Raw genomic sequence first — 111,669 nt, 5'->3', positions numbered from 1 at the left:
GAAAACAACCGCCAGGATCCAGATCCATCGTTCAACGTTAGGGAACCAGAAGCCCATATACACGCCAAAAGCTGTCACATCTGCCAGAGCCACCACAAACATTTCAAAGGTGTAAGTCCACCCTGTGGCGAAGCCAGCGAAACGGCCAACAAATTCAGTGGCATAGTTGCCGAATGAGCCGGAGGTCGGATTGCGGACGGCCATTTCTCCCAACGCACGCATCACCATGAACACCACTGCGCCACCGAGTATGTAGGCCAGCAGCACGGCTGGACCAGCCATTTGAATGGCGCTTGCAGAACCGTAGAATAAGCCAGTGCCGATGGCAGACCCTAGGGCGATAAATCTGATATGCCGTGTACTCAAGCCGCGTTTCAAGTTTTGGCTTGTCTGGCTAGTTCGCATATTGCTCCTCCGTGATTCCTAGATGCTCAGTGGGCTCCTACTCACCTTTGCTGGTGCGCTTCAACCCCCGCCACCTATGTAATCGCAGTCACAAGCATGTCGGATCGGCGAAATGGTCAAGAGAGTCCGGTACCTCAGACTAGTGATAATTTGAAGCTGAGATACCGGACTGCAGTTCTTTCAAGGGCTTTATTGAATCGTCATGATAAGCCTCTTGGAGCTTCGCCCACTAGAGCTGGCATGGAAATGTTTATCTGGTCTGGCTCCGTGCGCATTGCCGCCACAGCCTCCTGAACTAGCCAACCGACAAAGTGGTGCGCTCCGGAAAACTGACAGCAGGAACACGCATCTGTGGACCACAGGCGATCTATTGGAGGCCGAGGCTTCTGCTGTGCGCCTATGTCAGTGCTTTCGTAAAAAGAGGTGCGAGGCCTCGCAATTGCGGATTCGGTGCCCAGTCGTCGGAAAAGCCGAACTAAGTGATTGCTCGTGGACTTGAGAACAGGTCAAAACAGCCAATGACGCTGGCGCTCAGTCGAGAATCACGCGACGAAACGTGGCTGCCACTTTTGCTTGGAAGTCACGTCCTGCACCGCTCGACTTGCCTCGATCTAGCAGTATTATTTCGCCGGGCGATCGAACCCGGCGAAGAACTGGACGGAGCTAATCGATAGCGTCAAGCAGGATAACGAAGTTGAGAGTAGGGGAGCATTTTAGCTTGGCGCAGGCAGTTTTCAATTGGCTATGACACCATCTGGCATGCCTGGCAACCACCCGTCAGTGGAAACAATTGAAACTAGAAAACAATCCTCTGCCCCCTACCCGGTTGCACTCGAACATCGGCTATCGGACTAAGTTGAAGTTCAATCCTTTAAGGTTGCTAGTCATCACAGCTGGCACCGCAACCCAATGCCGGCCTGATCCGTTGCGGGCGGGCCGCGGCAGCGGCCAGCGGCCAAACCCCCTTAAACACGAACAGGCCAGGCAATAGCACCTGGCCGCACTCCTGCGGGTTAAACAGGTGAGGCTCCAACCATCACTGGCTAGAGCCTCAAACCCACTTAGGTTAAGTCCGGCGGTGACCTACTCTCCCACACCCTCACGAGTGCAGTACCATCGGCGCAATGGGCCTTAGCTTCCGGGTTCGGTATGGGACCGGGCGTTTCCCCCACGCTATGACCGCCGTAACAATCACGAAGCACACAAACCAAATATTTCCTGGTCAGTGTTTTCCGGTGCTACAAAGTCTTGTAACTCATCTTGCATTTATTGGTTAGAGGTTGTTGTCTCGTAACCGCATAGTGAACGCGAACAGCATTGAAAAATATCAGTTCAAATTATTGTTTTATTGTGTGTTGTAAGCCATCGGCCTATTAGTACAGGTCAGCTGCACAAGTCTTCAGTCCTTGCTTCCACATCCTGCCTATCAACCCAGTGGTCTAGCTGGGGGCCTCTCACACACAAAGGTGCATGGAAATCTCATCTCGAAGCAGGCTTCCCGCTTAGATGCTTTCAGCGGTTATCCCTTCCAAACGTAGCTAATCAGCGATGCACTTGGCAGTACAACTGACACACCAGAGGTTCGTCCGTCCCGGTCCTCTCGTACTAAGGACAGCCCTTCTCAAATTTCCAACGCGCGCAGCGGATAGGGACCGAACTGTCTCACGACGTTCTAAACCCAGCTCGCGTACCGCTTTAATGGGCGAACAGCCCAACCCTTGGGACCTACTCCAGCCCCAGGATGCGACGAGCCGACATCGAGGTGCCAAACCATGCCGTCGATATGGACTCTTGGGCAAGATCAGCCTGTTATCCCCGAGGTACCTTTTATCCGTTGAGCGACGGCCCTTCCACGAGGTGCCGCCGGATCACTAGTCCCGACTTTCGTCCCTGCTCGAGCTGTCACTCTCACAGTCAAGCTCCCTTGTGCACTTACACTCGACACCTGATTGCCAACCAGGCTGAGGGAACCTTTGGGCGCCTCCGTTACATTTTAGGAGGCAACCGCCCCAGTTAAACTACCCATCAGGCACTGTCCCTGAACCAGATCATGGTCCGAAGTTAGGTGACCGGTACAGCCAGAGTGGTATTTCAACGATGACTCCACCTGGACTAGCGTCCAAGCTTCACAGTCTCCCACCTATCCTACACAAGCTGCACCGAACACCAATACCAAACTATAGTAAAGGTCTCGGGTCTTTCCGTCCTGCTGCGCGTAACGAGCATCTTTACTCGTACTGCAATTTCGCCGAGTTCATGGTTGAGACAGCGGGGAAGTCGTTACTCCATTCGTGCAGGTCGGAACTTACCCGACAAGGAATTTCGCTACCTTAGGATGGTTATAGTTACCACCGCCGTTTACTGGGGCTTAAATTCTCAGCTTCGCCACAAAAGTGACTAACCAGTCCTCTTAACCTTCCAGCACCGGGCAGGAGTCAGTCCGTATACATCGTCTTGCGACTTCGCACGGACCTGTGTTTTTAGTAAACAGTCGCTTCCCCCTGGTCTCTGCGGCCCACACCCGCATCAGAGAAGCAAGTTCTCATCACGGGGCAGGCCCCCCTTCTTCCGAAGTTACGGGGGCATTTTGCCGAGTTCCTTAACCATGATTCTCTCGATCGCCTTAGTATTCTCTACCTGATCACCTGTGTCGGTTTGGGGTACGGGCGGACTGGGACCTCGCGCCGATGCTTTTCTAGGCAGCATAGGATCACCGAATCACCCCATAAACGGGGCGCCTATCAGGTCTCAGAATACATGAGCGGCGGATTTGCCAACCGCTCTTCCTACACCCTTGGACCAGGTCAATTCCATTGCCTGGCTCGGCTACCTTCCTGCGTCACACCTGTTAATACGCTGACCTCACTGCATCGGTTCCCACCACACCACCAGCAACCATTCCCGAAGGAACAAATCACCGGATCCGTCATGGTTAGCATCCACAGCTCAGTATGGGCGGTCCTTCGCCGGTACGGGAATATCAACCCGTTGTCCATCGACTACGCCTGTCGGCCTCGCCTTAGGTCCCGACTAACCCAGGGCAGATTAGCTTAACCCTGGAACCCTTGATCATTCGGCGGACGGGTTTCTCACCCGTCATTCGCTACTCATGCCTGCATTCTCACTCGTGTGGCCTCCACCGCTGGTTTACACCGCGACTTCACCGTCCACACGACGCTCCCCTACCCATCCAAACACCCAATCGAAACCAGGTTAATATTTGAATGACGCAACTTCGGCGGTGTGCTTGAGCCCCGCTACATTATCGGCGCGGAATCACTTGACCAGTGAGCTATTACGCACTCTTTCAAGGGTGGCTGCTTCTAAGCCAACCTCCTGGTTGTCACAGCAACTCCACATCCTTTTCCACTTAGCACACGCTTAGGGGCCTTAGTTGGCGTTCTGGGCTGTTTCCCTCTCGACTATGAAGCTTATCCCCCACAGTCTCACTGCTGCGCTCTCACTTGCCGGCATTCGGAGTTTGGCTAAGGTCAGTAACCTTGTAGGGCCCATCGCCTATCCAGTAGCTCTACCTCCAGCAAGAAACACGCAACGCTGCACCTAAATGCATTTCGGGGAGAACCAGCTATCACGAAGTTTGATTGGCCTTTCACCCCTACCCACAGCTCATCCCCTCCATTTTCAACTGAAGTGGGTTCGGTCCTCCACACGCTCTTACACGCGCTTCAACCTGGCCATGGGTAGATCACTTCGCTTCGGGTCTAGATCACGCCACTCAAACGCCCTATTCAGACTCGCTTTCGCTACGGCTTCCCCACACGGGTTAACCTCGCGACGTAACACTAACTCGCAGGCTCATTCTTCAAAAGGCACGCCATCACCAGGGAACAAGTCCCCAGCTCTAACGGATTGTAAGCGCACGGTTTCAGGTACTATTTCACTCCCCTCCCGGGGTACTTTTCACCATTCCCTCACGGTACTGATTCACTATCGGTCATCAAGTAGTATTCAGGCTTACCAGGTGGTCCTGGCAGATTCACACAAGGTTTCACGGGCCCCGTGCTACTCGGGTATCAACACTAGAACGGCAGACACGCATTACACCTACGGGACTATCACCCTCTCTGGTCCGGCATTCCAACCGATTCACCTATACGCCTGCACCTCATCCCACCAGCAAGATAGCGCTGGTACATGCTGACCCCACAACCCCGATGATGCAACGCCTATCCGCTATCACACACCAACCGGTTTAGCCCCATCCGCGTTCGCTCGCCACTACTAACGGAATCACTGTTGTTTTCTCTTCCTGCGGGTACTGAGATGTTTCACTTCCCGCGTTCCCTCCACACAGCCTATACATTCAGCTGCAGGTCACACCACATAACATGGTGCGGGGTTCCCCCATTCGGAAATCCTGGCCTCAACGTCCGGTTATCGACTCCACCAGGCTTATCGCAGATTCCCACGTCCTTCATCGGCTCTTGATGCCAAGGCATCCACCGTGCGCCCTTAAAAACTTCAACACAAATCAAAGTCTCAGAATTGAGCAATAAAACAATCTAACAAAATCACGCAGACAAGACTCCAACACCAGGCAATCCAAGGAAAAGGACCACCCAGCTCATCTCATCTGCAAGATGCTCGCGTTCACTATACAGTTCCCAAACAACAACCCCGCACCCCCGCAACAACACCCCAAAACCAACACCAACCAAAGGCCAGCATCAATCCAACAGGACATCCTTGCAGCAAACACAGGACAAACACCGAAACACCAAGAACCCCTCACCCAAGCGAACACCACCAGGACCCTCCCCACAGGAAGAACCCCGGCAACCATTCACCAGGAAAGGAGGCTTGTTGCCTCAAAACCCAACAGCATGCCAAACCATACAAACCACACAACACCCACACACCGCATTCCAGCACCGCAAGAAGAAAACCCCTGCAATGCGTACTAGCAGATGCCCAAGCACCACGCGGCCACAGCCAATACCCCGCACCAGCATCAGCCAGCACGTTTTCCGGTATTGAGTCCATTGATATTCCACCCATGAGCAACCCACCCGGACAACACTCGTGTCCAGCATGGGCAACCAATAATGGTTAGCTCCTTAGAAAGGAGGTGATCCAGCCGCACCTTCCGGTACGGCTACCTTGTTACGACTTAGTCCCAATCGCCAGTCCCACCTTCGACGACTCCCCCCACACAAGGTGGTTAGGCCATCGGCTTCGGGTGTTACCAACTTTCGTGACTTGACGGGCGGTGTGTACAAGGCCCGGGAACGTATTCACCGCAGCGTTGCTGATCTGCGATTACTAGCGACTCCGACTTCATGGGGTCGAGTTGCAGACCCCAATCCGAACTGAGACCGGCTTTTAGGGATTAGCTCCACCTCACAGTATCGCAACCCATTGTACCGGCCATTGTAGCATGCGTGAAGCCCAAGACATAAGGGGCATGATGATTTGACGTCATCCCCACCTTCCTCCGAGTTGACCCCGGCAGTCTCCCATGAGTCCCCACCACTACGTGCTGGCAACATGGAACGAGGGTTGCGCTCGTTGCGGGACTTAACCCAACATCTCACGACACGAGCTGACGACAACCATGCACCACCTGTGAACCAGCCCCGAAGGGAAACCCCATCTCTGAGGCGGTCTGGCACATGTCAAGCCTTGGTAAGGTTCTTCGCGTTGCATCGAATTAATCCGCATGCTCCGCCGCTTGTGCGGGCCCCCGTCAATTCCTTTGAGTTTTAGCCTTGCGGCCGTACTCCCCAGGCGGGGCACTTAATGCGTTAGCTACGGCGCGGAAAACGTGGAATGTCCCCCACACCTAGTGCCCAACGTTTACGGCATGGACTACCAGGGTATCTAATCCTGTTCGCTCCCCATGCTTTCGCTCCTCAGCGTCAGTAAATGCCCAGAGACCTGCCTTCGCCATCGGTGTTCCTCCTGATATCTGCGCATTTCACCGCTACACCAGGAATTCCAGTCTCCCCTACATCACTCTAGTCTGCCCGTACCCACCGCAGATCCGAGGTTGAGCCTCGGACTTTCACGGCAGACGCGACAAACCGCCTACGAGCTCTTTACGCCCAATAAATCCGGATAACGCTTGCGCCCTACGTATTACCGCGGCTGCTGGCACGTAGTTAGCCGGCGCTTCTTCTGCAGGTACCGTCACTTTCGCTTCTTCCCTACTGAAAGAGGTTTACAACCCGAAGGCCGTCATCCCTCACGCGGCGTCGCTGCATCAGGCTTTCGCCCATTGTGCAATATTCCCCACTGCTGCCTCCCGTAGGAGTCTGGGCCGTGTCTCAGTCCCAGTGTGGCCGGTCACCCTCTCAGGCCGGCTACCCGTCGTCGCCTTGGTGAGCCATTACCTCACCAACAAGCTGATAGGCCGCGAGTCCATCCCCCACCGATAAATCTTTCCACCAACAACCATGCGGTCAAAGGTCATATCCGGTATTAGACCCAGTTTCCCGGGCTTATCCCAGAGTCGGGGGCAGGTTACTCACGTGTTACTCACCCGTTCGCCACTAATCCACCCAGCAAGCTGGGCTTCATCGTTCGACTTGCATGTGTTAAGCACGCCGCCAGCGTTCATCCTGAGCCAGGATCAAACTCTCCATAAAAAAATAAAAAGCCACCAGCAACCCCTTGGAAAAGAAGGGCGAAGCCGATGAAGTCCTGGCGAATAATAAAACACTCGAGAACACTGCACGGGGGTGCAATGCCTCAAGCAAATGTTATGTATTCACCAAATAAAAATATTCGGTATCAACAAACTTGGCACACTATTGAGTTCTCAAACAACAAACACTCTCGACACCACACCAGCCATCCTGTGATGGCCACTGCTTCGCTCGGGAGCAACTTTTCCAGCTTACCACCGCGTTGACCATTGTCAATTCGGTATTTCAGACTGGTTCACCCCGCTGTTTCCGATTCGCCTTTTCAGGCCGTCCGGATCAGCGGCGCGAGATAAAACTTTACACGCATCCCGCCACGACGCAAAATCGGCCTGTTTCCAGAACTTGCGGGCTAAAACCCCCGGAATCATGCGGATCCTCAGCATTCCAAGATGAATAGCGGCTGAAAACAACGGAAATTCGTTGTTATGAAGCGGGTCACCTTAACGACCGTGGGTCATAACTTGCCTTGGCAAGTTATGACCCACTCGTGATGCTTGGAAGCTACTTGGCCTTCTCAGCACGCAAACGCGATACCTCGTACAGCGAGATGCCAACAGCCATCGAAGCATTCAACGATTCCATGGCCGAGTCGATTGGAATCGACACGATCGCGTCGCAGTTTTCGCGAACCAGCCGGGACAGGCCCTTGCCTTCGGAACCAACCACGATGCACAGCGGGCCGGTTGCCAATTCGAAGTTCGGCAGCTGCATATCGCCACCGGCGTCGAGGCCGATCACGAAGATGCCGGCAGCCTTGATTTCCTTCAGCGCGCTGGTCAGGTTGCTGCACTTGGCAACAGGTACGCGAACCGCTGCACCGGCGCTGGTCTTCCACGCCGAGGCGGTCATGCCGACGCTGCGGCGTTCTGGAATAATCACGCCATCTGCGCCGAAGGCCGAAGCCGAACGGACAATCGCGCCCAGGTTACGCGGGTCGGTGATGCCATCCAGTGCCAGGAACAGGGGCTGGGTCTTGGTGTAGCCCTTGTCGAAGTCCTTGATGGTCTTGGTAGCCAGCTGGACTGCGTCCTTGTACTCGTATGGCGGGATCTGCAGGGCCAGGCCCTGGTGGATCGCGTCATCGGTCATGCGGTCCAGCTCAGGCTTGGATGCCTCCAGCAGCGGGATGCCATGCTCGGCAGCCAGCTTCAGGGATTCGCGGACACGGTCATCGACGTCGATGCGGATGGCAACATGCAGCGCCTTGGCAGGGATCCCGGCGCGCAGCGCCTCGACGACGGAGTTGCGTCCGGTGACGAATTCGGCGTTGACCTTGATGCGTTCGGTACGGCGGCCGGCGCTGCGCTTGGCAGCCGAGCGCTCGGAAAGCTGCTTGGCACGGTACGCCTTGTGGTACGGGCGGTCCTCTGCCTTAGGGGTCGGGCCCTTGCCCTCGAGGGATCGACGTCCCTTGCCACCACTACCCTTGGTTGGGCCCTTTTTGCTCATTGGTAATTGTCCTTTGGTTTTTGAGTTCGTTGGCGTCGCGCTGATTCGCGACTAGTTGTCCAGGGTCCAGCGGGCGCCATCGGCCGAATCCACCACGGTAATCCCGGCGGATGCCAGTGCATCGCGGATCGCATCGGATCGCGCCCAGTCCTTGGCTGCCCGGGCTTCGGCGCGTTCGGCCAGCTGCGCCTGGATCAGCTGGTCCAGGGCCTCGTGCTCTGCGGAAGAATCCGACCCTTCATTGCTGCCAGCATCATCCAGGCCCAGCACCTGGGTCATGGCCAGGACCTGGCCCAGGGCCTTGGCGGCGGCAGCGTCATCACGCTGGTCCAGGGAAGCGTTGCCCAGCCGCACGGTTTCATGCAGTGCAGCCAGGGCCATGGGAACGTTCAGGTCATCATCCATCGCGGTGCCGAAGGCTTCCGGCACCGCGGTGGCTGCGATCGCCTCGGCGGCGGCACCCAGGCGGTAGCGCGCATTGGAGATGAAGGTATCCACGCGTTCCACCGCTGCCCCGGCCTCGGTCAGCGAGTCCGCGCGGTAGTCGAGCATCGAACGGTAGTGCGCCTGGCCCAGGAAGTAGCGCACCACGCGGGCATCGGCCAGCGCTAGCATTTCTTCCGGAGAGATGGTGTTGCCGATGGACTTGGACATCTTCTCACCCTCATAGGTGACCATGCCGTTGTGCATCCAGTAGTTGGCGAAGCCGTGGCCTGCCGCATTGGACTGGGCCATCTCGTTCTCGTGGTGCGGGAAGCGCAGATCCAGTCCGCCGCCGTGGATGTCGAATGCGCTGCCCAGGTATTTGCCGGCCATCGCCGAGCACTCGAGGTGCCAGCCCGGGCGGCCGCGTCCCCAGGGGCTGGGCCAGGACGCGGTCAGCGGATCGGTATCCTTGTGCCCCTTCCAGAGCGCGAAGTCGCGTGGGTCCCTCTTGCCGCGCGGATCCGAATCCGGGGCGTCCTGCATGTCGTCGACCTTCTGGCGGGTCAATGCACCGTACTGCTCATAGGAGCGCACATCGAAGTAGACATCACCAGAGCTGTCGGCTGCCGGGTAGGCGTGGCCTCGGTCGATGAGCTGCTCGATCAGCTCATGCATTTCGGTGATGTGCCCGGTCGCGCGCGGCTCATAGGTCGGCCGGCGCACGCCTAGCGCCTCGTAGGCAAGCGAGAATTCCTGCTCGAAGCGGTACGCCAGGGCGAACCATTCTTCGCGCGGCTTGTAATGGGCATCGGCTTCGAAGTCCGCGGCGAAGGAGTTCGCCGACTTTTCCAGGATCTTGTCATCGATGTCCGTGACGTTGCGGACGGTGGTGACGGCGAAGCCCCGGTATTCGAGCCAGCGCACCAGGATGTCGAAGACGATGGCACTGCGAACATGGCCCACGTGCGGCATGCCCTGCACGGTGGCGCCGCAGTAGTACAGCTTGACTTCGCCTTCCGCCAATGGCTGGAAGTCGCGTACGGATGCTGTTTTGGTGTCATAGAATCGCAGGCTCACGCCTTTAAGGTTATCCGATGGATGCACGCTTTGTGCTTCACTTGTGACGCTCTCGATGAGCTAAGCCCGCGGCAGCGCCGACGGGCCTAGTGCGAAACCGGATAGACCAGTGCGGTGGCATAGGCGGTCACGCCCTTGCCCTCCCCCTCGTACCCCAGCCCGTCGCTGGTAGTCGCAATGACGCTGACTGGGGCGCCGATCGCCTCGCTGAGCACCGCGTTGGCCTCCTCGCGGCGCGCGGCGAAGCGCGGGCGGCGGCCGACGAACTGCACCGAGACATTGCCGATCTCGAATCCTGCCTCGCGCACCAGGCGGGCGGCTTCTGCAATCAGGCTCACACCGCTGGCCCCGGCGAATTCCGGGCGGTCCACCCCGAAGTGCGTGCCCAGATCGCCTATGCCCGCTGCGGAGAACAGCGCATCGCAGGCAGCGTGCGCTACCGCGTCGCCGTCGGAGTGGCCGGACAGCCCGATGTCGTCCGGGAAGTGCAGTCCTGCCAGCCACATTTCGCGGGCCGGGTCGTCGCTGACCGCGTGGACATCGATGCCGTTGCCGACTCGTGGCAGGATCATGGCTTCTTCCTTTGCACTGGGGTTGCTGGTCAGGTGGCTTGCCGCGAGCTTGCCGGCGGCGTCGAGGTCTTCGGGGTAGGTGACCTTCAGTGCTTGCTGCGATCCGGGCAGCACCTGGACTTCGGCGCCGAAAGCCCGCACGATCGACGCGTCATCGGTGACCAGCTCCAGTTCGGCTTCGGTGCAGGAATCCAGCCGGGCGTGCGCCGCGCGCAGCAGCGCCGCGTCAAAGCCCTGCGGGGTCTGCACCGCGCGCAGGGTGGAACGCGCCGGGGTTTCCTTGATGATCTCGTGCTCGCCGGAGGCATCGGGCTGGACCACGCAGATGGTGTCGGTGACGTCCAATGCCGGAATCACCGCGCTGCACTGCTCATCGGCCAGGGCATACAGCACCCTTTCATGCAGCTCGGCCGGGGCGAAAGCGCGGGCTGCGTCATGGACCAGGATATTCGCGGCCTCTGAACTGGCGACGGCCAGTCCGGCGCGAACCGACGCGGCGCGGCTTGCACCACCGGGCACGGTACGGACCCGTTCCCCGTACTGGGCCATGGCTGCGGCCAGGCGCTCGTCCTTCGGCGGGGTCACCACAATGATTTCGGTGATCTGCCCAACCCCGAGGATCCGGTCCACTGCATGTTCTGCCAGGGACTTCCCGGCCACCTGAACCATCGCCTTGGGAATTCCTGCGCCAAGACGGGTTCCCATACCGGCCGCAACCAGGATCAGGCTTGAATTTTGCGCTTCGCTTTGCTTCACAGCGCCCAGCTTATCGTGCCTCGTCATCCTGATTCGGCTGCTTTAACGCCAAAAGCCGTGAAACGCTTGGGAGCGTTTCACGGCGATGCGTTACCGGAACTGGGTTAGGCCGAAGCCAGAACCTCGTCCAAGAGGCCTTCCGCCTTGGCCTCGTCCAGATCCTTGGCCAAGGCCAATTCACTGATCAATACCTGGCGAGCCTTGGCCAGCATGCGCTTTTCGCCTGCCGACAGACCACGGTCGTTTTCTCGGCGCCACAGGTCGCGAACTACTTCTGCAACCTTGATGACATCGCCGGAAGCGAGCTTCTCGACATTTGCCTTGTAGCGGCGCGACCAGTTGGTCGGCTCTTCGGTAAATTCAGCACGAAGGACATCGAACACATGGTCCAAGCCTTCCTGACCTACCACGTCACGTACGCCAACAAGATCAACGTTCTCGGCTGGAACCTCAATGGTCAGGTCGCCCTGAGCCACCTTGAGCTTGAGATACATTTTCTCTTCGCCCTTGATCTTGCGCATCTTGATCTCTTCGATCATTGCGGCACCGTGGTGCGGGTAGACAACAGTCTCGCCAACCTCAAAAACCATGTGGATAAACCCCTTTCCCACGTCCTAGTCTACCATGTTTGCTATTCATGGCCTTGCGACTGTGCCCCATATAACCGCGAATTCATGCGGAATTGCCTCTTCCACTTGCAAGAGAAACATGCTATGAAGAAGATAAGGCAGTCGATTGCACACCTCCCCCTTTCCCAGCGACGGTTGTCTACAACTTGTCGAAAAGCGTGTGTTGCACGTCGCTAAATCGCGTCTTTGCGTGAAAAACAGCTAGGCTTAGAGATAATCGTGGTCCTTTTCGCGGCTGCCCCTGCCCCAGGTGCAGCCGATTCAACCGGCCACGAACCCGAAGCAACTCATTATTCTCACCGAGGAGTTAGTGTCGTGATCACCGCACGCATGACCGCTGGACGTCGCATCGCCGCGTCCCTCGCTGTGGCTGCCCTGGCATTCGGTGTCACCAGCTGTGGCGCCATCAACGAGCAGGCCACCAACATGGACTACGCCGCCAGCGATGGCGTCAACGTCGATGTCGCAGACGCCAAGGTCCGCAACCTGATGTTCGTCACCAACAGCGACGACACTGAAGCCCGCCTGATCGGCTCCGTAATCAACGCCGGCGATTCCGCGCTGACCCTGTCGGTCAAGGCCGAGAACACTGCACCTGTCTCCATCCAGGTTCCTGCCGATGGCACTATCAAGCTTGAAGATGAAAAGAACGAGCAGATCATCAAGAACTTGGGCATCCCTGCTGGCCAGCACGCACCTTCGGTCTTCACCGTCGCCGGCGAGAACGTGGAATTCAGCGTTCCAGTAGTCGATGGCACCCTTGCCGAATACCGCGACTTCGTACCGGGCGGTGCCGATGAGTCGGTCACCGAGCACCTGACCCCGGAAGAGACCCACTCGACTTCGGGCCACTAGGCTCCGCAAGCCGAAACAGCAGCCCCGGACAGAATCACTGATTCTGTCGGGGGCTGCTGCCGTATCCGGGCTATTAGGCCTTAGACCACGAACTTGTAACCCAGTCCGCGCACGGTCACCAGGCGTTCGGGGACTGCCGGGTCAACCTCGATCTTGGAACGCAGGCGCTTGACGTGCACATCCAGGGTCTTGGTGTCGCCCACATAGTCGCTGCCCCAGACGCGGTCGATCAGCTGTCCGCGGGTGAGCACGCGGCCGGCATTGCGCAGCAGCATTTCCAGCAGTTCGAATTCCTTCAGCGGCATGGACACCTCGGTGTTGTCGACCGAAACCACATGGCGTTCGACGTCCATGCGCACCGGACCGGCAGTGACCACGTTGCTGATCAGCTCCTCGCCTTCGCCCTGGCGTCGCAGCACGGCGCGGATGCGGGCCAGCAGTTCGCGGGAGGAATACGGCTTGGTGACGTAGTCGTCCGCACCGAGTTCCAGGCCCACTACCTTGTCGATCTCCGAGTCCTTCGCAGTGAGCATGATGACCGGGACCTGGCTGTTCAGGCGGATCTGGCGGATCACCTCGGTGCCCGGCTGGCCCGGAAGCATCAGGTCCAGCAGCACCAGGTCTGCGCCGTGGCGTTCGAACTCGGTGACTGCCTTCAGGCCGTCGTCGGCGATCCGGACTTCGAAGCCTTCGCGTTCGAGCAGGAAGGACAGCGGGTCTGAGAGCGACTCCTCGTCCTCAACGATCAATATGCGGGTCATCGGCGTCCTCCTTCACGATCGGACGCACTCGCCTCGATCGTTCGTTCCTTCATCGTCTGGCCGGCAAGCGCATTGCTGGTCGCCGGTTCTTCGTCCGCTAGGGGAAGTCTTAGGGTAAATGTTGATCCGTGGCCGGGCTGCGACCACAGGGACACTTCGCCGCCGTGGTTGGCCAGCACGTGCTTGACGATGCTCAGGCCCAGCCCGGTGCCGCCGGTCTGCCGCGAGCGTGCGGAGTCCACGCGGTAGAAGCGCTCGAACACGCGTTCCTGCTCCTCGGGCGAGATGCCCGGTCCCTGGTCGGTCACCGAAATCTGGGCGTAGCCATCGCGCTGGCGGATCCCCACTCCGACCGTGGTGTGCTCCGGCGAATAGCGGATGGCATTGTCGATCAGGTTGCGGATAGCGGTCATCAGCAGGTCCGCATCGCCCAGGATCGGCTCTTCGAGATGGCCGCCCACGGTAATGGTGATGCCCTTTTCCTCGGCAATCAGGTGGCTGCGGTCCACGGCTTCTGCCACGACGCTGTCGATATTCACTTCCTGGCCCTGCACGATCGCGTCGGATGCCTGCAGCCGGGAGAGCTCGATGATGTCCTGCACCAGGGCCGCCAGGCGCCGCGATTCCTTGTCCATCCGGGTGGAGAAGCGGCGTACCGCCTTCGGGTCGTCGGCGGCTTCGGTGATGGCTTCGGCCAGCAGCCCGATGGCGCCGACCGGCGTTTTCAGCTCGTGGGATACGTTGGCCACGAAGTCATTGCGCATCGCTTCGGTACGGGTGATTTCGGTGCGGTCGTCGGCCAGCAGGAGGATGTATTCGTCTCCCAGCGGAGCGACGCGCACGTGGACAATCAGCTGCCCGGCACCGAGCGTGGAGCGCTGCAGCTCGTACTGGCTTTCGGCAATCACGCCATCGGCGCGCACCTGGCGCACAAGCGAGAGCAGTTCGTTGTGGACCAGCGTGTGCCCGCGCACCAGCCCGTAGGCATAGGAGGCAGGGTTGGCCCGGACCACTCCGTCAACGTCATCGAGGATCACGAAAGCTCGCCCGATGACCGACAGGACGGCGGCCGCCCCCTCGGGGAGCACTGGCTCGTCGACTTGCGGCAGCTTCGAAGAGCGGGCCTGGGAGAGCCGGAAGGAGATGACGCCAACGATCCCCAGAGCCAGGCCGAGGACGCCGGCTATAAGAGTCGAGATCACTTCGTTCACATCTTTAGACTAGCTTCACCTGTGGGCGGCTCCAGCCCTAAATGACGTGTTTTAGTCGATTTCGGCGCGCTGTTCACCAAACGTTCACCTTTCGTGGCATATTCGTTAATCACCCGCTGACAAGCTGGAGCAAGACCCTCCACCATGCCACAAAACTGTCTCGTGGCGGGTGGCTGCCACGGCAGTCCACCATCCGGCATGGATACCGACACTCGAAAGGAACTGCTGTGCGTAAGGTATTTCAGGCAGACCTGCAGCAAATTGGCGAAGAACTCATTGAGATGGCCAACCAGGTAGCAACCGCAATGGACCGCGCTTGGGAATCGCTAGCCAACGTGGACGTCGATCTGGCACAGGAAGTCATTGCGGCGGACGCGAAGATCGACTTCCTGCAGAACCAGCTCGACGAACGGGCCATCGACACCTTGGCCCTGCAGGGGCCGGTAGCCAGCGACCTGCGCATGATTGTCGGTTCGCTGCGCATGAGCGCGTCGCTGGAGCGCATGGGCGATTTGGCCCGCCACCTGGCGCAGCTGACTCGTCTGCGGTTCCCCAACCCGGCGATCCCGGCCAAGATTTCCGACACCTTTGCCCAGATGGCAAAGATCGATATCGACATCGCCAAGGCGGTCGCGCGCCTGCTGGACACCCGCGATCTGAAGATCGCCACCGAAATCATCGAACTGAACCACGAGCTGGATCGTTTGCACTCCAGCGTCTTCACCCAGGTCGCGGCCGAGGACTGGGACGCCAACGCGCCAACCACCGTGGATGTGTCGCTGACCAGCCGCTACCTTGAGCGCTTCGGCGATCACGGCGTGTCCGTAGCCCGCAAGGTCACCTACCTGGTGACCGGCGAATGGGATCCAACCGAAATCTAGCTTCTCGGAGCATCGGCTCGATTGCATAGCCATGGCGCCTGCCATCCGGTACCAACGGATGGCAGGCGCCTTTTTTGTTCTTCAATTTTGCTTGGACGGGGCATGGGACTTCCGGCTGGGCGCTCCAGAGAGCACGCTGTGCGTCCTTGTTGGGCCCCGATGAGGAAGCTGGCCCAGCCAAGGATTCCAGCTCGTTAAACGGGCAGAGGGCTGCCCACCGATCGGTGGGCTGCCCTCTGCCCGTTCTCGGCGCACGAATGGCGCCAGCGTCTAGCGGGTTTCTAGCCTTCGCACTCGACGCAGAAGCCTACGTTGCCTTCTTCGCGCACCAGCTGCGAACGGTGGCGGATCAAGAAGCACGAGCCGCAAATGAACTCGTCGTCTTTCTGCGGAATGACCGTAACGGTCAATTCCTCGTTGGAGAGATCCGCGCCCGGCAGATCCATGCCATCGGTGTGATCGGTCTCGTCGAGCTCGCGCACCACCGACTTGGCGTCCGGTGCGTTTGCGGACTTCACCGCATCCAGAGAAGCCTTGCGTGCCTCAGCAACGTCTGGGCGGACTTCATCGTAATCAGTTGCCACGAATTGCATTCCTAACGTGAGCCATTGAGCCTATTCGAAATAGGAGATTACAGCATACTAATGCCAAAAATACAATCGTGCGCAGTTGTTTCGCTCACAGCCGGATGCCTGGCGTTATCCCCGCGTTAATAAGCAGACGGCGGCTTCGCGATCACCGGCCCATGGCCGGTCATCGCGAAACCGCCGAAAAGCGTGTCCTACTTGCGACCTTGGTTGGCGACGGCCTTGATAGCGTCGGCCGCGGCCTCTGGATCCAGGTAGGTTCCGCCCTTGGTGATTGGCTGGAAGTTGTCATCCAGTTCATAGACCAGCGGGATGCCAGTCGGGATGTTCAGGCCGGCAATGTCTTCATCGCTGATGCCGTCCAGGTGCTTGACCAGTGCGCGCAGGGAGTTGCCGTGGGCGGTGACCATGACGGTCTTGCCTGCCGACAGATCGGCCTTGATGTTGTTCTCCCAGTACGGCAGCATGCGCTCCAGCACGTCCTTGAGGCACTCGGTACGCGGGGCGGAGTCGCCCAGCGCCGCATAGCGCTCATCATTGATCTGGCTGAATTCCGAGGAGTCGTCCAGTGCTGGTGGCGGGGTGTCGTAGCTGCGGCGCCATTCCATGAACTGCTCTTCGCCGAATTCGGCCAAGGTCTGCGCCTTGTCCTTGCCCTGCAGCGCACCGTAGTGGCGTTCATTCAGGCGCCAGTCGCGGTTCACCGGAATCCAGGAACGGCCAGCGGCTTCCAGAGCCAGGTTCGCGGTGACAATTGCGCGGGTCAGCAAGGAGGTGTGCAGCACCTCCGGCTTGTAGCCTGCTTCGGCCAGCAGCTGGCCGCCGCGGGCTGCTTCAGCACGGCCCTTCTCGGTCAGCGAGACATCGTACCAACCGGTGAACAAGTTCTTTTCGTTCCATTCGCTCTGTCCGTGGCGAAGCAAAATCAAAGTGTGGCTCATGGAATCTATCCTAACCAATGCGCAAGCCCACTCGCGCGAAAGTTAAGGCCCGTGGTTAAAGTGCGAAGACCTGCGCTCCGCCATCAAGCGGATGCAGGTCTTCGTGAAAACTTGGGTGCCTTGGCGCGGCCTAGTAGTTGTACCAGCCGCCGCCCTTGCCGCTCACTGCTGGCTTGACGTCCGCAAGGTACACGCAGGCGATGCAGGCGCCGATTAGCTGCAGGAAGCCGATTCCGCCCTGTCCAAGCATGCCCAGCAAGGCTACAGCGGTGCTGGCCACTGTCAGACCGAGCCAGAAGCCCTTGGTGCGCTTGCCTTCCTGGGCGAAGCGATCCGCGCCATGGCGCAGGCAATCAACCAGAGCCCAAACGGCGAGCGCCACGATGACAACGCTCAGGGCGATCATCATGTAGTACTCGATCAGTCGGGCTACGTGCATCATGTTCATGCCTTCACTCTACCTTTGCGACGCATTTGATGGGCACTGTGCCACGCGCGGAAATTGGCCCCGCGGCATCAGAGCCGGTCCAGGGCCTGCTTCAGATCTGCCCAGAGGTCTTCCACTTCTTCAATGCCTACCGACAGGCGGATCAGGCTGGCAGGGACGCTGGCCGGTTCGGAAGCGTGGCGTGCCCGCCGCTCGGCCAGGGACTCCACTCCTCCCAGCGAGGTGGCACCGGTGATGAGCGTGAATGCATCCAGCACCCGGTCGGCTTCTTCGGCAGAGCCGCCCGCTTCGAAGGCGATCACCGAACCGAACCCGCCCATGAGTTCGGCAGCGCGCGCGTGGCCCGGGTCATTGGCCAATCCCGGGTAGCGCACTGCCTGCACCTTGGGATGCGCCGCCAGCCGTTCGGCCAGCAGCTGGCTGTTCGACTGCGAGCGTTCAAGGCGTACGGCCATGGTGCGCACCCCGCGCAGGGCGAGGAAGGTATCCATCGGTCCGGCGATCGCGCCATGCAAGGTCCGGTATCCGTGCAGTCGGCTGTGCAGCTGTTCGTCGCTGGTGACCAGCGCGCCCAAGATCACATCCGAGTGGCCCGAGAGGTACTTGGTCACCGAGTGCACGACAAGGTCGGCGCCGTGGACCAGCGGCTGCTGCAGCAGCGGGGTGGCAAAAGTGTTATCCACGATGCTCAGCACGTTCTTCGCTTTCGCGCCGGCCAGCAGTGCCGGCAGGTCTGCAACTTCCAGCATGGGGTTGGTCGGCGATTCCACCCAGAGCACATCGGCCCCATCCAACGCGGCGAGCACTTCGTCGGTGTTGGCAATGTCCACCGGGCGGATGCTCAGCCGTCCAGCTTCTTGCAGTTCCGAGCTCAGCGCCAGCGAACCGTTATAGGAATGCCGTGGCATCACCAGCACGCCGGCCTCTGGAACGAGGCTCAATGCCGCGGCAATAGCTGCCATGCCGGAGGAGAAGACCAGGGCCGGCAGGGTTGCCGCTTCGAGCTGGCCCAGCACTTCCTCGAAGGGATCCCAGGTGGGGTTGGAGAACCGCGCATAGACGCGTTCGCCGGGCGCCGCCTGGCCCTTGGAATGGTAGGTAGAGGTGAAGGTGACCGGGTGGTTGACTGGAACGTCGTAGCCATGGGCCGGACGCCCACCGGCAACGAGCAATGTCTTCGGGTCCCAGGCCGGGTTGGAGCCTTGTTCTGCGGTGCGGGGGTTCATGGAAAAAACTCTACGCTGGATCGGGTACTGCCAAACGGTGGATTTCACTACATTTCATGTGACTGATCCACCACACTTGACGTATTTCCAATGCCCAACCAGCCGTTGCAGTACGCATCTTTAAATGTCCTTGGATAGGCTAGTGGGGTGAGTAGAGATTCGAGTTCCCCAACCCGTGGCTTGTTCATCGTTTTCGAGGGCGGCGACGGCGCCGGCAAGTCCACGCAGGTCGCGCTGGCCAAGCAGTGGCTGGAATCCCGTGGAGCCAAGGTCGCCACGACCCGCGAACCAGGTGGAACCCAGATCAGCGAAGAGCTGCGTTCCCTGGTGCTTGACCACGGCCACGGCGACATCGATGCGCGTACCGAGGCTCTGATCTACTCGGCGGCGCGTGCCGCCCATGTCCAGCAGGTCATCTCCCCCGCGCTGGAGGCCGGAACCCACATCATCTGCGACCGGTTCGTCGATTCCTCGCTGGCCTACCAGGGCATGGGCCGCGAACTCGGAATTGATGCCGTCGCATCAATCAACGACTTCGCAACCGGCGGTTTGAAGCCGGATGCCACCATCATCCTCGACATCTCCGCCGAGCAGGGGCGCGCCCGGCGCATTGCGGCCAGCGGCGGGGTGGAGCAGTCGGATCGCTTGGAATCCGAGCCGGATGATTTCCATGAACGCATCCGCAACGCCTTCCTCGATTTGGCTGCCCGTGAGCCGCAGCGCTACCTGGTCCTGGATGCCACCGCCAGCGTGGAGCAGCTGCACCAATCGGTTGCGCAGCATCTGGCAGGCCTGCTGTGACCCGGCCGGTCTTCGCGGACCTCGCCGGGCAGGAACGCGTCATTGACACGTTGACCGCCGAGGTTGATCGCGGCAACCCCACCCATGCCTGGCTGGTAACCGGCCCCCCGGGTTCGGGCCGCACCACCGCGGCGCGTGCTTTCGCGGCGGCATTGCAGTGCACCCAGACTCCGGCCGGCTGCGGTGAGTGCGCCAATTGCAAAATGGTGATGAATTCGGAGCACCCTGATGTGTCCTTCGTTTCCACCGACAAGTTCGAGTACCAGATTGCCGATGTCCGCCACCTGATTACCCGTGCGCAGGAAAGCGCTGGCACCGGCCGCTGGCGCATCATCATCATCGAAGATGCAGACCGCATGTCCGAGCGCAGCACCAACGTGCTGCTCAAGGCCATCGAAGAGCCTCCAGCCAAGATGATCTGGATCCTCAGCGCCCCGTCTCCCGCCGATGTGCTGGTGACCATCCGGTCGCGTTGCCGCGCGGTAAACCTCTCCGTGCCTTCCACCCAGGACGTTGCAGATCTCCTGGTGCGCCGCGATGGGCTGGAACCGGATCAAGCATTGTTCGCTGCCCGGGTTTCGCAGTCGCATATCGGTGTGGCCCGCTTGCTGGCTCGTGACGAGCAGGCACGCATCCAGCGCGAGAAGGTCGTTACGCTGCCGCTGCGCACCACGACCTTGCCGCAGGCGATGGCGGCGGCCGCAGAAATCTCCAAGCTGGCCAGCGAGCGTGCCGAAAACATCACCGGCACCGACCTGCAGAACAAGATTGCCCAGCTGCGCCATGCCAATGGCTTGGGTCCGGAAGAGACCATCCCACCTGGATTGCGCGGGCAGTTCAAGGCGCTGGAGGATGATGCCAAGCGATTTGCCCGGCGTGCTGCCTTCGATGCCCTGGACCGGACGCTGACTGACCTGACCACCTTCTTCCGCGATGTCTTGAGCATCCAGCTGAAAACCGGTACCGAGCTGATCAACGAGCACCTGCGCGAGAAGCTGGAGCGGTTCGCTGCGGAACAGTCCAGCGAGAAGTCCTTGGCCCAGCTTGATGCCATCAATGAAACCCGCGGCCGCCTGGCCGCCAACGTCAACCAGCTCATGGCGCTGGAAGCGCTCATGACCCGTCTGCTGCCACAGCCCGGACGCCGCTAACCCATCCCAAGGAGACACGAACAGTGCCTGCACGCTCACCGATGAAGCGCTTGGCCGCAGTAGGGACTGCCATGGCTTTGGGCCTGGCAGGCTGCTCTTCCCCCACAGCGGATTCGCCATCCAGCGCATCGAATGCCCCGAAGCCCGCGCCGAACACCAGTGCGCCTGAAGGATTGGAAACCTTCTATACCCAAAGCCTCGACTGGGAAAAGTGCGGCAGCGTCATCGAATGCGCCACCATCCAGGTTCCGATGGATTACGACAATCCCGAAGGCGAGAGCATCGAGCTGGCCCTGAACCGCCGCGCCGTGGACGGGGCGACGCGCAATATCCTGGTCAACCCCGGTGGCCCTGGTGGATCTGGACTGGACATGGTGTCGTCCACGGTCCCGAGCATGTTCAGCGATGACCTGCAGCGGGCCTACAACGTCATCGGCTTCGACCCACGAGGCGTGGGAGAAAGCTCTCCGGTCACGTGCCAGAGCGCTGCCGAAACCGATAAGGGGCGCCAGGAAAACCTCCGTGCGTGGGTTCCTGAAGACCAGCACGAGATCATCGAGAGCACCGAGGACTATGCGGCTGACTGCGCGTCCAATACCGGCGAACTGCTCGACCACGTCGATACCGTATCGGCCGCCAGGGACATGGACGTGATCCGTGCTGTGCTCGGTGATGCGCAGCTGGACTACCTCGGTGTCTCCTACGGAACCTTCTTGGGCGCAACCTATGCTGACTTGTTCCCGCAGAATGTGGGGCGTTTCGTGCTGGACGGCGCCATGGATCCAACCTTGTCAGCTTCGGACCTCACCTTGGCCCAGGCGGTTGGGTTCGAGAAGGAAATCGACGCTTGGCTCGCCAGCTGCCTTGAAAGCGGCAATTGCCCGTTCACCGGAACCGTCGAAGAGGCCAAGGTGCAGCTGCAGCAGTTCTTTGCTCAGGTGGAGAACGAGCCGATGACCGCCAGCGATGGGCGAGTCGTTCCGATCATCGACTTCGTCAACGGCTTCATTTTGCCGCTCTACGATGATGCCAGCTGGTCCTATTTGACCGACGCCATGAACGCCGCGGTCAACGAAGGGAATGTAGACATCATCCTCAGCTTGGCGGATCTCTCGGCAGACCGCCAGAGCGACGGCACCTATGCTTCGAATTCGAGCGACGCCTACGTAGCCATTGATTGCCTGGATCGTCCAACGGACAGCAGCCAAGAAGCCATGCAGGCCGAAGCGACCGAGCTGATGCGTGCGGCTCCGACCTTGGGCAAGTATCTGGCCTACAGCGGCATCGCCTGCGAGGCCCTGGACTTCGAATCCACTGGCAAGCCTGAGGTGCTCGACGCGAAAGGCTCGAATGAGATCCTCGTCATTGGCACCGTCGGTGATCCAGCCACCCCATATAAGTGGTCCGAGGCCCTGGCCAAGCAGCTGGATAACGCGACCCTGCTGACCTATGAAGGCCATGGCCACACCGCCTATGGGCGTTCCAACGAGTGCATTACCAAGGCGGTGGATGAGTACCTGATCGACGGCAAAGTCCCCGAAGCCGGCACCCGCTGCTGATTGGGCCTGATGATGTCATCGCCGTTTTGACGTTCAGACAATTCCTCGGATAAAGTGACGTGGTGCCTGTTTGCAGGCACAGGCCTCCTTAGCTCAGGGGTAGAGCAGCTCCCTCGTAAAGAGCAGGTCGCCGGTTCAAATCCGGCAGGGGGCTCCACGTGAAGAAAACCCCGGAATCGCGAACAACTCCTGGTTCCGGGGTTTTCGCCATCTTCAGCGGTTCTTGCCAACTGGGTTCGGCCTTTGCACCCCACGGACTTCATTCGCGTCCCATATATGCCCCAACGACAACTTGGGATATGCGAACAGGCCCTGGTTCCAGATGAAACCAAGGGCCCGTTCTTGGGGTCGGTGTTCTATTCGAAGTCGGCGGTGGCCGGGTCAGCCGAGATGCGGCCTTCGGCGCCGCGATCCAGGGTAGCGATGGCTGCCAGATCTTCTTTGTCCAGCTTCACATTCAATGATTCGAAGTTCTCGACGATGCGCGATTCGGTGGTCGACTTCGGGATGACGACATTGCCTAGGGCCAGATGCCAGGCGATGACTACCTGCGCCGCCGATGCGCCATGCTTCTTGGCGATGTCCGCCAGTACTGGGTCGCTCAGCAGTTCACCGCCGTGGCCCAGCGGGGACCACGACTCATGCAGGATGCCGTGCTCGGCTTCGTAGGCGCGCAGCTCGGTCTGGGGGAAGTACGGGTGGGTTTCAACCTGGTTGATGACCGGGCGGACTCCAGTTTCGGTGTAGAGCTCTTCGAGTGCTTCCTTGGTGAAGTTGCAAACTCCAATGGACTTGGCCTTGCCGTCCTTCTGCAACTGGATCAGCGCCTTCCAGGTGTCCACGTAGGTGCCGCGCTTCGGCTGCAACCAGTGGATCAGGTACAGGTCGACGTACTCGAGGCCAAGACGCTGAAGCGAAGCATCCGCTGCGGCCATGGTCTTCTCATAACCCTGGTCCGAGTTCCAGACCTTGGTGGTGATGAACAGTTCTTCGCGCGGCACGCTGCTGGCGGCAACTGCACGGCCGACTCCAGCTTCGTTTCCGTAGATGCGCGCGGTGTCGATGTGGCGGTAGCCAGCGTCGATGGCCTTGCCAACGACCACTTCCGCGTCGGCGTCGGCGACCTTCCAGACGCCGTAGCCAAGCTGGTCGATGGTGTTTCCGTCAAGGAACTGCAGTTCAGGGATTGTTTGGGTCATGGAACTAATTTAGTTCACCGATGCGTGCGGCACGGCGAAAAACCACGCCAGCGATCGGGAAAACCCAATTATTCGCTGGAAGCGAGATTTTGCGCGGCCCGGCTGACGTCTTCTTCCACCAGCTTGGCCCGATGGCGCACCGCCTCGATGTCGATCGGCCGGCCGGCTTCCGCCTGCATCCGCATCATCGCGATCACCTGTGCGGTCGTCGCCAAATCGTTGGCCGCCTTGGTCAGCGAACGGTGCGCCGCCGAGGTCAGCTGCGGGATCGTGTCGTCATTGCTCGGGGTGATCCGCTGCGCCGCGCAGCATAGCTGGCGCACGGTCGGCAGGAGCACTGCCATCTCGTTGGCTTCCTTGACGAGCTCGTTGTACGCCTGGACATCAGTGATGCCTTCAACCACCTGGAAGACCCGGTCCAATGACCGCTGGAAACGGTCATGCGCGCGACGCCAGACGCCCTCGCCGAGTTCGCGAGTAGCAGCACGCTCAGCGCGCAGTCGTGAAAAGAACGCCATTACACTTCTCTGCCGGTGGTTTCCGATGGATTACTGGTTCTAGCCTACCGGGATCACCGCAGTGTTCCCGGCAACGCAGTCGACATAAAACGAAACCGGCCGTGAGGGCCATCCGCTGTCGCGGATGGCCCTCACGGCCGGTTCCAGTCGGGTTCAGCAGCAACGCCCCTCGGGGTTCTTTTCCTGCCAGTCGGTGTAGTCCTTCCAGAACTCACGCTCGGTCATCGGCTTGGCGCCGGGATGATTGCGTTCGTGGTGTTCCAGGTAGTGCTGGTACTTGTCGGCACCGAGCACTCCGTCGACAAACTTCTTGGCTTGCCCCAGGCGTTCCAAAAGCGTAGCCATGGCTAGTGGCCGCCGCGCTGGACTTGGGCTTCGGCAGGGACCTGCTTCCAGGCCTTTTCAAGCTCCTTTTCAGCAGGCGACGAGATCAAGCCGGCAGGTGCGTACATCTTCGATGGCACGGCCGGATCCTCGGTGCTGGTGCCGCCGCCGTTGCGCTTGGCCTTGATGGTTGCGACGACAGCCGAGACCAGCACGATCGCGGTCAGCAGCAGGAAGACCACGGACAGCCAGCCCTGGACACCGGTGTTGCGCACCACGGCCTCCATTGCTTCAACGCTGCCCGCCGAGCCGAGGGAAGTCTCGCCATTGGCCAACGCTTCCTTGTAGGCGTTGTGGTTCGCGAAGTAGCCGACCTTGGTGTCTGCGGAGAAGATCTTCTGCCAGCTGGCCACGAAAGTGATCACCACGGTGAAGGCCAGCGGCAGGGCGACAACCCACAGGTACTTGAAGTTGTTCTGCTTGGCGATGATGGTCATCACCACTGCCAGCGCAATCGCTGCCAGCAGCTGGTTGGCGATGCCGAACAGCGGGAAGAAGGTGTTGATGCCGCCCAGCGGATCGGTTACGCCGAGGATCAGGATGTAGCCCCAGCCGGCGACCATGATCAACGTGCACAGCCACACGCCCGGACGCCACGAGGTGTCCTTGAACTTCGGGATGAAGTTGCCGATGGTGTCCTGCAGCATGAAGCGTGCAACACGGGTACCGGCGTCAACCGCGGTCAGGATGAACAGCGCTTCGAACATGATCGCGAAGTGGTACCAGAAGCCCATCATCGCGGTGCCGCCGAACCACTGGTGCATGATGTGCGCAATGCCCACAGCCAGCGTCGGTGCGCCACCGGTACGCGAGACCACCGAGTTCTCGCCGACGTTATTAGCCAGTTCGGTCAGCTGGTTCGGATCCAGGCTGACGCCGGCCAAGCCCAGCGAGTTCACGAACACCGCGGCGGTTTCCACCGTACCGCCGGTGGCGGCAGCCGAGGAGTTCATCGCGAAGTAGATGCCGCGGTCGATGGAGATCGCTGCAACCAGCGCCATGATGGCCACCATGGATTCCATCAGCATGCCGCCGTAGCCCAGGAAGCGGGTCTGCTTTTCCTTCTCGACCAGCTTCGGGGTGGTACCAGAGGAAATCAGGGCGTGGAAGCCGGAGAGCGCGCCGCAGGCGATGGTCACGAACAGGAACGGGAAGATATGCCCGGCCACGACCGGGCCATCAGCTCGTCCGGCGAACTCGGAGAAGGCAGGAACATCGATTTCCGGGCGGACAACGATGATCGCCACGGCCAGCAGGGCGATGACGCCGATCTTCATGAAGGTCGACAGGTAGTCGCGCGGAGCGAGCAGCAACCAGACCGGAAGCACCGCGGCGATGATGCCGTAGATGATGATCGCCCAGGCGATGGTGGTGCGCTCCAGGTGGAAGAACTCGGCACCCCACGCGGATTCGGCAATCCAGCGGCCGGAGATGATCGCGAACATCAGCAGCACGAAGCCGATGACGGAGATTTCCAGGACCTTGCCCGGGCGGATGAACCGCAGGTAGATGCCCATGAACAGAGCGATAGGAATAGTCAGGCCCACCGAATAGACGCCCCAAGCGGACTCGCCCAGCGCATTGACGACCACCAGCGCCAAGATGGCGGTAATGATGATCATGATGGTCAGGGTGGCGATCAACGCGGCGGTGCCGCCGATCAAGCCCAGTTCCTCGCGAGCCATCTGGCCCAGCGAGCGTCCACCGCGGCGCATGGAGAAAAACATGACCAGGTAGTCCTGGACCGCACCGGCCAGCACCACGCCCACGATGATCCAGATGGTTCCGGGCAGGTAGCCCATCTGGGCTGCGAGGATCGGGCCAACCAGCGGACCGGCGCCGGCGATGGCCGCGAAGTGGTGGCCGAAGAGGACCCGGCGGTCGGTGGGTACGAAGTCGCGGCCGTTATTGACCGATTCGGCCGGGGTAGCGCGGAAATCATCCGGCTTGGCGATCTTGCGCTCGATGAACTTCGAATAGAAGCGGTAGGCAATCAGGTAGGTCGCGACAGCGGCAAAGACGAACCAGATGGCATTGATGGTTTCCCCGCGCGAGAAGGCGAGGATCGACCATGCGATGCCGCCGACCAGTGCAATGGCAACCCAGATGCCGATCTTGGCCGGAGTCCAGCGCTTTTCTTCGCGTTCGGCAACCTCAGGATCGACACCCGCTGGTGGCAAGGTATTTTGGGTCCTCAATTTGAGCAACCTCCTAGGAACGGTGCAAGTGATGTGAGTGACCAGTGGTTATTAAACAAGTCACGTACTTTAATGACTACGCAGTCACCTTACAACCGGTTCGCCCGTTGCATTAAACCTTTATGACAACTTTTCCGGTGTGTTCGCCAGAATCAAAGTATTCATGGGCGGCGGCCAGCTCCGCGAAGTCCATCGTCTTGGTGACGTTCAGGGCCAGTTTTCCCTGTTCCAGCAGCGGCAGCACCTTAGTGGTGGTCTGGCGAACGATTTCCGCCTTTTCGCCCAGCGGGCGGGAACGCAAAGTCGTGCCGATGATCCGCGCCCGCTTGTTCATCAGCAGGCCCAAATTCAGTTCCGCCTTGGCACCGCCTTGCAAACCGATGACTACCATCCGCCCGCCGACGGCGAGCGCTTTGACGTTCTCCCCCAGGTACTTGGCGCCGACAACATCCAGGATCAGGTCAACGCCCCTGCCATCGGTCAATTCCTTGACGCGGGCAGAAAAATCCTCTTCGCGGTAGTTGATCCCTTCATCGGCGCCGAGCGCACGGCAGTAGTCCAATTTTTCTGCCGACGAAGCGGTGACGATGACGCGGGCCCCGGCGGCCTTCGCGAGCTGTATGGCCATGGAGCCGATGCCGCCGGCACCGCCATGGATCAATAGCGTCTGCCCCTGTCCCAGTCCGCCTTCGATGAAGAGATTGGAAACCACCGTGGCAGCGACTTCCGGCAACCCTGCGGCGTCGATGGTCGAGACCTTCCCTGGGATTTCGATGAGCAGCTCTGCCGGAACATTGACGTACTGCGCATACCCGCCGCCAGCGAGCAGGGCTGCAACACGCGTTCCCGGTTTCCATCCGCTGACGCCTTCACCGATGCCCGCGATGGTGCCGGCCACTTCCAGCCCAGGGATGTCGCTGGCCCCGGGAGGTGGCGGATACACGCCCTTGCGCTGCTGCACATCCGCGCGGTTCAGGCCGAACGCCTCGACTTTGACCAGCACTTCTCCCGCCGCAACGACCGGAATTGGCCGTTGCACCAGCTCGAGGACTTCTGACCCACCGGCACCGTTGTAGATATAGGCGTTCATAACGTCGTTCATGGTCTTCAATTCCTTTCGAGCGGGGTTCATGCCGTATACTTTTTCGGGTTGGATGGTTGTCCGAGCGGCCGAAGGAGCTGGTCTTGAAAACCAGTAGGCGGCAACCCCGTCTCATGGGTTCAAATCCCATACCATCCGCGTTCTAAGATTTGGCGGGCTGATCTTCGGATCAGCCCGCCAAACTGCTTAATCCTGTTCTGCGCTCAACCCTCCGTTGCCGTTCAGCCCCGCTAGACGCGCCACTTCGTTCACCACGTTGGCCGCGTCGTGCAAGGTCCGGGCCGCAGGCCTGCGCAGGTCGCCAGCTTGGGCGGCAATTGCCGTTCCCCACTGCGCAGATGACAATTGCAATCCCAGCACAAACAGCCCACGGTGCGCCAGTCCCTCGCTGTTGACCAGACGGTATGGCTCGCCAACCACGTCGAAACCAGATCCGGGCAGGCTTTCGCCTTCCGCATTCTTCCACCTGTGCACGCGCGCCACATGATCACCCAACAGCTGCTTGATCAGCGCAGAGCTATTCTGCAAGACGCGGTTGCTCGGCATCATCGCCTCGCACATGGTCTTCGCGGTGTGCACCTCCGCATCGACCCACGGCGAGGATGCCGTGAACCGCTCCGACACCTCATCGAAGCCGAACTCCGGATCCGGGCCGACGAAGGAGACGATTCCCGCACGCGACAGCGCCAGCAGCTGCTCAATGCGTTCCAGCGGTGGACCGGATGACAACCCTTCGACCAATGGCTCGAAGTGCGCCTGGATTTCCTCGATGCGCGACTGCTCGTCGATCACGCCCGAAGCGATCAATTCCTTGATCAGCATGCGCCCGGCATTCATCGTCATGATCGCGCAGGACAACGGGTCGTCAAGTCCACCGGTGCTGTGCCGGGCATTGTCGACGAGGTAGTCGCGTACGCTCTGCTGGTACTGCTCATCGGAGTTGAATCCGACTTCCTCGAATGGCTTGGCCAGCTTTGGAACGTCGAGCCACTGCAGCTGCGGGAACTGCTCGATGAATTTGCGCAGTTCGCCAAGCCACACCTGGCTTCCTTCATGATGCTCGGCAGAGAGAATCGCTTCGAGCCGCTCAACGAACTCGCGCTCGCCTAAGCCATCAGGGGCGCCATGCACGCGGGCACAGCTGCTGTAGTAGGCGAACAGGATGTCGCGATGCAGTTTCGGCCAAATATGGCGTGAGAACACCAAGGACGCGGCAGGATTGGTGGCGCGGGCTTCGGCGAGGCGTCCAATCAGTTCCGGCGCGTCGAAGTAGCGAAGCTCGATTTCATCTGGAATGAACTGGTCCACCACTGGTTTGCCCCAGTACGGGGTTCCTCGCCGCGAAGCCACGATCAGTGCCGGCTCCCGACCTGAGGCAATGTATTCAAGGCGGTGCCCCGGCTCGGTGCTGGACTCGCGGAAGATTCCGCCACGGCCCGCTGTCAGCTCGGCCATGCCGTCGAAGAAATTCAACCCCAACCCGCGGATCAATGCCGGCTGGCCTTCCTTGAAGCGGGAATAGTCGAGGTCTGCAGGGACGTTCGGCGGCATGTAGGTCGCCCCTGCCTGCGCGGCTGCTTCCTCGAGCTGCTTCTGCCACGGGTTCAGCTCAGCCGGCTGGTGGCCCAGGGCCAGCACCACGGCGTCGGCGTCGAGCTGACGGGTTTCAGCACTGTCCTGGGCACTGCTGAAATCGACCTGGTAGGCGTTGCCTACGGGGCGGACAGCGATCACTTCTGCGGCAACATGCTGGATGCTGAAATTCTCGTGGGCGGCGAGAATGGAGGCGCTGCGGTCATAGACATGCTCAAGGTACTCGCCGTAGATTGCGCGTGAGGGATAGGTCCCGGGTTCAATCCGCTCGATCAGCTTGGCGTGCTCGTCGGTGAGTTTTCGTCCGTCGCCGCGAAGCTCCACGAACTGGCGAAAGCTCAGCCCCGGTTCAGCGCCTTCCCGTTCGGGGGCAACCGTCGGAAATGACGACGGGGTGTTCATCAGGAAATTCTGGGACTGCTTCGGGTTCCACACGTGGCCCGAACCCGGAGTGAATGGGTCGAAAACCGTCACTTTCAGGACGGTGCCTTGTTCCGGGAGGTTCAACGCCAAATTGGCGAGTCGTTCAACCACGCTGGTGCCGCGCGGGCCTGCCCCAACCAGGACCAGGCTGAACTCGTTCTTTGGTGCTGCTTTCTCGCTGTTCACTTCTCTAGGTTATTACCTTTGGACCACGTCATGGGCCAGGCGCATAGACTATGGCCATGACTGAGCATGTTTCTGAGGTTGCAAGCACCGATCCATATTCCTGGCTTGAAGGAATCCACGACGAAACGGCACTCGAATGGGTGCGGAACCAGACCCAGCGCACAGAGTCTGAACTCTACGACGGCACGTTCCACGCAAATGCGCAGCGGATCAAGACGGTTCTCGATGCCCAGGACCGCATTCCGATGGTGACCAAGCGCGGCGAGCACTACTACAACTTCTGGCGCGACTCGGCCCATCGCCTTGGGCTGTGGCGCCGCACCACTTGGGATTCCTACCTCAGCGACAACCCGCAGTGGGAAGTCCTGCTGGATCTTGACCTGCATGCGCGGCAGGAAGGCCACGAATGGCATTTCGCTGGTTCAGCACTGCTGCGGCCCGCCTCCGGTGATACGTATGAGCGTGCGCTGCTTCGGTTGAGCCCTGACGGCGGCGACCAAGTACGCATTCGCGAATTCGATCTGACGTCCAAGAGCTTTGTTCCCGACGGATTCGACCTTCCTGTTGCGAAGACCCAGGCCTCGTGGATTGACCGCGATACCTTGCTGGTCGGTTCCGCAAGCAGCGAGCAATACACCACCCGTTCAACCTACGCGAACACCTTGCGGCGGCTCAGCCGCGGCATGGAAATTGAACAAGCCCCAATTCTCTTCGAAGTCGACAAGGAACATGTCGCAGCATTCGGCTACTACGACTCGACTCCCGGATTCGAACGAATCGTCACCACCGACGCCATCGACTTCTACAATTCCACTGCCGGGGTCTTCATCGATGGGGAACACCATCGGATCGATGTACCAACCGATGTGCAGGTGAGCCTCCACCGGCAGTGGGTCCTTTTTGCCCCGCAAACCCAATGGGAACACCAAGGCCAGCAGATCGCTGCCGGTTCATTGGCCATCGCCCGGTTGGACGCATTCCTAGAGTCCGGCAGCATCGAGAAGGTCCTATTCACCCCGGATGCGCACACGGCTCTGGAGTCACTGAGCTTCACCGCCAATTACCTGTTGCTCACCGTCTTGCACGACGTGGCTTCGCAGGTGCGCATCATCGATCTGGCAGACCAGTTCAGCCAGTCCAACATGCCGTTGGAGGATCCAATGCTCAGCGTCTCGGTGGGAGCTGTTGACGATGAAGATCCGGCGCACGGCGATGACTATTGGATGACCATCACCGGCTTCATCACCCCGACGACCCTGTTGCGCGGCACTGTCGGCGCCCAGGCAGAAGTTGTGAAGAAATCACCGGATCGTTTCGATGCCGACGGTTTTGAAGTCACCCAGCACTTCGCGACATCCGCGGACGGAACCAGGGTTCCCTATTTCCAGGTCGCGGCAGCTGATCTGGTGCACGACGGGAAGAACCCGGTACTGATGGATGGCTACGGCGGTTTCCAGCACAGCATGACGCCCGGCTACGCAGCGGCGATGGGCACCGGGTGGCTATCGCGCCGCACCGATGACGGCCGCAAGCCGGTATACGTCATGACGAACATCCGTGGTGGTGGCGAGTACGGCCCAGCTTGGCATCGTGCGGCGCTTCGTGAAAAGCGCCATCGCGCCTATGAGGACTTCGCCGCCATCGCCCAAGACCTTGTGGCCCGCGGGGTAACCTCCCGAGCGCATTTGGCTGCCACCGGCCGGTCCAATGGCGGATTGCTCATGGGCAACATGATCGCCGGCTACCCGCACTTGTTCGGCGCAATCTCCTGCGGCGTTCCGCTTTTGGACATGCAGCGCTATACCCAGTTGGCGGCCGGCCACTCCTGGATTGCCGAGTATGGCGATCCGGAGGTTCCCGGGGACTGGGACTTCCTGCGGACCTTCTCCCCCGTCCATCGGCTCACCGATCAGCCTCATCGAGTCGATGACTATCCGGCCTCATTGATTTGGACCACGACGTCCGATGACCGTGTAGGTCCATCGCAGGCACGCATCATGGCAGCGAAGATGATGGATCTGGGCATTGGCAACGTCAGGTACCACGAGCCGCAGGACGGCGGCCATGCCGGCTCAACGGACAACGAGTCCACCGCGAAAATGCTGGCGACCAGCTACGAATTCCTGTGGCGACAGGTGCGTTAGCTCTCTCGTTTTGGAACACGCACCCATCTTCAGGTAGGCTAGATTCTGCTGGAAACAGCGGATGGACACGTGCCAGAGCGGCCGAATGGACTTCACTGCTAATGAAGGGTCGGGCTAAAACTCGACCGGGGGTTCAAATCCCCCCGTGTCCGCCAAAAAACCCCTAGTCAACTAGGGGTTTTTTCGTTTCCAGGTCAAGGATAAGACCCGTGGGTCAAAACAGTCGGAATACTTCTCCATGCTGTTTTCGTAGCGAACCGCGAGAAATACTCAACACCGCTTGGCCACACCCAATGCAGGGCCAGATGGAGAACAACCGGTGCAGTTCAATTCACCGTCATTCGACATCAACTAAATGCCATGCGGAAGCCTATATTGGCCACAAGATTTGCTGTTTAAATTAGTCCAGCCCCCGCTGATGATGCATCAGCGGGGGCCAGGTGCGAGTTTTGCGCCAAGAAACAGAATCCCCATTCTGTTTCTTCAAGGACTTTCGATTCCCCAAAAACGATTGCCCAGCGTGAAACCTAAGCCTAGGATACGTCGTTAAACCTTTAACGCCTAGCAATTTTTCAAACTGGGAAAAGTATTTAATTTCTTCGTTCCACTTCTAATTTTGCTCTTCTGGTATTACAGTTGCCATTGGCTTATGCCAATCAAAGAATCACCAGTCAGGCATCGAGTTCGCAGCCCCCAAACGCGACCTCGAAATGGTGAAGCCCGTCAGTCTCCCCCAAAACTGGCGGGTTGCCTGCTTAACGAAGAAAATTCCCGACTGGCGCATTGAAAGTTGACCAGCATTTCGTAAAGTGGTCCGTTTCGGCAAACATGCCCTGGGAATCGCTAACAGTCGTTTGGCGCGCCTTAGGCACGTCCATGCGCCACCCGGGCACAAGTACACGTTGGGCATCCTAGGGCACTGGAAGCAATCACCCGAAGCGCCGGCCTGATTGCGGTGACGTTCTTTTTCGCCGTCGCACTGACCTGCAGTGCCAATAGCTTGCGAGCAGAAAACGCGAACGGGCGAGCACACCGCGTCGACTTCGGCCAGTTGCCGGTCCAGTCGGGGGCGCAAATGGCTGACCATCCAACGTCACTGGATTGCCGCTGCTAATCCTCGCGCTTCACGAAAGTCCGCAGCATGTTCTGCACGATATCTTCCGGCAACGACGTATGGCGGACGATAATTTCCGACATCCGTTCCAGATCGGTATCTGCGATGGCATCGAAGAGCGCTTCGCGTTCAGCTTCCGGAAGCTCGGCAGCATCAAAATGCACAGGGCCATCCGGTCCCTGGCCTTCAAAACGGAAGTCTGCGACATTCCCGTTGGCGTTAGCGCCAGACATTGGGGATGTGGAGATCATGCGTTCCAAATCCTCGACCGGCAGGTCCGTATAGCCGTGAAGAATCTTTGCCGCTGCTTCAAAGTTGGAATCCCGCAGCATCGAGAACAGCTGGTCGTATTCATTGGGCGGCAGCTGCTCGCTGGAAAACTCGCGGCTCTCGCCATCAAGCTCAAATGCCATCTTGAAATGCGTGGCACTGGGTTCCTGGAGGGAACTGAACTGCTCGCTCCATTCCTGGGGAACAACCCAGGGATCATCGCCCGATGCTGGCGCTGACTCGGCAGCGGCAGTTGCCGCCGCTTCTCGATCTTCGCGCTCAACTTGGGCTTCGAGCTTGTCGCCCAGGGCCTTGAGCTCGGTATCATCGTTCGGTAATTCCTTGGCAGGGGCAGTCTGCGGGTACTTGTCGAGGCTGCGGACTGCGATCACGCAATTCTTGACCGAGTCGCCGGTAGCCTCGCGGAAGTCCTTGACCGCGCCCATTATGTCGCCCTTGGCCAAATTGCGGTACACCGAATTGCGGGATGCATCATCTAGTCTCGCGTTCGCGGCCTGTGCCGCCTCACGGGAAATCGCCTGCGCGATTTGCGCAGTGTTCTTCTTGCGAAGCGCTTGCAGACCGAAGTAGCCCAGGGCAATCACTGCAATGAGGACAACGAGCCAGATGAGAAATTCCATGCTTCCAGACTACTTTGTTTAACTGTGCGATTACCCAGCTACGCCCAAAGTGAAAGGCATGACACCCGGAGCGCCGGCGATCCGCAAAGCCCGTCCAGCCATCGCGATAGACCACCGCGAATCGACCAGGTCGTCAACGAGCAGCACCGGCCCTGGAGCATTGGCAATGAGCTGTTCAAGCTGGGTTGGAAGTTCGAACGCATCAGCTACCGCGGCAACACGGAAAGCCGAGTTTCCTCCGGGACCGTTCTGCGGTCCGGGACCGCGATATTCGAGCTGGCCCAGATAGCGCAGCCGACCTACTTCGGCCAGGCCTTGGGCCAGCGAGGTGATCAGCTGGGGGCGCTTATTCGATGGCATGGCCACCACACCCACCGGGCGTTCCTCCCAGTTCCATTCGGCCAGCACCTTGATGCAGGCCTCGAACATCGCCTTGTCGATCGGGTTGTCGGCAGGGTCGGCGAAGATCTGGCGCAAGCGGTTGCCCCAGCCGAGGTCGGTCAACCGGGCCAGCGCACGGCCCATGGCCACCTGCTCGTCAACAGGGATCTTGCCTTTGAGCGCGTAGCCCAGCCGATCCAGTCCGGAGGGGTACAGCTTGCGCGGCTCGATAGGCACACCCACCCGGCCCAAGGCCGCCTGCGCACTGTCCTTGGAGTCGTCGGGAATATGGTCGTCGAACCACACGCCGGCGCAGTTGTCGCACCGGCCGCACGGCGCGGACTGCGGGTCATCCAACGCATCGGTCAGGAACTGCATGCGGCAGCCACGCGTGTTCTCATAGCTGACCATGAGGTTCTGCTCATGGACCCGGCTCTGCGCCACCCGCTTGTAGCGATCGGCATCATAGGTCCACGGCATGTCCGTGCGCATCCAGCCGCCAGCCACGCGCTCCACTGCGCCGTCCACCGCCAGGACCTTCAGCAGCAGCTCAAGCGGCGAGCGCCGAAGGTTCACCGCGCTTTCCAACGCCGGGACACTCATCGCCCCGTCGGCCTTGGCCAGGGCCTCGAGCACCTGGGTGGCACGCTCTTGGTCCGGCATGGAGCTGGTGGCGAAGTATTCCCAGATTTCCGAGTCGTCGGGCCCGGGCAGCAGCAGCACATCCGCGTTGACGCTTCCACGTCCGGCACGGCCCACCTGCTGGTAGTAGGCCACCGGCGAGCTGGGCGCACCGACGTGCAGCACGAAGCCGAGGTCCGGCTTATCGAAGCCCATGCCCAAGGCGCTGGTGGCGATCAGCGCTTTCACTTCATTGTTCTTCAACGCCTGCTCAAGGCGTTCGCGTTCTTCCAGATCGGTGCGTCCGGTGTACGCGGCAACTTCGTGCCCGGCGTCCTTGAGCAGTCGGGCAATATCCTCTGCGCCAGAAACCGTCAGGGTGTAGATGATCCCCGAGCCCTTGAAGTCCTCGATGTGGCTGAGCAGCCAGGCCAACTGCATCCGCGGCGAAGCCAGGCGCAGGACACCCAGGCGCAGCGAGTCGCGGGCCAGGGTGCCGCGCAGCGTGAAGACCTCTTCGGTGCCTCCGGCCAGCTGTTCGGCCACATCCTGGACGACTCGGCTGTTCGCGGTGGCGGTAGTCGCCAGCACCGGCAGGCCCTGGGGCAACCGGGCAATCAGATCCCGGATGCGGCGGTAGTCGGGACGGAAATCGTGGCCCCAGTCGGAAATGCAGTGCGCTTCGTCGATCACCAGCAGGCCCAGGCGCTGCATCAGCATCGGCAACTGCTGCTCGCGGAAGGATGGATTGTTCAAGCGCTCCGGGGATACCAGCAGCACATCGAGCTCATTGCGCTGCAGCTTTTCGAGAATCTCGCGCCATTCGAGCACGTTGGCCGAGTTGATGGCCGCGGCGCGGACGCCCGCACGCTCCGCGGCCGCGACCTGGTCGCGCATCAGGGCCAGCAGCGGCGAAACGATCAGTGTTGGCCCGTAGCCCTGTTCGCGCAGCAGCAGGGAAGCGATGAAGTACACCGCGGATTTGCCCCAGCCGGTGCGCTGGACGACGAGTGCACGGCGCCGCTGGGCCACCAGCGCGCTGATCGCTTCATACTGTCCGTCATGGAACTGCGCGTCCGGGTTTTGCACCAGGGCGCGCAGCTTCTGCAGTGCCAGCGTTTTCAGATCCACTTGCGTTGAGCCATTCATGCCTCCAGTATTTCAGTTCCCGCCTACGATTTGGCTCGCGGCGCCCGCTGATTGTGGATGGGCTCTGCCCGGCGGAGGTGCGGCAAGGATCCATCAGCAGAAATGTTAGGCATTTCCCACCTGGATTGGCTTGCATCTCAATGATTTGAATCGGCCTAGCCGGTAGGCTGAAAGGCGTGAGTGAACAGATTGACCTGAATCAGAGCTTTAAGGCCTACGACGTGCGTGGCGTGGTCGGCGAGACCCTGGACGCCGAAGCAATTGAAGCTATTGGCGCCGCCTTTGTCGACGTGCTGTCGCTGTCCGGCAAGGACGTGCTGGTTGGCGGCGATATGCGTCCGTCCTCCGCGGAATTCGCCCAGGCCTTCGCCCGCGGCGCCACCTACCGCGGTGCCAACGTGGTCATGCTCGGATTGATTTCCACCGATGAGCTGTATTTCGCCTCGGGCAAGTTCAATGCCGCCGGTGTCGTCTTCACCGCAAGCCACAATCCCGCCCAGTACAACGGCATCAAGATGTCCAAGGCCGGCGCCCGCCCGATTTCCTCGGCAACCGGCCTTTTCGACATTCGCGATCTTGCTCAGCAGTACCTGGACGAGGGCCTGCCGGTCTCCGGCGATGCCCCGCAGGGCAGCATCAGCGAACGCGATGTGCTGGCCGACTACGCAGCCTACCTGCGGGAATTAGTGGACTTGTCAGCCATTCGCCCGTTGAAGATCGTGGTGGACGCCGGCAATGGCATGGGCGGCATGACCACCCCTGCAGTCCTCGGGGGCACGGTGCTGGCCGAGTTGCCGCTGGAGATCATCCCGCTGTACTTCGAGCTGGACGGCACGTTCCCCAACCACCCCGCCAACCCGCTGGAACCGGAGAATCTCAAGGACCTGCAGGCAGCGGTGCTGGAGCACGGCGCCGACCTCGGCCTGGCATTCGACGGCGATGCCGACCGCTGCTTCGTGATCGACGAGCGCGGCCTGCCGCTGTCCCCCTCGGCCATCACCGCACTGGTTGCGGTGCGCGAAATCGCGCGAGTGCAGGCCGCCGGCGAACAATCCCCGGTGATCATCCACAACTTGATCACCTCCAAGGCTGTGCCGGAATTCGTCGCCAAGGCCGGCGGCACCCCGGTGATGACCCGCGTGGGCCACTCCTTCATCAAGGCCGAGATGGCCGCCCAGGGCGCGGTCTTCGGCGGCGAGCATTCGGCCCACTACTACTTCCGCGACTTCTACAATGCCGATACCGGGATGCTCGCCGCCATGCATGTGCTGGCCGCCCTGGGCGGGCAAGACCTGCCGCTCTCCGAGCTGGGCGCCGAATACGAACCGTACGTTGCCACCGGTGAAATCAATTCCGAGGTGGAGGACAAGGCAGGAGCCACCGCCCGCGTGGTGTCCCACTTCCAGGACCAGCCCGTGGACGTGACGACCATGGACGGCACGACCATTTCGGCGGCCGACGGAAGCTGGTGGATCAATCTGCGCCCGTCGAACACCGAACCGTACCTGCGTTTCAACGGCGAGGGCCGGACCGCGCAGATCATTGAGCCCATTCGCGATGCCGTGCTGGCTATCGTGCGTGAAAACACCGTCGCCAACTAGCAAAGGGAAGACATGAACCTCGAAGAACTGGATGAAGGCGTCAAGGACGCGCTGAACAAGGTCTTGGGCACCGCCCTGGGCGTAGCCCGCGAACAGCTGGAGGAGCAGGGCGTGTTCCTGCCTTTCGCCATCGCGCTGGAACCGCAGGAAGGCGAAGACGAGCCGGAGCTGCGCCTGATTGCGGTTCCGCCAACGGACGATCCCGAGGATCCGGAAGCCGACATCGACACCGAAGCCATGGTTGCCGACCTGATGCAGGTGCTGAACCAGCAGGGCACCCACTTCCAGGCCATCGCCGTCGCCTCCGACGTGCTGCTCCAGGACAATGACCAGGACGCCATCCACATTGTTGCCGAGCACCGCATCGGTGCCGCGCTGGCCATCGTGCAGCCGTACACCATGCCTGCCGAGCCAGGCGGAGAATGGCACTTCGATGAGCCGGCGGCGGAGTCGGCGGAAGCCATCTGGGCCAACGCGCTCTAGCCCGCATCGGGTGCTTTCGGGGTCGGCATAGTCACTATGCCGACCCCGAAGCGCTTTTCCCGCGTAGAGTGGGAAGCATGAAACTCAGTGCCTTCACCGACGTGTGCCTGCGGACCGTGATGGTCCTGGCAACTCCCGGCACCGGGCAACTGACCAGCCGCGAGATCGCCGATTCGGTCGGGGTTCCCTACAACCACGTTGCCAAGGCAGTGCTGGAACTGCGCACGCTGGGCATCCTGCAGGTCACCCGCGGCCGCAACGGCGGCGCCGCCTTGAGCGGAGAAGCGCTGGATTTTTCCCTCGGCGGGCTGCTGCGCAAATTGGACAAGCGCACCGATATCGTGGACTGCACCGATCATGACGCGCAATCCAACTGCCCGCTCTCGGGCAACTGCCGCCTGCGGGCGGTCTTCCGCCAGGCACGCGAAGCCTTCTACGCCTCGCTGGATCCGCTGACGATCAGGGATATCTGCCCGACGTCAGCAGCGGAGCCCATCACGCTGCTCCCCTTCCCTACGGTGCGCAGCATTTCCTAGTTCCACTTCACCCATGAAGTGATACCGGTCACTTCTGTTGCGAAACCGGCCAATTGATTTGCAATCCTTTTCTACTGAGCGTAGAAATGAATCATAAATCTTGTATTTCAGATACAAGTAATCACCTACGCCCAAGGAGACCCGATGCTGTCCACCAAGTCCTTCCCGGTCATTGAAGCCACGCTGCCGATCATCGCAGAGCGCATTTCCAGCATTACCCCGAACTTCTACAACCGCCTGTTCGCCGCCCACCCTGAACTGCTCGACGGAATCTTCTCCCGCTCGAACCAGAAGAACGGCACCCAGCAGCAGGCCTTGGCAGGATCCATCGCGGTCTTCGCAACCTACCTGGTCAAGCACCCGGGCGTCACCCCGGAAACCATGCTTGCCCGCGTGGCCCACAAGCACACCTCCCTCGGTGTCGTCGAGGAGCAGTACCCGATCGTCTACAAGCACCTCTTCGATGCCATCGCCGAAGATCTGGGCGATGCGCTGACCCCGGAGATCGCCGAGGCCTGGACCGAGGTGTACTGGCTGATGGCCCATGCGCTGATCAAGATCGAGAAGGGCTTGTACGCGCAGCAGGCCAACGCCGAGATCTACACCCCGTGGAAGCTTGTCGAACGCACCGAAACCGGTGTCGATTCGGTCAGCTTCAGCTTCGAGCCAGCTGACGACACCCCGGCAACGGTCGCCAAGCCAGGGCAGTTCGTTTCGGTCCGCATGCCGATGGCCGACGGCGTCCGCCAGGTTCGCCAGTACACCCTGAGCAGCGATATCGAGCAGGCCAACCGCCGCACCATCACCGTCAAGCTGGATGTGAACGGCGAATTCTCCCCGGTCATCCACAACGACCTGAAGCTCGGCGACGTGCTCGAGCTGTCGAATCCGTATGGCGATCTGGTCATCGATGAGGAGGGCGCGCCGCTGGTGATCGCTACCGCTGGCATCGGCTGCACCCCGAGCGCCGCCGCGCTGCAGACCCTGGCCGCACGCGGCTCCAACCGCAAGGTCACCGTGCTGCATGCAGACCAGGAAGTGGGTGCCTGGCCATTGCGTGAGCAGATGCTCGATTCCATCGCCAAGCTGCCCCAGGGCACCCTGGGCACCTGGTTCGAACGCGGCGAACTGCCGGAAGAGCTGAACGCCAAGGCCGGCTACATGGATCTGACCGATGCACTGGCCGAGGACGCCGAGGTGTACCTGTGCGGCCCGCTGCCATTCATGCATGCCGCGCGCAGCCAGGCACTGGAAGCCGGCATCCCAGCCGAGCGGATCCACTATGAGGTCTTCGGCCCGGATGTGTGGCTGGCCGCCTAGCATCCAGGTCTTGCAACTGTGCTGCAGGTGGAATCATGGGGAATCCACCTGCAGCACTTTTTTGCCGCTATTTTCCGGTATCCGCGGCAGATTCCGGCTGATCACCCTTCTGCGGGGCCTTCTTCTTGAAGTCGAGTTTCTTCGGATCCAGCTTCCGCGGATCGATTTTGCCGCCGAGCTTTCCAGGCTTCCTCGCCTCCGCCCCTTGGACTGGCGGTGCCGGCAGATCGGCATCGCGGTCTTCGGATTCCGGAGCTTCGGCAGGCTGCTCGGCTGGCGCAGCCTTGGCGCCGCGTGCCGGTTTCGCGGCCTGCGGGTCCACCAGGATCTGGTGCAGCCCTTCCTCTGAGATCCACTTGCGCAGCACCGAGTTGAACAGGATCGGGTTCTCGATGTTCCATTGGTGGTGCATGCCAGGGACCACGCGCGTGATCACCTGCGGGAGCTTGGCGCGCAGCGCCTCGAAGGATTTCTGCACCACCTTCGGCTCCTTGGCTCCGACCAGGGCCAGCACCGGACCTTGGTAGGAGTCGAGCTTCTCCGGAAGTCCCCCGGGATCCATCTCGTCCATGATGGCCCGCAGGTTCTCGGCCTTCAGTTTCACGCCATGCTCGGTGAACAGCTCCCGCTCGTCATCCACCATGCCGTAGGCTCCGGCCTGGAATCGCCAGTACCACTCGCTGCCGATGAGCTTGAGCTGCATCCGCTGGAAAGCCCTGGCCGCCTGGCCCACGCCGGTCACCGGTGTTCCGGTGATCATCACGGAGTCAACCAGTTCCGGATGCCGTGCCGCCACGTGCAGCGCGATGACGCCGCCGAGGGACATGCCCACCAGGTGCACGCCGCCTTCGGAAACTTCGTCGGCGATCAAGGCCGCGACGTCATCGGCGGCGGATTCCAGTCCTTCCCAGGTTTCCTCGAACCGGGCGCCGAAGGCCGGCAGGTGGAGGGTCAGGATGTTGTAGTCGCCAAAGGCCAGCACCTGCGGGTCCCAGCTCCAGTTGCCGACGTTTCCGCCATGGAGGAACACCAGCGTCTGCATCGAACGCTGGGCATCGTGATGCCGGCCGGGATGCACTTCGGGATAATCGGTGGCATCGCGTGATGCATCGCTTGCAGGGGTCTTGTTCTGGTCTTTGGCTGCAGTCATGGCAAGTACTCCAATACCGCGTCGAGCCATTCCAGCTCTGCGGCTTGTTGTCGGATTGCATGGTCAAGTGTGGCAGCCATCAGGAAGCTGCGACGATCCGCAGCGGCGCGCATGTCAATGCCTTCGCGCTGGGAGAGGTAGTCATCGAGGGTGTACTGCGTGGCTTGGCGGCGTTCCTCCAGCAGATTCTGGATCTCATCGCGCTCGAGTTCGGCGGCAAAGAACACCTGCCCCATGAAGGGGTCGCGTTCGGGAGACTGCACTGCCCCGGCAGAAAGCCACTGGGCCAAGGCCTCGCGTCCTGCTTCGGTGATGTGGTGCTCCTGGCGGTCCGGGTAGTTCGACTGCGCGACGGTGCGCACGGTGGCGTATCCCTTGTCCACCAGCTGCGCCAACGTGCGGTAGATCTGCGCCTTGTCCGCGTTCCAGAAGTGGTTGATAGAGGAGTCAAAGTGCTTCTTGAGCTCGTAGCCAGTCATGGGCGACAAGCACAGCAGCCCGAGAATCAATCGTGCCAAAACCATAGGGCAATCTTTTCACACATAGTTGATTTTGCACCCACTTCGGCCCGGCGTGTGGAAACTGTACCCAGATTGTGACAATTCCTAGGCGGCGCATGAAAATACCCCGGCCACTGGAATTCCAGTGGCCGGGGCGTTCCCAAGTGCGGATCTGCGGGAGATCCAGTTTTGCTAGGCGCTCAGGCGGGCCTTCAGGCCATCGAGTTCTGCGCGCAGCGAGGACGGCAGTGCATCGCCGAAGTTGGCGTACCATTCCTCGATGCCCTCGACTTCCACGGCCCATTCGTCCTTGTTGACAGCAACTGCCGCTTCGACATCGGCTGGGGTGAAGCCGTCCAGTCCAGTCAGGTCCATGGACTCGCCGGTCGGGACGTTGCCGATGATGGTTTCGCGGGCGTCAGCGGTGCCTTCGATGCGCTCGATGGCCCACTTGAGCACGCGCGAGTTGTCGCCGAACCCTGGCCATGCGAAACCGCCGTCAGCGGTGCGGCGGAACCAGTTGACCAGGAAGATCTTCGGCATCTGCTCCGGGTTGAGCTTGTCCGAGATCTTGTCCCAGTGGTTCAGGTAGTCGCCTGCGTTGTAGCCGATGAATGGCAGCATCGCCATTGGGTCGCGGCGGATCACGCCGGTTGCGCCGGCAGCGGCCGCGGTGGTCTCCGAGGAGAGGGTCGAACCCATGAAGATGCCGTTGGTCCAGCTGCGGGCTTCGGTCACCAGCGGGATGGTGGTCTTGCGGCGGCCGCCGAACAGGATCGCGTCGATCTTCACGCCGTTTGGCGAGTAGTAGTCGTCCGAGAGCATGTCGACCTGGTCGATCGGGGTGCAGAAGCGCGAGTTAGGGTGCGCTGCAGGACGGCCGGACTCAGGGGTCCAGTCGTTGCCCAGCCAGTCGGTCAGGTGCGCTGGGGCCTCGTCGGTCATGCCTTCCCACCAGACGCCGCCCTCATCGGTCAGCGCAACGTTGGTGAAGATGTTGTTGCCCTTGGAGATAGCGCGCATGGCGTTCGGGTTGGTGGACCAGCCGGTGCCTGGAGCCACGCCGAACAGGCCGTACTCAGGGTTGACGCCGCGCAGCTCGCCGTCCTTGCCGATGCGCATCCAGTTGATGTCATCGCCCAGGGTTTCGGCCTTCCAGCCTTCGATGGTTGGATCCAGCAGCGCCAGGTTGGTCTTGCCGCAGGCCGATGGGAAGGCCGCGGCAATGTGGTACGACTTGTTCTGCGGGCTGGTCAGCTTCAGGATGAGCATGTGCTCTGCGAGCCAGCCTTCATCGCGGGCCATGGCCGAGGCGATGCGCAGCGAGTAGCACTTCTTGCCCAGCAGCGCGTTGCCGCCGTAGCCCGAACCGTAGGACATGATGGCGCGCTCTTCAGGGAAGTGCACGATCCACTTGTCTTCGTTGCATGGCCATGGAACATCTTCCTGGCCTGGTTCCAGGGGTGCGCCGACCGAGTGCAGGGCCGGAACGAAGAAGGCGTTCTCGGCTTCCATCTTGCGCAGCACTTCATTGCCGATCTTGGCCATGATGCGCATCGAGGCGACAACGTAGGCGGAATCGGTGATTTCCACGCCGTAGGCAGGTACTTCTGCGTCCAGCGGTCCCATGACGAACGGGATAACGTACATGGTGCGTCCGCGCATCGAGCCATCGAACAGGCCGTTGAGCATGGACTTCATCTTGGTCGGGTCTTCCCAGTTATTGGTGAAGCCCGCATCTTCTTCCTTTTCGGAGCAGATGAAGGTGCGCTCTTCGACTCGGGCCACGTCCTTGGGGTCCGAGAAACCGGCGTAGGAGTTGGGGAAGTTCGGATCGGTCAGCTTGACCAGGGTACCGGCTTCAACCAGCTCGGCAGTCAGGCGATCATTCTCTTCGACAGACCCATCAACCCAATAAACACGATCCGGCTTCGTCAGTGCGGCAACTTCCTCGACCCAGGATGCCAACTTCGCGTGCGAAGTAGGTGCTGCGTCGATAACGTTCTGATCCGAGCTCGTGCTCATTATCCATTCCCTCCATTGGGCTGAACTTGCAATAAATCAAGGCTAGGTTGTGCTCGACGCCCGCGCCGTGTGATCGAAACCTCATGAAAGTGGAACCCCGGGGACCAAAAAGAGAAAATTCCCGTAATTCCGGGGGTTAGGCTAACCAGCGCACCCGCATTAAGTGACTAAGGTCACGTAGACCGGTACCCTTTCAATGTCTTCACATAACCTTCTGTTCACCTGGGCCCAGTAGCTTTGCCCGTCGATTTGTACAGCGCGAAATCGACCTGTATAGTTATTCGAGGTTCGTGAGAACGAGCTAAACAAAAGAATATGCGCCCATAGCTCAGCTGGATAGAGCGTCTGTCTACGGAACAGAAGGTCAGGGGTTCGAATCCCTTTGGGCGCACAAAATTGAAATTCCCACTCGATCGAGTGGGAATTTTTTGTTTCCCGCAAGGAATGAGCCGATGAACCACGTCGCCTTGGATGGCCAGCTCAGCCTGCGCCCGTTGGAAATTGCCGACGCGCGGCAACTCGCCGAGTCCTACCGGCGCAATCGGCAGCACCTCCAGCCCTGGGAACCGGCCCGTCCCGCCGAGTTCTTTACCGAAGCCCATCAGGCGGCAAGCCTCGCCGCAGCCGCAGAAGCGCGGCGGAGCGGACTAGCCTTCCCTTTCGGACTCTTCGAGCACAAGAAGCTCATCGGTCGCTTCAACATCAGCGGCGTGGTCCGCGGCGCATTCCAAACCGCCAGTTTGGGCTACTGGATCGATCATGAGCACACCGGCCGCGGCTTGGCTTCCCGGGCCGTGGCCAAATTGCGCACCGCTGCGCTCAACGACCTGGGGCTGCACCGGCTGGAAGCCAGCACGCTCCCCTACAATCACGGGTCGCAGCGCGTTCTCGAGAAGAACGGCTTCGTCCGCATAGGGATGGCACCGAACTACCTGAAGATCGCCGGACGCTGGCAGGATCATTACCTCTACCAGGCGATCTTGCACGATTAGCAGGCTTCCAGCTCCGTCGATTCCGAAGTCGACTAGTTATTTTGTGAAACACCGCACTTTTGGCCGTTTTGGTTATTGCTCCCGGAAAATCTCGTGTAAAGTTATTCAAGTCGTCAAGACGGCAAGCAATTGAATAAGCGCCCATAGCTCAGCTGGATAGAGCGTCTGTCTACGGAACAGAAGGTCAGGGGTTCGAATCCCTTTGGGCGCACAAGTTGAAATTCCCACTCATTCGAGTGGGAATTTTTTTGTTATTCCTGCTGATTCAACGCAGGCACCGCGAGGGACTAGCCCAAATTTTTCATGAGGACTCCGCCGGCCGCCGAATTCCGATACCAAGGGGTTCTCGGCGGCAGTTCCTGACTCTGTTCATGCCAAATAGCGCCTTGACGCACCGGCGCTGGGTGCGAGGCTCCACGCACCCGGACCAAACGGAGTCCTTTCAAAATTTCAGAAGCAACAGAGCAACCACCAGTTCAGGCAGCCAGCAATCCGTGGCGCCATCGCTGGAACAACGAGTCGATGCCCTCAATCAGTTGGCATAGAAGTTGCGCTTCTGGTGCACTTTCGGGGATCAACAGCCGGCGCTGCCGGCCGCCAGAGACAATTTTCCCGGCCATTGAGAACAGCCGGTACCGCCACCGCTTCACATCCCAGCAGCCTGCCTCATGCCCGCCGGGCAACACGACCAGCTGCAGCCATGACACCAAATTCAGTGCGAACATCGCCAGGTTGGCCCATGCTTGGTTCGCGGCAAAAGACCAATACGGCAGCTTGCCCAGCCCCGTGTTCTTCAGCGTTTTGATCCTGTTCTCGCACCGGCCCCGCGCCCGGTGCCTCGCATCGAGGAACGCCACGTTGAACCGCGGGGCATTGGTCAAGAACGCGGTCACCCTGTTCCCGTCCGTGTCGAACAGGTTCGCTTTCGCCCCGGGATGCAACGGCTCAGCACGCAAATAGATCCGGGTTCCTGGCGGGTAGTCCTACAGCTCGATCACCTTGGACGCGTCAATCACCCACGCATCATCACGCTGATCCCCGCCAGCGCCCAGCGCTGGTTCCCAGTATTTCTTCTCATCGATCCACCGGATGAACCGCTCCTTGATGACCGGCAGCGAATACGAGGTGGAGAACTGGATCCCCAACGAATCCAGGTAGTGCAAGAACTCACGGGACGAACCGGCACTATCGGTACGGACCAGGACCTTCTCTCCATAGAGGTTTCCGTGCTCGTCGTAGAACCCGTCCGGCAGCTGCGCCAACGCCTGGTTGAGCACCTCGATATGGGATGCAGCCGAGTTCGCGCCCGGTTGCCCGGGCGCAACTGGACCGCGAGGACTTCGCCGGTGCCATTCTTCTTGCCGTAGTCGGCCATCGCGATCATCGGTGAAAACCCGTACCCGCCTTTATAGGTTCCAGCACTGCCTTCTTTTTCGGAGTGCACGTGCACCAACGAGGCGTCGATGACGATGATCAGCGGGTTGGCTGGTGTGGCCAGCCGGCCGGGATTCCGTGGCCCGGCCGCAGCCCACACTTTGGTGCGCAGGGTCCGGGTCATGGTGGCGAACCCATGTTCGAAGGCTTCGGGTTGCTCCTTGATCCGGTTCATGAACCTGCTGATGGTGGCATCCGACGCTACCGGGCCGAAGAGTCCTGGTGCGGCTCGTAGTTGGTCGATATCGGTGGCTTGCTCCCCGCCAGCCGCCAACGATAGAGCCAGTGCTCCGAGGATCTTGCCTGGACGGTGGGTTGCGGTGGCTGGCACGAACTGGCTGAACCGGTCCTCGCAAAGCTAGCGGAAGCCTACCGCGTTCAGGAAGCTGGTGAGCACCGACAACCCTGCATGGGAGACCAGGGACTGGCCGGTGAGTTGGGTCGAGAGAGCAGGGAAAACGGGGGGAGAATGGTTCACTGAAAAGGTGATCCATTGAACTGGGTGGATGATGATTCGACACCACTATTTTCCCAGTTCAGGCCGCCTTTTCTCCTTTTAAGTCAGTTAATGACTGCCGCCTTCATGAAATACCCGGGCTAGTGCGAGGCGCGCAGCACCAATTTCGTGTCCATGATGCTCCACTCGGGCACCTGTTCCCCGTTGATGCGCTTGATCAGCAGCTCCGCCATGATCTCGCCCTGGCGCTCCGGGTTCTGCGCAATGGTCGTCAACGGCGGTGTCGAGCTCCGCGCGAAGGAATCATCATCGACCGACGTGACCGAAATGTCCTCGGGAACTTTCACGCCGGCCTCGGCCAGGGCCTGCAGGGCGCCGAAGCCCATCTGGGCGCTGGCGGCAAACAGGCCGTCGACCGCGAGATTAGCATCCAGCAGCTGCTGCATGATCCGCCGTCCGCTCGCCGGGGTGAAGTCGCCGATCTCGATAGCTACAGGTTCCAGCCCGGCGTCCTCAACCGCCTGCCTGAAACCCACCAGCCGGTCCAGTCCCGCACCCATGTCCTGCGGCCCGGCAATCGTTGCCAGCTTGGTGCGGCCCTGGCCAATGACGACCTCCGTCGCCTGCCTGGCGGCGGCAATGTTGTCGATATCGACAACATAGATGTCCTTCTGGTCGGTGCTCATGGTGCGACCGCCATAGACCATGGGCAGCACGTTTCCGAGATCAGCATAGGAGCGGTCATCTGCGTGGTGCGAAAGCACCAGTGCGCCATCCACGTTGCCGCCTTGCAGGTAGCGGGTGGTCTTTGCCGGATCCGCTTCGGTGGACAGCAGCAAGGTGAGCATGAATTCGGTGCCGGCCAGGTACCGGGCCACGCCCTGGACCACCTTGGCGAAGTAGGGATCGGCAAAGAACTTCGCGGTGTTCTCGGGGACAACCAGGGCAACGGAATTGGTCCGGCCCTGCGCGAGGGAACGGGCAGCGCGGTTGGGCACATAATTCAATTCGCGGATCGCCAATTCAACGGCCTTGCGGGCCGCGGGCTTCACCCGATCCGAGCCGTTCACCACGCGGGAAACCGTGGCGCGCGAGACACCTGCGCGTTCTGCCACCAACTCTAGGGTCGGCTTCGGACTGCGCGCTTCGTGCATGCTCATGTTCTGTACCCAGGTGCCTTGCAGTAGTTCGTCGTGGAAACGCGATGGTGGCCCGCAGCACCGGGAGCGGGCTGCGGGCCACCATGCTCAGGTGTTATGCCATTGTACGGTTCGCGGCAATCAACCCCGCGTAGGTCCGGCCGCTATTCTTGATTGTCCGCTCCTGGGTCTGGTAATCGACGTGGATGATTCCGAAGCGCTTGGCGTAGCCCCAGGCCCATTCGAAATTATCCAGCAAGGACCAGACAAAGTAGCCGCGGACATCCACGCCATCGCCGATCGCGCGGGCGACGGCATCGAGGTGGTTGAGGATGTATTCCTCGCGTTCGGTGTCTTCAATGGTTCCGGCCTCGGTGACCGTATCCGTGTAGGACGCGCCGTTCTCCGTGATGTACAGCGCCGGCATATTGCTGTAGTCGCGCTTCAGGCGGTTCAGCAGCACGCGCAGCCCCTCGGGATTCACCTCCCAGCCCATGGCCGTGCGCGGCAGGTCGCGGGCCGGGAAGCTCACGTACTCGCTGCCGACAAACGGCGAGGACTTCGGCGCATCGGTGGGCACGATGGCCGGCGGCTGGCCGGCTGGCAGCGGATGGCCCGAGACGTTGTCGTCGTGGTAGTGGTTCACACCCAGGAAATCGATTGGCTGCGCGATGATCTCCAGATCCCCGGGCTCGATGGATTCGGCCAGCCCCAGTCCTTTGACGTCCTCGAGCAGGTCTTCCGGGTATGCGCCGCGCAGGATCGGATCCAGGTACATCCGGTTCCACAGCGCGTCGATGCGGCGCGCGGCTTCCAGGTCCACAGGATCTTTCGGGTCGTTCGGCACCGCGTTGGTCAGGTTCAGCGTGATACCGATCTGCTCGGCGCCCAATTCGCGCAGCCGGGATGCGGCCAGCCCGTGGGCCAGGTGCTGGTGGTGCACCGCGGCCAGCGCGGCCTCGGGCTCCTGGCGTCCCGGGGCGTGCTCGCCGGCGGCGTAGCCGATGAGCGAGGAGCACAGCGGTTCATTGAAGGTCGTCCAGTGCTTCACCCGGTCGCCGAGTTTTCCATGCACCGCTTCGGCGTAGTCGAGGAACTTGTACGCGGTCTCGCGGTTGGCCCAGCCGCCGCGCTCTTCCAGGGCCTGCGGCAGATCCCAGTGGTAGAGGGTCAGCCACGGCAGGATGCCGTTCTCCAGCAGCTCGTCGACCAGCCGCGAGTAGAAGTCCAGGCCCTCGGGGTTCACCGTGCGCCCGCCCGGAACGATGCGGGCCCAGCTGGTGGAGAAGCGGTAGGAGTCCAGGCCCAGTTCGCGCATCAGCTGCACATCTTCGCGGTAGCGGTGGTAGTGGTCCACCGCAACGTCGAGATTATCGCCGCCTGCGATGGCCCCCTGCTTGCGGGCGAAGGCGTCCCAGACGGAATCCTCCTTCCCGTAGGAGTGCGCCGCCCCTTCGATCTGGGCTGCCGCGGTGGCAGAGCCCCACAAGAAGTCCTTCGGCCATGCGAATTGCTGGGATAGGTGGTTCATCATCAGCCCTTTACAGCTCCTGCCATAATTCCGGATACAAGTTGCTTGCCTGCAAGAATGAAAAGCACCAGCAGCGGGATCGTCGCCATCAAGGCTCCGCTCATCACGATGGTGTAGTCAACGTATCGTGCAGACTGCAGCTGGCTCAACGCCACCTGCAAGGTCGGGTTCTGCGGCGCCACCAGCATCGGCCACAGGTAGTCGGTCCACGCGGTCATGAAGGTGAACAGCGACAGGATCGCCATCGCGGGCCGGGCCGCTGGGACACCGACATGCCAGAAGGTGCCGATCATGGAGGCGCCGTCCACTCGGGCAGCCTCGATGAGCTCGTCGGGGATATTATCCACCAGATACTGGCGCATGAAGAAGACGCCAAAGGCTGTCACCAGGGTTGGAATCATGATCGCTCCCAAAGAACCGGTCCACCCCAGTTCCTTCATCATCATGAACATCGGGATAATCCCGAGCTGAGTCGGCACCGCCAGTGTTGCAATGACAAAAACCAGCAGTCCCTGGCGCCCGCGGAAGCGCAGCTTGGCGAAGGCGTAACCGGCAAGGGTAGAAAACATCACCACCGAGAAGGTAATAACTGAAGAAACAATCAAGCTGTTACCCAGCGCAGCCCAGAACTCCACCGAGTCAAAGACCTCAGCCACGTTAGTCCAGAACTGTCCGCCCGGAAGCAGCGGTGGCCATGCCGAAGAAAAGACTGCACCAGTAGAAGAACCAATCACAAAGGAATACCACAGCGGATAGGTACTTCCGATAAGGAAGGCCAGCAGGATGCCGTAGGTGAGAAATCCTGGACGCCGGTCGGCAGAAAAGTTCTTGTTTCGGGCCTGGCGCATCAACTTGGGTCTAGCAGTTGATTGCAAGGTAGCGTTACTCATCGTTGGCACTTTCTCTGAGTGAACCGGAAGGATGGGATTCGATACGTTTGGCTTTTCGGCCTGGAATCCGTCGAGGTCCGCGCTTATCTGAAGACGAGGCGATGGTGCCGGAGATCAAGAAGTTGATCACTCCGATCACGATGATGATCAAAAACAGCATCCAAGCCACGGCCGAGGCCCGCCCAAAGTCCCCGCGGTTGAAGGCCAGATCCCACAGATAAAGCACCGTGGTTTGATACTGCCGATCAGGTCCGCCCGGAACCGAACTACTGGGGCTAAAGAGTTTGGGCTCGGTAAAGATCTGTAAACCTCCGATGGTCGCTGTGATGATCACGAAGATCATGGTGGGACGGATACTTGGCAGGGTAATGGAGAAGAAACGGCGAATCATTCCTGCCCCATCGATCGCCGCCGATTCGTGTAATTCGCGAGGTACGGCCTGCATGGCCGCCAGCAAGATCAACGCGTTGTACCCAGTCCAACGCCAGTTCACCATGGTGGCAATTGCCATGTGGGAGGGGAACACATCGGTTTTCCAGGCAATCGTGTCCAGGTTCAGTGCACCGAGCAGGTTGTTGATCAGTCCGTATTTCTCGTCGAAGGCAGTGGAGAAGATCAGCGTGACAGCCACCGGAGTCACCACGTAGGGAACCAGCACGCTCATCCGCCAAAAAGTTTTGGCCCTGATATTTTGATCAAGCATCGCTGCGATGAAGGTGGCGACCACCAGCTGCGGGATCGCAGAGAGCAGGAAGATGCTGAAAGTGTTGAACAGCGAATTCCAGAACAGCGGTGAGGCTAGTTCTGCCTGGTAGTTTTTCAGCCCCACCCAGTCACCGGCTCCACCTAGCAGGTCCCAGTCGTTGATTGATACCACGAAGGTGTAGATCAGTGGGAAGAGCCCAACCAGCGCGAAGAGGATGAAAAAGGGCGAGATATAAAGGTATGGGGAGTACTTAAAATCCAGTCGGCCACGCAGGTGCTGGCGTCGCATTTTGCGTTCTGCCTTGGCTTCCTGCAGCCTTTCTGGGGTGGGCGTACTGGGTTTTTCGGCCCGTAGTTTCGGCCGTGACATGGGTGTCGTGGTGCTCATCGGTGTCTTCTTTTCTGCTGCAGTTGCGCTCTGTGGGGCCAGGTCAGTGATGAACGCTGACCCCACAGGGCGCTATGTCGGCCAATCCGATTACTTGATTTCCAGTTCCTGCAGCGTTGACAGAGCCGTGTTCCACGCGGTGTCCCCGTCAGTGCCCTTGTCAATGGCGATAGTTGCTGGACCGAAGACCTGCTCCTGAATCACCGAATCATCCGCGCCCTTGTACTGTGCCTTTACGCCCTCGGCACGGTTCGAGAGAATTTCACCGATCGGTGCACCATTGAAGAACTTGGTCAGGTCGTTCTCACCGGTCACAGCCTTGGACTTCTGTGCTTCGATGTTGCTTGGGAAGGCTCCTGCTTCTTCGAAGGAAGTCGCCTGCGAGGTGGCGTTGGTCAGGTACTGCGCGAGCTTGGCCGCCTCAGCGGGATGCTTGGAAGTGCTTGGCACCGTCAGGAATGCACCGCCCCAGTTGGCTGCGCCGCCAGGGAAGACATCGGCAAAGTCCCAACCGTCCGATGCGTCGCCACCGGCGCCTTCAACCTGACCCTTGACGTTGCCCAACATCCAGCCTGGGCATGGCATCACTGCGAAGGAGCCGTCGACAAATGCTTGTCCCTTGCCCCAGTCCCATTGGGTCTGCGCCGAGGACAGGCCCTTGGACGCTGCAGCCGACAGTTGATCCCACCGCTCACGCAGTGCGGTGTTTCCCTCAATGTTCAGTGAGCCATCAGCCTTGTAGTAGCCTTCATCGAGCTGGTTGACCATGGCGTTCCAGACGAAGCCGGACTGGTCATAGAAGGCCTTTTCGGTTTTCTTCACGTAGTCCTCGCCCACGGAGAAGAAGTCATCCCACGTCGAGTCGGCGCCGCCGAAGAGTTCTGCAACCTGTTCACGATCGCTGGGCAGACCGGCTGCCTTGAAGAGCTTGCTGTTGTAGCACAGGCCCATAGGTCCGATGTCGGTGCCGTAGCCGATGGTGCGACCATCGGCGTCGGTGGCCTGCTGTACTTTCCAGTCCACCCAGTCGCCGGCGATATCTTTGGCACCGTATTCGTTGAGGTCGGTGAAGCTATCTGAAACGGTCATGACTTGGCCGAGCCAGCCTTCTTCCACAGCTTGAACATCCGGCAGGCCTGCGCCCGCGGCTTGTTTGGTTTTCCAGTCGGTCAGTGCGTTGCCACCGGTGTCGATGTTGGTGGCTTCAATGGTGATGCCTGGGTTATCGGCTTCGTACTGCTTGTACAGAGGATCCAAACCCTGGGTGCCGAAGGTGGTGATGGTCAGGGTGACAGGATTATCCGCGGAGGCTGGCTGGGCGGCGTCCTTGCTATCGCCCGATGCGCAGCCTGCTGCGAGCAGGGCAATACTTGAGCTCAGGGCTACAACCTTGGCTAGCCGAGCTGTTTGTGAGGGGTTCACGGTGACTCCATTCAAGTCTTGTTTGTGCGAGTGAGGTGAGACCAACATATTTTGAGAGCGCTCTCAAAATGTGGCAAAAATATGAGGGTTCTTCCTGAACCCCATTTGCCATAGCAATGACAGCAACTCCGCTTAGCTATTTTGTGAGCGCTCTCACAAAACTTCTTCCATAATTCTCCACAATAGATTCTGCTTGTCAACCCTTAACGAAAGAATCGGCCAGACAACTGCCCCATTGGGAGTTGCCTGGCCGATAAAACTAGCTGAAACTAGCCCTTCTTGTTCAACTGCAATCCAACCAGAACCGGATCATGATCCGATGAACGGTACTGGTTCGAGCTAAACAGGTTGGTGATGTTGTAGTTGTAGCGGCTGTATTCATAGCCGACGGATTCGATGGCGTTGATATTCCAGATATCCTGGCCGGTGACCTTGGAAGCCAGCTCTGGGGAAGCCAGAATATGATCCAAGGAACCGCTCAGCCCACCATAAACGTAGCTCTGCGAGTCAGCCTTGGCACCGAGATCAACGTAGCCCGCCTCGGCGAGCACTCGAATTGGATCTTCGGCAGCGTAGGAATTGAAGTCGCCAGCGAGCAAGACCTTCTGGGTGTTGCGTGACTTCTTCAGCTGATCAGCAAAACTGACCAGCGCCTTAGCCTGATCTACTCGATCGGCGTTCCAGGCACCCTGGCCATCGCCGGAGTCAGCGTTGCCCGAACCGTCTTTCGGGTCTGAGCCCTTCGACTTGAAGTGATTGGCTACGACCACAAAACGAGTCTTCTGATTTCCGCCGACCTTCTGGAAGGCTTGACCCAGTGGTTCGCGCGCATTATCAAAGGCCTCGTCTTCGAGAATGACCGATTCGCCGATCGGCTTCACAGCTTTGTTGCGGTAGATGATCGCGGTGCGGATCACGTCTTCATCAGCCGGGGTAGCATCCGGGCTTGGGACAAATTTCCAGATCTTTGAACCGGCTGCCGAATTCAACTGATCAACCAGATGAGCTAGGGCAGCATCGCGATCCTGACCAAAACGGGCCGAGTTTTCAATTTCTTCAAGTACCACGACATCCGCGGTAAATTTGCTCAACGCAGCAACAATTTTGGACTGCTGACGTTCAAAACTGGCCTGGTTGGCAGCTCCACGAGCGTCGCATCCTTGACGGACGGTCACTGGATTACCTTCGCGGTCCGAGTAGTAGCTGCAACCGGAAAGTTCATCGCCGGTAGTGGTGAAGTAGTTCAGTACGTTGAAGCTGCCTACGGACACGTTGCCGCCGACATCCTGTGGGGCACTATTATCGATCTGCTCAAAGTGCAAGGCGATATCTGCGTCATCGGAGCCGATCACCTGCCCCTGAGGCTGTAGTCGCCACAGGTCATACCGGTAGTCCAGAATCATCGGTCCGGTGAAAGTGGCTTCCGCTCCAACACTGACGCGATGGGCAGAATCAATATATGGCAGGGCAACGGTGGTGTTTTTGGCGGTGCTGAAATTCAAGGTGGCACCATCGTCCACCACGATCGAGCGCTGCTCGTTTTCTTTCCCTAGCTCAGCGGCCTGCGCACTGCCCGGAGCAAAGACGTCGGTGGGCTGACGCAGCAGCTTTTCGCCTGGGAGGATCGAGCTTGTTCCCATGGCTAGGGTCAGTTCACCATATTGGTTCAGCGAATAGTTATCCGAGACAGTGAACTCACCCTGAGGTTCAATGAGCATGGATTCGATCTGCTCGCGCCCGGCTTCGTCGCTAGGCAAGGTGATGGCCAATGGCTTAATGCTTTCGGCCGGCTCACTCAGGGACTTCACACTCTGGGCTTTGATCTGGGTGAGCCCGTAGTACTCACTGACCGTTCCAGAGACCTGCAGGTGGTCCCCGACCTCAACTGAAGCTACATCGTCCGGGGCGTAAATGAATACCGCCGAGCTTCCTTCTGTTGGAATCTGTGCCCCACTACCGGCGCTTTGTAGGTAGAATCCGCGAATTCCACCCTCTGCATAGGCGGCGGTCACCACGCCACGCACGGTGGTCTTTTGGCCGACCAATGGGGAGGTATCCCCCGTACCTTGCACCTGCTCGATGGGGGTGATCTCCACCGTGTCAGCCTGAGCTGCGGTGAAGGTGGATGCAACAACAGCGCCGGACAGCAGAACTGCCGCAATACTGGTAGTTCGTCTCTTGCTCATAGTTTCCCTCGGTTGATGATCGTTGGGCGGTAGTCAGAACCGCCAATGGCGACTAGGCTTCGAGGTAATCAGAGTTCAGTGAACTACTCGTGAACTCCACACCGCGTTTATAAGGCTTAGCCAAGAACCATCCAAGAGCATCAAGCGGTTTACGTCTAGACGTGATTAAAGGAATATTTTCCCTATTTGAACTGACCGGTCAGTTCAATTAGTCTTGCTTTGTGCTTATCGCAGATTCAGTTTCCGTCAAGGGACGCCACGATTTACTGGTGTCCCCCACCTCGCTTCAAGTAACTCGCGGAGAGGTACACCTTGTGGTGGCCGACCCGCAAATCTCACGTACCGCCTTGGCCCTAGCCCTGAGCGGGCGCATGAAACCATCTACGGGGACCGTCTCGTGGGGTCACGCTGACTCCCTGAAAACCCTGCGCCAGCACACTGCCCTCCTGGATTCTCCAGAGGTCAACGAACCTGAATCACATATGAAGGTCCGCGATCTCATCGCCGAAGACCTCGCCCTTCTGCCGGGCCCGATCTGGAAAAAACCACGCAATAAAAAGTGGACGGCACTGCACGGATTCGATGATGTGGCCAAGGATTGGGCAGATTCCCTAGATCCCGCCCGCCGGTTGGAACTGCAACTTTTACTGGCCGCAGAAGACTCCCGCATCGAACTTATAGTCCTTGACTCCCCTGATCGCCACGACATGCAAGATGATGTCTGGCTGGATCTCCTGCTTGAATTTGCTGGCTCGAACCGCGCATTCGCGATCGTCGCCATTGTCAGTAACGCCCCTTACGAGTGGGATGGACCGATCACTTACCTGGGATCCAACGAGTACGAAGAATTTGAATCACCGGAAGAAGCCACCGCGCTCATCTCCGGAGAACCTCTGGTTGAAGAGCCAGAAGAACCCGAAGAACTAGAAGAGCCAGAAGAGCCCGAAAATTCTGAAGCGCCTGCAGAACTAGAGGAACCCGATAAAACAGAGGTTTTGTCGCAAGAATCTGTTCAAGATGAGCTGGATCTAGACGTTCCAGAAACAGTGGAGCCCAAGTCCGCGGAGCAAGAATCCACACCGGCAGAACACAGCGACGCAGTACCAACTGTCGCAGAGGATAGCGACGCGAAGGAAAAAGAATGACCACTTTGCAACTTGCGCTCTCCGAGCTAAAGCGCATGACCCGTGGCACCCTGCCAAAGCTGGCGCTCATCGCGGTGACCTGTGTACCTCTGCTTTATGGTGCCCTCTACCTCTACGCCAACTGGGACCCCCAGGGAAACTTAGACAAGGTCACCGCGGCCGTCGTTAATCTCGATGACGGCGGGGAAAAGGACGGCAAATTCACCCGTGTCGCCGACGATGTCGTTGAGAACCTCGAAGACGATGGGACCTTCAGCTGGGCGCATCTCGATTCGAGAGACGAAGCCGCCGACGCGGTGGCCAGCGGCAAATACGCCTTCGCCCTCGTTCTACCCGATAATTTCACCGCTGCGCTGCTGTCCCCCGGCGACTTCAAAGATGCCAGCCAGGCCAATATTGAGTTGCTGACCAATGACGCGAATAACTTCATGGTCTCCAACTTCGCACGGACCCTGACCACCTCGGTGCGCACTTCGGTCTCCGAAGAAGTCGGCACCGAAACCGCGTCGGCGATGATCGCCGGCTTTGTAGACATTCACAGCTCTATGGATAAAGCCGCGGACGGCGCACAACAGCTCTACGACGGCACGATCACCCTAGGTGATGGCATCGTGACCCTGGCCGATGGCACCACCAAGCTTGTTGATGGCAGTAGTGAACTCTCCGACGGTGCTGTCCAGCTCAAGGATGGAACCAGCGAACTTTCCAGTGGCCTTTCTCAGCTGGTCACAGGTCAGAAGAAACTGCTCGATGGCAGCAATTCTCTGGCCGATGGCACCGGAGAGCTAGCCACCGGTGCAGATACGCTCAGCGATGGTTTGAGCGCCATGAAATCCAAGACCAAGACCCTGCCAAGCTCGGTCAAACAGCTCAACGATGGCGCCCAGAGCGCCAAGAGCGCTGCCGACCAGTTGGCCACCGGCGCACGTCAAGTCGCCGATGGAAATAAGCAGCTCTCCGACACCGCCGATGACGCCATCTCGGTGATCAACGAGCTGCAGGACGAAACCGACAAGCAACTGCAGAACGTCAAGACCGATACGCAGGCCGAGCTGGACAAGCTGGTGGCCGACGGTGTGTTGACCCAAGAGCAAGCAGACACCATCAAGTCCAAGGTCAGCGATAGCGTGGAGAACTCGACGCTGAGCAACACCTTGAAGAACAAGGTGGACAAGGTCAACACCGGCCTTGCAGGACTGCAAGATAACCTGCAGACACTCTCGGATGGTGCCGACAAGGTCGCCGATGGTAACGAACAGCTAGCTACCGGTCTGGGCACCCTTGCCCAGGGCACCAAGACGCTGAACGCTGCGGTACCAAGCCTCGTGGACGGAATTTCCTCGGCCGCTGACGGCTCAGCGAAACTTGCCACCGGCGCGGACAGTGCCCACGACGGTGCCAAGCAGTTGGCCGAAGGCCAGAAGTCCGCACTGACCGGTGCGACCCAGGCCTCCGAGGGTGCCAAGAAGCTGGATTCCGGAGCCGGTTCCCTGGTGACCGGCGCCGACCAGCTCCACAGCGGTTTGGTCCAGCTTTCCGATGGTGTCGGCGATCTGTCCGACGGTACCACCAAGCTCCAAGATGGCTCCAACGAGCTGGCCACGGGCCTGGATGACGGCGTCAAGCAGGTTCCTAACCCCGATAAGAAGACCAGTGAAGAGCTCTCCGATGTGATCGGTAACCCGGTGACGGTGGAGAACACCAAGCAGTCCGAAGCCCAAGTCTATGGTGAGGGTCTAGCCCCATTCTTCATGACGCTGGCGACCTTTATCGGTGTACTGATCCTCACGCAGGTGATGCGCCCCATTACCAAGCGCGCACTGCTGTCCAACGGCAGCAACTGGAAGATCTCGCTCGGTGGTTGGATACCATTCGCGGCCGTTGCCGTGATCCAGACCAGCTTGCTCTACGCAGTGGTGCACTTCGGACTGGGTCTACACACGGCGCACCCATGGATGGCATGGTTCCTTCTGGTACTCGCCGCCCTGTGCTTCAGCGCCCTCATCCAAGGCTGCTTCGCCCTGCTAGGAACTGCCGGCAAGTTTGTGGTGCTCGTCTTGATGGTGCTTCAGCTGGTCACCGCCGGCGGTACCTTCCCGTGGGAGACCCTGCCAGCGCCATTGCACTTCCTGCACCAGATCTTGCCGATGGGTAATGTGGTCGTCGGACTGCGTCACCTGGTGTACGGAGCGGAATTGAATGTGCTCTCCGCGGTCGCAGGCTCATTGCTCATCTACACCGCGATCGGACTCTTGCTGAGCATGCTCGCGGTACGTAAGGGCAAGACCTGGACCCTGAAAACACTGCAGCCGGAGCTGAAAGAATGACAACGCCAACCGGCCAGCGCCGCCGCGTGCGCGCCACGGATTCGAAGGAAAAACTCTTCGAAGCGGCCATGAAGCTGCTCGGTTCGCGCTCCCCCGAGTCCGTCTCGGTGGACGAGATCGCCGCGGCCGCCGGCGTTTCCAAGGGCACCGTCTACTACAATTTCGGTTCCAAGGACGAGCTGGTCAGCCAGCTGCTCAGCTACGGCGCGCAGAAGCTCATGGGCGAACTGGCACGCGTTGCTTCCGCGGAAGACCCCTACCTGGCGCTGCGCCAGATGCTGGAATTCGCCATGGATTTCGTGGCCAGCTACCCGGCCTTCGCCCATCTGTGGATGCAGGAGCAGCTGAATGCCGACACCGCCAATGCATTCGCCGGCACCCCGCTGAATACGCAGGTGACCGGGCTGATCATCGAGGTCCTCGAACGCCTCGTGGTGCTCGCCCCGGAGCAGAAGCTGTCGGTAGCCACCAGCATTTTCGGCGCCGCCTTGTTCACCGCCCGCATGCGCGCCTCGGGACGGACCGATCTGGACCGCGAGCAGACGGTGCGCGCCGTGCTGCTCACCGTGGACGGGCTGCGTGCCACCCGTCCACCAGCCAGCAATTAGGCCCGCGCTTCCCAGCTGGCGGTTTCGCTGATGCCCGGCAATTCGCCGCTGAAGATCAGCACCCCGGGATAGTCGTTGAGCAATTCGGCCACCGTGGCATAGGCAGCATCGGGCAGGCGGGCCAGCAGCGAATCGAGCACCAGCAGCGGCGGTTCGCGCAATAGCGCCCGCGCCACCAGCAGCGAGGCCTGCTGCGCGGAATTCAGCGGTTCTCCGCCCCGGCGCAAGCGGGTTTCCTCCGCATCGGGCAGGTGGGCCATCTGCAGCCCGCAGGTTTCCGCCAGTGCCACTGCCTTGCGCAGCGACGCGCCCGGATGGCGGTAGCGCAGCGCGCGGGCAACGCTGCCGCGCTCGGGAACCATGGACTCCAATGCGGCGCCGATCAGCTTGCGGCGGCCGGTCGCAGGCAAATCCTCGCTTCGCCCCTCGGCGATCCACACCCCGGCCTGCGGGTCGGCGTCATGAGCCAGGCTGCCGGTGGCGATGGCCGCGAGCAATGCGGCGCAGTCCCCCTGGTTTCCGCGCACCGCGATGCGCTGCCCGGGCTGGGCGCGCAGCGTGGGAAACTTCCCGGCCATCGATTCCGGAAGCTGGATGCGCACTGAGGACGGCTGGAGCATCAGCTCCTTCGCATCGCGGGTGCTCACCGGCGATGCTTCGCTGGCCTGCCAGCGATCCTGCTCGGCCAGCAGCGGCGCGATGATGCGCCGGCCAGCCTTGTAATTCTGCCGGTACTCCACCACGCGGCCCCACTCGCCCAGGGTTCCGGCGCAGATTCCCATCAGCGTCAGCGCGGTCGCCACGGCGGCTGCCGGAAGCTGCGCCTGCGCGGCCGCGGCCACGAGAAGCGCGGTACCCAGCAGCGGAATGGCCAGCGCCCCGCCGCGCAGGGCCGCGGCGAACCGGGCGCGATGCACCGACGCGTCAATCACCTTCTGCGAGGTGTCCTGAACCCTTTGCACTTCCCGCTCGATGCCGCCCCCGGCGGCAATCGCGGTCCGCGCGGCCACGGTATCGGCAATGCGCGCAGCCAGGTTCCCGCGGTGCCGGCGCAGGGTCCGGGCGCTGAGGAACGTCCCCCCGGCCAGGCCCGCCAGCAGGATGCCTTCCAGCACCAGCGTCGCGCCCAGGCTGAGGGCCAGCAGCGGATGCAGGAACCACAGCCCCGTGCCGCTGACGATCAGCAGCGGCAGGCCGGCCACCAGCGGGACCATGCCCTGCACAATCCAGTTGCGGATCGAGGACAGGTCGTTGGTGGAGCGGGCAATGGTAATGCCCATGGACGGGCCGCGCGCGCTGCGCAAAGCGTGGGCCACCAGCCCGCGGCGCAGCTGGGCCACATAGTGCTGGCCCAGCTTCTCGGCCAGCACCCGTTCAGCGTATTTGGCCAGGAAGAAGCAGCCCACCAGGCCCAGCACCGCGGCTAGCGCCCCGGCGCTGAGGCTGGCCGAGAGCTGCCCGATCAGCCAGCCAATGGCAATCGAGAGCAGGCCGGCGAGAACGCCTAGGCTGAGCAGTCCAGCCAGGAGCATCCGCCGGCCGGGCGCCACCAGTGGCGGCAGGCGCTCGGGCTGGGCCACCGGCGCGGCGGCGGTCTTCTGGTCCAGCATTGCGGCTCCTAGCGGGTTGGCAGCAGCGCGGCGGCCACCTCGGCCTGGCACAGGTCGAAGGTCCCGATGACCGGGGTGGCCAGCTGCGCCTGGGCTTCCTTCGCGGCCAGCGGGGAGGCGGTGAGCACTCCGGACACCGCGGCAACATCCAGGCCTGCTTCGCGCAGGATGCGTTCGCCGGCCAGCGCGCCCAGCGCGTCCTGGGCGCTGAACAGCACGCGGTCCACGTGCTCGGAGAAGACCGGGTCGAGCAGCAAGCGGGAGGTCTCGCCCTGGAACAGGCCGTCGGCGATCTCGATGACCACTGCGTCCGCGCCGGTGGCGCTCTGCTCGCGGATCATCGCCACCAGCAGGTCGCGGACGGTTTCGTAGTCCAGGCGGTAGGTGGTCGGGAAGCCGAAGTCGGTGAAGTCGCAGACGCTGAAGGCGCCGGCATCGGTGAACAGGTCCGGGTCGTTGCCTGCTCCGGTGCCGGTGGCCTTGCCTGCGGCAACTGCCATGCCGGAGTTGACCAGGCCGTTGACCAGGCATCCGAGCGTGGTGGACTTGCCGGAGTTCATCGAGGTGCCCAGCACCGCGATCACCGGCGGGCGCTGGGCGCCGGCCTGCGCCGGGCGCGGGGAATCGTCCTCGATGCCCAGCGGTGCGAAGTCCGCCAGGTTCACGACCTTGCCGTGGCGCATCAGCAGGCCGGTTGGCTGCAGCTGGGTCGCCATGTCGATCGTGGCGTGCTGCTCGATGACTTCGCTGGCGACGCCGCCGCCGGCCACCAGCTGGCAGGGGCCCAGGTTCTGCGGCACATGGGCAAGGAACTGGTCCGGTGCGTAGCGGTCGCCGTAGGCGACCATGATCTCCTGGCCGACGAACATCAGCTGGCGGCGGGAAACCGGGGACTGCAGGCGCGTGTGCTTGCCCAGCTCGGTGACGGTGGCAATCACGACGTCGCCGGCACGAGGCGCCATGTTCGCGCGGCGCACGACCTGGAAATCCTGGGGGTTGCGCTGCAGCTCGGCTGCGACAAAGCGGGTGGTGTAGGCGGCGCGGATGGTGCGAGCACGCTGTGCATCGATCTGCTGCTGCACTTCGTTGCGGGCTGCGGTGGTCTGCGTTGGAAGCGATTCTGCGATGATGGCCATTTGCCTGTTCCTCTTTCACTGTTTCCGGCCTGCGGTTGCCGTGTGCCGGTGCTGGCTGTGCTGCCAACGATTCCTAGTGAAACGAGCAATAGTGAACTCAAAGTGAACGGTTCATGAGACGACGAGGTGGATTCGATGAGAGGGTTATCATCTGCTTCTCATACATCCAGATCATCACTTATTTACATGCTGACTAGTGCGTTAGAAAAATCTTGATGAGACTTCTCTCATGCAGGCCGAGGTGCGGTGAAATGTGTGACGCGCGCATCACGGGCATCCAAATGCGAGTACGGGTGCGAAGTTTCCAGCACCGTGGTTCCCAGGGTCGGATAGTTCATCGCCAGCTCGTAGACGGCTTCTTCATCCGAGTCCATAGCGGCCAAGCGCAACGCCAATTCCTGCAGCACCGGCTGATGCCCGATCACCAGCAGGCAGCTGACCGTATCCGGGACCTCATTGATGATGGAGCACAGCTGGGAGACGCCCGCGGTGAAGATGCGCGAGTCGATGTAGGGGGTTGGACCCTTTTCACCAAGCTCGGACAGCACCCACGCGCAGGTGGCGCGCGCACGCAGCGCATCGGAGCAGATGATGTAGTCCGGGATCAGGCCATTCTCTACAAGCCAGGCTCCGGCGGCGGGAGCCTCGCGGTGGCCGCGGGCTGCCAGCGGCCGGTCGTGATCCGCGACGCCTAGCGGGTAGTCGGCCTTGGCGTGGCGCATCAGAATGAGCTTGCGGGAGTGAATGGTGTTCATTGTCCCAGCTTAAGACAGCAGTGGCGGGCAAACCGAACCCGGTTTGCCCGCCACTGCTGTCAGCAACTGCTAGATGGAGTATTCCGGAGCAGCCCAGACGACCACTTCTGGGTGCTCGTAGAAGCGGTAGCCCTGGCCGCGCACGGTTCGCACGGTGTTGGCCAGGCGTCCCAGCTTCGAACGCAGGCGACGGATATGCACGTCGATGGTGCGTTCATTGGGGACTTCTTCGGCGTTGCGCCACAGGTTTTCCAGCAGCTCTTCACGGCCTACGGTGCGGGTGCCGTTTTCCACGAGGAAGTTCAGCAGCTCGAATTCCTTGAAGGTCAGGTTCAGGGTTTCGCCATCCAGGTAGACTTCGCGGCGCGAGAGGTCAATCAGCACACCCGATGGGCGCGGGGTGGATGGGCGGGCTTCAGCGCGAGGCCGGCGGGAAATCGTCGGGTCGCCCAGTGCCTGGCGAACAACATCGATTGGCTCGCCCTGCGCACTGGTTGGTGCCAGCGCTACGGCGGCGTGGGTCTGTGCCTGCGGCGACAGGGTGGCCAGGAAGGCGCGCACCTGGGTGGCAAGCTTGCCTAGCGAGGTGCCCTGCGCCTGGGCTGCGGTTTCATCCAGGCCTACGTAGAGCACGAAGCCGCGTGCTGAGGTATCGGCGCTCGGCTGGCCGGTTGGCTGCACTGGAGCCTGAGCTGGCTGATGCGATGCATCACGAGTTTCATGAACATTGGAAACTGCGCGCAGTGGGCGATAGCCCGCTGGTGCATAGTTGCCAGAAGCTGCACGCTGGGCAGCTGCTGCGCGGTTCTGCGCATTGCGAATTGAAACGTGGACGTATCCGGAACCAGCCGACATAATCTTTTTCCTCTTTTAGTGCGAAGGCCAAGTGGTTTGGCGCTCATGCTTCGGGTTTTGCTTGCGCTGTCCGCGGCCTTCGTCCACGTTCAGCAGTTGGGTTTCCCGTCAATAACACCCAAAATCCGGATTGCGAATCACTCGCAATTCGATCTGGACGCCAAGGACGCCGAGCATTCGTTGAGAACAATCACGGGCAATTCGAGGTCGTTATTCGAGGTGCCTTTGCTGTTCTGCGCCGTACTCACACCTCTAGTTTCCTCGTAACATTGACAACTTGCAAGTAACAATGGACACCCGTGTCCGCATAGTGAGACGAATGTTTCCAAACGTGACGCACGCCACTTTAGGCAATTCTGGACTGTCTAAGCGCTTAACTAAACAATATGCTCAAGCTTTCAATTGAACTTCGTCATTTCGCCTAGTCCATTCAGAGGCCTGAATATCCATTCATCACTCCCTCTTGTCCACGCTTCAATCATTCGTCGTTCTTAGGGGTTGACCAAATTAACCACTATCGGTTTGGGTTTTCTCCGCATAAAATCGATTTGCAGTCATAGCTTGCACACAGCAAAAACATATTCTCGGCCCATGGCAATAGGACAAGCTGATAAACATGAATGAATCTCGATTTTCACCTTCGCAATTGCCTCGGCTGACCCACCCTGACGGCACGGCAATCAAAGTTCTCGTGGTCGATGATGAACCTTCGCTGGCAGAATTGGTCACCATGGGAACCCGCATGCTCGGCTGGGAAGCCACGATGGCCCACGATGGGCCGGAAGCAGTGGCGACCGCCCGCTCCTTGGCCCCTGACGTCCTGGTCCTCGACTGGATGCTGCCCGGATTCGACGGCCCGGAAGTGCTGCGCAAGGTGCGCACCCATTTCCCGGAGATCCCAGTTCTCTTCCTGACCGCCAAGGACGCGGTCGAGGATCGCATCGAAGGCCTGGGCGCGGGTGCAGACGACTACGTCGCCAAGCCTTTCAGCCTCGAAGAGGTCCTGATCCGGTTGCACCGTCTCGTGGAACGTTCAGGCGCGGCCACCGCAGATTCCGCTGAACTAGTGGTCGGCGACCTGGTGCTGAACATGGACTCGCACGACGTATCGCGTGCAGGCCGCGAAATTTCGCTGACCGCCACCGAATTCGACTTGCTCAGCTACCTGATGAGCAATGCCCGCCGAGTGGTGTCCAAGTCGCAGATCCTGGACAACGTCTGGCACTACGATTTCGACGGGCAGGCGAACATTGTCGAGTTGTACATCTCGTACCTGCGCAAGAAGATCGATGTTGATGCTGAGCCGATGATCCATACCGTGCGTGGTGTCGGCTACGTGCTGAAGCCGGCTGCATGAGCTTCTTTTCCCCGAATACCAGGGTGAGCTCGCCGCACGCGCTGCAGCGCAAGCTGCTGCTCATCCTGCTGACCTCGGTCACCGCAGTATCCGTATTGCTCGGCCTGCTCTACAACGCCGGCATGCGCCAGACGTTGATGGACCAGCTCAACAGCCAGCTGCGGCTCACCACCGAACGCGCGCTGAATTATTCGCAGGGCGCGCCAGCGGTGAACTCCCGGTTGGATGCTCCGGGCCAGTCAGCCGGCACGCTGACCGCCCGATTCGTCGACAAGTACGTCTTCAACGGCGGCGTGCTGGATGAACGCACCGGCGAACTGAAGCAGCTGAGCCAGGAAGACGCCATCCCGATGGTGGATCTCGAACTGAGCACGTTGCGTGCCGGAGGGCAGTTCAAGCCGGTACGCGCCCACCTGACCGTGGGAGACTACTACCTGGTCGCCGTGAAGGACTCCGGCTCCAACGGCATCCTGATCGTCGGCTTGCCCCTGCACGGCACCGACCTGGCGCTGCGCGGCATGGCGTGGCTGACGCTGTTCATTGCCTTGATCCTGATCGCCGGTGCAGGCCTGGCCGGCTCATGGCTCATCTCGCGTTCGCTGGCCTCGCTCAAGCGTGTGGCCGCCGTGGCAGGTTCGGTCGCCGCCGAAGATCTCGATTCGGGCAAAGTGGACCTGACCCAGCGTGTGCCCGCACGCGATGCCATCCCCGGCACCGAGGTGGGCAATGTCGGCAATGCGCTGAATGCGATGATCAGCAACGTCGCCACCGCACTGACCGCCCGCGAGAAATCCCAGGCCCAGATGCGCCAGTTCGTCGCCGATGCCTCGCACGAGCTGCGCACGCCGCTCTCGGCAATCCGCGGCTACACCGAGCTGCTCTCCGCTACCGAGCATTTCTCCCCTGACGGGCAGCGCTCGGTGGATCGGGTGCTGCAGCAAAGCAGCCGGATGAGCTCGCTGGTGGAGAATCTGCTGCTTCTGGCCCGCCTGGACGAAGAGAACGCTTTCAAGCGCAGCAAGATCGATTTGTGCTCGCTGACCGCGGATATCACCGAAGATTTCAGGCTGACCGCGAGCGACCATCATTGGGAGTTCGACTGCCAGGCCCCGCAGACCTTCGTCTACGGCGATTCGGCCTCGTTGCGCCGGGTGATTACCAATCTCCTGGCCAACGCACGCAAGCACACGACCGCCGGGAACACCGTCACCGTATCGGTGGACCGCGATGAGGACACCGATGAAGCGGTCATCCGGGTGCACGACACCGGTGAAGGCATTGCCCCCGAGTTCCTCCCCCGGGTGTTCGAGCGCTTCACCCGCGCCGACAAGGCGCGCTCCGGCTCCGATGGCACCACTGGGCTGGGCCTGCCGATCGCCAAGAGCATCGTCGAAGCCCATGGCGGCAGCATTACGGTGGCCTCCACGCCGGGAGACACCGTCTTCGAAGTCCGCCTGCCGCTGGACGAACCCGAAACTGATGAAGAAACGCCGAAGGCTGCGGTGTAGTCACCGCAGCCTCCGGACGCATGGCTTAGCTGATGCTAGGCAATCGGCGGGGTCACGCCATACAGTCGGTCACCGGCATCGCCCAGACCTGGGATGATGTAGGATTTCTCGTTCAGCTTCTCGTCCATCGCCGCCAGCACGATGTGCACGCGGTCGTCGCCACCGTGGATTTCCTTCAGGCGCTCGACACCTTCAGGAGCGGCGATCAGGCAGATGCAGGTGACGGATTCCGCGCCTCGCTCGAAAATGAACTTAATGGACTCAGCCAGTGTGCCGCCGGTGGCCAGCATCGGATCAAGCACGAAGACCTGGCGACCGGTCAGGTCGTTTGGCACGCGGTCGGCGTAGGTGATGATGTCCAGGGTTTCCTCGTTGCGGGCCATGCCCAGGAAGCCGACTTCAGCGGTTGGGACCAGGCGGGTCATGCCTTCGAGCATGCCCAGGCCTGCACGCAGGATCGGGACAACCAGCGGGGTTGGCTTGGCAATCGAGGTGCCGGTGGTGGTGGCGACCGGGGTCTGCACCTCAACGTTTTCGGTTTTCACCTCGCGGGTGGCTTCATAAGCCAGCAGGGTGACCAGTTCGTCGGTCAGCTGGCGGAAAATCGAGGAGGGGGTGTTCTTATCACGAAGAACCGAAACCTTGTGTGCCACCAGTGGGTGGTCGACTACCTGTACGCGCATAAGTAGAAATCTATCAGCACCGCCTCGGCCAAATCGAGAGAAATCCTCGATTTCGCGCTGTTAAAGGTCTTTGGTGTGCCCAAGGAAACAGCAAACTTCAGTGCAGCGGGCGGTGATCCACGCTCCCGGAGCCCGGCAGCCGTCGCAAAACACGTAAAGTGAAAGCACTATGGTGCACGAATTTGATGCTTGGATGGACCTCGCCTTGGCTGAAGCGCGCAAAGCGCTAGCCACCGATGACGTGCCCATCGGCGCCGTTATCCTCTCCCCCGAAGGCGAAGTGCTGGCCACCGGCCGCAATGAGCGCGAGGCGGTCAAGGACCCTACAGCGCATGCCGAGGTGGTCGCCATCCGCAATGCGGTCAAGGCACTGGAAGCCACAGGGCAAGACGATGGCTGGCGCCTATCGGACTGCACGCTGGTGGTGACCTTGGAGCCCTGCGCCATGTGCGCCGGGGCCATCGTCCTTTCGCGCATTCCCAAGCTGGTCTTCGGGGCCTGGGACGAGAAGGCCGGGGCCTGCGGCTCGGTTTTCGACATCGTCCGTGAACCGCGCTTGAACCATTGGGTCGAGGTGTACTCGAGGGTCAAGGAAGACGAATGCGCAGAGCTGCTGCGTGAATTCTTCCGGGGCAAGCGCGGCTAGGAGCCGACGTTGATGTGTTTCGGAACACTTCAAGCCAAAAACAGCGTTCTCGTTTTTGTTTTCACCTGATGTTCGTTATAGAGTTATCAGGTCTGGTGACGTGTCCGAGCGGCCGAAGGTGCAACACTCGAAATGTTGTGTACGGTAACCCCGTACCGTGGGTTCAAATCCCACCGTCACCGCGTAGAATAGCCCCGGGATCCTTGTGATTCCGGGGTTTTTTCTTACCTAATTTTGGCTTGTTGCCTTAAATCCCGGATCTGTTGCCTTAAGGATCGGACAGCCGAGGACAGGGGTAGAAGTGGCGACAATACAGAAACGACCGCTCAAACACGGATATAGCTACCGAGTTGTCTGGCGAGAACCAGACGGAACACTTCAGCAGCGCACCTATCGCAACGATGAAGAAAAAGCTAAAGACCTCAAGAGCTTCTTAGACGCGAACAACAACAGCATGAACATCGCGCAGCAAGCGAAGCTAAGGTCGTTGTCCACCGCGCCAACTGTGCGTGAACTAGTGCAATACCATATCGATCATCTGGGCGGTGAGGTAGAGCCAGGAACAGTGCAGACTTACCGAGGAATGCTCAGGATCTACTTCACCGGTACAGGTATTGGGGAAACACCTATCGACGTTCTCACCACCAGCCAAGTGCGCACATGGTTCGATGAGCTAGATAGATCGCCCAAGACTAAGAAGAACGTTCATGCGCTCCTATCAGCCGCGATCCGCACCGAGCTACGTCAGGACAAGCCACGTGTCAAAGCCAACGTTGCTGAGGGTGTACGCTCCCCCAAGTCCGTCAAGAAAACCCGTGACCCCGTATTCCTAGAGAAGCACGAGATTCAAGCTCTCATAGACGCAATGCCAGATGAGGTGTATCGGCGTATGGTGGATCTGAAGGTTTACACCGGGATGAGGTTCGGTGAAATCACCGCATTGCGCCCCAGTCATATCACTGAGCGCAGAGGCCGGCTGATCATCTCCGTGCGCGAAGCCTGGAAGCGGCACGCCGGAAAAGAAGTTGGACAGCCGTTGGGCGCACCGAAAACCAACAAGGGCACTCGCAACATCACGCTTAGCAAGAGCGCAGCAGAACGCTTCAGGCCATGGCTGGACAGCATTGAAGGCGACAACCTAATCTTCACCGTCCCGTCAACTGGCACGCAGATCACCAGCTCTTACTTCTCTCGGATCATCTGGGCACCAGCAGTCGCCCCGTTGGTAAAAGCGGAGCGCGGCAAGCGTCCAGTGCTCCATGCGCGACCTACCCCGCACGACCTTAGGCACACTCACGCGTCAATGCTGATCGACGCCGGAAACGACTTCATGCGGATACAGGAGCGCCTTGGTCATGAGTCGATCACTACAACGATTGGAACCTACGGGCACCTGCGCAACGATGCTGATGCCGAGGCGGCGGACTCGCTGGACTAGCCACTTAAACAAAAATGAACCCCGCAGAATCTCTCTGCGGGGTTTGTTTATTGGTCGTAGTTGACTCGGATGTTGAGTCGTTGTGCGCCTTCTGGGACTAGTTTGAATGCTTCGTCGCGGGCGGTGTAGTAGTCGGCATGGTTGACGGACACTCGACCGTGTTCGCCGTCTTGCTCGTAGGTGACAATGACTTCCATAAGGCGAATTCTAGTCGGTTGTGGTGCCGGTTTCTTCTTGTTGGTAGACGGTCCATGGGTCTGCCCGGTATTTGATTTTCTGGTCTTCGTGTTCGTGCCAGTCGTGGTCGTCTTCGGTGGATAACCAGATACTGTCCGTGCGTCGGATGCGTATGGCGGCGGCGGTGGGTACCCATGCGACGTCGAGTTGGCCTGTGGTCACGTAGTCGCGGATCTTGAGTGGGTATTCGATGAACACTTGGCCGGGTATCCAACCAATAACCCTCGCATGGTATTTTCCGAGGTCTGGGCCGGTTACTTGCACGTATGGTCTGCGCCCTGGCTCATAACGTTGCATACGCTCGAAACGCGGGTCACGGTCAGTCATAACTTTATTGTGCCTTAACGAGGAAGAGACCCCGCTCGATATGAGCGGGGTCAATTCGTCTATTCAGCTACATGTTTGCCGGGTTCGTCCTTGGCGGGTACGAGCCAGCCGGCGATGATAACCAGCAGAGTGGTTACAGCGCCCTGCACTTCGCCGGGTGCGTCAATTCCGAATCCGGTGAGGACCCAGAAAATAATCGTGGTTAGCGCCGCCGCTCCTGCTGCCGCGCCGGTAACTGGTCCTACAGTACGAGATGCCATTTACTTCACTCCTCGGTTTGCTTTGAGATTCAGGTATCCAATTTCGGCGTTGACTGTCATTGCCTGCCGTTTGCCGTCTGCTTTGCCGTTGTAGAGGCGCTTACCATCGTCGCCCTTGGTGTCGTAGAGCTTGCGCTGCAGAGCCTTGATTGACTCGTTGCTGAAGTCACCGTCGAGCTTGAACCGCTTGGTGTCGTAGTAGCCTCGCCCGGTGCGTGGGTCTTCCAGTTTCGATAGCCACTTCTGAAGAGCTAGACCAAGATCCTTGTCCTTGTAGCCGATGGCTTTCATGAGTTCGCGCCATGCCGCATCGGACTGGACGGTGTGCTTGTCAGTGACCTTGAGTGGTTTCTCAGGCCACGCACCAGACTTATCCTTGGTTGGCTTAGGCTTGGGCTTTGGCTTTGATGCAACGGGGGTAATGGTTCCGCCGTTGATCTTCGCGGCGACAGATGCAAGCTTCTTCACGCCACCCTGTAGCTCGAAGTGCATTTCATCCTTGCGGCCGGCGTAGTCACCACCCCAACGCACAGCACCGTCAAGATCCGCCAGGATACGGCGGATAGAACGCACCTGTGCGCCGGAGAATGTGCCAGACAAGCCGAGACCATGCGCGGGTGCGTTGAAGTCCACAGCAGTGCCAGCAGAGTGCTCAGACGCTACGGACGCGCCACGCACAGGACGCTTGGCGTAACCCCAAGACCAGTCCTTGCGGATCTTCTCCACCTCGCTGTTGAAGCGCCGGCCAAGCTCGTTGAGGATCGTGTAAGCGTCACCGGAGCGGACTTTGCCGGTGATCCAGGGTAGGGATTTGAGTCGGTTAGAGCTGGGTTCGAGTACGTCCCAGCCGAGGCGAGTTAGAGCCATGCTTGCCACCTTTCGGGCATAAAAAATGGACTAGCAGTTTTGCTAGTCCTTGTCGTGTTTCTGTTGGTCTCGGTGCTTGCGTTGTTCTCGGATGATCGTGCACCCGAGCCACCCCACAACGAAGATGAGGATCGAATACAGTCCGAGGTAGATGTACGGTCTGCCAGGGAATGCCGGGAAGAACCCAGACAAGGTAGCCAGCAGGAGGATCGCTGACTGCACACCGAGCAAAGCCATGAGCACACGGCCGGCAGGGAAATCAGTCCAAGCGCCCTTAGTGATCCAGTTCCACCCGAACATCACAATCACCGTTTCCACCAGAACTATCGCCATGAGGATTGCTGTGGTTGGTTGAACTGTCATGCTGGCTTCCCCCTGAACGAGCGTGTAAGCCCCTCGCTGAAATGATTTTGCCGGTTGATTTCGCGTAGCTTCTCCGACTGCTGAGCCACTTCGCGTTGCATCTCCCTGACTGCGGCAAGCTCAATGTCAGCTTCGATCTTCGCTGCCAATGCTTCTTCAGCGTCGTTGCCTGCCTGCTTATGTCGCTTCCAGAAGATCATGTGGACTCACCAGCCCGGTTAGCGTCCTGAACTGCTGCCATGACCTTGGCGACGGTTTCCGAGATGACTGCTTGATCCCGGATAGTTTCAGCTTGAACCTGGATGATTTCTTGCTTTTTCGCGGCGGTGTCTCGCCACTGGTCGCCACGAGTTGTTTCCCGGTCTAGGGTTGCTTTAGGCACGAGCTTGCCTGAAAGGATCAACCACACGGCGAGCATGAGCATGCCTGACGGGGTGAGTGCACCTATCGCCGCCCAAGGTATCTGCTCAACCATGGCGCACCCAGGGCGGGTTACGGGACGGCTGAAAACATTGTGTAGGCATGAAACCTCCTAAGGGTTTCTGATACAACAAATGCCCCCACCCCTATAGGTGGAGGCCATATGTAACTATTCGATCTTGTTTGCGATGCCCCGTAGAACCCTAACCGCTAGAGAGTCTGAGTCCCCGCGACTGAGCCTGCCGGCCCGCCAGACGTTATCTAGTAATTGATTTCCTCATGCTGATTGATCATGAGAAGATCTAGGCATGCTACCCGAGGTTCATATCGCCATGTTTGGCCCCCTTCCTGACCAACCAACAGGACTTGCTATGTCAGTGCTTCGTCGCGCTCAAGCTTTCGCTAAAGTTGGGACCAAATCGATAATCCTTATCGACCAGTTCATCCCGGACATAGATCGTCATGTTGCAGGCTTGAAAGCCGACGGTCAACTCAGCGGTGGGATGATCGAAATTAGATCGATGCACTTGGATCTTGCGGGTAGGAAACCGCTCAGCGCGCCCCTGGACTACGTCACACCTAGAAATGACGAAGCCCCAGGGTGGGAGTATGTACAGGATTCAACCAGGCCAGAAGTATGGCGAGGGTACCTCGAAGGCGATTACCAACACTTCACTTGGATGCGTTCAGAAACGAACGTAAGCTTCATAGACCATCTGGTGAATGAAGGGCAAATCCGAGTAAACCGAACTTGGTACGACGAGCTGGGGCGGCCTTGCAAAATCGAACTCATGGACGCGAGAAACAAGCCGTACAAGATTCAGTATATGGACCTGCATGGCCGGGTGTACTTAGAGGAATCGGTCAACGGGTCTCCGAGGTACAGGCTGATTGGACGTGACAAATCGACCAATCATTTTAATTCATACGACGATCTGTACAATTATTGGCTCCGATCTTTCGTCTTTGCGTCTGCGGTGAAACCGACTCTTATATCTGAATACGGCAAGCGGAAGAAAGTTCTAAACTCATTAGCTGAAGACTTGGGCGCGAACGTTGTCTATACGTTCCACTCAAGCCATCTTGGTGCACCCTACACCTATGGCAGCCCCATCAGGCAAGACCAACGAGAATTCATTTCTGGCATTCGTGATCTTCCGTCTCTGGTTGTACTAACTAACGAGCAGAAGCTGGACTTGGAAAAACAGTTCGGCGCGTTGGATAATGTGCATGTTATCCCTCACCATGTACCAAAGGTAGAGTTGGATACTGTGCGGGACCCCAACAAGATTGTTCTTGTTGGACGGTTCGATGATGGCAAGGGCCACTCGGATGCGCTCAAGGCATTCAAAAGAATCCTTGAGCGCCATCCGATGGCTAGTCTGGAAATATACGGGCGTGGACAGACCGAAGATTCTATCCGCAAAGAGATAGCTGATTTGGGCATTTCCGAATCAGCCCGCATAATGGGCTTCACGAAAGATGCCGCCTCAGTTTTCGCGGGAGCGGCTGTTGCATTCGTACCGTCGAAGTATGAAGGATTTTGCCTCTCAATGATTGAGGCCATGTCTCAGGGGTGCGTTCCAGTAGCCTACGGTTTCAAATATGGTCCGTTAGATATTATCCAAAATGGTGTTGACGGATTCATTGTTGCTCCGGGCAACATCTCTGAATTGGCCGATTCATGTTCGTTCCTCCTATCGAACGATTCAGTGCGAGAGAATATGAGCGACACCGCGAAGAAGGTCATCCAACGATTCTCTGAAGAACGCCTGATCTCTGAATGGTCGTACTTATTCGAAAAGATCGGGGTAACAGGCCTGCTATAAGGTAGGTCCCGCCCCGGCAAGTCATTACCAAACCGGTGGCGTGACAACTACCAAATAGTGAGGCCGCGATCATGAATCTCGACCCCACTATTTCTACGTGTACTGGATGTTGCCGTAGGAGGTTCCGGTACCGGTCAGTGCTGCTAGACGGGTTGTTACGCCCTCGATCCGGTTGTCCAAAGTAACCCTCGTGTTGGTCGAGCCTGAGCCACCAACACCAGTGATAGCGAACGGCAAACTGTCCGCCGCAACACTGTTCGAAGAAACCAGACCTGCGTCGGAACCGGAGAACAGGATGCCAGTCGCTGAAGCTAGACGGCACGGATTGATCACCTTATTAGAAATAATTTCGAATCCGAGAGTCGCATTAACTCCGATCCCGTGGGTTCCGGCGTCGATAATAGAGTTGTTTTCGACGTGGACATTCGAGGCAGGGAAAACATCAACCGAACTGCTGTTGTCAGCACGAACACCATACTGGGCTGTGTCCCGAATGTGATTCCTTGACACAATCACGTCTTGCGAGGCTGCAATGGTGATCCCGTGTATGGCTTGCCCGCCAATATTGTGCTCTACGATGACTCTCTTGCTGAGCATGACGCGGATGAACTCGTTTGGTGTGCGCCCAGCATCGGTTCGCACACGCGTGTTTCCGGTGATCTTGACGTCGCTAATCCACCCCCATGCGCCGTCAACGCCTGATCTGGTTGTCCCTAGCACACTAATATCTGTGGTCACAGTGTTGGTGAAGGTGTTGTCACAGATTGTCAGGTCTGCTGGATTTTCGCGTGTTGGTGCTGTCACCCAGTCACGCAACGTCGTGTCCCATGCCTTAGCTGAGGTGAAGTTGTTGGCCCGGATTCCGAGCTGGCATCGGTTGAATCGGTTGTCCCTGATCGTGACGTTTTCCCACGTGTACACGGATATGCCCATGAATGTGCATCCGTCGAAGTCGCAATCGGTGATGTTGATGCCACCGGTTAGCAGTCCTCGTGAGCGGTTGATTGCACCGTGGTTTCCTACGCCAGCCGGGTATGCCTGAGTTCCAGGTGTGCCCGAAGCGCCGAAGAAGCATTTGTCGCTGATCGTGATGTTTCGGGATGCAGCACCGTTGATATCTGCGCCCCAGGAGATGTTGTCATCGTCGGATGGGCCGATCTGGATTGCTTCGGTGTATCCCCTGGATTGGTCGGCGGTTCCGTCGATGAAGCCCCTGAATTGGCACCTTTGGACACTCAAACCCTCAACACCGTTGATATCTAGGCAGTGGTTTGTGACCACGTCTTTTACTGTGACATCTCTGAATGTGATGTTTCTTGCGGCGATGAAGTAGAAGCAGTTGTATCCGCCGGGCGTGTAGGCCTCGGTTTGGACACTGCCGTCCCAGGTGCCTCCTTCGATGGTGATGTTCCCGTAGCCCGAGTAGGGGTCGTTAGTGTTGGCGAGTGGGCTGGTTCCGTCCTGTGGCGTGTTCACCCCACCCCACGACAAGCCAATGCGCTGATAGACCACGCCAGGCGCAGATCGGAACTTCAGGTTTCGTGGGAAATAGAATTTTCCGACCCTGTACGGCTGGCCGAAAGTTGGGAGCGGGACGAAAAGTTCTCCACCACCAAGGTCACCAATATGGTCGAGTGCAGCCTGGAACTTCGCGGTTTCGTCCGTGCCGTCACCTTTGGCACCGAAGTCAGCTACATTAACTGTCAGCTCTCCGCGCTTGGTGTAGCGGTTATCTGCTGCGACCTGTACAGCTGAATCTGGTGCATTGAAAAGGACGCTGACTGTGTTGTCAACACCCTCATTAGTCACCCAACGTGCGTCACCAGCGGTTTGGGTGAGCGTGTCACCCTGCACGAGAGTAGCGACCACCTCATCAGCAGGCGCCTCAACTAAACTGGCGGCCTGCTGTGCAGCTGCTGCCGCATCCTGAGCGTCGGCACGTGCCACGGTCGCGGAGAGCGCTGAAGCGCTAGCATCCTCAGAAGCAGTGAGCGCCTGCTGTTTGATCCCTTGGAAGGACTGCACCACACCAACCAAGCCAGCAGCAGTCCACCCGACCTCATCAAGTTCAGCGTAGAACACGCCGATGAAACCTTTATCATTCGTGGCCATCGGGTTGTCAACTTGTAGGCCCTCAGAGTCGGTCAGAGAAATAGGTGCACGATTCGGGTCGGCAGGATCGAAAATAGTCAGCTCAGAATTGGCCGCAACATTCTGCGTATCCGTAGGGTCAATCGCAAAAAGCCCCGGGTAAGGGAATGTCATGGGGTCTCCTTAAATGAAAAGAGACCCCATATTGGAGTCTCTAAAAAGTGTTTTGAGTTTGGAAACAACGATTAGTCCACGAAGTACATGCCGCCTAAGCTGTACTCTCGGCCCGCTTTAATTTCTTCACCGGGTGCGACGGCTGTGAGGGTTACGTCACCATTAGGGCTGATCGTCCCGGAGGCCACCGGGCCAACGACTCCGCTAGATAGCGGCATCCAGTCATCAGCTGGTCGGGATGGCACTGGGGCTGTAGCGATCTTCGTGTTTTCGATATTGCCATTTGACGGGTTATCGACAGTTCCGCTCTTCACACTGAAGCGGACACGGAATTGACACATACCGTTCTTTACCCGGTAGACCATGTAAGAACCCGATCCGCCAAAGTTAGGCGCGAAACCTGAAGTGGTTCGAACCCAACCAGAGTCCGAAACCGTGCCTACTCTCTGCCAAACAGCCGTACTATTCACGCCGACCGTACGCTGCCATAAGATACCGTCCACGTTGACTTCCGTGCCGATCGCGCCAGTGTAAGACCGTACAAGGTCATGCTTAGCAAAGAGCATCCCACCGTTACGTGACCACACTCGAAGATCAACGATCTCCTGAACTGCGGTAGATCCTGCCATCACGCGAACCAATGCGAGTGGCTGATCATCCAACACGCCAGGAGTCCCCATATTTCGGCCAGAAGGAATTTGCTTAGCAGAGCTCCCCTTCACCACCGCAACAACGGTCGAACCGCCAGGCGGGGTCCAGTCTCGACGCAAAACGATCAGATCCCACCGAGAGCCGGTGGTGACCGAATCCAGAAGAACACTCACCGCACTATCTGACACGTCAAGAACACCCATACCCCACGCAGTGCCCGGAGCCACCGCTACGGCGCGATCACCGGCAATAATAGACGTGGCGAAATCCCCAGCACGATCCACGCCATACTCAGACACCCCAACCTTAGACACCATCTGCGCCCACTGTGTTTCATCAACAGTGCCGTCATAGCCAATAGAAACAATTGCCATTACTGACTCACTTTCAAATTTGTGGTGACCTTTTGGATTGCCCGAACACGCTTAGCAAGAACAAGATCCGGGTCGTCACTGCGCTCGCCGACAGCAGGAGAAATTTGTAGGCCTTCATCATGCGACCAGCGAAACGGTGCTTCACGAAGAATGTCAGTGATCATGAGGCCATCAACATCAACCGTGATCTTGTCGCCCACCTGATAATGCTGGCCATACCTGAACGATTCCGACTGCACCAGCTCAGCAGTCAACCCAAATTTAGGTGCGCCATCCTCTAGAACTTCGGCCATCCGACCGCTAATCTCGGCAGGATCGTCCGTATCTCTCGCATCAACAAAACTCTCCACCGCCCACTTATAAGACGACTCAAGAGCCGTATCGATAGTCTGTAATGCTGTGCGCAGATCGCCCACGCCCTGCCCACCAGCAACAACCCGCGTCACAGTCGGACCAGCATTCGACCAAGACCACTTCGTAAGGTTGCCCGACAGGACAGACAAAGGCTTCCGCACCGTCTGCTGCTCACGCACATCAACAACAATCTGCGAATCATACTGAGCAACGTCCACGATCAAACCAGCCTGCTCAAACGGGGTCATTAGCCGGTCCGCAATAGGATGCCACCGGAACTGAACCCCACCAGGAATCACATTCCCACGATTCAAATTAGGTGCAACAGACAAGACCTCCGGGAAGCGCCCCTTGTTAGCGTTGAGAACATCTTTCAAAATCTTCTCCGCACTACCCGAATACTTCGCATAAGCCTGCCCCTGCGAACCAATAGGCGCAGCAGGGTTAGGCCATGCCAACCAATCCCAGAGAATCCGAGCATCAGACTTCACGGTGAGCGTGATAGAAGCGTCACCCGGCCCAGCGCCCTGCGCACTCACCACAGGGCCACTAAACCGAATAACACCCGGCACATCAATCACAAGACGAGCGCCCGCCTGCATCGCATCAGCCACCCTAGGCCGATGTGGAGCAATCGTCACAAGGGCCTGCCCCACACCATTCGCCACCGGGAAAAACTCAACCGACGAAGCACCGCCAAGAGAACCTTGACGAACCATATTCTTGTCATACACGAGAATTTGCAGGTCATCGCCAAGCATGCATTACCCCCAAGCCCGATAGAAGCGCGGAACAATCGTCGCGTGAACCGTTCCAGTGCCCGCCATGGACAAATTCAACGGCATCGACTTGCCAGAAGGGATCGGCGTGAAACCATAATCACCAAGATCGCCAGTCACATCAACACCGTTGACCAACGCCGTCTGATCGCGAGGGTCACTATCTAAAACAAACTTCGAACCAGCACCAACCGACGCAACATACGACACCTGCCGAGCCCCCACTCCCAAAGCAATCTGAGTAAACGGACCCTCAACTTCCCACACCGGCCACGCCTCAACATCGCCGGCATTCGTAAATGACGCCGAAGACAAAACCGAACCAGAGTTAATATTGAACAACTGCTCACCAGTCACCTTATGGAAAAAGAGTTTCGTCTCAGGCTGAGCCCAAGCACGACTAACAGGTTCCCCATACCAGAACGGATCATCAGCAACCAGCGTTATGCCGTAGTGAGCCCACCCGAAATAAAACGGGTCACGTTGCATAGCGCCATCAACAGCCTTGAACCGGGCGCTAATCGTCCTAACGCCACCCGGAGTCTCAACACTCAACGTACCCAGCTCTCCGGGCTTGAGTGTGGCCCAGAACCGAGCGTCCATATCATGCCAAGCCTGAGACGCTCCATCGGCATACAAGTAGATAGGCAAGAAAATCTCTCGCGCTATAACCGTATGCCCACGATATTCCTGGCCATGGACGAAAGGCGACAGAGCAGAAACCCAATCTTGACGCTCAGGAGAACCGAGGCCCTCAATGCCATCCTGCTTAATGAACACACCCTGCCGCCAGTTCGTCAGGTCAAACGCGTCCCCATTAGCTCCCGTCCACACAATTTTCACGCGTGAACGGAAGCTAGAGGTTATCGGAGGCGGCATGGATGGAACTGCATAAACTAAACCAAGCACCAGTACCTCCTAGAAAATACCCGCCAAAGTATTCGCACGACGCTTACGCTTTTCAGCCGCTTCGAATATTTCATTAGGGTCATACCCAACATTGCCCAAGTAGTATTTGTCTCCACCACTCAGCCCGCTGGCAACATGGTTTGCAAGCTTCGCCATAGAATCCCACTGACTGTTCGACAATATAGCTTCTGGTTTACCGGACGCATTCACGATCGAGCTAAGACCAGTCGGCAACACACCACCACTGTCATACAGATACGACATGAAGTTGAACGGCTTACCACCATTCCACAACTCCGCATGCAAGTGAGGGCCAGTAGACCGACCAGTATTACCCGAAGAAGCGATGCGCTCGCCGGCCTTCACCTCGTCGCCTGGCTTCTTACCCCAGCCACTCAGGTGGCCGTAGTACGACGACAGCCCGTTCGCGTGATCAACAACCATGCCCTTACCAGTACGCCCAGCAACAGCATTCCAGCCGATCTTGCGGACAACACCATTCAGCATCGCCCGAACAGCGCTACCGATACCAACCGCGAAGTCAATACCAGCGTGAGGGTAACGCCCACGCGAAGCACCAAACCCGGAAGTAATCGGACCATTAGCAGGCTTCGCGAACGAACCCAAAGGCCCGTCATAGAACATCGCCCCACCATCAGATGAAGCCTGACTATCCTCACCCTTCAACCACGAAATTGCACCCTCAATAGCCTTCTTCGCCAGCCCGGAAGCCATACCACCGAAACCCTGCGAACCAAGATCACCACCAAGATTGTCCAGGAGAGGATTGAGCACCCACTCGGCAGCCTTAGCCAGACCGCCACGCACCCAATCCAAACCCTTCTTCATCGTGTCGCCAACCTTGCGAGCAGCAGTCTTGATACCCTCGCCCAAGTTCCCCCAGAAGCCACCAATTCCCGCGTGAGCAGGAGACAGCACCCCGGCAGCGTTCAACCCGTCAAAAGCGCCCGCAGGAGCCTGAGACTGACCAGCAAGCATCGCCTGAGTCTCCGAAGCCGTGTAAATGCGACCAGGGTTAGCGAAATTAACCAGCTCAGGCCCTTCTTCACCGACCAGAGCCCAGCCACCCTTATGCAAGCCACCCTTGGCGAACGCCGGGATCTCGTTAGCGGCATCTAGCTTGTTGATGCCGACAATGCCTGCAACCTTGTTGAACACCTTGCGGATACCGTCGTTATACACGGTGCCGATGACGAAGTTGATCGGCTTGCGGACAACGTTCGCGACACCCTTCCAAATCCGGTCAATCGCATCCTTAGCCGTTTGGAAAGCGCCCTTGAAGTCACCCTTCAGGACTTGCATGATCGTGTCGAAAATCGGTTTGATACCATTCGTCCACACGTTACGGATAATCGTCTTGATCCCATTCCAAACAGGATCAATAACGTTATCCTTCAGCCACCTGAACGCCGGCCCCAAGGTGTTCTCCAAGAACCCCTTGATCGTATTGAAGATCGGCTTGATAACGTTATTCCACGCACCCCGGATAATGGTGCCGATGAAGTTCCATACAGGGCGGATAACTTTCTCATACAACCACTTGAACGCAGGACCAAGAACATTCGTCAAGAAGAACTTGATCGCGTTGAACACTGGTTTGATCCACGCGTTCCAGTGATTGGAAATCGCTTCACGAATCCACTGCCACACCGGTTTGATAACACTGTCCCGGAACCAAACGAACGCCGGAGCCAGCACGTTTTTCACGAACCGGCCGATCGCATCAAACGCCGGCTTGATCACGCGCTCCCACGCAAACTTCACCGCATTCTTAATGCCAGTCCACGCCGCATCAATAATCTTCCGCGCCGTCTCATTGTTGTTGTACAGCCAAACAAGCGCACCAACCAACAAAGTGATCGCAGTGATAATCAAACCGATAGGATTAGCCCGCATCGCAGCGTTCAAACCCTTCTGCGCCACCGTCGTCGCCGCATACCAAGCCTGAATCGCCTTGAACGCAGCCATCGTCTTAGTAATCGCGAAGTAGGTCGCCAAACCACCAGCAGCAGTAGCCAACACCGGAACAAAACCAAGGATCGCGTCCTTGTTCTCAGTAACCCAAGTAGTGAAGTTTCGGAGCGCGCCACCCAACTGCTGGCCAATGACCTTGCCCAGCTCCTCAACCGGCCCCATCCAACCCTGGAAGGCGTTGAAGAACGACGTCACCTGCGGGTAAATATCCTGAATGAGGTTCGCACCAAAACGACCAACCGCAGCCATCGAGTTATCAAAGGCACCAGAGAGCGTCTTGCCCGATTCCTGAGCAGCGCCACCCATGCCCTGAGTCATAGCTCGTTCGAAGACCGCGAAATCAACGGCACCGCTAGAAGCCATCTCAGCCGCTTCCTCAGCAGTGACACCCATCTCCTTAGCGATCAGCTGCAACGCCGGCACACCAGCGTCATGCAACTGGCCAATGATGTCCATTTGGACTTTGTTAGACGCCGCCGCCTTAGCGAAGATTGCGCCCATCTGGTCGATGCCTACACCGGCGATCGTTGCCGAGTCACCAACAAGAGTTAGCGTCTTCTGCAAGTCCTGTCCCGGCTTGATACCGGAAGCGACCAACTGCGCGGCAACAGTCGCAGCGTCACCCAGACCAAAGGCAGTGCCCTTCACGGCGGCGTTAGTGTTCTGCATGATCTGCTCAACCGACTGCGCCGAATGCCCCAACCCGGTTAGCGTTGCCTGCGCCTGCTCAATGGACTTGAGTCTGCCGAAGCCCTTAGTCAGCGCAGTACCAATAGCAACCGCGCCACCAGCAAGACCGGCAACAGCTGCACCCTTTAGGGCTTGACCTACTCGCCCGCCAGCTTGCTTTACTGGCGCGGAGTCACCTAGTCCGCTGATCTCCTTGCCAGTTTCGCGTTGCAGTCCCTTGAATGAAGGTGTCACAGCGATTTCGGCGATTCCGATTACAGCCATATGGGGACCTCCGTGGAACGCAAGAAAGCCACCCCGATAAGGAGTGGCCTCACAGAATATTTAGTTACTTACCGAACCCGAACATTGACTGCATCTCGCGGAACAAGTTCAAATCCTGACGCTCACGCGCCCGATCAATAGCCGTCTTCGGAGTCGGGAACGGCTTAACCTGCTTAGGCTTACCCCCACCAGAAGCAATCACCGTCTGCGAAAGAAGCTTGATCTCATTGATCAAAGACACCAGCAACATATTCGAAAGGTTGAACTCCGCAACCCGAGGCGACCAAGCAGGACGCTCAGCATCATCCTGATCACTGAACTTCACCAGCTCATCCGCCGCCTCATCATCCTGAGCAATCGCCTCATTCAGTCGGGAAGCGGACGGCAACTGGTCAATCAGCTCTAGCAGAGCTTCCCAGCGTCCGTCCGCCACCCACTGCGCCAAGTCCACACGGTATACCTCTAGGAGGTCGGCGCGGATCTCAGCCTTGAACCGGCTCAGGAGACCGGCTAGGCGTTGCCTTTTCCCGCATCACCCAACGAACCCTGGAAGTGAGCCATTACCCGCTTAGTCAAAGCCTCGTGCGTGCGGATAGGAAGATCCTCGTCCCGATACTTCTTGAAGTCCGCCTCAGACAGGATCTCCTTCAACAAGTCCAGATCATCAGCGTCACCACGCTGAGAAGCCTCATACAGGTCCATGATCCGCTGACGCTCAGACAGCTTGAACCCAAACGGGTCCTTGAACGTGATCCGCTTGTTCTTCGATAGAACAACGGTGAAGGGTTCCGGCTTGCGGATCTCCTTCTCAAGGTCGGACAGGACAAGATCAATCTTTGGTGAATCAGTCATTTGGTGTTCCCCCGGATGTGTTGTTGTTTAGTTACTTCTTGGCAGGTGCAGCAGGCTTAGCTTCATCAACCAGCTTGAAGCCCTGCGACTTCAACGCCGTAATCTCAGAAGGAAGCTTGGTGGTGACCTTCAAGTCACCCTTAGTAAGAGTTGCCATGATTAGACTCCTAAGTCAGTGCCCCGGATAAAGAATGGGTGCGCCACTCCGGGGGAAATGGCGCACCCAAAAATGTGTTAGACAGCCTGGGTGTAACCCAAAACGTCCTTGTACTTCACAGCACCAGTGCCGCCGAGATAATGGCGGACAGGTGCGCCAGTCTCGTCATCGCTGAAGACTGAGAAGGTCAGCTCCTGAGAAACCGCGCCCTCCTGCCCCCAAACTTCTTCACCAGTGCCGGTCAGCTTCACAGCAGGGAAACCCTTACCCATGATCCATTCCTCATCCGCTGGGCCGTCAGCACCAACAACGATGAGGCGGTATTCCTTGGAGTTCGGCAGGTCAGGCTCATCGAACACAACCTCACCCGTAGCGGCATCCTGAGTCTCAGTGATGACGGTGCCGTACTTGAGCTCCTGAATTTCCTTGCGGTTCGACTCAAGCGCAGTCACGGTCACCGAACGTGGGACGGTCGTGATGTCAGTGCGGACCGGAGAGCCGTAACCGAGGGCGTTGATGTCCTCAGTCTCGATCTCACGGGCGAAAGTCCAACCATCAGGAGACACCAAACCAACACTGATAGCGCCCGGAGTAGCACTGAAATCAGTCAGCGAACCAGTGGTATACAAACTAGTCGGAAGCGGTGCGGTAGTCGGAAGCAGAAAAGCATACGCCTTCTGGATCTTGCGCACCATTGAACGATGATCCGCGTTCTGCCGGATCTCTTCTACAGTTGCCAAAATAGGCTCCTTAAATAGGAAAGGCCACCCAAGGGTGACCAAAGAATGAATGTTTAGTAGTTAGAGAATCGGCCTAGAAGTGACCGACAGCATGAGCGTCGCCATGCTCACCGTCTCGTGATACGGGATCTGCGTGGGAACCTGATCAGCTTTGATATTGTCGATGAACCCCGCCGGCGTATCAATGTTGTCGCCCACCAGCTGGGCACGCATCGACTTAGCAATATCAAGCGGATCGTTATACGGCCCATAGATTTGGATGCGCACACGCTCAACCTGATCCACATAACCCGGTGGCCCACCCTCACCAATGACCAGCGCGAACGGCTCACTGTCGAATGAGGTCAACGGCAAGTAAGTTCCAGCGCGAACCTGCTTGCCAGCGAACACCTTCGAATCAATCAGATCCAAAACAGCCTGCACGCTATCAGGGAAAACAAGAACCTCAGCCACGACCAGACTCCATCCCCATCAGCACGTCAACCATCACCATACGGCGAATAGCATCACCAGACCCCGGCTTCACCTGAACAACGGCAGCACCAGCACGATCCTCATGCTTCCAACCAGCCTTCACCGTGCGCTTCTCCGCCGTGTACTCCCCCTTCGGGTCATACTGCCGGCCAAGAGCAGCACCACGCTGAGCAGCCTGCAAAGCAAGATCACCCAACGCCGACGACTGACCAAGTTCGCGTAGCCCACGATCATCAGCCATGTACTTGCCCTTAGACCCAGGAACCTTATGCAAAGCCACTATGCAGCACCTCGCCTCAATGGAACCTCGACACCCATCGGCCATACTTTCGGATCACCATCAACCATCCACTCAACCCCATCAGGAGTACGAACACGATCAGTCGAAAGAAAAACGAAAGACGGCTGAGGGTCACGGTAAAGAACCGCCGAAGCATCCACCAGATCAGCACGATCAACAGGCTCCGAAGTGGAACGCGGACCAATCAGACAACCCGCAACCGGCAACTCAACCACCGGCAACGGATCACCACGATCATCACGCCCACCACCACGAATAACCACAACATCAACACGCCAATAAGCAGGGAAACGAGAAACTATACCCATTGCCAACCACCACGCTGATAATGCTGGCTATACGAGGACGAAGACGGGATCATGTCAACCATGAACGCACGCTGTCCAGACTTGTTCCCTTGCAAAGCAGACAGTTCGTCATCAGTCAGAATCAAACCGCCAGGCGTATCGCCACCAAAAGTAGTTGACTCGGAAAACGCGCCAGTAGTTTGCTGAATGGAGCGCCGGCCATCAGGATTACGGAACACGCGAGTGACCATCGAGATAACAATGTCACGCACCGTGTCCAGCAGATCAGTAACAGGTGGCACCAACTCCGCCTCAACATCAAGGCGGCTCTGCAAATCAGGAACCTCACGTCGGATAAGACGCTCAGCCATACCAATCCAAGTATCAACTTTTGTCAGATCAGTTGGCGCGCCGTCACCAATCCACGCATTCAGAACGTCCTCAGCAGTAGTCCAAGCCACGGCTCACCACCAACCTAACCAGATTTACGGGAACGACTCTTGCGTGTCGGTGTAGGTTCATCCTCAACAGGATCAACAACAGGTTCTGCCACCACACCCGGCGACGATTCACCCCAAGCCTTAGCCTGAGGTGAATCGTCGTTGACCGTAACGGTCACGCCAGTGTGCGGATCAGTCACCTTGATCCGAGCCAAAATTAGGCTCCTACAACACCGGTCAGGCGTGCGTAACGGTTCACGTCACGAACGATGAAACCGACCTCGATCTCGCAGATGACCGAGAACATGTTGTCCTGACGGCCAGCATGCTTCAGGGAGCCATCAGCGTTGAAGATTGGGCCACCGTACTCTTCGTACTTGATGCCCTCAACGGAACCCCAGTAAGCGGTGTTCCAGTCACCGGCGAGGCCCAAGGTCTCGTCAGCACCAACACCACCTGCTGGCTGGTAAACATTGCGCGACTTGTAAACATCGCGGCCCAGAAGCGAACCGATGGAACCATCAGCCTGCGGGTTAGAGGTGAACAGTGGGCGGTTGTTGCCGTCCACTTCGCCCAATACCTTGATCTCACCCTGTGGCGAGAGGCCCCAAGCGGTAACGTCTCCGCCAGCAGCAGATACGGACGACATAGCGCCCAGCAGGCCCGAGTAGACCGAGCCAGCGGTATTGATGCTTACTTCAGGCGCGGTTGCGAGAGTGTCAAAGTCGCCAGTTGGCGCTCCGATACCATGCAATGCGGCGTTGTCGAAGGTCTTGGCAATAGCGCCGGCCATGCGAGGGCGAAGCACGTTGAACAGTGCAGCCTTATCTCGACGGAACTCATCCGAGAAGGATTCAGTCAACGCGATCTTGTATGCGCGCATGGTCTTGGAGCCAAAAGTAGGCTCAACGTTAGGCTTACGATCAGTCTCACCAACGAACGACGCAACGCCGTCACCAGTGATGATCTGAATAGTCTTACCCTCGCCTGGCAGGTCAGTGCGGGCTGCACGCTGCATGACGAAAGACTGTTCCTGAGCACCGGCCCAGATCTCAGCGGAAACCTGTGGAGGTAGCAGTACACCTGCGGTAGTGCGGTTGGTATTTACACCAGCCATGATTGTTCTCCCTTATTTAGAGATTGCGGAAGCTGTTTTCCGACCACTGCGCGAACTCATCTGCCACAGACTGTGGACCAGAAGTGTTGACACGCTTCAGGGCGGGCGAGGAAGGGGCAGAAGGTTTCTGCTCTCCCCGGAATTCGATCAATGCATCAGCAGACGCTTCCAGCTCTTCACGAGTGGAACCGGCAAGAAGGTTCAAGGGCACGCCCTTAGTGGCTGCAACCTCAGAACGTAGGGCGCGAGATTCAAGCTCAGCGGCCTTCGCTTCAGCGGCAGCAAGCCTTTCAGCCTGCTTCTCGGATTCGGTCTTGTTCGCTTCTTCAATCTCAGCAAGCTTCGCGGCCTGAGCACGCAACTCGTCATAGTCCCCATACTTTTTGTGGGTACGAGCAACAGCCGTATTGATGATACGGTCTAGTTCTTCCTGAGAAGTTGGAGCTTTGAACTCAACTTCGACAGCGTCTGCTTCTTCTCCCGCTTGTGCGGTAACTTCAGTGTTTTCGGACATGCCGAATACACCCCTTTCCGTTTTCGCCCCGTCGGGCATTTATTGGACCGTGCTAACGTGCACGTAACCGCTTCGCAGGAGAACTGCGGAAGTCTATTTCACGCCAAGGTCTAGGCGCATCGCAGCCAGAATGTCTGCGGTGCGTTCCTTGGGGTTTCGGGCTTCGCCTTCGGCGTTGACCCATTCGTACTTGTTCTTGAGTCGTTCCTTAGTGCTAACGTCAGTGACCTTCAGGGTCAGGCCGTCGTTCACCTTGTCCGCCGATTCACGGTAAGCCTCATAGTATTTATCGGCACCCTGCTGCAATTGCACATAGTTTTTCTCGGTGACAACAACAATCTCGCACCGGCAAAAATCGTGGAAGTCCTCACCCAAAGCGCGAGAGCCGCGAGTCTTGACTCCAAGGGCTTGTCCGCCACTTTTTCGGATCGCGTTCCCTCTTGCGTTATAACCCAAGATCGTCGCTTCAACAGGAAGCCCGCGCCCGCCCACAACGCCGGCAGATTCGGTGGAAGTGTATTCAGCAAACCGACTCGCCAGCATCCCGCAAAATGCGCAGCAACCAGGCTTAGGGACACGCTGAGCACTCGTAGGAACCGACTGTATCGACGCGTTGCCGATCATCGTGTCAGCCGCGAACTCAGTAAGCCGTTTAGTCAGACCACCCGCGATCAGCGAGTACGCCAGCATCATCCCGCCACGCTCCATAACGCGATCAGACAGCCCAAACCCAGCAAGCGCAAACCACGACTGCGCAGGAGGCAAAGCAAGCGTCTCAGGAGCTACAGGCTTCTTCACTTCCTGTAGATCCATCAGCTCGCCACTAAACACCGCAGCAACTTCACCAGTTGCCGACGCATACTGATTACCAAGCGCCGGCAACAAGTCCATCATCGCTTCACGCTGAACAGCCGGCGACTCATCAGCCACCGCACGCATGATCTTGTCCAAATCAACCAAAGCCGCATCAGACAAAGCCCCACGAAGCAACGAATAACTCTGCGTCACGCTATAAGGAATCAGCATTACGCCCCCTGGTTATTCGAACCCGCCTGCTGAGCATCAACCACGTTCGAAGGCGGTTGCTGATTATTCAAAATGCGATCAACCAGAGTTGAAACGCCACCCTTACGCCGATCAGCAACAACACGATCAATCGTCAACTGATCAAACCCGAGCAGCTCCAATGCGACCTCAGATTCAGGAGGCAATACTCCTACCTGAATCATCTTCATAATCATGTCGCCCTGAGCGCTCTTAGATTCGTACATCGGGTTACGCCACTTAGTTGAAAGGAGATCCAACTCTTCAGGCACAGCGCCGTCGCGGATCTGAACCGCCATGCGAATCGCATCAACCCATGCAGCCCCAAAAGGTTCATGGGCTGACTCAGCATCAGCAGCCAACTCCAAATACTTAGCCTTGATAGCCTCTTCTGAATCAGGGTTGTCGCCAATGAGGCCGAGCGTGTGCGTAGGAAGTGAAGTCTCGCCCGAGAACTTAGCCGCAATCATGCGGAACATATCCACATGCGGCTGCATCGTCATTTGGGAGAACTGGCCTACTGTAGGTTTCTCGTCATTTTCTGCATCATTGCCGAGCACCAAGACGCGACCAGTAATAGCCGACCAAGCATCCACCGGGCGACCATCAGGGCCAACGAAAGCACTCTCATCAGCACCCAGAATGTAACGCTGCGGTGAGCTATAGAACTCAGCAGATACTTCCATACGCAACGAAGTGCGAATAGCCTCATCCGTAATCCGCATGACACCCTGAGAGATCCGTGAACGCCCAAAAGGATACTCCGGAGACGAATCATAAGAGATCATCACGACCGGGCAACGCCCAAGGGTATGTTCAACCGTCTCAGACTTCCAGCGAGAACCATCAAACTTAGCTGTTACAACTTTGTCTTCAAGGAAGAAGATCAGCTCAGTGATATTTCCGGCGTCAGACTCAGTGACAGTAACAGCCGCATAAGTCCTGCGCCGGTTAGCATCCCAAAGCGCAGTCGTAGTCAGCGGCGACAGGGCCCGAATAACAACCTCAGGCTCACCGTCACCACCCGCCAAAACAGCGACAAACGAAACACCATAAGTCAAAGCTGACATATGCGCGTGATGAGACTCAATGCCAAGCTTATTCTCAGCCCACAAGCGATCAATACCGAAAGCCGAACCCTCAGCACCAGGAACCGCGAAGCCATCAAACTTCACACGAGAAGCAAGAGCCTTCACCGCCTTATAAGGCCAGCCAAGCGCAGTCTCAAAGTTCTGCAACTGCGGAGGAATCGCAATACCCAAATGCTGAACATACTGCTTAGCCTCAAAGTATCGGCGGCGAGTAGCGTTGATCGCCTTCGAATCTTCCAACTGCTTCAAGCACTGCCCGAGCAAATCACGCTCATCCTCGGTAATTCCAGGAATGTTCAGAACAGAACTCAAGACAGCACCACCATTCCCTTATGACCATCACCGGGCTCTTTAGCCTTGCGGTTCTTACCAAATTTCACAGCCCCGAAGTGAGCACAAACAGCACTCATCAACGGGGTCAAATCAATATCAAGATCATCGCGGGTAAATGCCCACGCGCCAGCCTTGCCAACAGGCTTCTTAGTCGCACCAGCAACCGAATCATTCAACTCAGCTTGGCCAAAATGGGTCACAGTGCCTTCCTTCACAGCATCATGCAAGCCCATGCAAGCCTGCGGGAACTCATTACCACTCAGAACCCGCACGAAGCACTTCTCCTGCTTCAAAGGAGCCTCAAAAACACGAGCAGGACTATAAGCATCAATGACAACAGGGATACGCCGGCGAGCCGTCTTCTTGATCCACTTCAACAACTCGTCCGAACCCCCCTCCGTATACGCTTCCGTCTCGGTAAGCTCCACATGCAAACCATCGTCAGTGAAAAACGCGAAAGACACCGAAACCCACGTACGATCCGGATTCATATCAATCCCAATCGCCGCAATCGGCCAATCATCCGACGGATTCTCAATCGCACACGCCTCCCACTTACCCGCAGGAAAAGCAACACGACGATTCGAAATCTCATCCCAAATACCCATCGCCTCACGCAAGAAAGAATCCTTCGTGAGCTTGCGACGCATACGAAGCATCGCCTTTTCCTTAGTGCGCGACGGGTACGACGGGTTAGCTTTACGCCACTGCTCCCGATCATCAGGATCAGCTTTAGGATCAGCACTGAACTCGATATACAACGAATCGTCACTATCACCAGACAACGCTGCACGTCGAGCTTCCTCGAAAATCTCCGACTGATCAATAGGCTTCGGAGGCGTGCCAATCATGATCGTCAAAGCATTAGGAGAAGCATTCTGCGCCGGAATCATGTCATCAACAGCACGCTCAGTAAGGATCTGAGCCTCATCGAAAACAACAATGTCCACCTTCGTGAAACCACGGCCAAAACCACGCTCACGAGCACCAAACACCACACGAGAACCGTTAGAAAACTCAATCTTCTGCTCGGTCCCATTATCCGGCGTACGGTCAATATGCGGGGCCATCTGCGCAGTGGAGGCCATCGACTTCATACCGTCGAACGTTTCGTCAGCCGTGTCCTTCTTATGAGCCGACCAAGTAACAGTCAGCCCCTTATGCTTGATGCACAGCGCAAAGACGATCCAGCCGATCATAAATGTCTTCCCGACCTGCCTGGGGATGCTCATGGTCACGCCGCCAACAGTGCAAGCGTAGAAACCATCAGAATCCTTCGAAAGGATCAACTGGCCAGCACCCTGCTGCCAATTATCAAAGACAATGCCAAGCTCAGCCAAAGTGTCACGCACAGAAGGCCATTCGGTCGAAACAATCCCCTCCGGGATAATTACGTGCCGCGCCAGATCGTGAAGCTTGTCAGACCGCTCTCGGGTCGAACTTCGCGTCATCAGTATCAGCCGCCTTACCAAGAGCATCCGGCTTATCGGCTAGCTCTAATTCCTCAATCTCCTTCGAGATCGCCATCTGCCGAGTAACCAACGACGCAATCTCGCGAGCCAAAGTATTCGGATGCTCAATATGCGCAGACACGATTCGACGCAACGCATAAAGTTCATCAAGCCTCGTACCATGCGCAATCGCATCAGCGAGACTCATAGGCTCCAACGGCACATCATCATCAGTAGCAATCCGAACAGGAGGAAGTTGCTTCTTGCCAGCCATAAAGGATCACCTCCAAGGTGTGGATGAACCGATGCCATCTGTGGAAATATGCCTGTGAGTGCATATAAGACTATGCCGGAGGGGAAGTTGGCGGGGTGGGGAGGGGGTACTGCCCCGGTCGCGTTTGCCCTTGTCAGCGCCACTTTCGAGATGTTTTCAAAGGTTTCGCGTATCGGATTTGGTTTGGGTCACGGTTGCCGCGTCGTTGGTTGCATATGCGGTGCGCCAAGCGGATGTTGTTGCGGTCTATGTGTGATCCGCCTTTGGATACGGGGATTATTTCGTCTGCTTCGGCGCTCATTGGGTCGAGCTTGCATCCTCGGCAGTTCGGCTTTGAACAGCTTGGATTATGGACGCCGTTGGTGAACCTGAGTTTCTTGTCTACGTGTTCGCCGCATAGCCAGCAGTGGGTTTCTTCTCGTATGACCCGGGCCCGTATCTTGTCCCGGGTGTGGCCTTGTATGCGCCTGGGGTTTGTCATGGCACCCCCTGGGGTCTTGTTGCTACCCGCGTCAGTTGTCCGGTTCTGACGCGGGCGGCGGTGAGGCGGTCCAGTAGCCGTCTCGCTACCCCATCGTGGGCTGTGTAAGTTGTGCGGGCAGTTGTAGATCCCCGTTCGAACCCGTGGGTTTCGGATCGTGTCTATACTTGGCCGCCGATCACGACTGTTGGAGTCGTGCGGTTAGGCGTGAACCCGTCGTGCGCTACCCCGTCGTGAACGGTCGAGGACATACCTAGTAGCGCTCTATCAGGCTCGTGTTCCTGATAGCTATTCAGTTGTAATCCCACGCTTCCAAGGAAGGTCTGGGCTGTCCGTCCACCGAAGCGGTTGGATGGTAGTGTGTCGGGTTGTTTCTGGGCGGTTCTCCCGACGGCCGCCACGATGCCCGGTTTGGGCATAAAAATAAGCCCCAACCAAAAAGGTTGAAGCTTCGTTTGGGTATAGGAATACCCGCACTTGCGATTATTCCATAACATTAAAACGGTTGCAAGTCTATTCATGTTGCCGTGTCATGTGCACGGCTAGGACTTCCTTTGCTGAGTAGAGTGGTCGCTTTGGTGTTGAGCCGGGGTGTTTGCGGATCTTGCCACGGTGATGCCAGTCGTTGATTGTTCTGCCGGCTATCTTGATACCGGCGTTTTCCCGTAACCATGTTGCGCAGTCGCGTGGTGGTAGTGGTTCTGGGAATTGACTGTCTAGCTTTTCGCGGGCTTGGAGGATGGATATCTCTGACGGCGCGTCTTCCTCGGGCCCGCTGATCAGCAGTTCGGCTTTGGTGTACCAGTCTTGGATTGTCCAGGCGATACCTGCTGCGTGTTGGTCTTTGGCGTAGTGTTCGGCGGTTTGGGTGAGCGATGCGAGGTTGATCTTGAGTTGCATTGCGTCGAGGTTCAAGGGTGCTGATGATCCTGCGCTACGTGACCCGTTGCCTCCTTCGTTGTTGCTGACTCGTACGTTGTCGAGTCGTGCGATGGTGTCGTCGAGTTCGGGCAGGATTTCGGCGCATTTGCTCAGCCATGCTTGGAGGTCGTTGATGCATTGGTTGCAGATGTAGAGGGTTGCGTCTTGCCCGCAGTCTGGTGTGGTGCAGTTGGTCATTAGATCGCCCCCGCTAGCCCAAGGATGGTTGTACAGATGATCGCTAGAGCCACGACCACTCCGAATATGATTTCCATTGGTTCCCAGTTCTTCACTGCCCCTCCTTCGGTATGAGCATCTCGTTGTCTTCGAGCCATCGGAGGAATTCGTACGCGTCCTCTGGTCCGTAGCCGCTTTCGAGTGCTTGGTCGCTTAGCCATAGTTCGGTGATTATCTTGGCCAGGAATGTGCGTTGATCTAGTGGGCTGAGCGCATTTAGGTAGTGTTTCGCCTGCGCTTTCAAGCTTGGATTATGGATGCCTGAGCAAATAGATCCCGTGTCGTATGCAAACATTCCTTCGAGTGCGTCTCGTGCTTCGTCGTAGTTCACTGTCCCTCCTGGATGGTTAGGTGGTCGCGATCCGTGTGGATTGCCTGCATGATTTTTGCTAGCACGGCGTCATGCTCTTGGTAGGTGTTGTGTTCAGTGTGATCACGTAGTATGTCCGAGATTATGGCCTCTAACTTGCTCTCTTTTTTGGCCTCATGTTGGATGGGAATCCCTGCGGCTTTCGCGGCTTCCTCCCACGCCCACGCTGTGCTGAACCCTTCGCGTTCGTCTGTGAATTTATTGAACATCGAGGCGTAGCCGTCGTAACCGGTTAACGTCCAGAACGGTTTTGATTCCGTGTCCTGTTTGCCGATGATTTTGATGTCACCGTTTGGGTATTTGATTACTTCGGCAACGTTGTCGGTCATCGAGATGTGGATGCCGTCTGGTTGACAGCTGATGTCGATGCAGTGGTCTTGGTGTGGTCTGGTCTCCATGATTGGGTCGAAGTGGATCACTTGTCCTCCTGGATGGTGATTGGGGTGTCCGGGTTGAGTTCGAGTGTGTGGATTCCGCTTGATGTTGGCGGGTCGAGATGTACCCATGTGCCGTCTTCTTCGTGGTCGATTGCGGCAATGTTTCCGGTTATGCCGATCGGGGTGGTGATGGTTTTGCTGATGTGGTTGCCGGATAGTTCTTTGGCGGTGATGTTCATTTTTTGGCCTCTCGTGAGCTGATGATGTGGTAGATAGCTGGATCTGTTTTGCAGGTGACGATGGTGAATGTTGCGCCGCGGGCGCGCTTCATGTGCCACATGGCTTGCTTGAGCGCGGCTTCTTTGCTCGAATAGCGGTTCTTGAGCGATTTCATATGGTTGCGGCAGACGCATCGAGGTTCACTCATTGGTTTCTCTTCCGTCGAGTGAGTGGTGTTGGTATAGGTTGATTCCGCTTTCTTGTTCCCATGTTGGCCCGCAGATGCATTGGTCGTTGGGGATCGCGTGGATGATGTGGTCGTTGCGTGGGATGATGTGGATTTCTTCTTGGCCGGTGTCGTCGTGTTCCAGTTCGAGTAGTGCCCAGTCTTTGGGTGGTTCTGGTTTGCGGATGAGGTTGATTAGGAGTTTGAGGAACCTCATTCGTTTTCCTTTGTGAACGTCTTTACAAGGTTTTCTGGGTGTGCGTGCGGGAGTGTGGCGAAGCGTTTGAGTGTTGCGACTTGGTGTGCTGCGCGTATTTCGTCGTTGCGGGTGAATCGGGTTTCGCCTCCGAACCATTCGACGGTTAGCCCTTCGGTTCCTGCGTTGAATTCACCTGATGCGAACCAGAATTCGGCTGCTAGTTCCGCGTCGCTGAATCGCTGGCTCATGGTGTCCTCTTTTCGTAGTTTGCGAGCTTTAGTAAGCCTTCGACTTCGGCGCGGGTTAGGGTGACGTTGTCGCGGTCGTCGTAGGCGAGTGTGCGGGTGGCAATGACCTTGTTGTCATCTCCGTTTCCGAACACGTCCGATGGCCATTGGCGGCGTTCCCATGTCTCATGCATTGTTTTTCCTGTCTGGGTGGCGGTGTTCGAGGCCGGTTTTGACTTTTTCGCAGTCTTCGCGGTCGGTGGACTGAATGATGAGCTGCGTGCCGAGTAGGAGCGCAAACGTGCCGAGTGGTGACTCTTGAATCGTGTAAGAGGTCATCGTTGGCTCCTAAATTCCTTTGGGCATCCTTTACGCGTGCATGACCACAGAAGCTCTTTTCGTGTGACGCAGTGCCGGCGATAGTCCCATCCCTCTGCATAGACGCGGGTGTTGATCCTGCTCCCGACTTTGATGCTGTGGCCGATGATGTAGCAGGCTGGGTTCTTGCTTGATCGTGCGATCTTCCTGATGAGTGAACCGAGTAGCAGGAGGATGACGAGCGCGAGGAATAGCCCTCCCGCAATTTGAAGGGCGAGCTCGATTATTGTGGTGCTCATTTCCGTTCCTTTCGTTTGCGGGCTTGGAGTCGCCGGGTGTGGTTGATTTGGGCGCACCATGTGTGCCAGGCATCGATTGATTCGCGCCCGGACTCTGCTTGATCAAAGACTGCAATCAACTTCGCCTCCTTCTTTATTGACCGTCGGATAGCGTGCCGGTACGTGCGAGAAGTGAAGATCAATTGATGGCCTCGGTTTTCCAGCTGACGTGGACACGGATATGCCCCTTGTCGGTTCCGTTGGCGAATCGCCCATCTACGCGGATAGTTGCGTTCTCTGGCGCGCCCTGATCTTCAAGAAGCTGAATCATTGCCTTGAGATCCTTGATGCTTGCTTTGTCTCGGTGAATGGTCAGGCCGTGATCCACTGCGAGCCGTTTCCGGTCTAGGGTTAGCTGCTCGTGGCGTTCGCTGGTGATGATGAGCTCTTCACCGAGTTCTTGAATGTTCTCCATGATTTGCCTTTCGTTGCATAAAAAATGCGCCTCATCGGGCGCTCGGGGTTGGGGTGGTGCTGCGGTTTAGGCGGAGATGATGGTCAGTGATCCTAGGTCGAAACCTTCGTCGGTCACGTCAAATACGAGTAGGCCGGGGTCACTGTCACGGCCAGCAACAGTGCGGAACCAGTCAGACCCGTTGTCGAGTGTTGGTGCGCCAAGGCACCAGCGTTGACGGTCAGTCTTAGGGTTACGTCCTGCAACGTTGGCACTGAACGAGTGGTAGTGACCGTGAACGAGGATGTCGGCAGTGGCAGCGGATTGCGCACCGAACGTTTGCTTCTCCCACCAGGTGACTGCTTGCCCTGCGTTGAACTGGTTTCCGTGAACGAGTCCGATGCGTGTTCCAAGCAGATCCACGGCGACCGATTCGTCATACTCTGACGGGCGGTTCCATGTAACGTCCATGTTGCGGTCTTCAGTTCGGTATTGCACTTGCTTGTGCATGAGCAGTCCGAGGTCGTCACCGGGGCGGCCTAGGTTCTGCTTACCGTTCCTCCAGGCGGTGTGGTTGCTCGGAACCGCAGCGACGTCAACGGGTGCGTGCTTGTGTGCGATGTTGATGAATTTGAATAGCTCGGTGCCGTAGGTGTCCATTTGCTGTGCTAGTGACAGGTCGTTGGTGAACATTGGGTTGCCGCCTGATTCGAAGCCTTCGAAGCCGTCGCCTGCGTCGGCTAGGAGGATGCGTTGCAGGTGCTTGGTTGCGAGGTGCTGGTCTAGCTTTCGACGGATGATGGTGGAGCGTTCGATAAGCTCTGGTGTTCCTCCGCGTCGGCCTACCTTCCCGATCTGGGGGTCCGAATAGATGATGACGGTTGCGCGTTTCGCTGTGCTTGTTGCTGGGCGTGGTGTTGATGCTTCAGCGGCAGCGTAAAGCGCGGGCAGATCCTCAATGGTTAGATCCTTGTCGGATTCAACCTCCGGGATAGGCCGAACATTGTTCAACTTATTCCAGAAACCAGATCCGGTCGCGTTGCTTGTCCAGCCCCAAGTGAACGTGACCTTATCGGGGTCTTGCCCACGGGAGGCGATGAATGCCCGGTAGTCGTCGTGCCCCCACGGTCGCTTGCTGAACCGGGTGTAGTTCGACGAGCCATCGGGGTTGTGCGTCTCAGATTCGCCTACTGGGATGCTGAGCTTTGCATCGCCGGCTGGTTTCGCTTCGGTTTTCTTGGTTTTACTGCTGGATGGTTGGTGTTTTCCGTAGCAGATGCATTGTTTGGCGTTGTGTCGGCGGATGGTGCGTTCACCGATGCCTAGTTGGACGGCTTGTTCGGCTGGGTTGCTGGTGGGGTTGGTGCTGTTGGTGGCTGCACCGTATTTGCACTGTGGCATAAGGGGTTCCTTTGGGTATGAAAAATAGCGCCCTACGTTGGGGCGCTGTGCGTTAATTTAAGGCGCTAGAAATGGTTGGGTCGTCCACGGGTAGCTTCAAGGGCTGTTCGTGCGTCCTAGGTGGCGTGGGAGGTTAATCAGCGGGGGTTACGGGTTCGATACTGATCGACGCGCCCGGAGTATCCAACGCCCAGCGTTTCTTGGCCACCCAAGTAACGATCCTGGAATCATCCTTCAGTAGCCCGGACTGCTGCAACGCATCCCCGACACCGCGACAGAGCTTGTCGAGATCAAACGGTGTCGCCGGATAATCCGCGAACTTTGGCCGTCCAGGGCGTTCAATCCAAAACGTTGCATAAACGCGCACCGGCAAATCAATCGGCGCGTCCAACGCGTGAAGCTTGGCGACTCTGGTCACCTCATCCCGCCAAGGCTTGAGCTTCTTGGATGACTCGGCCATCCGTCCTTTGCCGTAGAACGTCTTCGACCCCTGACCGGCTGGTGTGCCTGGAACAAAGAAACTGATCACGACTCGCCCCCTTGGGCAAAAGAATGGCCACCCTCGTTGAGAGTGGCTTGCATGTGTTTGGGTGGGTTTACTTTTATTCCGCGCCTCGTGAGTTCGTTGTACCGGTCCTCAGCGCCTTGTCGAACGAGTTGATCCCAACGCTCAGGATCACGCTTACGGAAGCTGATCGGGTTAGGTGCGCGTCCTTTGGGCGGCTCTAGTGCGCGTTCGGTTTGTTCACGCCGGTTCAGTTCAGCAGTGATCAATCTGCGGATCGTTGCCGGGTTCACGACGTGCGCACCTTCACCGTTCGCGTTCTGCCCCGCATAGTGCTTCTTGATAGCCCAACGCGCCGCATCAGCAGACACGGTTTGCAATCCGGCCCACCAGACTTCCACGGTCGCATCATTCGTTTGCAAGCGTGCGTCAATCTGGTTGGCGTAAGTCATCGCCTGAGCTACTTCAACTTCGTTCACTGTTCAATCGCCTTCCCTTCGAATGGGTCATAGTTGAATGCGCCTTCACCACGGGCAGCGGTTCGCTGGACCAGTTCGGCACCTTTGCGTAGGCGTTCGTCAGATCCATTGCTTCGGGTGGTGGTTGCTTGCATGCGCATCGTGTCGAATTTGTCGCGCAGTTTCTTCGCGCTGAGGATGTGGGCTTTCCAGAAGTGGTGATTGGTTGCCCAGTCGATAGCTCCGCGTACTTCATCTACGGTGTGCTTGTCGTTGTCCACGAGCAGTCGCATTGCATCAATGTTGGTTTTGGTGCGGTTCGGTTTCTTGGCTCCGTTGGCAGTGATTCGTGAATCGAGGTGGTCGAGGAGTTCCAATATTTCCTGGCGAATAGGCGCGTCAGCGACTTTCGCTTTATCTTTTAACTCTGTCTCTGTCTCTGTCTCTGTCTCTGCTACGTTTTCGCTAGGCGGTTCGCTTAGCGATTCGCTAGCGGTTTGCTTAGCGTTTCGCTTTTTTGCGATGCCTCCACGCCGCCCGTTCTCAGCATTGGCGCGGGATCGGGCGGTTATCTCTGCTTTGGTCTCGTTCATGTCCGAGTAGCCGTGCAAAGTGTAGGAACCGTCCTCGTTTTCGATGAGCGATGGTGTTTCGGGGTCGTTCGCTAAGAGTTCGCTAAGCGAATCGCTACCGAGTCGCTTAGCGATTTGCTTAGGGATTCGCCCGTCTGTCATGTGCTTGCGAGCGTAGAGGATCATCTCGATATGAGCCCTGAACGCGGCATCGGATAGCACGATGATTTTGGGGTGATCTGCGTAGTCCAGATCGAGGCGTGCAAACAGTCGCGTATCCTTGCGTGCCACAGTGTTGCCTCCTTATTTCATTTGTTGGTGGATGAGGTATCGGATGAACTGTTTGCGGTCGTGTTCGCGGTCGGCGAGGACGTACTCATAGCCGGGGTCGTGGGGTTCGTACTCGTCGCCTTCGAATTCGAAGATCCTGCCGTCTAGCTGGTGGAGTTCTTGAACTTCGGAGAGGATTTCGGTGATCTTCGCCGGGGTGGGAACAGTGCCGAGATGCGGTGCGATGGCTGCGATCAGCCTGGTTTCTTGATCTGTGGTCAGTGTGAGTGGGTACTGGTTGCCGGCTTGCTGTTCCAAGTACGCGGTTTCGAATGCGTTGAGTACGGCTTCGATGGATTCCGCTGTTTCCGGTGTTACTGGTTTGATGCTCATGACTGGTCCTTGTCTCGTCCGTTGGCGTGTAGTCCACGCCCAATCCGGCCTGCTGCTATTTCCATGTCCGCAAGTATGTAGGCACGGTTCACTAACCCCTTACGCGGGAAGATTCGCTGAAGGTATCGGGACGTTTCCCGAACCGCTTCTGCTTCCTGTTCTTTCATGTGCTGTTCGAGCACCTCGGCAACATGAGCGCGGTGCTGATCATAAATGCTCACGTCTGTTCCATTGAACGGGTCAGGGTAAAAGCCACATGCACATTCGTAATTGCCGACATCATCAGCCACCCACTCAAGCGTGTGCGCTTCGAGGATTTCTTGGATGGTCATGACTGCTCCTTGTTTGCGATTTCTCCGCCGAGTGCGATGTACCCGGCGGCGTCGATCCATGAATCCTTGTGTGCGGGGCTTGTGATGAGGCGTGCGACCTTCAACTGGGTTAGGCATAGGGCGACGTCGGTGGCGGTGACTTGAACGCCTAGGATTGGTGTCCACAGGTTGGCGATGCGTTGGAAGTTTTCTGATGCGTCGCCGTAGTCTTTCGCCCGGTCTCCGTTGATCAACTGTTCTGCGGTGGTGAGCACGGTTTCGCGGGTGAACGGTGGAACCACCTCGTGCGGGTCGCTTGGCTGGTCTGGTACTTTGGCGAGGATTTGGGCTGCGCGTTCGATGCAGTCCAAGTCGCCCTGTTCCCCAAGTGCGTCGTTCTGGATCTCGTAATCATGGGTGCTCATTTGTTGTTCTTTCTGGTTACGTTCCCAACTGCGAGGTTGGCTGTCGGGTCTCGGTGGGATAAACGGTTGGGTGTGCTCACTGCGAGTTCGTGTGCGATCTTGTGGCAGATACAGTCCTTGTTTCTGCACATGAACCAGGGTGCGGAGCCTCGGCAGCAGGATTGGCATTCAGCTACTTCGTTCATCCCTTCGCCTCCCTTGCTTTGCGTTCCTGGTGTTTGATGCGGTGGTGTGTGTTGTTCGCTAACCGGCAGGGTTCGCAAGGGGTTTCTTTGCGTCTCAGGTGTTGGTCGTACCCTTTTTTGGTTCCGTGCTCACGTGGTGCTGGTGGCCGGCCGCCCTGTTTCGCTGGGCCTTTGTTGCGGTGGTAGGTTTCGCGGGCGTAGGCTCGTTCGGCTTCTTTGCAGGGTTCGCATTTGTGTTCGCCGTGGTCTCGGTGGTAGTTCGCGCCGGCACGGGTTCCACACCGCTCACGGGTTACCGGGGGTTGGAGTGGGGTGTTTGCGCGTTCGGTTTTGATGCGGTCACGTCGTTGTTTCTGGTTGAGGCGTTGCGCTTCCCTGCATGGGTCGCAGATCGGTTCACCTTTGCGTCGGTGCCGGTTGTACGCTCCGATGGTTCCGCAGGGCGCGAGTTCAACCTTGCGTGGTTCCCGTACCGTTTTTGGTCGTACACGCTTCGGCTTCGGTTTCGGTTCCGGGATTGGTTTCGGCTTCGGTGCGATCACCTTGCCGTCGACAATCTTCGCGCCAACCAGTTTCATCCAGTCCTTGCAAACCCGGCACGATTCACCGTCACGCAAATGCTCCTCAATTCCGCGAGGGGTTGCGCAGTAAAGGTATGAGCTCACTTGTTCTTCTCCTTCCGTTTCCGTTGCTGGTACTCCCAACAGGCGATCCGGTGCGCTTCACGGCAGGCATCGTCGATGGTTTCCTTGTTGCGGATGTGCCGCCTGTATGCGGCATCTGTTCCGCATGGGTGTTGCCGGCGCATCATGGGTGTTGGTTCTTCGGGTTCGGCTTTCAGGTTGAGCGGGTTAGGGAATTCGGTTTGCCCTAACGCGACACGGAATTTGCGCCGTGATGCGAAGTAGTCGAGGAGTGCGCGACGGTTGTAATCCGTGTCCGGCCGCTCAGGAACACCGACCACGTCTGCTGGTTGTGTTTCCCGGATCTTCTTAGTGTTGCAACCGGAGCACTTGCCGTTTCCGGCGTGCGCTAGAGTTCCTGGATGCTTGGCGGCTGGCCAGTGTTTTGGTCTGATTGGCCTGCCACAGTCGAGGCAGGGTTTGATTGTGCCGGTACCGTTTCGGCGTGCCATGATGTGCTCCTAAAGGGTTTGGGCTGGCTTCTCACCCCCAAGATGTGAAGCCAGCCCTGTTTTGGGTATAAAAAATGCGCTCACCCGGTTTGGGTTAGCGCTTGTGGATATATTGTGGATTCCGGCTATTCAGTGGAAAGCTCGTAAGACTCCATTGCTGTTCCTTAGATCCCGTTGGGAAATAGTGCGCCTGTTGCGAGCGCGATGGATAGGCCTATCAAAGAGAAGCCCACAAAGTAGACCAAGAAGAGTATGAGAAAATCTTTCATTGCTACTCCTTAGAATGGTGGTTCGTCGTTGCCGGGCTGCGGGTTGCCCCACCCGCCGTTAGCGTTCGCGTTCGAAGACCACGGATCATGCCCCGGCGCAGGCGACTGCCACGACTGACTCTGCTGTGGTGCCGACTGCTGCTGAGGTGCCTGCTGGAAACCGCCACCTGAGCGCTGGGTGCGAGTCACCTTCGCAGAAGCGAAACGGAGAGCAGGCCCAACTTCCTGAACTTCCAGCTCGTACACAGTGCGCTTCTCGCCGTCCTTGTCGTAGGAGCGTTGCTTCAAGTACCCCTGAGCAATTACGCGCATACCCTTAGTTAGGGTCTCAGCGACGTTCTCAGCCTGTTCACGCCAAACACTAGAGCGCAAGAACAACGGGTCGCCGTCCTTGAACTCATTCGTCTGCCGATCAAACGTCTTAGGGGTCGAAGCGATGGTGAAGTTAGCGACCGCCGCACCGTTCGCAGTGAATCGCATTTCCGGATCGGCGGTCAGATTGCCAACCACAGTGATAAGAGTTTCGCCAGCCATTAGTTAGGCTCCTTCGTTGTTGTTGATGGTGTTCATGATTAGGGGTAGTTCGTCTGCGTGGATTGCGTTCGGGCCGGGTAGTTGCCGGCCAAGTGTTTCGGCGACGAATGCGCCAGGGTTTTCGATGCCCTTTTCGGCGCACGCCTTGACGATCTCTTGCCACTGGTCCTGCGTGATCATCTGCACCGTGGGTGCTTCATGCGCTGGTGCTGGCTGTGGCGCGTGTGACGACTTCTTCACTTCGCCAAGGTCTGCCAGCTCATCCGGCGTGTAGGTGACACCGTATAGCGCTTCAGAACACGCGAGGCGGGCAACTGCTGAGATGGCACGCCACTGCAACATAGTGGTCGGCTGCTTCTTGTAGTTGTCCTTGGTTGCCAAGCCCATCTTCTGTGCCCACGCCATGTCTCGGACAACACTGTGCGGGTACTCGGGATCGTCGGCACGCCAGATCGTTGCGCGTACTGATGTGTTCGCTTCGTCAACTTCTACACGTAGCTTGTGTCCAGCCTTGCGGACGTTTGACGCGATCAACTCTGCGGACGCGGTAGGCTTCCCCTGAATCACGTCGATCCGATAAAGAGATTCAGCGGCACTCAAACCCATCGCCTGACCAAGGCCGATAGCTACCAGCGCGTTAGCAGGCTTCCCACGGTACGCCTGCGGAACCATGTCCCCTTGCGATGCGATCTCACTAAACTGCATCTGCTCAGACATGCTGAGTGTCTGCGGTTCAACACGGACAATTTCACTCATTGGTCATTTCCTCGTTTCTGATTGATTCCCACGGTGTGAGGCCGTAGGTGTATTCGGTTTCGTAGCCTGGCCAGTTACCCGATGACTGGGCTTCCTGGTATCGGCGTAATGCAATGTCGATTCGTGTTTGTGCTTGCCGTAGTGACTCGGGGTCGAGTGATCCGATGCTGACTGTGTATGGTTCGCTGTTTTGCACGAAGATGAACTTCCAGTCGGGCACGAAGCCTGTGGCCGCCTGTGCGCCGTTCAAGTAGTGTTGCGCTTGGATGTAGTAGCCGAGGTCGCTGATGGACTTGCGCACGTCGTTTGGTCGTGCTGAGCGGGTTGTTTTCAGGTCGATGATCTGACCGTGGTTTGGCCGGTACGCGTCAAAACGAGCTTTCAACGGCGTGCCGGCGTGCTCCCAGAACGCGCTAACCTCGGGCTTGAAGTCAGTCAGCAGTGAGGATGCGAGATGGTGGTTCATGACGCTATCTGCCATGCGCTCCACCGGCTGTAGGATGCTTTCGACCTCGCTGTTGTTGATTGGGATCTTCCCGGCTGCGTACGCGGTGGCTTTCGCCTGTTTCGCGTCGTTGGTTCGCCACGCGTCCACGTCCACACGCTCCACGAGCCGGTCAAGGCTTCCTTCGAGGATCAGCGCGTGCGCCAAGCTGCCGGTATCAAAGACGCGCTTGTGCTCATTCGTGGACAGCAACATTTTGACCTCGGCCATGCTGATGCCAGTATCCGAGAGCGTCTTGATGCTGGTCGACCCAAGAGCCTCGTTCGCGTGATACTCAGCTTCATCCAAGTCATAAATCAGTGTCGCCACAGTCGGCCTCCTGGTCGCTTTCGGGCATAAAAAATGACCCCGATTCTTCGAGGTCTAAAGGTTCACAGCAACCACAGTTCGCGTCGCAGTGCTGTGCGTATGGGTGTGGGTATCGGCTCATTGTTCGCACCTGTGCTCGGTTTGTTCTTCCCGTACTGGTGCTTCAAACGACCATTCACGGCCTACCCAACCACACGGGCAGGACGCTTGGAATACAGGCAATTTAGGACGTTCAAACGAACGAGTCTTATGAGCAGTCACTGATTCTCCTTGTACTGGCTAGCACGGACGGTCATGCAGTTTTCCATTTCGGTCATGCGTTCCGAGCAGTGTTTGAAACGGTATTCCTTGTGGCGTTGGTGAAGGTCGAGTTGCCAACGGGCTTCCTCATGGAGAATGCGCTCAGCATCCTTGTATGCTTCTGCTTTCGCTTCGGCGCGGACTGTTTCAAGCCAACGATCAAACTCGGCATCCATCTGCTGTCCGCCTACGTTCTGGTTACGCGTCACTCGACCGATCTTGAACAGGCACCTCATGATTTCTGTGTCCGGCGTGTATTCCGCGCCGTGGTAGGTGGCAGCGTGCTTCTCATCAGCGCCCATTGTTTTCTCCGTTCTTGGTGGTGCGGGCTAGGTTGTCGCCTAACCCTTGGTCAGCGAGACGGCGGGTGTCACACGGCCAGACTTCCAAGCATCCATGGCACAGGCTCAGCATCGAACTACGCACGTTCGGCACATGCAGTTCTTGGATCGCCTCTAACGCGGCACGCATGGCCGGGATCTTGTGCAGGCCGTTCTCACTCATTGGTTTCATCTCCGATTGGTTCACCGCGTTCATCGAACGGGCATTCGTCCTGCAACGTTGTGTCCATGAAAAGTCGTGCCGACCGGCGGGCAGTTTCCCACGCGCCTTTCACGGTGTTTCCAGTGCCGCTGACTGCTGTTACGTCATTCATGTCAATGGTGATCGTGAATCGCGGCTCACCCATTAGCCTTCCCAGCCAGTTAGCTTTGACGCATCTAACGTCCAGTTCCTCAGCCACGTCCATCACCGTCCAGGGCGCGGCGGATGCGTGCCGAGAAGTCCTCGGGGATATACCCAAGCTCAACCCGCACCTTCTGTATCTGCTCTTCGGTTTTGCGTAGCTGGTTCCGGTATCCATCACGTTGCCGACACATAGCATCAAACCGGTTTCGCAGTTTGACACGATCCTGCTCAGCCTGTTCGAGGCGGGTAGTGAGGTCCGCTGTGCGCTTGCTGATTATGCTTTCGACGATGCCAGCGAGATGACCAACATCAATAGAGCCTTCCCACTCACCGAAAACAATTACTTCGTCCCGCTCTTCCCATTCGAGGTCGCGGCTTGCAAGATCAGACAGCCAACCAGTTTCTGGGTCTTCCAATGCTTCATACTTCAGTTCCGAGATGATCGATTCACGATCAAACTTTTCACTCATTACCACCACTCCATGTCTGCTATCACGATAAAAAGTAAGGCCGCGAACGGGATAAGACACGACCAGATGAACACTGTGGCGGGGCTAAACCGTCGACGTGCCGGCGGATCATTCAACGGCAACAACGACACCGGGATTGGTTCAGGCAGCATGATTAGCCTCCTGCACCTCAAGAATCCGCTTATGCAGCTCCTCCAACCCCTTCGCCGTCACACGAATAGTCGGCGCAGGATTCTCCATCTCACCCGTCCGCGTATTCAAGAACGCAGCCGACATCTTCTGCACCAACCGCCCACAATCAACCTGAGCTTGGTACGCGTGCCAACGATTACGGGAACCATGCCGGTAGATCCAGCCCAGCGACTCCATGAATCCGAACAAGCGTTGCCGGCCAGTCGTGATCCTGTCATCACGTGACAGCATCTTCGCGGCCTCATCCACGCTGTAGTCGCCGTGAGCTTCAGCTAGCACCGACCATGACCGGGCAGGAGCTTCCAACTCTCGTGCGCGTGCCTCAGCCAGTTCCCGTGCTTCAACACTGCTGGCAAGCTCACGCAACGCCTCCGCATACGACTGCGGAACCTGCGGGGCTACCGAATACGAACCGGATTTACGAATGGCTGGCAAAACATCGGCAGTGACCCACCGTTTGAACTTCTTAGCGCCCTCAACATGCGACCCGAGAACTGCGACGTAAAGTCCAGGCTCGTTGATTACGGTCATCTGCTGTTCGCCTGAGGGGGTACGCACTGAGCGCGTACCCTTATCTTCTTCATCAAGGCGACGGGTCATGTCGGATGCCATGCGATATCCGAGGATCTTCGCAACGTCCGAAGCAACGAACCACGGCTCATCGTCAACAAGAATCGTTCGAACCTCCGAGCCGTTGAACTCGAATGGCTGTAGACTGTTATTGTTCATTTCGTTTCTCCTTAGAAACACGAAACCCCAGCGTGCAGGCTGGGGTTTTCCTTTATGCGGCGGCAAGCACCTTATTGACTGCCGTTTCTCCGGTCGGATCTGAATACTGAATGACCCGCTCAAGTTCAGGATCAAACAAGCCCTTCTTGAACTTGTTGGCCAGCTTGTCAGCGCGTGCCTTGGAAAGCGTCTCGCCGTTGTCGCCGGCCAGAATGATCAGCCAGTCACGAATGTCGTTCTTCTTGGCGCTGCGGTCACAGGCGATATACATAGAGCTCTCCCTAGGAAACGCGAGTCTCGAAAGACAAGCGGGTAATACAAAAGGTGGTGTGATGCCTGATTAGGCGAAGGGGTCTTGCTTGCGGTTCTGCTGGTTGCGGGTCTTGATCCAGGTTTTGATGTTTTCGATATCGTCCGGATCGAGAGCCATGCGGTTTTTGCTGAGTGTGGTGAAGTGCCCGGATTCTTTGGCGTACCTTCGGAGTTCCGTCTTTGTCATCCCGAGACCGGGGGCGACTTCTTCAGGACTGCGGAAGTGTGGCGTTTCAGCTTCGGCTGTCATGCTGCCACCGACTGTACGAAATCTGGGTAGCTGATTGCTTCACGGGGAATTCCGAGAGCGTTTGCTATTTTGGCTATATTTTCCACTCCGGTCTGTCGCGTTCCTTGCTCCAACCGGGAAAGATAACCAGGAGTTACTGAGATCCGCTTGGCGAGCTCCGCCGCCTTGACCCCCTGAAACTCGCGGATAACTCGGACTGCGGTGCCATTGAGTCGCAACTTGAAGTTGCAGCTTGGCGTAATTACATCGGTGTTGTTCATGGGTCAATCTTAGGCACGGTTTGGAAACTATGGCAAGTTTGGCAATGAACTAATTTCAAGAACCGCGAGAATCCGCGCTTCCAGACTTGCAAAAGTTGTCAAATGTTGCCAAGATGTAGCTATGAACATTGATGGATTGGCATTACAACTCGCACGGCACGCGGACGGACTTACCCGTGACGAAATGGCCGAAAGGATCGGCGTCTCCGGTCGCACAATCGCCAACTGGGAAAAGAATGGCATTCCGCAGCATAGGGAAAGCCTCGTGCTTAGCAAGCTCGGGCCGGGCTTCAACAGCGCAATAGCCGAAGCTGGGAGGATTAGATACCTCGAAACCCCGGAGGGCGCAAAGCAGGAAAACGAGTGGCTAGAACGCCAAGCTGAAATCCTTGGGTATAACGATCAGGCCCAAGCCTCGGGCCTCTCTGTCGAGGATGTTCTGCGCCCATTCTCGACTAAGGCATTGCTTGCTGAAATCGAGCGGAGGGCGGAGAAGCTTCAGTCACTCGTGCACAAACTTTCCTCTGCTATTGACGAGCGCGTACCCGTGGATAGTGACGGACTTCCGGATTACTCCAACATGTCCGACGAGGATGTTAGAAAGAACAGATACGACTTGGCCGCTCGGCCGGCTGAACCGAACATTGGATTTGACGATTTACCTAACGAACCTTGAGCAGTTAGCTCACGAAATGGGGGTGCGGGTGCGATACGCGCACCCTCCCGGCACGATGTGGGGTGTGTATGAACACCGTTTCCGACTCATCACATTGCGCCCTGGCATGGGGATGCCCCAGCTGGTAACAACATTCGCTCACGAACTGGGCCACGCCCACTTCGGGCATTCTGGGCACCACCCCAAGACCGAACGCGTCGCTGATCGCTGGGCGGCAAGGAAGCTACTCACAGTGGATCTAATCAAGGAGCACTCCGTGGCGAGCTCTGACACCATGTCGGTTGCTGCGAGCCTCGGAGTTCTACCCTCAGTAGTGGAGTCTTTTATTGACACTCTGAGCATGGGGCAAGTTGTGGACCTGATGAACTACGTGGCAGAGCTCCACGCGTAGATAAACCCAGTTGCCAGAGGCAACAATCACTGGTTTAGCTTAGGAGCGGACTCAGTAGAATCCGCGAGAACACGCGAGAACAGAACGATCAGGAGACGGAAATCCTACTCAGGGGAGTTTTCAAATCCCACCGTCACCGCCAGAAAACCCCGGTAATCAGTGATTACCGGGGTTTTGCCTTGTCTAGCGCTAGTTCGCGAAGGTATCGGTGAGCTTGCCCTTGGCATCCCACAGTGCCAGCGAATCACCGGCATTGTTCAAGATGCCCGGACCGTCCACGTAGAAGGCTTCTTCGCTATTGGTGCCTGGGCCCGAGTACACGCGCAGCTGCTCGCCTGGCTCTAGCTCGTAGCCCTTGCCGATTTCCAGTATGTTGTTGGCGGCATCGCGAATGATGTAGCCGCTGACATCGATGGTGCGCTTGCCGGAGTTCTCCAGAATCACGTGTTCGCCATTTTCCGGAGCGACGTCATTTCCAGGCACGTCATTGACCGCGTCGGCAATCACCACGCCGTTGTTGGCCGGGAAGTCCTTCTGGCCATCGAGGTGGCGGTTCACCTGTGTTGGGAAGTCGCCGGTGATCCGCTCGACACCCAAAGCCACTGCATCGTCAGCAGCTTCGGCGGCGTTGACCGTGTAGACGCCCAGGCCCAAGCCTGCGTCCTTCACGCGCTGGGCACCGGCGGCATCTAGCGTGCGGTAGTTGGTGCCGAAGGTGTCAGCATAGGTCGCGTAGTTTGCCAGTTCCGCGGCAGTTGGCACGGTTCCGGTCAGCTGCTGCAACGGAACTTCCGGAGCCAGTTGGGCGAAGATCTGGTTGGATGCCGCGTCGAAGCTGAGCACCTCGATCTTGTTCTCGTCGGCGAGCGCCTTCCACTGCGGATCCTCGGCCAGCGCGTCCGCTACCAGCTTCTCCACGCCTGGGGACTTGGCCGGATCCTTGATTTCGATGAAGACGCCGGTACCGCCGGACAGTGCACCTGGGACCTCATCGAAATGGGGAATCTTGGTTCCCTTGAACTCGTCCGAGAAGTAGGAACCGGCATCGAGCTGCTGCAGTTCGTCCCAGGTGAATGACGTGATGGGGTCATTGACGCGGTCAGGGAATACCTCTGCCACGTTCGTGGTGCGCGAAGGAGTTCCGTCATGGAAGATGAACGGCACCCCGTCCTTGGACAGCTGCACGTCGATCTCGATGAATTCGGCGCCAGACCGGCTGCCTGCCTTGATGGCTGGCAAGGTGTTCTCTGGAGCCACACCGGCTGCTCCGCGGTGGCCGATGATCAGTGGATCGGAACCAGTCGGTTCAATCGGTGCGGCTCCTGCAGGAGCGGCCAAGGTGAAGGCCAAAGCCAGGGTTGCTGTGCCGAGGATGATTTTGCGCAGTTTCATGGAGCTCTTCCGTTGGTGTCATTGATGTACACCGGCCATGCTTCCGCTCGCTGATGACGGCGGCGGCACACTGAGCTAAATCAGAGATTAACCTTTGCTACTCAATCTCATGCAAGCTGAACTGCGTTTCCAGATTCGTTCCATTCAATTCAAGATAGATTTGCCCCTCGGTCACCGAGACGGACATGGTGTTGCGGCGTGTCAGTGCCTGGGTTGCCGCATCGACGAACTGGGGGTCGAAGGAACGCACCATGATCTGTTCCGACTGGTGGATCGTCTTTCCACGCCAGGAGGCCAGAAGCTTGGCAGGGTCGCGATGCGTGTAGACGGCGGTGCGCCCTGCCCGCTTGCTTCCCGTATGCAGCCGCTGGGCATCAGGAGCACCCACTTCAATCCACGCGGTGATCAGGCCGGTCAGATCCTTGACCAAGATGGCAGGCTCTTCCCCGGTGGAAACTCCGCCGGCCGAGAAGGAGATGCCTTCCTCGTATTCGAGGCAGTATGCCAGCACGCGGGTAACCAGATAGGCATCGGTTTCCGAAGGGTGCTGCGCAACCCGCAGGGAAAGATCCTCGTACACCCCGCGATCCACATCAGCAAGCTGGATTTCAAAGGTGTGCATAGTCGCGCCGATAGCCATAGTCATCGAGTTTACCGCGAATGCCATGGCCCGTCCGACGAGCAGCCGGCTTTCTAGGCTTTCGCCCCGCGGCTTCGAACTACGAAGAAACCTGCCAGCGAAGACAAGCTGGCCACGGCTGCAACTATGCCAACCAGCAGATTCCCGCCAATTGATAGTATCGAAAACGCAGCAAAAAGGATCGCGGAAACAATGAACAGGGTTTTCATAACTAGACCCTAACTGACCCAGCGCGCAAATGATTGATCTATCCAGCAGGTGGGAACTTTCCATCCAGGTCTTTGAGCCATTGGCCAAAGAGCTCAACAGCATCGGGCATATAGCTGCCGGGATTCCGCTCAATGTCTGCCAGCAGCTCACGATGCTCCATCCAGCGTCCGCTAGCGACTTCCTCAGCTTGCAGGCTGAGCTCCCCGCGGGCAACCGTCCAATACCGAAAAGCCCGGTACCGGGTATGCGCATCTGCGTAGTTCTCTGGTTCCAAGCGCACGAGCTCACTGTCGATGCCCAATTCTTCCTGGGCTTCGCGTATTGCTGATTCGTCGGGATCTTCGCCTGCTTGAATCACACCGCCAGCGGTGAAATCGAAGAGTCCGGGGTACACGTCTTTGCTCATCGTGCGCTGATGCACAAAGACCTCGCCCTGCGGGTTGAACACCAGAATCCCGGTAGCGCCATGACGCAGATTTTCCGCTCTGACGCGTGAGCGCGGGGCTTGCCCGATTACCTGCCCGTGCTCATCAAATAACGCTGCTTGTTCTTCCACGATTCATTTTCCATCACGGGCCCTGGTGCCGCGCAGCATGCCGGCAACCACCAAGGCGAAAGTTCCCACGAGCACCAGCAGCCAGAGACCTAAAGCGTAGGAGTTGGATTCGGCATGGTAGGTGGCGCCCATGGCCAGCGGCGGGAAGTAACCGCCCAGGCCACCGGCAGCCGCCACGACACCGGAAACGGCGCCAACCTTTTCCGGAGGTGTCGACGGGCCTATCCAAGCAAAGACCGCGCCCATTCCAAGGCCCATGGCCGAAGCCATCAAGATGAAGGTAACACCGGTCAGGATGCCTTCAGCAGGTTGCTGTCCAACAATATAGGCGAGCGAAACGATGCCGGCCAGCGAGATCAGCGCAATGACTTTCGGACCGAATTTGTCGGCCAGCACGCCGCCGACAGGTCGAGCAATCACTGCGGCCACAGCAAACAACGCCGTACGGGTACCGGCACCGATCGGGTCGACATTCTCCGGGTAGATGGTCATCAGGTATTTGGGCAAGAAGGTCGAAAATGCGACAAAACCGCCAAAGACTATTCCGTAGAGGAAGGACATTTCCCACGTAATAGCCAGCTTCAATGCACCGAAAACCTTCGGGAACAGCGGTTGGCTGCTCGGCTTCCATGCCGGAGACTCGCGCATCAAGAACCACACCAGGATCGCGGCGGCGAGCAGAAGACCGGCCAGGAACAGGTGGGTTCCCCAGTAGCCGAAATCTTGCAGCAGACGAGGTGTCTGGAAGGCCGAAATGGCGGTGCCAATCATTCCCATGCCAAAGATGCCGTTGGCGAAGCCGCGCCTATTGGCCGGATACCAGGCACTGGCGAAGGGGACGCCCACTGCAAAGATCGAACCGCCAACACCAAGGTAAGTTCCTGCGATAATCAACAGCGCAAAACTGCCTATGCTGCCGGCGAGCGCCACCAGCAGCACCGCCGGAATCGTCGCCAGCAGCACGGCGGTGAACATTTTCCGGGCACCAAAGCGGTCGGTCAGCGCACCGGTGAAAATGCGTCCGATAGCGCCTACGAGCACCGGTGTTGCCAGCATCAGGGACACCTGTCCCTCGCTCAGATCCATCCCCTCGGCATAGAAACGCTGGATCGGTGAAATCAGCATCCATGCCCAGAAGCCCACGGCGCTTGCGAAGGTGGCCAGCAGCAGTTGGAAGAATCCTCCCCGCAAATCGGGCTCATTCACAGTGGTGTTTGCGTCAGATCCTGCGCTCATTGGACCCCCTGGTCGCACGGTTCAAGTAACGTCGAAGAGCCTTTTAAGCCAGTAGTCTATTCCTTTCCATCACGGAATTGGAAGAGTTGATCCGGTTAATTATTTACCGAATGACAGGGAAAAACATTAACGGATAATTCTGGAAAATACTCTTGAAACTCGCGATCCAAAAGACGAAGCTAGGGATACTAGCCACAGTTGGAGGAGATCCGGCAATGAGC

The 111,669-nt window shown here is 58.4% G+C and carries 115 protein-coding genes, 6 tRNA genes, 3 rRNA genes and 1 pseudogene (2 of these 125 cut by a window edge); 27 read left to right on the top strand and 98 right to left on the bottom strand.

Annotation, left to right across the window (positions count from 1 at the left end; translation table 11 throughout):
* The 8 genes from F0M17_RS02770 to F0M17_RS02735 form a co-directional block, all read right to left on the bottom strand.
* Nucleotides 1-405, bottom strand: partial view of an amino acid permease gene (locus tag F0M17_RS02770; RefSeq protein WP_149596343.1) — the beginning only. The gene continues 1,020 nt to the left of window position 1, outside the view; the window shows 405 of its 1,425 coding nt (coding positions 1-405); it begins with the start codon at nt 403-405; its stop codon lies off the left edge, out of view.
* Nucleotides 406-1,475: 1,070 nt separating this feature from the next.
* A 5S ribosomal RNA gene (rrf, locus tag F0M17_RS02765) occupies nt 1,476-1,592 on the bottom strand.
* A gap of 165 nt (nt 1,593-1,757) precedes the next feature.
* Nucleotides 1,758-4,892, bottom strand: a 23S ribosomal RNA gene (locus tag F0M17_RS02760).
* 595 nt (nt 4,893-5,487) lie between these two features.
* A 16S ribosomal RNA gene (locus F0M17_RS02755) occupies nt 5,488-7,013 on the bottom strand.
* The 16S, 23S and 5S rRNA genes sit together here, the layout of an rRNA operon.
* 561 nt (nt 7,014-7,574) lie before the next feature.
* Nucleotides 7,575-8,522, bottom strand: a complete 948-nt coding sequence (rlmB, locus tag F0M17_RS02750; protein ID WP_149596342.1) for a 23S rRNA (guanosine(2251)-2'-O)-methyltransferase RlmB — start codon at nt 8,520-8,522, stop codon at nt 7,575-7,577.
* A 51-nt stretch (nt 8,523-8,573) separates the two neighbouring features.
* Nucleotides 8,574-10,025: a cysteine--tRNA ligase gene (gene cysS, locus F0M17_RS02745; RefSeq protein WP_149596341.1), complete on the bottom strand. Its 1,452-nt coding sequence runs from the start codon at nt 10,023-10,025 to the stop codon at nt 8,574-8,576.
* Nucleotides 10,026-10,111: 86 nt separating this feature from the next.
* Nucleotides 10,112-11,380 (bottom strand): 2-C-methyl-D-erythritol 4-phosphate cytidylyltransferase, encoded by a 1,269-nt coding sequence (ispD, locus tag F0M17_RS02740; RefSeq protein WP_149596340.1) that lies wholly within the window; start codon nt 11,378-11,380, stop codon nt 10,112-10,114.
* 77 nt (nt 11,381-11,457) lie between these two features.
* On the bottom strand, nt 11,458-11,943 hold the full coding sequence (locus tag F0M17_RS02735; protein WP_038993823.1) for a CarD family transcriptional regulator: 486 nt from the start codon (nt 11,941-11,943) through the stop codon (nt 11,458-11,460).
* 354 nt (nt 11,944-12,297) lie between these two features.
* Between F0M17_RS02735 and F0M17_RS02730 the strand changes: the two genes are divergently transcribed.
* Entirely contained in the window at nt 12,298-12,837 is a 540-nt protein-coding gene (locus tag F0M17_RS02730) for a hypothetical protein (protein WP_073707485.1), read from the top strand.
* A gap of 80 nt (nt 12,838-12,917) precedes the next feature.
* On the opposite strand, the gene F0M17_RS02725 is transcribed toward F0M17_RS02730, so the two are convergent.
* Nucleotides 12,918-13,598: a response regulator transcription factor gene (locus F0M17_RS02725; RefSeq protein WP_038993821.1), complete on the bottom strand. Its 681-nt coding sequence runs from the start codon at nt 13,596-13,598 to the stop codon at nt 12,918-12,920.
* A complete protein-coding gene (locus F0M17_RS02720) occupies nt 13,595-14,809 on the bottom strand; it encodes a cell wall metabolism sensor histidine kinase WalK (protein WP_246857116.1) in 1,215 nt (404 codons plus the stop codon). The genes F0M17_RS02725 and F0M17_RS02720 overlap by 4 nt, the downstream gene beginning before the upstream one ends.
* Before the next feature lie 227 nt (nt 14,810-15,036).
* Between F0M17_RS02720 and phoU the strand changes: the two genes are divergently transcribed.
* On the top strand, nt 15,037-15,690 hold the full coding sequence (phoU, locus tag F0M17_RS02715) for a phosphate signaling complex protein PhoU (RefSeq protein ID WP_038993819.1): 654 nt from the start codon (nt 15,037-15,039) through the stop codon (nt 15,688-15,690).
* 281 nt (nt 15,691-15,971) lie between these two features.
* On the opposite strand, the gene F0M17_RS02710 is transcribed toward phoU, so the two are convergent.
* The 4 genes from F0M17_RS02710 to F0M17_RS02695 form a co-directional block, all read right to left on the bottom strand.
* A complete protein-coding gene (locus F0M17_RS02710) occupies nt 15,972-16,274 on the bottom strand; it encodes a DUF4193 domain-containing protein (RefSeq protein WP_038993831.1) in 303 nt (100 codons plus the stop codon).
* A 197-nt stretch (nt 16,275-16,471) separates the two neighbouring features.
* Nucleotides 16,472-17,218 (bottom strand): phosphoglyceromutase, encoded by a 747-nt coding sequence (locus F0M17_RS02705; RefSeq protein WP_066144097.1) that lies wholly within the window; start codon nt 17,216-17,218, stop codon nt 16,472-16,474.
* 130 nt (nt 17,219-17,348) lie between these two features.
* Nucleotides 17,349-17,660 carry a DUF2516 family protein gene (locus F0M17_RS02700; RefSeq protein ID WP_223308877.1) on the bottom strand — a complete coding sequence of 104 codons (312 nt, stop codon included), beginning with the start codon at nt 17,658-17,660 and terminating at the stop codon, nt 17,349-17,351.
* A 74-nt stretch (nt 17,661-17,734) separates the two neighbouring features.
* Nucleotides 17,735-18,892, bottom strand: a complete 1,158-nt coding sequence (locus tag F0M17_RS02695; protein ID WP_149596339.1) for a PLP-dependent aspartate aminotransferase family protein — start codon at nt 18,890-18,892, stop codon at nt 17,735-17,737.
* A 147-nt stretch (nt 18,893-19,039) separates the two neighbouring features.
* On the opposite strand from F0M17_RS02695, the gene tmk reads away from it, so the two are divergent.
* The 4 genes from tmk (at nt 19,040) to F0M17_RS02675 (ending at nt 22,560) form a co-directional block, all read left to right on the top strand.
* Nucleotides 19,040-19,693 carry a dTMP kinase gene (gene tmk, locus F0M17_RS02690; RefSeq protein ID WP_073707483.1) on the top strand — a complete coding sequence of 218 codons (654 nt, stop codon included), beginning with the start codon at nt 19,040-19,042 and terminating at the stop codon, nt 19,691-19,693.
* On the top strand, nt 19,690-20,844 hold the full coding sequence (locus F0M17_RS02685; RefSeq protein WP_038993815.1) for a DNA polymerase III subunit delta': 1,155 nt from the start codon (nt 19,690-19,692) through the stop codon (nt 20,842-20,844). The genes tmk and F0M17_RS02685 overlap by 4 nt, the downstream gene beginning before the upstream one ends.
* Nucleotides 20,845-20,867: 23 nt before the next feature.
* Nucleotides 20,868-22,403, top strand: a complete 1,536-nt coding sequence (locus tag F0M17_RS02680) for an alpha/beta hydrolase (protein ID WP_233125378.1) — start codon at nt 20,868-20,870, stop codon at nt 22,401-22,403.
* An 82-nt stretch (nt 22,404-22,485) separates the two neighbouring features.
* Nucleotides 22,486-22,560: transfer RNA gene (locus tag F0M17_RS02675), tRNA-Thr, on the top strand.
* A gap of 199 nt (nt 22,561-22,759) precedes the next feature.
* On the opposite strand, the gene F0M17_RS02670 is transcribed toward F0M17_RS02675, so the two are convergent.
* From F0M17_RS02670 to F0M17_RS02650, 5 genes are all read right to left on the bottom strand, one after another.
* Entirely contained in the window at nt 22,760-23,602 is an 843-nt protein-coding gene (locus tag F0M17_RS02670) for an aldo/keto reductase (RefSeq protein WP_121866194.1), read from the bottom strand.
* Between the two features lie 68 nt (nt 23,603-23,670).
* Complete coding sequence (locus F0M17_RS02665) at nt 23,671-24,120, bottom strand: hypothetical protein (RefSeq protein WP_073707481.1); 450 nt, start codon at nt 24,118-24,120, stop codon at nt 23,671-23,673.
* 153 nt (nt 24,121-24,273) lie between these two features.
* A complete protein-coding gene (locus F0M17_RS02660) occupies nt 24,274-24,465 on the bottom strand; it encodes a YbdD/YjiX family protein (RefSeq protein WP_073707480.1) in 192 nt (63 codons plus the stop codon).
* A gap of 2 nt (nt 24,466-24,467) precedes the next feature.
* Nucleotides 24,468-26,702, bottom strand: coding sequence for a carbon starvation CstA family protein (locus F0M17_RS02655; protein WP_246857115.1), 2,235 nt, complete (start codon nt 26,700-26,702; stop codon nt 24,468-24,470).
* Between the two features lie 112 nt (nt 26,703-26,814).
* Nucleotides 26,815-27,792, bottom strand: coding sequence for an NAD(P)H-quinone oxidoreductase (locus tag F0M17_RS02650; protein WP_038993829.1), 978 nt, complete (start codon nt 27,790-27,792; stop codon nt 26,815-26,817).
* A gap of 62 nt (nt 27,793-27,854) precedes the next feature.
* On the opposite strand from F0M17_RS02650, the gene F0M17_RS02645 reads away from it, so the two are divergent.
* A tRNA-Ser gene (locus F0M17_RS02645) sits at nt 27,855-27,942 on the top strand.
* A gap of 48 nt (nt 27,943-27,990) precedes the next feature.
* On the opposite strand, the gene F0M17_RS02640 is transcribed toward F0M17_RS02645, so the two are convergent.
* Nucleotides 27,991-30,006 (bottom strand): FAD/NAD(P)-binding domain-containing protein, encoded by a 2,016-nt coding sequence (locus F0M17_RS02640; protein ID WP_141359045.1) that lies wholly within the window; start codon nt 30,004-30,006, stop codon nt 27,991-27,993.
* A gap of 56 nt (nt 30,007-30,062) precedes the next feature.
* Between F0M17_RS02640 and F0M17_RS02635 the strand changes: the two genes are divergently transcribed.
* Nucleotides 30,063-32,150: a prolyl oligopeptidase family protein gene (locus F0M17_RS02635; protein ID WP_073707519.1), complete on the top strand. Its 2,088-nt coding sequence runs from the start codon at nt 30,063-30,065 to the stop codon at nt 32,148-32,150.
* A 63-nt stretch (nt 32,151-32,213) separates the two neighbouring features.
* Nucleotides 32,214-32,305 (top strand) — tRNA-Ser (locus tag F0M17_RS02630).
* A 955-nt stretch (nt 32,306-33,260) separates the two neighbouring features.
* Here the strand turns inward: F0M17_RS02630 and F0M17_RS02625 are convergent.
* Nucleotides 33,261-34,175, bottom strand: coding sequence for a hypothetical protein (locus F0M17_RS02625; protein WP_149596337.1), 915 nt, complete (start codon nt 34,173-34,175; stop codon nt 33,261-33,263).
* 30 nt (nt 34,176-34,205) lie between these two features.
* A complete protein-coding gene (locus F0M17_RS02620) occupies nt 34,206-36,326 on the bottom strand; it encodes an ATP-dependent DNA helicase RecQ (protein ID WP_149596336.1) in 2,121 nt (706 codons plus the stop codon).
* A 176-nt stretch (nt 36,327-36,502) separates the two neighbouring features.
* Between F0M17_RS02620 and F0M17_RS02615 the strand changes: the two genes are divergently transcribed.
* From F0M17_RS02615 to F0M17_RS02600, 4 genes are all read left to right on the top strand, one after another.
* On the top strand, nt 36,503-37,927 hold the full coding sequence (locus tag F0M17_RS02615) for a phosphomannomutase/phosphoglucomutase (RefSeq protein ID WP_083515703.1): 1,425 nt from the start codon (nt 36,503-36,505) through the stop codon (nt 37,925-37,927).
* A 12-nt stretch (nt 37,928-37,939) separates the two neighbouring features.
* Nucleotides 37,940-38,410, top strand: a complete 471-nt coding sequence (locus tag F0M17_RS02610; protein WP_038993806.1) for a hypothetical protein — start codon at nt 37,940-37,942, stop codon at nt 38,408-38,410.
* A gap of 77 nt (nt 38,411-38,487) precedes the next feature.
* Nucleotides 38,488-38,946 carry an Rrf2 family transcriptional regulator gene (locus F0M17_RS02605; protein ID WP_073707474.1) on the top strand — a complete coding sequence of 153 codons (459 nt, stop codon included), beginning with the start codon at nt 38,488-38,490 and terminating at the stop codon, nt 38,944-38,946.
* Nucleotides 38,947-39,090: 144 nt separating this feature from the next.
* Entirely contained in the window at nt 39,091-40,266 is a 1,176-nt protein-coding gene (locus F0M17_RS02600; RefSeq protein WP_149596335.1) for a globin domain-containing protein, read from the top strand.
* Nucleotides 40,267-40,333: 67 nt separating this feature from the next.
* Here the strand turns inward: F0M17_RS02600 and F0M17_RS02595 are convergent, their stop codons facing one another.
* The 3 genes from F0M17_RS02595 to F0M17_RS02585 all read right to left on the bottom strand — a co-directional run bounded on the left by F0M17_RS02595 (nt 40,334) and on the right by F0M17_RS02585 (nt 43,941).
* A complete protein-coding gene (locus F0M17_RS02595) occupies nt 40,334-41,416 on the bottom strand; it encodes an alpha/beta fold hydrolase (protein ID WP_168201931.1) in 1,083 nt (360 codons plus the stop codon).
* Nucleotides 41,413-41,940: a PadR family transcriptional regulator gene (locus tag F0M17_RS02590; RefSeq protein ID WP_038993803.1), complete on the bottom strand. Its 528-nt coding sequence runs from the start codon at nt 41,938-41,940 to the stop codon at nt 41,413-41,415. The genes F0M17_RS02595 and F0M17_RS02590 overlap by 4 nt, the downstream gene beginning before the upstream one ends.
* Nucleotides 41,941-42,108: 168 nt before the next feature.
* Nucleotides 42,109-43,941, bottom strand: coding sequence for a phosphoenolpyruvate carboxykinase (GTP) (locus F0M17_RS02585; protein ID WP_149596333.1), 1,833 nt, complete (start codon nt 43,939-43,941; stop codon nt 42,109-42,111).
* Between the two features lie 317 nt (nt 43,942-44,258).
* Here F0M17_RS02585 and F0M17_RS02580 point away from each other — a divergent pair.
* The 3 genes from F0M17_RS02580 (at nt 44,259) to F0M17_RS02570 (ending at nt 45,144) form a co-directional block, all read left to right on the top strand.
* Nucleotides 44,259-44,332, top strand: a tRNA-Arg gene (locus F0M17_RS02580).
* 61 nt (nt 44,333-44,393) lie between these two features.
* The gene (locus tag F0M17_RS02575) at nt 44,394-44,933 is read left to right on the top strand and encodes a GNAT family N-acetyltransferase (RefSeq protein ID WP_149596332.1); all 540 of its coding nucleotides are present in this window, start codon (nt 44,394-44,396) and stop codon (nt 44,931-44,933) included.
* Nucleotides 44,934-45,070: 137 nt separating this feature from the next.
* Nucleotides 45,071-45,144: transfer RNA gene (locus tag F0M17_RS02570), tRNA-Arg, on the top strand.
* A 265-nt stretch (nt 45,145-45,409) separates the two neighbouring features.
* Here F0M17_RS02570 and F0M17_RS02565 read toward each other — a convergent pair.
* The 7 genes and pseudogenes from F0M17_RS02565 to F0M17_RS02535 form a co-directional block, all read right to left on the bottom strand.
* Nucleotides 45,410-46,845, bottom strand: a pseudogene (locus tag F0M17_RS02565) (IS1380 family transposase).
* Nucleotides 46,846-46,964: 119 nt separating this feature from the next.
* Complete coding sequence (locus tag F0M17_RS02560; RefSeq protein ID WP_038990245.1) at nt 46,965-47,984, bottom strand: LacI family DNA-binding transcriptional regulator; 1,020 nt, start codon at nt 47,982-47,984, stop codon at nt 46,965-46,967.
* Nucleotides 47,985-48,078: 94 nt separating this feature from the next.
* The gene (locus F0M17_RS02555) at nt 48,079-49,497 is read right to left on the bottom strand and encodes a GH1 family beta-glucosidase (RefSeq protein ID WP_149596331.1); all 1,419 of its coding nucleotides are present in this window, start codon (nt 49,495-49,497) and stop codon (nt 48,079-48,081) included.
* The gene (locus tag F0M17_RS02550) at nt 49,497-50,342 is read right to left on the bottom strand and encodes a carbohydrate ABC transporter permease (protein WP_073707469.1); all 846 of its coding nucleotides are present in this window, start codon (nt 50,340-50,342) and stop codon (nt 49,497-49,499) included. Before F0M17_RS02550 ends, F0M17_RS02555 begins: the two co-directional genes overlap by 1 nt.
* 34 nt (nt 50,343-50,376) lie before the next feature.
* Nucleotides 50,377-51,477, bottom strand: a complete 1,101-nt coding sequence (locus tag F0M17_RS02545) for a carbohydrate ABC transporter permease (protein ID WP_149596330.1) — start codon at nt 51,475-51,477, stop codon at nt 50,377-50,379.
* A 90-nt stretch (nt 51,478-51,567) separates the two neighbouring features.
* Nucleotides 51,568-52,899: an ABC transporter substrate-binding protein gene (locus tag F0M17_RS02540; protein WP_246857114.1), complete on the bottom strand. Its 1,332-nt coding sequence runs from the start codon at nt 52,897-52,899 to the stop codon at nt 51,568-51,570.
* A 269-nt stretch (nt 52,900-53,168) separates the two neighbouring features.
* Complete coding sequence (locus tag F0M17_RS02535; protein WP_149596328.1) at nt 53,169-55,085, bottom strand: ExeM/NucH family extracellular endonuclease; 1,917 nt, start codon at nt 55,083-55,085, stop codon at nt 53,169-53,171.
* A 317-nt stretch (nt 55,086-55,402) separates the two neighbouring features.
* Here F0M17_RS02535 and F0M17_RS02530 point away from each other — a divergent pair, with 317 nt between their 5' ends.
* Genes F0M17_RS02530 through F0M17_RS02520 form a run of 3 tightly spaced genes read left to right on the top strand, consistent with a single transcriptional unit; the run spans nt 55,403 to nt 59,165 of the window.
* Nucleotides 55,403-56,230 (top strand): ABC transporter ATP-binding protein, encoded by an 828-nt coding sequence (locus F0M17_RS02530; RefSeq protein ID WP_210416689.1) that lies wholly within the window; start codon nt 55,403-55,405, stop codon nt 56,228-56,230.
* Nucleotides 56,227-58,557, top strand: a complete 2,331-nt coding sequence (locus F0M17_RS02525; RefSeq protein ID WP_149596326.1) for a YhgE/Pip domain-containing protein — start codon at nt 56,227-56,229, stop codon at nt 58,555-58,557. Before F0M17_RS02530 ends, F0M17_RS02525 begins: the two co-directional genes overlap by 4 nt.
* On the top strand, nt 58,554-59,165 hold the full coding sequence (locus tag F0M17_RS02520) for a TetR/AcrR family transcriptional regulator (RefSeq protein ID WP_149596325.1): 612 nt from the start codon (nt 58,554-58,556) through the stop codon (nt 59,163-59,165). Before F0M17_RS02525 ends, F0M17_RS02520 begins: the two co-directional genes overlap by 4 nt.
* On the opposite strand, the gene F0M17_RS02515 is transcribed toward F0M17_RS02520, so the two are convergent.
* The 4 genes from F0M17_RS02515 to F0M17_RS02500 form a co-directional block, all read right to left on the bottom strand.
* Nucleotides 59,162-60,775: an ABC transporter ATP-binding protein gene (locus tag F0M17_RS02515; protein ID WP_149596324.1), complete on the bottom strand. Its 1,614-nt coding sequence runs from the start codon at nt 60,773-60,775 to the stop codon at nt 59,162-59,164. The genes F0M17_RS02520 and F0M17_RS02515 overlap by 4 nt on opposite strands.
* Before the next feature lie 8 nt (nt 60,776-60,783).
* The gene (locus F0M17_RS02510; RefSeq protein WP_149596323.1) at nt 60,784-61,911 is read right to left on the bottom strand and encodes a DUF1611 domain-containing protein; all 1,128 of its coding nucleotides are present in this window, start codon (nt 61,909-61,911) and stop codon (nt 60,784-60,786) included.
* A gap of 227 nt (nt 61,912-62,138) precedes the next feature.
* Nucleotides 62,139-62,666 (bottom strand): histidine phosphatase family protein, encoded by a 528-nt coding sequence (locus tag F0M17_RS02505; protein ID WP_066144017.1) that lies wholly within the window; start codon nt 62,664-62,666, stop codon nt 62,139-62,141.
* Between the two features lie 69 nt (nt 62,667-62,735).
* Nucleotides 62,736-63,521, bottom strand: coding sequence for a winged helix-turn-helix domain-containing protein (locus tag F0M17_RS02500; protein WP_066144014.1), 786 nt, complete (start codon nt 63,519-63,521; stop codon nt 62,736-62,738).
* Nucleotides 63,522-64,137: 616 nt separating this feature from the next.
* Here F0M17_RS02500 and F0M17_RS02495 point away from each other — a divergent pair.
* On the top strand, nt 64,138-64,878 hold the full coding sequence (locus tag F0M17_RS02495) for a response regulator transcription factor (protein ID WP_149596322.1): 741 nt from the start codon (nt 64,138-64,140) through the stop codon (nt 64,876-64,878).
* A complete protein-coding gene (locus tag F0M17_RS02490) occupies nt 64,875-66,386 on the top strand; it encodes a cell wall metabolism sensor histidine kinase WalK (RefSeq protein ID WP_038992353.1) in 1,512 nt (503 codons plus the stop codon). The genes F0M17_RS02495 and F0M17_RS02490 overlap by 4 nt, the downstream gene beginning before the upstream one ends.
* A gap of 35 nt (nt 66,387-66,421) precedes the next feature.
* Here F0M17_RS02490 and upp read toward each other — a convergent pair whose 3' ends face one another.
* Complete coding sequence (gene upp / locus F0M17_RS02485; protein WP_038992355.1) at nt 66,422-67,069, bottom strand: uracil phosphoribosyltransferase; 648 nt, start codon at nt 67,067-67,069, stop codon at nt 66,422-66,424.
* 169 nt (nt 67,070-67,238) lie between these two features.
* On the opposite strand from upp, the gene tadA reads away from it, so the two are divergent.
* The 3 genes from tadA to F0M17_RS02470 all read left to right on the top strand — a co-directional run bounded on the left by tadA (nt 67,239) and on the right by F0M17_RS02470 (nt 69,153).
* Nucleotides 67,239-67,715, top strand: coding sequence for a tRNA adenosine(34) deaminase TadA (tadA, locus tag F0M17_RS02480; protein WP_073707459.1), 477 nt, complete (start codon nt 67,239-67,241; stop codon nt 67,713-67,715).
* 94 nt (nt 67,716-67,809) lie between these two features.
* Nucleotides 67,810-67,897: transfer RNA gene (locus F0M17_RS02475), tRNA-Ser, on the top strand.
* 119 nt (nt 67,898-68,016) lie between these two features.
* Nucleotides 68,017-69,153 (top strand): site-specific integrase, encoded by a 1,137-nt coding sequence (locus tag F0M17_RS02470; RefSeq protein WP_149596321.1) that lies wholly within the window; start codon nt 68,017-68,019, stop codon nt 69,151-69,153.
* A gap of 47 nt (nt 69,154-69,200) precedes the next feature.
* On the opposite strand, the gene F0M17_RS17360 is transcribed toward F0M17_RS02470, so the two are convergent.
* The 7 genes from F0M17_RS17360 to F0M17_RS02440 all read right to left on the bottom strand — a co-directional run bounded on the left by F0M17_RS17360 (nt 69,201) and on the right by F0M17_RS02440 (nt 71,682).
* Entirely contained in the window at nt 69,201-69,350 is a 150-nt protein-coding gene (locus tag F0M17_RS17360; RefSeq protein WP_168201929.1) for a hypothetical protein, read from the bottom strand.
* A 10-nt stretch (nt 69,351-69,360) separates the two neighbouring features.
* A complete protein-coding gene (locus F0M17_RS17575) occupies nt 69,361-69,588 on the bottom strand; it encodes a hypothetical protein (RefSeq protein ID WP_210416688.1) in 228 nt (75 codons plus the stop codon).
* A 188-nt stretch (nt 69,589-69,776) separates the two neighbouring features.
* Nucleotides 69,777-69,977, bottom strand: a complete 201-nt coding sequence (locus tag F0M17_RS02460) for a hypothetical protein (protein ID WP_149596319.1) — start codon at nt 69,975-69,977, stop codon at nt 69,777-69,779.
* Nucleotides 69,978-70,844 carry a M15 family metallopeptidase gene (locus F0M17_RS02455; protein WP_149596318.1) on the bottom strand — a complete coding sequence of 289 codons (867 nt, stop codon included), beginning with the start codon at nt 70,842-70,844 and terminating at the stop codon, nt 69,978-69,980. It abuts the gene before it with no gap.
* A gap of 42 nt (nt 70,845-70,886) precedes the next feature.
* The gene (locus F0M17_RS02450) at nt 70,887-71,207 is read right to left on the bottom strand and encodes a hypothetical protein (RefSeq protein WP_149596317.1); all 321 of its coding nucleotides are present in this window, start codon (nt 71,205-71,207) and stop codon (nt 70,887-70,889) included.
* Nucleotides 71,204-71,407 (bottom strand): hypothetical protein, encoded by a 204-nt coding sequence (locus tag F0M17_RS02445; RefSeq protein WP_149596316.1) that lies wholly within the window; start codon nt 71,405-71,407, stop codon nt 71,204-71,206. Before F0M17_RS02445 ends, F0M17_RS02450 begins: the two co-directional genes overlap by 4 nt.
* Nucleotides 71,404-71,682: a hypothetical protein gene (locus tag F0M17_RS02440; RefSeq protein WP_149596315.1), complete on the bottom strand. Its 279-nt coding sequence runs from the start codon at nt 71,680-71,682 to the stop codon at nt 71,404-71,406. Before F0M17_RS02440 ends, F0M17_RS02445 begins: the two co-directional genes overlap by 4 nt.
* 253 nt (nt 71,683-71,935) lie before the next feature.
* Here F0M17_RS02440 and F0M17_RS02435 point away from each other — a divergent pair, with 253 nt between their 5' ends.
* A complete protein-coding gene (locus F0M17_RS02435; protein WP_149596314.1) occupies nt 71,936-73,456 on the top strand; it encodes a glycosyltransferase in 1,521 nt (506 codons plus the stop codon).
* A 93-nt stretch (nt 73,457-73,549) separates the two neighbouring features.
* Here F0M17_RS02435 and F0M17_RS02430 read toward each other — a convergent pair whose 3' ends face one another.
* The 49 genes from F0M17_RS02430 to F0M17_RS02205 all read right to left on the bottom strand — a co-directional run bounded on the left by F0M17_RS02430 (nt 73,550) and on the right by F0M17_RS02205 (nt 106,347).
* Complete coding sequence (locus F0M17_RS02430) at nt 73,550-75,721, bottom strand: right-handed parallel beta-helix repeat-containing protein (protein ID WP_149596313.1); 2,172 nt, start codon at nt 75,719-75,721, stop codon at nt 73,550-73,552.
* 71 nt (nt 75,722-75,792) lie between these two features.
* On the bottom strand, nt 75,793-76,746 hold the full coding sequence (locus tag F0M17_RS02425; protein WP_149596312.1) for a hypothetical protein: 954 nt from the start codon (nt 76,744-76,746) through the stop codon (nt 75,793-75,795).
* Nucleotides 76,746-77,861 (bottom strand): hypothetical protein, encoded by a 1,116-nt coding sequence (locus F0M17_RS02420; RefSeq protein ID WP_149596311.1) that lies wholly within the window; start codon nt 77,859-77,861, stop codon nt 76,746-76,748. The genes F0M17_RS02425 and F0M17_RS02420 overlap by 1 nt, the downstream gene beginning before the upstream one ends.
* Nucleotides 77,862-77,864: 3 nt before the next feature.
* Nucleotides 77,865-78,788, bottom strand: a complete 924-nt coding sequence (locus F0M17_RS02415; protein WP_210416687.1) for a hypothetical protein — start codon at nt 78,786-78,788, stop codon at nt 77,865-77,867.
* Between the two features lie 9 nt (nt 78,789-78,797).
* Nucleotides 78,798-81,737, bottom strand: coding sequence for a peptidoglycan DD-metalloendopeptidase family protein (locus F0M17_RS02410; RefSeq protein WP_149596309.1), 2,940 nt, complete (start codon nt 81,735-81,737; stop codon nt 78,798-78,800).
* Nucleotides 81,738-81,801: 64 nt separating this feature from the next.
* Nucleotides 81,802-82,188: a hypothetical protein gene (locus tag F0M17_RS02405; protein ID WP_149596308.1), complete on the bottom strand. Its 387-nt coding sequence runs from the start codon at nt 82,186-82,188 to the stop codon at nt 81,802-81,804.
* A gap of 59 nt (nt 82,189-82,247) precedes the next feature.
* Entirely contained in the window at nt 82,248-82,589 is a 342-nt protein-coding gene (locus F0M17_RS02400) for a hypothetical protein (RefSeq protein WP_149596307.1), read from the bottom strand.
* Between the two features lie 31 nt (nt 82,590-82,620).
* Nucleotides 82,621-82,746 carry a hypothetical protein gene (locus F0M17_RS17745; RefSeq protein ID WP_256370191.1) on the bottom strand — a complete coding sequence of 42 codons (126 nt, stop codon included), beginning with the start codon at nt 82,744-82,746 and terminating at the stop codon, nt 82,621-82,623.
* Between the two features lie 77 nt (nt 82,747-82,823).
* Nucleotides 82,824-83,486, bottom strand: a complete 663-nt coding sequence (locus F0M17_RS02395; protein ID WP_149596306.1) for a hypothetical protein — start codon at nt 83,484-83,486, stop codon at nt 82,824-82,826.
* A 60-nt stretch (nt 83,487-83,546) separates the two neighbouring features.
* Entirely contained in the window at nt 83,547-83,939 is a 393-nt protein-coding gene (locus tag F0M17_RS02390; protein ID WP_149596305.1) for a hypothetical protein, read from the bottom strand.
* On the bottom strand, nt 83,932-84,201 hold the full coding sequence (locus F0M17_RS02385; RefSeq protein WP_149596304.1) for a hypothetical protein: 270 nt from the start codon (nt 84,199-84,201) through the stop codon (nt 83,932-83,934). Before F0M17_RS02385 ends, F0M17_RS02390 begins: the two co-directional genes overlap by 8 nt.
* A gap of 38 nt (nt 84,202-84,239) precedes the next feature.
* A complete protein-coding gene (locus F0M17_RS02380) occupies nt 84,240-84,569 on the bottom strand; it encodes a hypothetical protein (RefSeq protein ID WP_149596303.1) in 330 nt (109 codons plus the stop codon).
* Nucleotides 84,560-85,009, bottom strand: a complete 450-nt coding sequence (locus F0M17_RS02375) for a Gp19/Gp15/Gp42 family protein (RefSeq protein ID WP_149596302.1) — start codon at nt 85,007-85,009, stop codon at nt 84,560-84,562. The genes F0M17_RS02380 and F0M17_RS02375 overlap by 10 nt, the downstream gene beginning before the upstream one ends.
* Nucleotides 85,010-85,205: 196 nt before the next feature.
* Nucleotides 85,206-86,105, bottom strand: coding sequence for a phage major capsid protein (locus F0M17_RS02370; RefSeq protein ID WP_149596301.1), 900 nt, complete (start codon nt 86,103-86,105; stop codon nt 85,206-85,208).
* Nucleotides 86,106-86,121: 16 nt separating this feature from the next.
* Nucleotides 86,122-86,619, bottom strand: a complete 498-nt coding sequence (locus F0M17_RS02365; protein ID WP_149596300.1) for a DUF4355 domain-containing protein — start codon at nt 86,617-86,619, stop codon at nt 86,122-86,124.
* 93 nt (nt 86,620-86,712) lie between these two features.
* Nucleotides 86,713-87,645, bottom strand: coding sequence for a hypothetical protein (locus F0M17_RS02360; protein WP_149596299.1), 933 nt, complete (start codon nt 87,643-87,645; stop codon nt 86,713-86,715).
* Nucleotides 87,645-89,066: a phage portal protein gene (locus tag F0M17_RS02355; RefSeq protein ID WP_149596298.1), complete on the bottom strand. Its 1,422-nt coding sequence runs from the start codon at nt 89,064-89,066 to the stop codon at nt 87,645-87,647. The genes F0M17_RS02360 and F0M17_RS02355 overlap by 1 nt, the downstream gene beginning before the upstream one ends.
* A complete protein-coding gene (locus tag F0M17_RS02350) occupies nt 89,063-90,538 on the bottom strand; it encodes a terminase large subunit domain-containing protein (RefSeq protein WP_149596297.1) in 1,476 nt (491 codons plus the stop codon). Before F0M17_RS02350 ends, F0M17_RS02355 begins: the two co-directional genes overlap by 4 nt.
* Nucleotides 90,507-90,812, bottom strand: coding sequence for a hypothetical protein (locus F0M17_RS02345; protein ID WP_149596296.1), 306 nt, complete (start codon nt 90,810-90,812; stop codon nt 90,507-90,509). Before F0M17_RS02345 ends, F0M17_RS02350 begins: the two co-directional genes overlap by 32 nt.
* Nucleotides 90,813-90,945: 133 nt before the next feature.
* Complete coding sequence (locus tag F0M17_RS17805; RefSeq protein WP_149596295.1) at nt 90,946-91,293, bottom strand: HNH endonuclease; 348 nt, start codon at nt 91,291-91,293, stop codon at nt 90,946-90,948.
* A gap of 513 nt (nt 91,294-91,806) precedes the next feature.
* Nucleotides 91,807-92,412, bottom strand: a complete 606-nt coding sequence (locus F0M17_RS02335; RefSeq protein ID WP_149596294.1) for a hypothetical protein — start codon at nt 92,410-92,412, stop codon at nt 91,807-91,809.
* A 91-nt stretch (nt 92,413-92,503) separates the two neighbouring features.
* Complete coding sequence (locus F0M17_RS02330; RefSeq protein ID WP_149596293.1) at nt 92,504-92,782, bottom strand: hypothetical protein; 279 nt, start codon at nt 92,780-92,782, stop codon at nt 92,504-92,506.
* Nucleotides 92,779-93,240 (bottom strand): hypothetical protein, encoded by a 462-nt coding sequence (locus F0M17_RS02325; RefSeq protein WP_149596292.1) that lies wholly within the window; start codon nt 93,238-93,240, stop codon nt 92,779-92,781. Before F0M17_RS02325 ends, F0M17_RS02330 begins: the two co-directional genes overlap by 4 nt.
* On the bottom strand, nt 93,237-93,437 hold the full coding sequence (locus F0M17_RS02320) for a hypothetical protein (RefSeq protein WP_149596291.1): 201 nt from the start codon (nt 93,435-93,437) through the stop codon (nt 93,237-93,239). Before F0M17_RS02320 ends, F0M17_RS02325 begins: the two co-directional genes overlap by 4 nt.
* A complete protein-coding gene (locus F0M17_RS02315) occupies nt 93,434-93,625 on the bottom strand; it encodes a hypothetical protein (protein WP_149596290.1) in 192 nt (63 codons plus the stop codon). The genes F0M17_RS02320 and F0M17_RS02315 overlap by 4 nt, the downstream gene beginning before the upstream one ends.
* Nucleotides 93,618-93,860, bottom strand: a complete 243-nt coding sequence (locus F0M17_RS02310) for a hypothetical protein (RefSeq protein WP_149596289.1) — start codon at nt 93,858-93,860, stop codon at nt 93,618-93,620. Before F0M17_RS02310 ends, F0M17_RS02315 begins: the two co-directional genes overlap by 8 nt.
* Nucleotides 93,857-94,090: a hypothetical protein gene (locus F0M17_RS02305; RefSeq protein WP_149596288.1), complete on the bottom strand. Its 234-nt coding sequence runs from the start codon at nt 94,088-94,090 to the stop codon at nt 93,857-93,859. The genes F0M17_RS02310 and F0M17_RS02305 overlap by 4 nt, the downstream gene beginning before the upstream one ends.
* Entirely contained in the window at nt 94,087-94,263 is a 177-nt protein-coding gene (locus F0M17_RS17355) for a hypothetical protein (protein WP_168201928.1), read from the bottom strand. Before F0M17_RS17355 ends, F0M17_RS02305 begins: the two co-directional genes overlap by 4 nt.
* Nucleotides 94,256-94,408 carry a hypothetical protein gene (locus F0M17_RS17350; protein WP_168201927.1) on the bottom strand — a complete coding sequence of 51 codons (153 nt, stop codon included), beginning with the start codon at nt 94,406-94,408 and terminating at the stop codon, nt 94,256-94,258. The genes F0M17_RS17355 and F0M17_RS17350 overlap by 8 nt, the downstream gene beginning before the upstream one ends.
* 456 nt (nt 94,409-94,864) lie before the next feature.
* The gene (locus F0M17_RS02300; RefSeq protein WP_149596287.1) at nt 94,865-95,140 is read right to left on the bottom strand and encodes a hypothetical protein; all 276 of its coding nucleotides are present in this window, start codon (nt 95,138-95,140) and stop codon (nt 94,865-94,867) included.
* 66 nt (nt 95,141-95,206) lie between these two features.
* A complete protein-coding gene (locus F0M17_RS02295) occupies nt 95,207-96,520 on the bottom strand; it encodes a hypothetical protein (RefSeq protein WP_149596286.1) in 1,314 nt (437 codons plus the stop codon).
* Nucleotides 96,521-96,653: 133 nt separating this feature from the next.
* Nucleotides 96,654-97,049: a RusA family crossover junction endodeoxyribonuclease gene (locus tag F0M17_RS02290; RefSeq protein ID WP_149596285.1), complete on the bottom strand. Its 396-nt coding sequence runs from the start codon at nt 97,047-97,049 to the stop codon at nt 96,654-96,656.
* Entirely contained in the window at nt 97,046-97,504 is a 459-nt protein-coding gene (locus tag F0M17_RS02285; RefSeq protein ID WP_149596284.1) for a hypothetical protein, read from the bottom strand. The genes F0M17_RS02290 and F0M17_RS02285 overlap by 4 nt, the downstream gene beginning before the upstream one ends.
* Entirely contained in the window at nt 97,501-98,346 is an 846-nt protein-coding gene (locus F0M17_RS02280; protein WP_149596283.1) for a hypothetical protein, read from the bottom strand. Before F0M17_RS02280 ends, F0M17_RS02285 begins: the two co-directional genes overlap by 4 nt.
* Before the next feature lie 12 nt (nt 98,347-98,358).
* Nucleotides 98,359-98,718: a hypothetical protein gene (locus F0M17_RS02275; RefSeq protein WP_149596282.1), complete on the bottom strand. Its 360-nt coding sequence runs from the start codon at nt 98,716-98,718 to the stop codon at nt 98,359-98,361.
* Nucleotides 98,715-99,050 (bottom strand): hypothetical protein, encoded by a 336-nt coding sequence (locus F0M17_RS02270; protein ID WP_149596281.1) that lies wholly within the window; start codon nt 99,048-99,050, stop codon nt 98,715-98,717. The genes F0M17_RS02275 and F0M17_RS02270 overlap by 4 nt, the downstream gene beginning before the upstream one ends.
* On the bottom strand, nt 99,047-99,454 hold the full coding sequence (locus tag F0M17_RS17565) for a DUF6378 domain-containing protein (protein ID WP_210416685.1): 408 nt from the start codon (nt 99,452-99,454) through the stop codon (nt 99,047-99,049). Before F0M17_RS17565 ends, F0M17_RS02270 begins: the two co-directional genes overlap by 4 nt.
* 846 nt (nt 99,455-100,300) lie before the next feature.
* A complete protein-coding gene (locus tag F0M17_RS02260) occupies nt 100,301-100,774 on the bottom strand; it encodes a hypothetical protein (protein WP_149596280.1) in 474 nt (157 codons plus the stop codon).
* 278 nt (nt 100,775-101,052) lie between these two features.
* Nucleotides 101,053-101,577, bottom strand: a complete 525-nt coding sequence (locus F0M17_RS02255) for a single-stranded DNA-binding protein (RefSeq protein ID WP_149596279.1) — start codon at nt 101,575-101,577, stop codon at nt 101,053-101,055.
* Nucleotides 101,578-101,580: 3 nt separating this feature from the next.
* Nucleotides 101,581-102,333 carry a hypothetical protein gene (locus tag F0M17_RS02250; protein WP_149596278.1) on the bottom strand — a complete coding sequence of 251 codons (753 nt, stop codon included), beginning with the start codon at nt 102,331-102,333 and terminating at the stop codon, nt 101,581-101,583.
* Nucleotides 102,326-103,147 (bottom strand): PD-(D/E)XK nuclease-like domain-containing protein, encoded by an 822-nt coding sequence (locus tag F0M17_RS02245; protein WP_149596277.1) that lies wholly within the window; start codon nt 103,145-103,147, stop codon nt 102,326-102,328. The genes F0M17_RS02250 and F0M17_RS02245 overlap by 8 nt, the downstream gene beginning before the upstream one ends.
* A gap of 257 nt (nt 103,148-103,404) precedes the next feature.
* Nucleotides 103,405-103,749, bottom strand: coding sequence for a hypothetical protein (locus F0M17_RS02240; protein ID WP_149596276.1), 345 nt, complete (start codon nt 103,747-103,749; stop codon nt 103,405-103,407).
* Entirely contained in the window at nt 103,739-103,951 is a 213-nt protein-coding gene (locus tag F0M17_RS17560; protein WP_149596275.1) for a hypothetical protein, read from the bottom strand. Before F0M17_RS17560 ends, F0M17_RS02240 begins: the two co-directional genes overlap by 11 nt.
* A complete protein-coding gene (locus tag F0M17_RS02230; protein ID WP_149596274.1) occupies nt 103,944-104,189 on the bottom strand; it encodes a hypothetical protein in 246 nt (81 codons plus the stop codon). Before F0M17_RS02230 ends, F0M17_RS17560 begins: the two co-directional genes overlap by 8 nt.
* Complete coding sequence (locus F0M17_RS02225) at nt 104,182-104,604, bottom strand: hypothetical protein (RefSeq protein ID WP_149596273.1); 423 nt, start codon at nt 104,602-104,604, stop codon at nt 104,182-104,184. The genes F0M17_RS02230 and F0M17_RS02225 overlap by 8 nt, the downstream gene beginning before the upstream one ends.
* A 141-nt stretch (nt 104,605-104,745) precedes the next feature.
* Entirely contained in the window at nt 104,746-105,525 is a 780-nt protein-coding gene (locus F0M17_RS02220; RefSeq protein ID WP_149596272.1) for a phage antirepressor KilAC domain-containing protein, read from the bottom strand.
* Between the two features lie 52 nt (nt 105,526-105,577).
* Nucleotides 105,578-105,796, bottom strand: coding sequence for a hypothetical protein (locus tag F0M17_RS02215; protein ID WP_149596271.1), 219 nt, complete (start codon nt 105,794-105,796; stop codon nt 105,578-105,580).
* A 69-nt stretch (nt 105,797-105,865) separates the two neighbouring features.
* The gene (locus tag F0M17_RS02210; protein ID WP_149596270.1) at nt 105,866-106,087 is read right to left on the bottom strand and encodes a hypothetical protein; all 222 of its coding nucleotides are present in this window, start codon (nt 106,085-106,087) and stop codon (nt 105,866-105,868) included.
* Nucleotides 106,084-106,347: a helix-turn-helix domain-containing protein gene (locus F0M17_RS02205; protein ID WP_149596269.1), complete on the bottom strand. Its 264-nt coding sequence runs from the start codon at nt 106,345-106,347 to the stop codon at nt 106,084-106,086. Before F0M17_RS02205 ends, F0M17_RS02210 begins: the two co-directional genes overlap by 4 nt.
* Before the next feature lie 121 nt (nt 106,348-106,468).
* Here F0M17_RS02205 and F0M17_RS02200 point away from each other — a divergent pair, with 121 nt between their 5' ends.
* Nucleotides 106,469-107,023, top strand: coding sequence for a helix-turn-helix domain-containing protein (locus tag F0M17_RS02200; protein ID WP_149596268.1), 555 nt, complete (start codon nt 106,469-106,471; stop codon nt 107,021-107,023).
* 580 nt (nt 107,024-107,603) lie between these two features.
* Here F0M17_RS02200 and F0M17_RS02195 read toward each other — a convergent pair.
* The 5 genes from F0M17_RS02195 to F0M17_RS02180 all read right to left on the bottom strand — a co-directional run bounded on the left by F0M17_RS02195 (nt 107,604) and on the right by F0M17_RS02180 (nt 111,448).
* Nucleotides 107,604-108,806, bottom strand: coding sequence for a glycerophosphodiester phosphodiesterase family protein (locus F0M17_RS02195; protein WP_149596267.1), 1,203 nt, complete (start codon nt 108,804-108,806; stop codon nt 107,604-107,606).
* 97 nt (nt 108,807-108,903) lie between these two features.
* Nucleotides 108,904-109,446 (bottom strand): YaeQ family protein, encoded by a 543-nt coding sequence (locus F0M17_RS02190; protein WP_073707457.1) that lies wholly within the window; start codon nt 109,444-109,446, stop codon nt 108,904-108,906.
* 53 nt (nt 109,447-109,499) lie between these two features.
* Nucleotides 109,500-109,655, bottom strand: a complete 156-nt coding sequence (locus F0M17_RS17345) for a hypothetical protein (protein WP_158024695.1) — start codon at nt 109,653-109,655, stop codon at nt 109,500-109,502.
* A 38-nt stretch (nt 109,656-109,693) separates the two neighbouring features.
* On the bottom strand, nt 109,694-110,212 hold the full coding sequence (locus F0M17_RS02185) for an NUDIX domain-containing protein (protein WP_168201926.1): 519 nt from the start codon (nt 110,210-110,212) through the stop codon (nt 109,694-109,696).
* Nucleotides 110,213-110,215: 3 nt separating this feature from the next.
* A complete protein-coding gene (locus tag F0M17_RS02180) occupies nt 110,216-111,448 on the bottom strand; it encodes an MFS transporter (RefSeq protein ID WP_083586853.1) in 1,233 nt (410 codons plus the stop codon).
* A gap of 215 nt (nt 111,449-111,663) precedes the next feature.
* Between F0M17_RS02180 and F0M17_RS02175 the strand changes: the two genes are divergently transcribed.
* Nucleotides 111,664-111,669: the start of a nitrate reductase subunit alpha gene (locus tag F0M17_RS02175; protein WP_149596265.1), read on the top strand. Its footprint extends 3,714 nt past the window's final position; the window shows 6 of its 3,720 coding nt (coding positions 1-6); the start codon lies at nt 111,664-111,666; its stop codon lies beyond the right edge, outside the window.

The organism is Glutamicibacter sp. ZJUTW (assembly GCF_008370855.1).
Classification (GTDB): Bacteria; Actinomycetota; Actinomycetes; order Actinomycetales; family Micrococcaceae; genus Glutamicibacter; species Glutamicibacter nicotianae.
The sequence above is the reverse complement of the archived record's forward strand: the minus strand, read 5'-3'. Positions and strand labels throughout refer to the sequence as shown.

What these genes read in the sequence shown, in the direction of transcription:
- F0M17_RS02585 (WP_149596333.1), bottom strand. Translation starts at nt 43,941, where the DNA reads ATGAGCACGAGCTCGGATCAGAACGTTATCGACGCAGCACCTACTTCG.
- F0M17_RS02350 (WP_149596297.1), bottom strand. Translation starts at nt 90,538, where the DNA reads ATGACGCGAAGTTCGACCCGAGAGCGGTCTGACAAGCTTCACGATCTG.
- F0M17_RS02310 (WP_149596289.1), bottom strand. Translation starts at nt 93,860, where the DNA reads ATGAGGTTCCTCAAACTCCTAATCAACCTCATCCGCAAACCAGAACCA.
- F0M17_RS02410 (WP_149596309.1), bottom strand. Translation starts at nt 81,737, where the DNA reads ATGGCTGTAATCGGAATCGCCGAAATCGCTGTGACACCTTCATTCAAG.
- F0M17_RS02445 (WP_149596316.1), bottom strand. Translation starts at nt 71,407, where the DNA reads ATGATCTTCTGGAAGCGACATAAGCAGGCAGGCAACGACGCTGAAGAA.
- F0M17_RS02425 (WP_149596312.1), bottom strand. Translation starts at nt 76,746, where the DNA reads ATGGCAATTGTTTCTATTGGCTATGACGGCACTGTTGATGAAACACAG.
- F0M17_RS02590 (WP_038993803.1), bottom strand. Translation starts at nt 41,940, where the DNA reads ATGGTTTTGGCACGATTGATTCTCGGGCTGCTGTGCTTGTCGCCCATG.
- F0M17_RS02505 (WP_066144017.1), bottom strand. Translation starts at nt 62,666, where the DNA reads ATGAACACCATTCACTCCCGCAAGCTCATTCTGATGCGCCACGCCAAG.
- F0M17_RS17360 (WP_168201929.1), bottom strand. Translation starts at nt 69,350, where the DNA reads ATGGAAGTCATTGTCACCTACGAGCAAGACGGCGAACACGGTCGAGTG.
- F0M17_RS02610 (WP_038993806.1), top strand. Translation starts at nt 37,940, where the DNA reads ATGAACCTCGAAGAACTGGATGAAGGCGTCAAGGACGCGCTGAACAAG.
- ispD (WP_149596340.1), bottom strand. Translation starts at nt 11,380, where the DNA reads ATGACGAGGCACGATAAGCTGGGCGCTGTGAAGCAAAGCGAAGCGCAA.
- F0M17_RS02220 (WP_149596272.1), bottom strand. Translation starts at nt 105,525, where the DNA reads ATGAACAATAACAGTCTACAGCCATTCGAGTTCAACGGCTCGGAGGTT.
- F0M17_RS02695 (WP_149596339.1), bottom strand. Translation starts at nt 18,892, where the DNA reads ATGAACCCCCGCACCGCAGAACAAGGCTCCAACCCGGCCTGGGACCCG.
- F0M17_RS17565 (WP_210416685.1), bottom strand. Translation starts at nt 99,454, where the DNA reads ATGAGCACCCATGATTACGAGATCCAGAACGACGCACTTGGGGAACAG.
- F0M17_RS02460 (WP_149596319.1), bottom strand. Translation starts at nt 69,977, where the DNA reads ATGGCATCTCGTACTGTAGGACCAGTTACCGGCGCGGCAGCAGGAGCG.
- F0M17_RS02250 (WP_149596278.1), bottom strand. Translation starts at nt 102,333, where the DNA reads ATGAGTGAAATTGTCCGTGTTGAACCGCAGACACTCAGCATGTCTGAG.
- F0M17_RS17805 (WP_149596295.1), bottom strand. Translation starts at nt 91,293, where the DNA reads ATGACAAACCCCAGGCGCATACAAGGCCACACCCGGGACAAGATACGG.
- F0M17_RS02510 (WP_149596323.1), bottom strand. Translation starts at nt 61,911, where the DNA reads ATGGCCATCATCGCAGAATCGCTTCCAACGCAGACCACCGCAGCCCGC.
- F0M17_RS02345 (WP_149596296.1), bottom strand. Translation starts at nt 90,812, where the DNA reads ATGGCTGGCAAGAAGCAACTTCCTCCTGTTCGGATTGCTACTGATGAT.
- F0M17_RS02620 (WP_149596336.1), bottom strand. Translation starts at nt 36,326, where the DNA reads ATGAATGGCTCAACGCAAGTGGATCTGAAAACGCTGGCACTGCAGAAG.
- F0M17_RS02335 (WP_149596294.1), bottom strand. Translation starts at nt 92,412, where the DNA reads ATGACCAACTGCACCACACCAGACTGCGGGCAAGACGCAACCCTCTAC.
- F0M17_RS17560 (WP_149596275.1), bottom strand. Translation starts at nt 103,951, where the DNA reads ATGAGTGAGAACGGCCTGCACAAGATCCCGGCCATGCGTGCCGCGTTA.
- F0M17_RS02365 (WP_149596300.1), bottom strand. Translation starts at nt 86,619, where the DNA reads ATGTCCGAAAACACTGAAGTTACCGCACAAGCGGGAGAAGAAGCAGAC.
- F0M17_RS02735 (WP_038993823.1), bottom strand. Translation starts at nt 11,943, where the DNA reads ATGGTTTTTGAGGTTGGCGAGACTGTTGTCTACCCGCACCACGGTGCC.
- F0M17_RS02525 (WP_149596326.1), top strand. Translation starts at nt 56,227, where the DNA reads ATGACCACTTTGCAACTTGCGCTCTCCGAGCTAAAGCGCATGACCCGT.
- F0M17_RS17355 (WP_168201928.1), bottom strand. Translation starts at nt 94,263, where the DNA reads ATGCATGAGACATGGGAACGCCGCCAATGGCCATCGGACGTGTTCGGA.
- F0M17_RS02190 (WP_073707457.1), bottom strand. Translation starts at nt 109,446, where the DNA reads ATGGCTATCGGCGCGACTATGCACACCTTTGAAATCCAGCTTGCTGAT.
- F0M17_RS17345 (WP_158024695.1), bottom strand. Translation starts at nt 109,655, where the DNA reads ATGAAAACCCTGTTCATTGTTTCCGCGATCCTTTTTGCTGCGTTTTCG.
- F0M17_RS02555 (WP_149596331.1), bottom strand. Translation starts at nt 49,497, where the DNA reads ATGATGAACCACCTATCCCAGCAATTCGCATGGCCGAAGGACTTCTTG.
- F0M17_RS02320 (WP_149596291.1), bottom strand. Translation starts at nt 93,437, where the DNA reads ATGAACATCACCGCCAAAGAACTATCCGGCAACCACATCAGCAAAACC.
- F0M17_RS02455 (WP_149596318.1), bottom strand. Translation starts at nt 70,844, where the DNA reads ATGGCTCTAACTCGCCTCGGCTGGGACGTACTCGAACCCAGCTCTAAC.
- F0M17_RS02260 (WP_149596280.1), bottom strand. Translation starts at nt 100,774, where the DNA reads ATGGCACGCCGAAACGGTACCGGCACAATCAAACCCTGCCTCGACTGT.
- tadA (WP_073707459.1), top strand. Translation starts at nt 67,239, where the DNA reads ATGGTGCACGAATTTGATGCTTGGATGGACCTCGCCTTGGCTGAAGCG.
- F0M17_RS17745 (WP_256370191.1), bottom strand. Translation starts at nt 82,746, where the DNA reads ATGGCAACTCTTACTAAGGGTGACTTGAAGGTCACCACCAAGCTTCCT.
- F0M17_RS02560 (WP_038990245.1), bottom strand. Translation starts at nt 47,984, where the DNA reads ATGAGCATGCACGAAGCGCGCAGTCCGAAGCCGACCCTAGAGTTGGTG.
- F0M17_RS02725 (WP_038993821.1), bottom strand. Translation starts at nt 13,598, where the DNA reads ATGACCCGCATATTGATCGTTGAGGACGAGGAGTCGCTCTCAGACCCG.
- F0M17_RS02180 (WP_083586853.1), bottom strand. Translation starts at nt 111,448, where the DNA reads ATGAGCGCAGGATCTGACGCAAACACCACTGTGAATGAGCCCGATTTG.
- F0M17_RS02385 (WP_149596304.1), bottom strand. Translation starts at nt 84,201, where the DNA reads ATGGCTGATGATCGTGGGCTACGCGAACTTGGTCAGTCGTCGGCGTTG.
- F0M17_RS02275 (WP_149596282.1), bottom strand. Translation starts at nt 98,718, where the DNA reads ATGAGCATCAAACCAGTAACACCGGAAACAGCGGAATCCATCGAAGCC.
- F0M17_RS02550 (WP_073707469.1), bottom strand. Translation starts at nt 50,342, where the DNA reads ATGCGCCAGGCCCGAAACAAGAACTTTTCTGCCGACCGGCGTCCAGGA.
- F0M17_RS02240 (WP_149596276.1), bottom strand. Translation starts at nt 103,749, where the DNA reads ATGGGCGCTGATGAGAAGCACGCTGCCACCTACCACGGCGCGGAATAC.
- F0M17_RS02535 (WP_149596328.1), bottom strand. Translation starts at nt 55,085, where the DNA reads ATGAGCAAGAGACGAACTACCAGTATTGCGGCAGTTCTGCTGTCCGGC.
- F0M17_RS17350 (WP_168201927.1), bottom strand. Translation starts at nt 94,408, where the DNA reads ATGACCTCTTACACGATTCAAGAGTCACCACTCGGCACGTTTGCGCTC.
- F0M17_RS02670 (WP_121866194.1), bottom strand. Translation starts at nt 23,602, where the DNA reads ATGACCCAAACAATCCCTGAACTGCAGTTCCTTGACGGAAACACCATC.
- F0M17_RS02300 (WP_149596287.1), bottom strand. Translation starts at nt 95,140, where the DNA reads ATGGAGAACATTCAAGAACTCGGTGAAGAGCTCATCATCACCAGCGAA.
- F0M17_RS02215 (WP_149596271.1), bottom strand. Translation starts at nt 105,796, where the DNA reads ATGTATATCGCCTGTGACCGCAGCGCCAAGAAGAACGACATTCGTGAC.
- F0M17_RS02705 (WP_066144097.1), bottom strand. Translation starts at nt 17,218, where the DNA reads ATGAGCCACACTTTGATTTTGCTTCGCCACGGACAGAGCGAATGGAAC.
- F0M17_RS02700 (WP_223308877.1), bottom strand. Translation starts at nt 17,660, where the DNA reads ATGATGCACGTAGCCCGACTGATCGAGTACTACATGATGATCGCCCTG.
- F0M17_RS02225 (WP_149596273.1), bottom strand. Translation starts at nt 104,604, where the DNA reads ATGAGTGAAAAGTTTGATCGTGAATCGATCATCTCGGAACTGAAGTAT.
- F0M17_RS02255 (WP_149596279.1), bottom strand. Translation starts at nt 101,577, where the DNA reads ATGGCTGGCGAAACTCTTATCACTGTGGTTGGCAATCTGACCGCCGAT.
- rlmB (WP_149596342.1), bottom strand. Translation starts at nt 8,522, where the DNA reads ATGAGCAAAAAGGGCCCAACCAAGGGTAGTGGTGGCAAGGGACGTCGA.
- F0M17_RS02400 (WP_149596307.1), bottom strand. Translation starts at nt 82,589, where the DNA reads ATGACTGATTCACCAAAGATTGATCTTGTCCTGTCCGACCTTGAGAAG.
- F0M17_RS02595 (WP_168201931.1), bottom strand. Translation starts at nt 41,416, where the DNA reads ATGACTGCAGCCAAAGACCAGAACAAGACCCCTGCAAGCGATGCATCA.
- F0M17_RS02440 (WP_149596315.1), bottom strand. Translation starts at nt 71,682, where the DNA reads ATGGTTGAGCAGATACCTTGGGCGGCGATAGGTGCACTCACCCCGTCA.
- F0M17_RS02605 (WP_073707474.1), top strand. Translation starts at nt 38,488, where the DNA reads ATGAAACTCAGTGCCTTCACCGACGTGTGCCTGCGGACCGTGATGGTC.
- F0M17_RS02515 (WP_149596324.1), bottom strand. Translation starts at nt 60,775, where the DNA reads ATGCTGGACCAGAAGACCGCCGCCGCGCCGGTGGCCCAGCCCGAGCGC.
- F0M17_RS02665 (WP_073707481.1), bottom strand. Translation starts at nt 24,120, where the DNA reads ATGGCGTTCTTTTCACGACTGCGCGCTGAGCGTGCTGCTACTCGCGAA.
- F0M17_RS02600 (WP_149596335.1), top strand. Translation starts at nt 39,091, where the DNA reads ATGCTGTCCACCAAGTCCTTCCCGGTCATTGAAGCCACGCTGCCGATC.
- F0M17_RS02315 (WP_149596290.1), bottom strand. Translation starts at nt 93,625, where the DNA reads ATGAGTGAACCTCGATGCGTCTGCCGCAACCATATGAAATCGCTCAAG.
- F0M17_RS02625 (WP_149596337.1), bottom strand. Translation starts at nt 34,175, where the DNA reads ATGGAATTTCTCATCTGGCTCGTTGTCCTCATTGCAGTGATTGCCCTG.
- F0M17_RS02575 (WP_149596332.1), top strand. Translation starts at nt 44,394, where the DNA reads ATGAACCACGTCGCCTTGGATGGCCAGCTCAGCCTGCGCCCGTTGGAA.
- F0M17_RS02210 (WP_149596270.1), bottom strand. Translation starts at nt 106,087, where the DNA reads ATGACAGCCGAAGCTGAAACGCCACACTTCCGCAGTCCTGAAGAAGTC.
- F0M17_RS02520 (WP_149596325.1), top strand. Translation starts at nt 58,554, where the DNA reads ATGACAACGCCAACCGGCCAGCGCCGCCGCGTGCGCGCCACGGATTCG.
- F0M17_RS02545 (WP_149596330.1), bottom strand. Translation starts at nt 51,477, where the DNA reads ATGAGCACCACGACACCCATGTCACGGCCGAAACTACGGGCCGAAAAA.
- F0M17_RS02370 (WP_149596301.1), bottom strand. Translation starts at nt 86,105, where the DNA reads ATGGCTGGTGTAAATACCAACCGCACTACCGCAGGTGTACTGCTACCT.
- F0M17_RS02295 (WP_149596286.1), bottom strand. Translation starts at nt 96,520, where the DNA reads ATGCCACAGTGCAAATACGGTGCAGCCACCAACAGCACCAACCCCACC.
- F0M17_RS02500 (WP_066144014.1), bottom strand. Translation starts at nt 63,521, where the DNA reads ATGTCGGCTGGTTCCGGATACGTCCACGTTTCAATTCGCAATGCGCAG.
- F0M17_RS02495 (WP_149596322.1), top strand. Translation starts at nt 64,138, where the DNA reads ATGAATGAATCTCGATTTTCACCTTCGCAATTGCCTCGGCTGACCCAC.
- F0M17_RS02450 (WP_149596317.1), bottom strand. Translation starts at nt 71,207, where the DNA reads ATGACAGTTCAACCAACCACAGCAATCCTCATGGCGATAGTTCTGGTG.
- F0M17_RS02195 (WP_149596267.1), bottom strand. Translation starts at nt 108,806, where the DNA reads ATGAAACTGCGCAAAATCATCCTCGGCACAGCAACCCTGGCTTTGGCC.
- F0M17_RS02360 (WP_149596299.1), bottom strand. Translation starts at nt 87,645, where the DNA reads ATGCTGATTCCTTATAGCGTGACGCAGAGTTATTCGTTGCTTCGTGGG.
- F0M17_RS02650 (WP_038993829.1), bottom strand. Translation starts at nt 27,792, where the DNA reads ATGAACGCCTATATCTACAACGGTGCCGGTGGGTCAGAAGTCCTCGAG.
- F0M17_RS02270 (WP_149596281.1), bottom strand. Translation starts at nt 99,050, where the DNA reads ATGACCATCCAAGAAATCCTCGAAGCGCACACGCTTGAGTGGGTGGCT.
- F0M17_RS02305 (WP_149596288.1), bottom strand. Translation starts at nt 94,090, where the DNA reads ATGAGCCAGCGATTCAGCGACGCGGAACTAGCAGCCGAATTCTGGTTC.
- F0M17_RS02380 (WP_149596303.1), bottom strand. Translation starts at nt 84,569, where the DNA reads ATGGGTATAGTTTCTCGTTTCCCTGCTTATTGGCGTGTTGATGTTGTG.
- F0M17_RS02435 (WP_149596314.1), top strand. Translation starts at nt 71,936, where the DNA reads ATGCTACCCGAGGTTCATATCGCCATGTTTGGCCCCCTTCCTGACCAA.
- F0M17_RS02420 (WP_149596311.1), bottom strand. Translation starts at nt 77,861, where the DNA reads ATGCTTGGCGATGACCTGCAAATTCTCGTGTATGACAAGAATATGGTT.
- F0M17_RS02200 (WP_149596268.1), top strand. Translation starts at nt 106,469, where the DNA reads ATGAACATTGATGGATTGGCATTACAACTCGCACGGCACGCGGACGGA.
- F0M17_RS02430 (WP_149596313.1), bottom strand. Translation starts at nt 75,721, where the DNA reads ATGACATTCCCTTACCCGGGGCTTTTTGCGATTGACCCTACGGATACG.
- F0M17_RS02490 (WP_038992353.1), top strand. Translation starts at nt 64,875, where the DNA reads ATGAGCTTCTTTTCCCCGAATACCAGGGTGAGCTCGCCGCACGCGCTG.
- F0M17_RS02660 (WP_073707480.1), bottom strand. Translation starts at nt 24,465, where the DNA reads ATGGCTACGCTTTTGGAACGCCTGGGGCAAGCCAAGAAGTTTGTCGAC.
- upp (WP_038992355.1), bottom strand. Translation starts at nt 67,069, where the DNA reads ATGCGCGTACAGGTAGTCGACCACCCACTGGTGGCACACAAGGTTTCG.
- F0M17_RS02205 (WP_149596269.1), bottom strand. Translation starts at nt 106,347, where the DNA reads ATGAACAACACCGATGTAATTACGCCAAGCTGCAACTTCAAGTTGCGA.
- F0M17_RS02635 (WP_073707519.1), top strand. Translation starts at nt 30,063, where the DNA reads ATGACTGAGCATGTTTCTGAGGTTGCAAGCACCGATCCATATTCCTGG.